Source organism: Streptococcus sp. 4886, from assembly GCF_013276485.1.
Classification (GTDB): domain Bacteria; phylum Bacillota; class Bacilli; order Lactobacillales; family Streptococcaceae; genus Streptococcus.
This window is the reverse complement of the sequence record NZ_VMLD01000007.1, coordinates 1-115,343: the sequence shown is the minus strand read 5'-3', so window position 1 is coordinate 115,343 and position 115,343 is coordinate 1. Positions and strand designations below refer to the sequence as shown.

General features: G+C 39.3%; 86 protein-coding genes and 1 riboswitch (1 of these 87 running past the window's edge). Of the genes, 77 read left to right on the top strand and 9 right to left on the bottom strand.

Translation table 11 applies throughout. The annotated features are described in order from the left end of the window. Positions 1 to 529: the start of an ATP-binding cassette domain-containing protein gene (locus tag HT679_RS03305; RefSeq protein ID WP_000958774.1), read on the bottom strand. Its footprint begins 1,094 nt before the window's first position; only the first 529 of its 1,623 coding nucleotides appear in the window; it begins with the start codon at positions 527 to 529; its stop codon lies beyond the left edge, outside the window. A gap of 221 nt (positions 530 to 750) precedes the next feature. Here HT679_RS03305 and trpS point away from each other — a divergent pair, with 221 nt between their 5' ends. Both trpS and guaB read left to right on the top strand, forming a co-directional pair. Then, positions 751 to 1,776, top strand: a complete 1,026-nt coding sequence (gene trpS, locus HT679_RS03300; protein WP_000165450.1) for a tryptophan--tRNA ligase — start codon at positions 751 to 753, stop codon at positions 1,774 to 1,776. Between the two features lie 151 nt (positions 1,777 to 1,927). Further along, entirely contained in the window at positions 1,928 to 3,406 is a 1,479-nt protein-coding gene (guaB, locus tag HT679_RS03295; RefSeq protein WP_000073402.1) for an IMP dehydrogenase, read from the top strand. Positions 3,407 to 3,455: 49 nt separating this feature from the next. Here guaB and recF read toward each other — a convergent pair whose 3' ends face one another. Next, positions 3,456 to 4,553 carry a DNA replication/repair protein RecF gene (gene recF / locus HT679_RS03290; RefSeq protein ID WP_173212964.1) on the bottom strand — a complete coding sequence of 366 codons (1,098 nt, stop codon included), beginning with the start codon at positions 4,551 to 4,553 and terminating at the stop codon, positions 3,456 to 3,458. A 2-nt stretch (positions 4,554 to 4,555) separates the two neighbouring features. Continuing rightward, entirely contained in the window at positions 4,556 to 4,924 is a 369-nt protein-coding gene (gene yaaA / locus HT679_RS03285; RefSeq protein WP_000455897.1) for a S4 domain-containing protein YaaA, read from the bottom strand. Positions 4,925 to 5,082: 158 nt separating this feature from the next. Between yaaA and HT679_RS03280 the strand changes: the two genes are divergently transcribed. From HT679_RS03280 to tsf, 12 genes are all read left to right on the top strand, one after another. Beyond that, the gene (locus tag HT679_RS03280) at positions 5,083 to 6,333 is read left to right on the top strand and encodes a pitrilysin family protein (protein WP_173212962.1); all 1,251 of its coding nucleotides are present in this window, start codon (positions 5,083 to 5,085) and stop codon (positions 6,331 to 6,333) included. Next, positions 6,330 to 7,613, top strand: a complete 1,284-nt coding sequence (locus HT679_RS03275) for a pitrilysin family protein (RefSeq protein WP_173212960.1) — start codon at positions 6,330 to 6,332, stop codon at positions 7,611 to 7,613. Before HT679_RS03280 ends, HT679_RS03275 begins: the two co-directional genes overlap by 4 nt. A gap of 41 nt (positions 7,614 to 7,654) precedes the next feature. Further along, entirely contained in the window at positions 7,655 to 8,497 is an 843-nt protein-coding gene (gene rodZ / locus HT679_RS03270) for a cytoskeleton protein RodZ (RefSeq protein WP_001227963.1), read from the top strand. 10 nt (positions 8,498 to 8,507) lie between these two features. After that, on the top strand, positions 8,508 to 9,053 hold the full coding sequence (gene pgsA / locus HT679_RS03265; protein ID WP_173212958.1) for a CDP-diacylglycerol--glycerol-3-phosphate 3-phosphatidyltransferase: 546 nt from the start codon (positions 8,508 to 8,510) through the stop codon (positions 9,051 to 9,053). Continuing rightward, positions 9,050 to 9,877 carry an energy-coupling factor ABC transporter ATP-binding protein gene (locus HT679_RS03260; RefSeq protein ID WP_173212956.1) on the top strand — a complete coding sequence of 276 codons (828 nt, stop codon included), beginning with the start codon at positions 9,050 to 9,052 and terminating at the stop codon, positions 9,875 to 9,877. Before pgsA ends, HT679_RS03260 begins: the two co-directional genes overlap by 4 nt. Beyond that, entirely contained in the window at positions 9,862 to 10,701 is an 840-nt protein-coding gene (locus HT679_RS03255; protein ID WP_173212954.1) for an energy-coupling factor transporter ATPase, read from the top strand. The genes HT679_RS03260 and HT679_RS03255 overlap by 16 nt, the downstream gene beginning before the upstream one ends. Further along, positions 10,694 to 11,488, top strand: a complete 795-nt coding sequence (locus HT679_RS03250) for an energy-coupling factor transporter transmembrane protein EcfT (RefSeq protein ID WP_023940631.1) — start codon at positions 10,694 to 10,696, stop codon at positions 11,486 to 11,488. The genes HT679_RS03255 and HT679_RS03250 overlap by 8 nt, the downstream gene beginning before the upstream one ends. 59 nt (positions 11,489 to 11,547) lie before the next feature. Continuing rightward, positions 11,548 to 12,366 (top strand): rod shape-determining protein MreC, encoded by an 819-nt coding sequence (gene mreC, locus HT679_RS03245; protein WP_173212952.1) that lies wholly within the window; start codon positions 11,548 to 11,550, stop codon positions 12,364 to 12,366. Further along, on the top strand, positions 12,366 to 12,860 hold the full coding sequence (gene mreD / locus HT679_RS03240) for a rod shape-determining protein MreD (protein ID WP_061654453.1): 495 nt from the start codon (positions 12,366 to 12,368) through the stop codon (positions 12,858 to 12,860). Before mreC ends, mreD begins: the two co-directional genes overlap by 1 nt. A gap of 93 nt (positions 12,861 to 12,953) precedes the next feature. Continuing rightward, entirely contained in the window at positions 12,954 to 14,132 is a 1,179-nt protein-coding gene (locus tag HT679_RS03235; RefSeq protein ID WP_173212950.1) for a CHAP domain-containing protein, read from the top strand. 224 nt (positions 14,133 to 14,356) lie between these two features. Next, positions 14,357 to 15,136 (top strand): 30S ribosomal protein S2, encoded by a 780-nt coding sequence (gene rpsB / locus HT679_RS03230; RefSeq protein ID WP_000268466.1) that lies wholly within the window; start codon positions 14,357 to 14,359, stop codon positions 15,134 to 15,136. A 79-nt stretch (positions 15,137 to 15,215) separates the two neighbouring features. Continuing rightward, positions 15,216 to 16,256, top strand: coding sequence for a translation elongation factor Ts (gene tsf / locus HT679_RS03225; protein WP_173212948.1), 1,041 nt, complete (start codon positions 15,216 to 15,218; stop codon positions 16,254 to 16,256). 121 nt (positions 16,257 to 16,377) lie between these two features. Here tsf and cysK read toward each other — a convergent pair whose 3' ends face one another. Then, entirely contained in the window at positions 16,378 to 17,304 is a 927-nt protein-coding gene (gene cysK, locus HT679_RS03220) for a cysteine synthase A (protein ID WP_173212946.1), read from the bottom strand. Positions 17,305 to 17,588: 284 nt separating this feature from the next. After that, the gene (locus HT679_RS03215; RefSeq protein ID WP_173212944.1) at positions 17,589 to 18,224 is read right to left on the bottom strand and encodes a YigZ family protein; all 636 of its coding nucleotides are present in this window, start codon (positions 18,222 to 18,224) and stop codon (positions 17,589 to 17,591) included. A gap of 56 nt (positions 18,225 to 18,280) precedes the next feature. Here HT679_RS03215 and HT679_RS03210 point away from each other — a divergent pair, with 56 nt between their 5' ends. The 28 genes from HT679_RS03210 to HT679_RS03075 all read left to right on the top strand — a co-directional run bounded on the left by HT679_RS03210 (position 18,281) and on the right by HT679_RS03075 (position 49,181). Then, complete coding sequence (locus HT679_RS03210) at positions 18,281 to 19,579, top strand: DEAD/DEAH box helicase (protein WP_173212942.1); 1,299 nt, start codon at positions 18,281 to 18,283, stop codon at positions 19,577 to 19,579. Beyond that, positions 19,576 to 20,238, top strand: coding sequence for a ComF family protein (locus HT679_RS03205; protein WP_173212940.1), 663 nt, complete (start codon positions 19,576 to 19,578; stop codon positions 20,236 to 20,238). Before HT679_RS03210 ends, HT679_RS03205 begins: the two co-directional genes overlap by 4 nt. Positions 20,239 to 20,317: 79 nt before the next feature. Then, complete coding sequence (gene raiA, locus HT679_RS03200; protein ID WP_050073478.1) at positions 20,318 to 20,866, top strand: ribosome-associated translation inhibitor RaiA; 549 nt, start codon at positions 20,318 to 20,320, stop codon at positions 20,864 to 20,866. Positions 20,867 to 21,389: 523 nt separating this feature from the next. Further along, positions 21,390 to 22,598: an acyl-CoA dehydrogenase family protein gene (locus HT679_RS03195; protein WP_173212937.1), complete on the top strand. Its 1,209-nt coding sequence runs from the start codon at positions 21,390 to 21,392 to the stop codon at positions 22,596 to 22,598. Positions 22,599 to 22,679: 81 nt separating this feature from the next. Then, the gene (locus HT679_RS03190) at positions 22,680 to 23,525 is read left to right on the top strand and encodes a 3-hydroxybutyryl-CoA dehydrogenase (RefSeq protein WP_050242833.1); all 846 of its coding nucleotides are present in this window, start codon (positions 22,680 to 22,682) and stop codon (positions 23,523 to 23,525) included. Between the two features lie 17 nt (positions 23,526 to 23,542). Next, positions 23,543 to 24,721 carry an acetyl-CoA C-acetyltransferase gene (locus HT679_RS03185; protein ID WP_173212935.1) on the top strand — a complete coding sequence of 393 codons (1,179 nt, stop codon included), beginning with the start codon at positions 23,543 to 23,545 and terminating at the stop codon, positions 24,719 to 24,721. A 605-nt stretch (positions 24,722 to 25,326) separates the two neighbouring features. After that, positions 25,327 to 26,106, top strand: a complete 780-nt coding sequence (locus tag HT679_RS03180; RefSeq protein ID WP_050242831.1) for an enoyl-CoA hydratase-related protein — start codon at positions 25,327 to 25,329, stop codon at positions 26,104 to 26,106. Positions 26,107 to 26,122: 16 nt separating this feature from the next. Further along, positions 26,123 to 26,845 carry a 3-oxoacid CoA-transferase subunit A gene (locus HT679_RS03175; RefSeq protein ID WP_050242830.1) on the top strand — a complete coding sequence of 241 codons (723 nt, stop codon included), beginning with the start codon at positions 26,123 to 26,125 and terminating at the stop codon, positions 26,843 to 26,845. A 1-nt stretch (position 26,846) separates the two neighbouring features. Next, entirely contained in the window at positions 26,847 to 27,500 is a 654-nt protein-coding gene (locus HT679_RS03170) for a 3-oxoacid CoA-transferase subunit B (RefSeq protein ID WP_050242829.1), read from the top strand. A gap of 297 nt (positions 27,501 to 27,797) precedes the next feature. Then, entirely contained in the window at positions 27,798 to 28,706 is a 909-nt protein-coding gene (locus tag HT679_RS03165) for a LysR substrate-binding domain-containing protein (RefSeq protein WP_173212933.1), read from the top strand. 15 nt (positions 28,707 to 28,721) lie between these two features. Further along, positions 28,722 to 29,834, top strand: coding sequence for an acyl-CoA dehydrogenase family protein (locus HT679_RS03160; RefSeq protein WP_173212931.1), 1,113 nt, complete (start codon positions 28,722 to 28,724; stop codon positions 29,832 to 29,834). Positions 29,835 to 29,837: 3 nt separating this feature from the next. Further along, positions 29,838 to 30,755, top strand: a complete 918-nt coding sequence (locus HT679_RS03155) for an MBL fold metallo-hydrolase (protein ID WP_050242826.1) — start codon at positions 29,838 to 29,840, stop codon at positions 30,753 to 30,755. A gap of 105 nt (positions 30,756 to 30,860) precedes the next feature. Beyond that, positions 30,861 to 31,799 carry a DUF561 domain-containing protein gene (locus HT679_RS03150; RefSeq protein WP_050242825.1) on the top strand — a complete coding sequence of 313 codons (939 nt, stop codon included), beginning with the start codon at positions 30,861 to 30,863 and terminating at the stop codon, positions 31,797 to 31,799. Between the two features lie 203 nt (positions 31,800 to 32,002). After that, positions 32,003 to 33,976: a DHH family phosphoesterase gene (locus HT679_RS03145; RefSeq protein ID WP_173212929.1), complete on the top strand. Its 1,974-nt coding sequence runs from the start codon at positions 32,003 to 32,005 to the stop codon at positions 33,974 to 33,976. Next, positions 33,973 to 34,425: a 50S ribosomal protein L9 gene (rplI, locus tag HT679_RS03140; protein WP_000864213.1), complete on the top strand. Its 453-nt coding sequence runs from the start codon at positions 33,973 to 33,975 to the stop codon at positions 34,423 to 34,425. The genes HT679_RS03145 and rplI overlap by 4 nt, the downstream gene beginning before the upstream one ends. 43 nt (positions 34,426 to 34,468) lie before the next feature. Next, the gene (gene dnaB / locus HT679_RS03135) at positions 34,469 to 35,821 is read left to right on the top strand and encodes a replicative DNA helicase (protein ID WP_112444677.1); all 1,353 of its coding nucleotides are present in this window, start codon (positions 34,469 to 34,471) and stop codon (positions 35,819 to 35,821) included. A 1-nt stretch (position 35,822) separates the two neighbouring features. Next, complete coding sequence (locus HT679_RS03130) at positions 35,823 to 36,089, top strand: Veg family protein (RefSeq protein ID WP_000128619.1); 267 nt, start codon at positions 35,823 to 35,825, stop codon at positions 36,087 to 36,089. Between the two features lie 193 nt (positions 36,090 to 36,282). Continuing rightward, positions 36,283 to 37,401 (top strand): choline binding-anchored murein hydrolase CbpD, encoded by a 1,119-nt coding sequence (gene cbpD / locus HT679_RS03125; protein WP_173212927.1) that lies wholly within the window; start codon positions 36,283 to 36,285, stop codon positions 37,399 to 37,401. A gap of 82 nt (positions 37,402 to 37,483) precedes the next feature. Further along, positions 37,484 to 37,586, top strand: a riboswitch (TPP riboswitch). A gap of 68 nt (positions 37,587 to 37,654) precedes the next feature. Next, positions 37,655 to 37,945 (top strand): thiamine-binding protein, encoded by a 291-nt coding sequence (locus tag HT679_RS03120; RefSeq protein WP_173212925.1) that lies wholly within the window; start codon positions 37,655 to 37,657, stop codon positions 37,943 to 37,945. Beyond that, the gene (locus tag HT679_RS03115; protein ID WP_162489320.1) at positions 37,908 to 38,666 is read left to right on the top strand and encodes an ABC transporter permease; all 759 of its coding nucleotides are present in this window, start codon (positions 37,908 to 37,910) and stop codon (positions 38,664 to 38,666) included. The genes HT679_RS03120 and HT679_RS03115 overlap by 38 nt, the downstream gene beginning before the upstream one ends. Positions 38,667 to 38,704: 38 nt before the next feature. Further along, positions 38,705 to 39,712 (top strand): ABC transporter substrate-binding protein, encoded by a 1,008-nt coding sequence (locus HT679_RS03110; protein ID WP_173212922.1) that lies wholly within the window; start codon positions 38,705 to 38,707, stop codon positions 39,710 to 39,712. After that, complete coding sequence (locus HT679_RS03105) at positions 39,712 to 40,440, top strand: ABC transporter ATP-binding protein (protein ID WP_173212920.1); 729 nt, start codon at positions 39,712 to 39,714, stop codon at positions 40,438 to 40,440. The genes HT679_RS03110 and HT679_RS03105 overlap by 1 nt, the downstream gene beginning before the upstream one ends. 118 nt (positions 40,441 to 40,558) lie before the next feature. Further along, entirely contained in the window at positions 40,559 to 41,017 is a 459-nt protein-coding gene (locus HT679_RS03100; protein WP_173212918.1) for a CtsR family transcriptional regulator, read from the top strand. Position 41,018: 1 nt separating this feature from the next. Further along, positions 41,019 to 43,451: an ATP-dependent Clp protease ATP-binding subunit gene (locus HT679_RS03095; protein ID WP_173212915.1), complete on the top strand. Its 2,433-nt coding sequence runs from the start codon at positions 41,019 to 41,021 to the stop codon at positions 43,449 to 43,451. A 529-nt stretch (positions 43,452 to 43,980) separates the two neighbouring features. Continuing rightward, complete coding sequence (rr06, locus tag HT679_RS03090; RefSeq protein WP_173212913.1) at positions 43,981 to 44,634, top strand: two-component system response regulator RR06; 654 nt, start codon at positions 43,981 to 43,983, stop codon at positions 44,632 to 44,634. After that, complete coding sequence (locus HT679_RS03085) at positions 44,631 to 45,974, top strand: HAMP domain-containing sensor histidine kinase (protein ID WP_173212911.1); 1,344 nt, start codon at positions 44,631 to 44,633, stop codon at positions 45,972 to 45,974. The genes rr06 and HT679_RS03085 overlap by 4 nt, the downstream gene beginning before the upstream one ends. Positions 45,975 to 46,141: 167 nt before the next feature. Beyond that, positions 46,142 to 46,669 carry an isoprenylcysteine carboxyl methyltransferase family protein gene (locus HT679_RS03080; RefSeq protein ID WP_173212909.1) on the top strand — a complete coding sequence of 176 codons (528 nt, stop codon included), beginning with the start codon at positions 46,142 to 46,144 and terminating at the stop codon, positions 46,667 to 46,669. 76 nt (positions 46,670 to 46,745) lie between these two features. Beyond that, complete coding sequence (locus HT679_RS03075; protein WP_173213002.1) at positions 46,746 to 49,181, top strand: RICH domain-containing protein; 2,436 nt, start codon at positions 46,746 to 46,748, stop codon at positions 49,179 to 49,181. A 76-nt stretch (positions 49,182 to 49,257) separates the two neighbouring features. Here HT679_RS03075 and dusB read toward each other — a convergent pair whose 3' ends face one another. Together dusB and hslO are read right to left on the bottom strand one after the other, a co-directional pair. Further along, positions 49,258 to 50,238, bottom strand: coding sequence for a tRNA dihydrouridine synthase DusB (gene dusB / locus HT679_RS03070; RefSeq protein ID WP_000183308.1), 981 nt, complete (start codon positions 50,236 to 50,238; stop codon positions 49,258 to 49,260). Further along, complete coding sequence (gene hslO / locus HT679_RS03065; protein ID WP_173212907.1) at positions 50,225 to 51,097, bottom strand: Hsp33 family molecular chaperone HslO; 873 nt, start codon at positions 51,095 to 51,097, stop codon at positions 50,225 to 50,227. The genes dusB and hslO overlap by 14 nt, the downstream gene beginning before the upstream one ends. Before the next feature lie 164 nt (positions 51,098 to 51,261). On the opposite strand from hslO, the gene HT679_RS03060 reads away from it, so the two are divergent. The 5 genes from HT679_RS03060 to HT679_RS03040 all read left to right on the top strand — a co-directional run bounded on the left by HT679_RS03060 (position 51,262) and on the right by HT679_RS03040 (position 57,394). Further along, positions 51,262 to 52,689 (top strand): helix-turn-helix domain-containing protein, encoded by a 1,428-nt coding sequence (locus HT679_RS03060; RefSeq protein ID WP_173212904.1) that lies wholly within the window; start codon positions 51,262 to 51,264, stop codon positions 52,687 to 52,689. A gap of 159 nt (positions 52,690 to 52,848) precedes the next feature. Beyond that, positions 52,849 to 54,357: a glycerol kinase GlpK gene (gene glpK / locus HT679_RS03055; RefSeq protein WP_049511829.1), complete on the top strand. Its 1,509-nt coding sequence runs from the start codon at positions 52,849 to 52,851 to the stop codon at positions 54,355 to 54,357. Positions 54,358 to 54,398: 41 nt separating this feature from the next. Continuing rightward, entirely contained in the window at positions 54,399 to 56,225 is a 1,827-nt protein-coding gene (gene glpO / locus HT679_RS03050) for a type 1 glycerol-3-phosphate oxidase (protein ID WP_173212902.1), read from the top strand. A 70-nt stretch (positions 56,226 to 56,295) separates the two neighbouring features. Further along, positions 56,296 to 57,000, top strand: coding sequence for an MIP/aquaporin family protein (locus tag HT679_RS03045; RefSeq protein WP_173212900.1), 705 nt, complete (start codon positions 56,296 to 56,298; stop codon positions 56,998 to 57,000). Positions 57,001 to 57,190: 190 nt separating this feature from the next. Continuing rightward, positions 57,191 to 57,394 (top strand): hypothetical protein, encoded by a 204-nt coding sequence (locus tag HT679_RS03040; RefSeq protein WP_001127305.1) that lies wholly within the window; start codon positions 57,191 to 57,193, stop codon positions 57,392 to 57,394. Between the two features lie 86 nt (positions 57,395 to 57,480). Here HT679_RS03040 and HT679_RS03035 read toward each other — a convergent pair whose 3' ends face one another. Beyond that, positions 57,481 to 58,089 (bottom strand): hypothetical protein, encoded by a 609-nt coding sequence (locus HT679_RS03035; RefSeq protein WP_173213000.1) that lies wholly within the window; start codon positions 58,087 to 58,089, stop codon positions 57,481 to 57,483. Positions 58,090 to 58,871: 782 nt separating this feature from the next. Between HT679_RS03035 and HT679_RS03030 the strand changes: the two genes are divergently transcribed. From HT679_RS03030 to HT679_RS02930, 21 genes are all read left to right on the top strand, one after another. Next, positions 58,872 to 59,735: an Rgg/GadR/MutR family transcriptional regulator gene (locus tag HT679_RS03030; RefSeq protein WP_173212898.1), complete on the top strand. Its 864-nt coding sequence runs from the start codon at positions 58,872 to 58,874 to the stop codon at positions 59,733 to 59,735. Positions 59,736 to 59,888: 153 nt separating this feature from the next. Further along, positions 59,889 to 61,193: a radical SAM protein gene (locus HT679_RS03025; protein ID WP_173212896.1), complete on the top strand. Its 1,305-nt coding sequence runs from the start codon at positions 59,889 to 59,891 to the stop codon at positions 61,191 to 61,193. A gap of 268 nt (positions 61,194 to 61,461) precedes the next feature. Continuing rightward, on the top strand, positions 61,462 to 63,039 hold the full coding sequence (locus HT679_RS03020) for an ABC transporter ATP-binding protein (protein ID WP_049511825.1): 1,578 nt from the start codon (positions 61,462 to 61,464) through the stop codon (positions 63,037 to 63,039). Positions 63,040 to 63,250: 211 nt separating this feature from the next. After that, positions 63,251 to 64,429, top strand: coding sequence for a ryptide export MFS transporter (locus HT679_RS03015; RefSeq protein ID WP_173212893.1), 1,179 nt, complete (start codon positions 63,251 to 63,253; stop codon positions 64,427 to 64,429). Between the two features lie 308 nt (positions 64,430 to 64,737). After that, positions 64,738 to 64,869 carry a teichoic acid D-Ala incorporation-associated protein DltX gene (locus HT679_RS03010; RefSeq protein WP_000813667.1) on the top strand — a complete coding sequence of 44 codons (132 nt, stop codon included), beginning with the start codon at positions 64,738 to 64,740 and terminating at the stop codon, positions 64,867 to 64,869. A gap of 20 nt (positions 64,870 to 64,889) precedes the next feature. Then, positions 64,890 to 66,440, top strand: a complete 1,551-nt coding sequence (gene dltA, locus HT679_RS03005) for a D-alanine--poly(phosphoribitol) ligase subunit DltA (RefSeq protein ID WP_173212891.1) — start codon at positions 64,890 to 64,892, stop codon at positions 66,438 to 66,440. Continuing rightward, on the top strand, positions 66,437 to 67,681 hold the full coding sequence (gene dltB, locus HT679_RS03000; protein ID WP_173212889.1) for a D-alanyl-lipoteichoic acid biosynthesis protein DltB: 1,245 nt from the start codon (positions 66,437 to 66,439) through the stop codon (positions 67,679 to 67,681). Before dltA ends, dltB begins: the two co-directional genes overlap by 4 nt. 13 nt (positions 67,682 to 67,694) lie before the next feature. Beyond that, the gene (gene dltC, locus HT679_RS02995) at positions 67,695 to 67,934 is read left to right on the top strand and encodes a D-alanine--poly(phosphoribitol) ligase subunit DltC (RefSeq protein ID WP_000351967.1); all 240 of its coding nucleotides are present in this window, start codon (positions 67,695 to 67,697) and stop codon (positions 67,932 to 67,934) included. Beyond that, a complete protein-coding gene (gene dltD / locus HT679_RS02990) occupies positions 67,927 to 69,195 on the top strand; it encodes a D-alanyl-lipoteichoic acid biosynthesis protein DltD (protein ID WP_173212887.1) in 1,269 nt (422 codons plus the stop codon). The genes dltC and dltD overlap by 8 nt, the downstream gene beginning before the upstream one ends. 151 nt (positions 69,196 to 69,346) lie before the next feature. Then, positions 69,347 to 69,787 carry a zinc-dependent transcriptional regulator AdcR gene (gene adcR, locus HT679_RS02985; protein WP_001249308.1) on the top strand — a complete coding sequence of 147 codons (441 nt, stop codon included), beginning with the start codon at positions 69,347 to 69,349 and terminating at the stop codon, positions 69,785 to 69,787. Further along, the gene (locus HT679_RS02980; RefSeq protein WP_153224127.1) at positions 69,787 to 70,491 is read left to right on the top strand and encodes a metal ABC transporter ATP-binding protein; all 705 of its coding nucleotides are present in this window, start codon (positions 69,787 to 69,789) and stop codon (positions 70,489 to 70,491) included. Before adcR ends, HT679_RS02980 begins: the two co-directional genes overlap by 1 nt. Beyond that, positions 70,484 to 71,290: a metal ABC transporter permease gene (locus HT679_RS02975; protein WP_061438592.1), complete on the top strand. Its 807-nt coding sequence runs from the start codon at positions 70,484 to 70,486 to the stop codon at positions 71,288 to 71,290. Before HT679_RS02980 ends, HT679_RS02975 begins: the two co-directional genes overlap by 8 nt. Before the next feature lie 9 nt (positions 71,291 to 71,299). Beyond that, positions 71,300 to 72,805: a zinc ABC transporter substrate-binding lipoprotein AdcA gene (gene adcA / locus HT679_RS02970; RefSeq protein ID WP_061438593.1), complete on the top strand. Its 1,506-nt coding sequence runs from the start codon at positions 71,300 to 71,302 to the stop codon at positions 72,803 to 72,805. A 1,561-nt stretch (positions 72,806 to 74,366) separates the two neighbouring features. Continuing rightward, positions 74,367 to 75,518, top strand: coding sequence for an iron-containing alcohol dehydrogenase (locus HT679_RS02965; protein WP_173212883.1), 1,152 nt, complete (start codon positions 74,367 to 74,369; stop codon positions 75,516 to 75,518). Positions 75,519 to 75,662: 144 nt separating this feature from the next. Continuing rightward, on the top strand, positions 75,663 to 76,547 hold the full coding sequence (locus HT679_RS02960) for an SPFH domain-containing protein (RefSeq protein ID WP_050252682.1): 885 nt from the start codon (positions 75,663 to 75,665) through the stop codon (positions 76,545 to 76,547). Between the two features lie 202 nt (positions 76,548 to 76,749). Next, complete coding sequence (locus HT679_RS02955) at positions 76,750 to 81,657, top strand: ZmpA/ZmpB/ZmpC family metallo-endopeptidase (protein WP_173212881.1); 4,908 nt, start codon at positions 76,750 to 76,752, stop codon at positions 81,655 to 81,657. Positions 81,658 to 81,882: 225 nt separating this feature from the next. Continuing rightward, positions 81,883 to 85,671 (top strand): sugar-binding domain-containing protein, encoded by a 3,789-nt coding sequence (locus tag HT679_RS02950; RefSeq protein WP_173212879.1) that lies wholly within the window; start codon positions 81,883 to 81,885, stop codon positions 85,669 to 85,671. 1 nt (position 85,672) lies between these two features. After that, positions 85,673 to 87,361: an alpha-L-fucosidase gene (locus HT679_RS02945; protein WP_173212877.1), complete on the top strand. Its 1,689-nt coding sequence runs from the start codon at positions 85,673 to 85,675 to the stop codon at positions 87,359 to 87,361. A gap of 100 nt (positions 87,362 to 87,461) precedes the next feature. Continuing rightward, positions 87,462 to 88,409 carry an Rpn family recombination-promoting nuclease/putative transposase gene (locus tag HT679_RS02940; RefSeq protein ID WP_173212875.1) on the top strand — a complete coding sequence of 316 codons (948 nt, stop codon included), beginning with the start codon at positions 87,462 to 87,464 and terminating at the stop codon, positions 88,407 to 88,409. A gap of 705 nt (positions 88,410 to 89,114) precedes the next feature. Beyond that, complete coding sequence (locus HT679_RS02935; RefSeq protein WP_345890089.1) at positions 89,115 to 91,136, top strand: YSIRK-type signal peptide-containing protein; 2,022 nt, start codon at positions 89,115 to 89,117, stop codon at positions 91,134 to 91,136. A 96-nt stretch (positions 91,137 to 91,232) separates the two neighbouring features. Continuing rightward, positions 91,233 to 100,388, top strand: a complete 9,156-nt coding sequence (locus HT679_RS02930; protein WP_173212872.1) for a DUF1542 domain-containing protein — start codon at positions 91,233 to 91,235, stop codon at positions 100,386 to 100,388. A 113-nt stretch (positions 100,389 to 100,501) separates the two neighbouring features. On the opposite strand, the gene HT679_RS02925 is transcribed toward HT679_RS02930, so the two are convergent. Then, a complete protein-coding gene (locus HT679_RS02925) occupies positions 100,502 to 102,598 on the bottom strand; it encodes a GH92 family glycosyl hydrolase (protein WP_173212870.1) in 2,097 nt (698 codons plus the stop codon). Positions 102,599 to 102,768: 170 nt separating this feature from the next. Here HT679_RS02925 and HT679_RS02920 point away from each other — a divergent pair, with 170 nt between their 5' ends. The 9 genes from HT679_RS02920 to HT679_RS02880 form a co-directional block, all read left to right on the top strand. After that, the gene (locus HT679_RS02920) at positions 102,769 to 104,049 is read left to right on the top strand and encodes a glycoside hydrolase family 125 protein (protein ID WP_168976902.1); all 1,281 of its coding nucleotides are present in this window, start codon (positions 102,769 to 102,771) and stop codon (positions 104,047 to 104,049) included. Positions 104,050 to 104,261: 212 nt separating this feature from the next. Beyond that, positions 104,262 to 106,907, top strand: coding sequence for an alpha-mannosidase (locus tag HT679_RS02915; protein WP_173212868.1), 2,646 nt, complete (start codon positions 104,262 to 104,264; stop codon positions 106,905 to 106,907). 83 nt (positions 106,908 to 106,990) lie between these two features. Beyond that, the gene (locus HT679_RS02910; protein WP_173212866.1) at positions 106,991 to 107,860 is read left to right on the top strand and encodes an ROK family protein; all 870 of its coding nucleotides are present in this window, start codon (positions 106,991 to 106,993) and stop codon (positions 107,858 to 107,860) included. Next, a complete protein-coding gene (locus HT679_RS02905) occupies positions 107,854 to 109,734 on the top strand; it encodes a beta-N-acetylhexosaminidase (RefSeq protein ID WP_173212864.1) in 1,881 nt (626 codons plus the stop codon). The genes HT679_RS02910 and HT679_RS02905 overlap by 7 nt, the downstream gene beginning before the upstream one ends. Positions 109,735 to 110,518: 784 nt before the next feature. Next, entirely contained in the window at positions 110,519 to 111,034 is a 516-nt protein-coding gene (locus HT679_RS02900) for a hypothetical protein (protein ID WP_173212863.1), read from the top strand. A gap of 341 nt (positions 111,035 to 111,375) precedes the next feature. Then, positions 111,376 to 111,963, top strand: a complete 588-nt coding sequence (locus HT679_RS02895; protein ID WP_164226693.1) for a hypothetical protein — start codon at positions 111,376 to 111,378, stop codon at positions 111,961 to 111,963. A gap of 14 nt (positions 111,964 to 111,977) precedes the next feature. Continuing rightward, entirely contained in the window at positions 111,978 to 112,322 is a 345-nt protein-coding gene (locus HT679_RS02890) for a hypothetical protein (protein WP_112444764.1), read from the top strand. Beyond that, positions 112,322 to 112,756, top strand: a complete 435-nt coding sequence (locus HT679_RS02885) for a protein-export chaperone SecB (RefSeq protein ID WP_173212862.1) — start codon at positions 112,322 to 112,324, stop codon at positions 112,754 to 112,756. The genes HT679_RS02890 and HT679_RS02885 overlap by 1 nt, the downstream gene beginning before the upstream one ends. Before the next feature lie 599 nt (positions 112,757 to 113,355). Then, positions 113,356 to 115,343: YSIRK-type signal peptide-containing protein (locus HT679_RS02880; RefSeq protein WP_173212861.1), on the top strand; the 1,988-nt coding region annotated here is incomplete at its 3' end.

Sequence of the window (115,343 nt, the reverse complement as noted above, 5' to 3'; positions counted from 1 at the left end):
GAACATCAGGTTTACCAAAAAGTGCTTTGGCAAGGAGAACCTTTACTTTCTCACCGTTGGCCAATTCGCTCATGTTTTGGTAGTGTAATTCTTCTGGAATGTTTAGGTTTTGAAGGAGTTGAGAGGCTTCGCTTTCTGCTTCCCAGCCTCCAAGCTCAGCAAACTCTCCTTCGAGTTCGGCAGCACGAACCCCGTCCTCGTCTGAGAAATCTTCCTTCATGTAGATAGCATCTTTCTCTTTCATGATGCTATAAAGTTTTTCATTTCCCATGATAACGACATCAATGGCACGTTCATCTTCATAGTCAAAGTGATTTTGACGGAGAACAGAGAGACGCTCATCTGGACCAAGAGAGATGTGACCAGTAGTAGGTTCGATATCTCCAGCTAAAATTTTTAAAAAGGTTGATTTTCCGGCACCATTAGCACCGATTAATCCATAAGTATTTCCTTCTGTAAATTTGATATTGACATCATCAAAAAGTTTGCGATCACTAAAACGTAGTGAAACATCAGATACTGTAAGCAATGTTTTTCTCCTATATGTGTAATATATTTTATGTGTAATATATTTATTCTACTAGAAAATACGGAAATATTCAAATTTTTATCTGTCAATTTTGTGTAAATTATATTTACATTATACTTTACACAAATCCGTGAATAGTAAGGTTGATTTATTTTGATAAATTGCGGTTATTTCATTAAAAAAATGCTATAATTGAAGGGACTATATCGAAGGAGAACAAAATGACTAAACCCATTATTTTAACAGGAGACCGTCCAACAGGAAAATTGCATATTGGACATTATGTTGGAAGTCTCAAAAATCGAGTATTATTACAGGAAGAGGATAAGTATGATATGTTTGTGTTCTTGGCTGACCAACAAGCCTTGACAGATCATGCCAAAGATCCTCAAACCATTGTAGAGTCTATCGGAAATGTGGCTTTGGATTACCTTGCAGTTGGATTGGATCCAAGTAAGTCAACTATTTTTATTCAAAGCCAGATTCCAGAGTTGGCTGAGTTGTCTATGTATTATATGAATCTGGTTTCATTAGCACGTCTGGAGCGTAATCCAACTGTCAAGACAGAAATTGCTCAGAAAGGATTTGGAGAAAGCATTCCGACAGGATTCTTGGTCTATCCAATAGCTCAAGCAGCTGACATCACAGCTTTCAAAGCTGATTATGTTCCTGTTGGGACAGATCAGAAGCCAATGATTGAGCAAACTCGTGAAATTGTTCGTTCTTTTAACAATGCATATAACTGTGATGTCTTGGTAGAACCGGAAGGTATTTATCCAGAAAATGAGAGAGCGGGTCGTTTACCTGGTTTAGATGGAAATGCTAAAATGTCTAAATCCCTTAATAATGGTATTTATTTAGCTGATGATGCGGATACTTTGCGTAAAAAAGTAATGAGTATGTATACAGATCCAGATCATATTCGAGTGGAAGATCCAGGTAAGATTGAGGGAAATATGGTTTTCCATTATCTAGATGTTTTTGGTCGCCCAGAAGATGCTCAAGAAATTGCTGACATGAAAGAACATTATCAACGAGGTGGTCTTGGTGATGTGAAGACCAAGCGTTATCTACTTGAAATACTAGAACGTGAACTGGGTCCTATTCGTGAGCGCCGTATCGAATTTGCTAAGGATATGGGAGAAGTTTATAATATGCTTCAAAAAGGTAGTGAAAGAGCGCGTGAAGTTGCGGGTCAAACCCTATCTGAGGTTAAAGGGGCAATGGGACTTCATTACTTTAACTAAGTTTATTTTATAAGAAACTATCATTTCTATCTCAAAGAAAAGATAGTTTTTTATTTACCCCTGTAACATTTGACAAATTTTTATAGAATGGTATGATAGATACAATATAAAAAGAGTCAAGCTCAAAAAGAAAGAAAAGAGGAAACTTCGAATGTCTAATTGGGACACTAAATTTTTGAAAAAAGGTTTTACCTTTGATGATGTATTGCTTATTCCAGCTGAAAGTCATGTGTTGCCTAACGATGCAGATTTAACAACTAAATTGGCAGATAATCTGACTTTAAATATCCCAATTATTACCGCTGCCATGGACACAGTTACAGAGAGTCAAATGGCCATTGCTATTGCTCGTGCAGGTGGTCTCGGAGTTATCCATAAAAACATGTCAATTGCTCAACAAGCAGACGAGGTTCGTAAGGTAAAACGTTCTGAAAATGGGGTTATTATTGATCCGTTCTTCTTGACGCCTGAACATACAATTGCTGAAGCAGATGAGCTTATGGGTCGTTACCGCATCAGTGGTGTTCCAGTTGTTGAAACACTTGAAAATCGTAAATTGGTTGGTATTTTGACAAACCGAGATCTTCGTTTTATTTCAGATTATAATCAACCAATTTCAAACCATATGACTAGTGAAAATCTTGTGACTGCTCCTGTGGGTACAGATCTTGCAATAGCTGAGAGCATTCTTCAAGAACACCGTATTGAAAAGCTTCCGTTGGTAGATGAAGAAGGTCGTCTTTCTGGTTTGATTACTATCAAAGATATTGAAAAGGTTATTGAGTTTCCAAATGCTGCTAAAGATGAGTTTGGTCGTCTACTAGTTGCAGGTGCAGTAGGTGTTACTTCAGATACCTTTGAACGTGCAGAGGCGCTTTTTGAGGCAGGGGCGGATGCGATTGTTATTGATACTGCACATGGTCATTCTGCAGGTGTCTTGCGTAAAATTGCTGAGATTCGTGCTCACTTCCCAGATCGTACTTTGATTGCTGGAAATATTGCAACTGCTGAAGGTGCACGTGCCCTTTATGAAGCAGGTGTAGATGTTGTCAAGGTTGGTATTGGACCAGGTTCTATCTGTACTACTCGAGTAATTGCTGGTGTTGGTGTTCCGCAAGTAACAGCTATCTACGATGCTGCAGCTGTTGCGCGTGAATATGGTAAGACTATCATTGCTGACGGTGGAATCAAGTATTCTGGAGATATTGTAAAAGCACTTGCGGCTGGTGGAAATGCTGTTATGCTTGGATCAATGTTTGCTGGAACAGACGAAGCACCAGGTGAAACTGAAATCTTCCAAGGACGTAAGTTCAAGACTTACCGTGGTATGGGATCAATTGCTGCTATGAAAAAAGGCTCAAGCGATCGTTACTTCCAAGGTTCTGTTAATGAAGCAAACAAACTTGTTCCAGAAGGAATTGAAGGTCGTGTTGCTTATAAAGGTGCGGCAGCTGATATTGTCTTCCAAATGATTGGCGGTATTCGCTCTGGTATGGGTTACTGTGGTGCAGCTAACCTTAAAGAACTACACGATAATGCTCAATTTATTGAAATGTCTGGTGCTGGTTTGAAAGAAAGCCACCCTCACGATGTACAAATTACTAATGAGGCGCCAAATTATTCTATGTAAAAGAAATGAAAAGAACTCCTGCAAAAACAGGAGTTCTTTTACAATGTTGTCAAGTTTTATTTACAATAACTTTACCATCTTGAATAGTGAAAATACTTAGATTTTCTGGTAGATTTTGAAGATGATCTAAGCTTGTTGTCGTGATAAAGGTTTGGATTGACTGAGAAATCGTTTCTAATAATTTTAGTTGTCTAGTGTTGTCAAGTTCGCTCATAACATCGTCAAGCAGTAATATTGGAGATTCTGTAGTGATGCTTTCCATTAATTCGATTTCTGCTAATTTTATCGAGAGGACGAGACTACGATGTTGACCTTGACTTCCAAAACTAGCATCCATCCCATTTATATAAAAAGAAATATCATCTCGATGAGGACCAACACCAGTATTTCTTTTAAATAAATCTCTAGATTTACTTTTTTCTAAAGCGATTTTGAAAGATTCAGATAAGTCTTCCTTGTCAGTTATCTTTACAGAAGATTGATAGGATATTGACAACTCTTCAATCTGATTAGAAAGTTCAAAATGTTTCTTATGGCCAAAATGTTCTAGTTTTTTTATGAAATCTAAGCGGTGATTCATCACACGACATCCATAATCAACTAGCTGATCATCCAACACTGAAAGGAAGGTTTCATCTATTGTTTGAGCTGATTTTAGATAAGTGTTTCTTTGTTTTAGGATGTGATTATAATTGGTTAAATCTGATAAATAGATTGGCTTAATTTGCCCAAGCTCCATATCAATAAATTTTCGTCGAACCGAAGGTGCTCCCTTAATTAGTTGTAAATCTTCAGGAGCAAATAAGACAACATTCATGTGTCCTACATAATCTGAAAGTCGTGCCTGTTTTAAGTGATTAACTTTTGTCACACGCCCTTTTTGTGTTAGTTCAATTTCGAGAGGAATAGATCCCGTTTTTTTCTGAACAAGACCTGAAAGATGAAGTTGTTCCTCATCAAAATGAATGAGATTTTTATCTGTTCGAGTTCGATGGCTACGTGTTAAGGCTAAAAAATAGATAGCCTCTAACATATTTGTTTTACCTTGTGCATTACGTCCTAAAAAGACATTTAATTTAGGATTAAAGTCTATTTTCGTCTCTTTGTAGTTACGAAAAGTTTTGAGAGATAGGTGTTGTAGCCACATGATTATCTACCAGGGAATCGCGGAGCTTGTTTGCTTTTGGGTGATGAAGTAGGTTTTGATTTATCTTTTTTTACTCCTTTATTCATCTCCTTAACAAGTTTAGCGATTCGTTCTTTTTCAACTTTATCAGCTTGATATTCATCTTGCTCCTCAGAAGTAGGTTGTGTCAACAAGATGTCAATATTCATGTCAGGGATGTCAACTTTATCACCAATACGAAGTTTTTTACCGCGACGACTCTCTAATTCCCCATTAAAGTAAACAGAATGTTCAGAGAGAAAGGATTTGATAGCTCCTCCGCTATGTGTAATTCCAAGTTCTTTGAGTAGTGCTTGGAGGGTAATAAATTCTTCAAATAATTTGTATTCCATAATTCACCTCAATCTTTGGTATTATACCATATTTTCCTAAAAATAGTGAGAGAAACAGGGAGAAATGTAAGCGATTTTTATTTCAAAACTGTTACAGAGAACAAGAAAATTTCAGGTTTTCGTGATATAATAGAAGTCTGTATATAAGGAGGTGAATCATGGAGTTAGTGTATGGAATTTCAACACATTTTATCCAATCAAAGAAATTTAAAACGAACAAAATTACCGTGCGTTTTACAGCTCCATTATCCCTCGATACGATTGCAGGTCGCATGTTGAGTGCGAGTATGCTAGAGACTGCTAATCTGATGTACCCTACTTCTCAAGCTTTGAGGAGACACTTGGCCAGTCTATACGGTACAGATATGTCAACCAATTGTTTCAGAAGAGGGCAAAGTCATATTGTAGAATTGACATTTACCTATGTTCGTGATGAGTTTTTAAGTAGGAAAAATGTGCTAACTTCTCAGGTTTTGGAACTTGTAAAAGAAACTCTTTTTTCACCCGTAGTAGTTGATAATGGGTTTGATCCAGCCTTATTTGAAATTGAGAAAAAACAATTGCTAGCAAGTTTAGCAGCAGATATGGATGATTCTTTTTATTTTTCACATAAAGAATTAGACAAATTATTTTTTCATGACGAACGTCTCCAATTGGAGTATAGTGATTTACGAAATCGTATTTTAGCTGAAACTCCACAAAGTTCTTATTCTTGTTTCCAAGAATTTTTGGCCAATGATCGAATAGATTTCTTTTTCCTAGGTGACTTTAATGAGGTTGAAATTCAAAATGTATTAGAATCATTTGGCTTTAAAGGTCGAGAAGTAGATGTGAAGATTCAATATTGCCAACCTTATTCCAATATCTTGCAAGAAGGCATGGTTAGGAAAAATGTGGGACAGTCTATTTTAGAGTTGGGATATCATTGCCCTTCTGAATATGGTGATGAGCAACATTTACCCATGATTGTAATGAATGGTTTACTTGGTGGATTTGCTCACTCTAAACTATTTACAAATGTCCGTGAAAATGCTGGATTGGCTTATACTATTTCAAGTCAGCTTGATTTATTTAGTGGATTTTTGAGGATGTATGCTGGTATCAATCGAGAAAATAGGAATCAGGCTCGAAAAATGATGAATAATCAATTACTTGATTTTAAAAAAGGTTATTTTACAGAGCTTGAGCTAGAGCAGACCAAGGAAATGATTCGTCGGTCTTTGTTGCTTTCTCAAGATAATCAAGGTTCATTGATTGAACGTGCTTATCAAAATGCCTTACTTGGAAAATCTTCAGCAGACTTTAAAGGTTGGATTGCAAAACTCGAGCAAGTTGACAAAGATGATATTTGTAGAGCAGCTAATAATGTGAAACTACAAGCGATTTACTTTATGGAAGGAATAGAATGACAAAGGTTGTTTTTGAAGAAAAATACTATCCAGCTGTAAAAGAAATGGTTTATCGAACTCGTTTGTCGAATGGATTGACAGTTGCTCTTTTGCCTAAAAAGGAATTTAAAGAGGTTTACGGGAGTGTAACTGTCCAGTTTGGTTCGGTAGATACGCTTGTCACAGAAGTTGACGGAGATGTAAAACAATATCCTGCGGGAATTGCTCATTTTCTTGAACATAAATTATTTGAAAGAGAAGATGCTAGCGATTTGATGTCTGCTTTTACGAGTCTAGGTGCAGATAGTAATGCCTTTACAAGCTTTACAAAAACAAACTATCTTTTTTCAGCAACGGATTATCTCTTAGAGAATTTAGACTTACTTGATGAATTGGTAACATCAGCACACTTTACTGAAGATTCCATTTTGAGAGAGCAGGATATTATCCAGCAAGAACGAGAAATGTATCAAGATGATCCAGATTCGTGTTTATTCTTTTCAACCTTAGCGAATTTATATCCTGGCACACCTTTAGCAACGGATATAGTTGGAAGTGAGGAGTCCATTTCCCAAATCCATCTAACGAATTTGCAAGAAAATTTTACAAAGTTTTACAAACCTGTAAACATGTCTCTGTTTTTAGTTGGCAATTTTGATGTGGATCAAGTACAGGACTATTTTGAAAGAAAAGAATTGAAAGATTTAGATGTTCAGGAAGTAGCAAGAGAAAAGTTGCTTTTACAAGATGTAAAACCAACAGATAGTATGAGAATGGAAGTATCTTCTCCCAAACTAGCGATTGGAGTTAGAGGTAAGCGAGAAGTTGCTGAGGCGGATTGCTATCGACATCATATTTTATTAAAATTATTGTTTGCAATGATGTTTGGTTGGACTTCGGATCGTTTTCAAAAATGTTATGAATCAGGTAAATTAGATGCTTCCCTATCTCTTGAAATTGAAGTAACAAGTCGCTTTCATTTTGTCATGTTGACAATGGATACGAAAGAGCCAGTTGCTTTGTCTCATCAATTCAGGAAGGCTATTCGTAATTTTACAAAGGATTTAGATATTACAGAGGAACATTTAGATATTATCAAAAGAGAGATGTTTGGCGAATTTTTCAGTAGCATGAACTCTCTTGAATTTATTGCAACGCAATATGATGCTTTTGAACATGGTGAGACAATTTTTGACTTACCAAAGATTTTACAGGAAATTACTTTAGAGGATGTCCTTGAAGCAGGACATCACTTAATAGATGAAGGGGATATAGTTGATTTTACAATATTCCCATCGTAGTAACCTATCATAATAGATACTAGAAAGAAGGGATGACAAGTATGAGGAAAAAAACAATTGGTGAGGTTTTACGATTAGCTAGAATCAATCAGGGATTGAGTTTAGATGAATTGCAGAAAAAGACAGAAATCCAGTTAGATATGTTGGAAGCAATGGAAGCAGACGATTTCGATCAACTTCCAAGTCCTTTTTACACGCGTTCTTTCTTGAGAAAATATGCATGGGCTGTTGAGTTAGATGACCAAATTGTCTTGGATGCTTATGATTCTGGGAGTATGATTACTTATGAGGAAGTAGATGTTGATGAAGACGAGTTGACAGGTCGTAGACGTTCAAGTAAGAAAAAGAAGAAAAAAACATCCTTTTTACCTTTATTTTATTTTATCCTTTTTGCCTTATCTATTTTAATTTTTGTGACCTATTATGTTTGGAACTATATTCAAACCCAACCAGAGGGGCCTTCTCTTTCTAATTACAGTGTGGTTCAATCAACAAGTTCGATAAGTTCAACTAGCTCTGTTCCCCACTCCTCAAGTAGTAGTTCATCTAGTAGTTCTTCTAGTATAGAATCAGCTATAAGTGTATCAGGTGAAGGAAATCATGTAGAAATCGCTTATAAGACAAGTAAGGAAACAGTTAAACTGCAATTGGCAGTTTCAGATGTTACAAGTTGGGTCAGCGTTTCAGAAAGCGAACTTGAGGGCGGTGTAACCTTATCACCGGATAATAAAAGTGCAGAAGCAACAGTTGCAACTAAAAGTCCTGTAACCATTACGTTAGGTGTTGTAAAAGGTGTTACTTTGACAGTAGATAATCAGACTGTTGATTTGTCGAAGTTAACAGCGCAGACTGGGCAAATCACTGTAACCTTTACTAAAAATTAAGGAAAAACGAATGAAAAAAGAACAAATTCCCAATCTCTTAACAATAGGTCGAATTCTCTTTATACCTATTTTTATCTTTATTTTAACAGTAGGAAATTCGATAGAGAGTCATATAGTGGCGGATATTATCTTTGCTATTGCCAGTATTACAGATTATTTAGACGGATATTTAGCTCGTAAATGGAATGTGGTCAGTAATTTCGGTAAATTTGCAGATCCTATGGCGGATAAACTACTAGTTATGTCGGCTTTTATTATGTTGATTGAGCTAGGTATGGCTCCGGCTTGGATTGTTGCAGTGATTATCTGTCGAGAGTTAGCTGTGACAGGTTTAAGGCTGTTACTGGTTGAAACTGGAGGAACAGTTTTAGCAGCAGCAATGCCTGGAAAAATTAAAACTTTTAGTCAGATGTTTGCGATTATTTTCTTGCTATTACATTGGACTTTGCTTGGTCAAGTTCTACTTTATGTAGCCTTATTTTTCACTATCTACTCTGGCTATGATTATTTTAAGGGTAGTGCCTATGTATTTAAAGGGACATTTGGTTCGAAATGAAATCAATAATTGATGTAAAAAATCTTTCTTTTCGTTATAAGGAAAATCAGGAATACTATGATGTGAAGGATATTACGTTTCACGTGAAACGTGGAGAATGGCTTTCGATTGTAGGACATAATGGTAGTGGTAAATCAACGACGGTTCGCTTAATTGATGGTTTACTGGAAGCAGAATCCGGAGAGATTGTAATTGATGGCAAACGGCTGACTGAGGAAAATGTTTGGAATATACGTCGTCAAATCGGTATGGTTTTTCAAAATCCAGATAATCAATTTGTTGGAGCGACTGTTGAAGATGATGTAGCCTTTGGTTTGGAAAATCAGGGACTTTCTCGTCAAGAAATGAAAAAGAGAGTGGAAGAAGCTCTGGATTTGGTTGGCATGTTGGACTTTAAAAAGAGAGAGCCAGCGCGTCTATCAGGTGGCCAAAAGCAACGTGTGGCCATTGCAGGTGTTGTAGCCCTAAGACCAGCTATTTTAATCTTAGATGAAGCAACAAGTATGTTGGATCCTGAGGGACGTAGAGAACTGATTGAGACAGTAAAAGGAATTCGGAAAGACTATGATATGACGGTCATTTCCATTACCCATGATTTGGAAGAAGTTGCCATGAGTGATCGTGTGTTGGTCATGAAAAAAGGGGAAATTGAATCAACCAGTAGCCCAAGAGAACTTTTCTCTCGAAATGATTTAGATCAAATTGGATTAGACAATCCTTTTGCTAATCAATTAAAATATTCTTTGAGCCAGAATGGCTATGATTTACCTGAAAATTATTTGACAGAAAGTGAGCTAGAGGATAAGCTATGGGAATTGCTCTAGAAAATGTGAGTTTTACATATCAAGAAGGTACTCCCTTAGCTTCAGCAGCTTTGTCGGATGTTTCTTTGACGATTGAAGATGGTTCTTATACAGCTTTAATTGGGCACACAGGTAGTGGCAAATCAACTATTTTACAACTCTTAAATGGTTTATTGGTGCCAAGTCAAGGGAGTGTGAGGGTTTTTGATACCTTAATCACCTCGACTTCTAAAAATAAAGATATTCGTCAAATTAGAAAACAGGTTGGCTTGGTATTTCAGTTTGCTGAAAATCAGATTTTTGAAGAAACGGTTTTGAAAGACGTTGCTTTTGGACCGCAAAATTTTGGAGTTTCTGAAGAAGATGCGGAGCAGATTGCGCGTGAGAAACTGGCTCTGGTTGGAATTGATGAATCACTTTTTGATCGTAGTCCGTTTGAGCTATCAGGTGGACAAATGAGACGTGTCGCCATTGCAGGCATACTTGCCATGGAACCAGCCATATTAGTCTTAGATGAGCCCACAGCAGGCCTAGATCCCCTGGGAAGAAAAGAGCTGATGAATTTGTTCAAAAAACTCCACCAGTCAGGGATGACCATTGTCTTGGTAACGCATTTGATGGATGATGTTGCTGAATATGCGAATCAAGTCTATGTAATGGAAAAGGGACGTTTAGTGAAGGGGGGAAAACCAAGTGATGTCTTTCAAGATGTTGTCTTTATGGAAGAAGTGCAGTTGGGAGTACCTAAAATTACGGCCTTTTGTAAACGATTGGCTGATAGAGGCGTGTCATTTAAACGATTACCGATTAAGATAGAGGAGTTCAAGGAGTCGCTAAATGGATAGTATGATTTTGGGACGTTATATCCCAGGGGATTCGATTGTTCACCGATTGGATCCACGTAGCAAATTGCTTGCTATGATGTTACTGATTTTAATCGTTTTCTGGGCTAATACTCCCTTGACGAATTTAATTCTTTTTATAGCGACAGGGATATTTATTGCCTTGTCAGGAGTATCTCTTTCATTTTTTATTCAGGGCTTGAAGTCTATGTTTTTCTTGATTGCCTTCACAACTATTTTTCAACTATTTTTCATTTCTAATGGGAATGTTTTATTTGAGTTTTCGTTTGTGAGAATCACGGATTATGCTTTGCAACAAGCTGGAATTATTTTTTGTCGCTTTGTATTGATTATTTTCTTTTCAACTTTGTTAACCTTAACGACCATGCCCTTAAGTTTGGCCTCAGCTGTCGAAGCTTTGTTAGCGCCTTTAAAGCGTGTGAAAGTTCCAGTTCATGAAATTGGATTGATGCTGTCCATGAGTCTACGTTTTGTCCCAACCTTGATGGATGATACGACGCGGATTATGAATGCACAGAAAGCGCGTGGAGTGGATTTTGGTGAAGGAAGCATTGTTCAAAAGGTGAAGGCTATGATTCCAATTTTGATTCCTCTTTTTGCAACAAGTTTAAAACGTGCAGATTCTTTAGCTATCGCTATGGAAGCGCGTGGTTATCAGGGTGGAAAAGGCAGAAGTCAATACCGACAATTGGAATGGACTCGAAAGGATACGCTGACTATTCTTGTTATTCTCGTACTTGGTTGTTGCTTATTTTTCTTAAAATCTTAGTAGCATTTAAAGAATTGATTAAAAGTTACTGTAACAGTTTTTGATATAAAGGTAGGGATATGAACCGTTTTAAAAAATCAAAATATGTCATTATTGTTTTTGTCACTGTTCTGCTTGTATCAGCTCTCTTGGCGACGACTTATTCAAGTACAATTGTGACAAAATTAGGAGATGGAATTTCATTGGTTGATAGGGTTGTACAAAAACCTTTTCGGTGGTTTGATTCTGTCAAATCAGATTTGGCTCATTTGACACGAACATATAATGAAAATGAAAGTTTGAAGAAACAGATTTACCAGTTAGAAGTCAAATCAAATGAGGCGGAAAGTTTAAAGACAGAAAATGAACAATTGCGCCAATTGCTTGATATGAGGTCTAAATTGCAAGCCACAAAGACTTTAGCAGCAGATGTTATTATGCGTTCTCCGGTATCTTGGAAGCAGGAGTTGACCTTAGATGCAGGTAGATCAAAAGGTGCTTCTGAGAACATGTTAGCTATTGCAAATGGTGGCTTGATTGGGAGTGTTTCAAAAGTGGAGGACAACTCTACTATGGTCAACCTTCTGACAAATACGGAAAATACTGATAAGATTTCTGTTAAAATTCAACACGGCACTACTACAATTTATGGAATTATTGTTGGCTACGACAAGGAAAATGAAGTTCTTAAAATTAGTCAATTAAATAGTAATAGCGATATTAGTACAGGCGATAAGGTGACAACGGGTGGATTAGGAAACTTTAACGTTACGGATATTCCTGTTGGTGAAGTGGTTGCCACAACGCATAGTACAGACTATTTGACACGAGAAGTAACTGTTAAATTGAGTGCAGATACTCATAATGTGGATGTGATAGAATTAGTGGGGAATTCATAATGAGACAGTTGAAGCGGGTTGGAGTGTTTTTATTGCTCCCTTTCTTTGTTCTAATTGACGCCCATATTAGCCAGCTTCTGGGCTCATTTTTCCCCCATGTACATTTAGCTAGTCATTTTCTGTTTCTATTTCTCTTGTTTGAGACGATAGAAGTATCAGAGTATCTCTACCTAGTCTATTGTTTTGTGATAGGCTTGGTTTACGATGTTTACTTTTTCCATCTAATAGGGATTGCAACTCTCTTATTTATCTTATTGGGAGCCTTTCTTCATAAATTGAATAGTGTTATTTTGTTGAATCGTTGGACACGAATGCTCTCTATGATTGTCCTGACCTTCCTGTTTGAAATGGGTAGTTATCTTTTGGCTTTTATGGTAGGGCTGACAGTGGATAACATGTCGATTTTTATAGTCTATAGCTTGGTACCGACGATGATTTTAAATTTTTTATGGATTACTGTTTTTCAATTTATTTTTGAAAAATATTATCTATAAGAACGACATATAAATGTAACAAAGGCGTAATATTTATTGGAGTTTTTTTTGGTATACTAGTATTGTCTTAAACAGAAGGAGTATTTATTAACCATGAAGAAAAAAATCTTAGCCTCGCTTTTATTAAGTACAGTAATGGTTTCCCAGGCAGCAGTATTGACGACTGCCCATGCAGAAACGACTGATGACAAAATTGCTGCTCAAGATAATAAAATTAGTAACTTAACAGCACAACAAGAAGAAGCACAAAAACAAGTTGATCAAATTCAGGAGCAAGTATCTGCTATTCAAGCAGAGCAATCTAACTTGCAATCTGAAAATGATAGATTACAAGCAGAATCTAAGAAACTCGAGGGTGAGATTACAGAACTTTCTAAAAACATTGTTTCTCGTAACCAATCTTTGGAAAAACAAGCTCGTAGTGCTCAAACAAATGGAGCCGCAACTAGCTACATCAATACAATCGTAAACTCAAAATCAATTACAGAAGCTATTTCACGTGTTGCTGCAATGAGTGAAATCGTATCTGCGAATAACAAAATGTTAGAACAACAAAAGGCAGATAAAAAAGCTATTTCTGAAAAACAAGTAGCAAACAATGAAGCAATCAATACTGTAATTGCTAATCAACAAAAATTGGCAGATGATGCTCAAGCATTGACTACTAAACAGGCAGAACTAAAAGCTGCTGAATTGAGTCTTGCTGCTGAGAAAGCGACAGCTGAAGGGGAAAAAGCAAGTCTATTGGAACAAAAAGCAGCAGCTGAGGCAGAGGCACGTGCAGCTGCGGCAGCAGAAGCAGCTTATAAAGAAAAACAAGCTAGCCAACAACAATCAGTACTTGCTTCAGGTAATACAAACCTAACAGCACAGGTACAAGCAGTATCTGAATCTGCAGTAGCACCTGTTCAGGCTAAAGTACGTCCAACATATAACACGGATGCCTCAACTTATCCAATTGGAGAATGTACCTGGGGAGTTAAAACATTAGCACCTTGGGCTGGAGACTATTGGGGTAATGGAGCACAGTGGGCCACAAGTGCAGCAGCAGCAGGTTTCCGTACAGGTTCAACCCCTCAAGTTGGAGCAATTGCATGTTGGAACGATGGTGGATATGGACACGTAGCGGTTGTTACAGCTGTTGAATCAACAACACGTATTCAAGTATCAGAATCAAACTATGCAGGTAATCGCACACTTGGAAACCACCGTGGATGGTTTAATCCAACAACGACTTCTGAAGGTTTTGTGACATATATTTATGCAGACTAATTACAGAGGGACTCGAATAGAGCCCTCTTTTTCAGTTTTTACCAGAGACAATAACTATTAAAAATTATATCAAAATAGCTTGAAAATATTGGAAAAGTATGGTAAAATGAAAATTGTCGTGTGAACGATAATACTCATTCTTGATGAATTGTGAAGCAGTTGCTCTTGGGTCGTTTTGCGAGTTGAAGTCAAGAAGAGGAAAAAAACAAAAAGGAGAAATACTCATGGCAGTAATTTCAATGAAACAACTTCTTGAGGCTGGTGTACACTTTGGTCACCAAACTCGTCGCTGGAACCCTAAGATGGCTAAATACATCTTTACAGAGCGTAACGGAATCCACGTTATCGACTTGCAACAAACTGTAAAATACGCTGACCAAGCATACGACTTCATGCGTGATGCGGCAGCTAACGATGCAGTTGTATTGTTCGTTGGTACTAAGAAACAAGCAGCTGATGCAGTTGCTGAAGAAGCAGTACGTTCAGGTCAATACTTCATCAACCACCGTTGGTTGGGTGGAACTCTTACAAACTGGGGAACAATCCAAAAACGTATCGCTCGTTTGAAAGAAATCAAACGTATGGAAGAAGATGGAACTTTCGAAGTTCTTCCTAAGAAAGAAGTTGCACTTCTTAACAAACAACGTGCACGTCTTGAAAAATTCTTGGGTGGTATCGAAGATATGCCTCGTATCCCAGATGTGATGTACGTAGTTGACCCACATAAAGAGCAAATCGCTGTTAAAGAAGCTAAAAAATTGGGAATCCCAGTTGTAGCGATGGTTGACACAAACACTGATCCAGATGATATCGATGTAATCATCCCAGCTAACGATGATGCTATCCGAGCTGTTAAATTGATCACAGCTAAATTGGCTGACGCTATCATCGAAGGACGTCAAGGTGAGGATGCAGTAGCAGTTGAAGCAGAATTTGCAGCTTCAGAAACTCAAGCAGATTCAATTGAAGAAATCGTTGAAGTTGTAGAAGGCGACAACGCTTAATTCATAATAAATAGTAATTACCTAGGAGGGCGGGGCTTAGCCCGGCTCTCCTATTTTTAAAAAATATAGGAGAATCAAAATGGCAGAAATTACAGCTAAACTTGTTAAAGAGTTGCGTGAAAAATCTGGTGCTGGTGTTATGGACGCTAAAAAAGCATTGGTTGAAGTGGAAGGCGATATCGAAAAAGCGATTGAATTGCTTCGCGAAAAAGGTATGGCAAAAGCAGCTAAGAAAGCTGACCGTGTTGCTGCAGAAGGTTTGACTGGTGTTTATGTTGACGGTAACATTGCAGCAGTTGTTGAAGTAAATGCTGAAACTGACTTCGTTGCGAAAAACGCTCAATTTGTTGAGTTGGTAAACGCAACAGCTAAAGTAATCGTTGAAGGAAAACCAGCTAATAACGAAGAAGCTCTTGCTTTGACAATGCCTTCAGGTGAAACTCTTGAAGCTGCATACGTATCTGCAACAGCGACTATCGGAGAAAAAATCTCATTCCGTCGCTTTGCTTTGATTGAAAAAACAGATGCACAACACTTCGGAGCCTACCAACACAACGGTGGACGTATCGGTGTTATCTCTGTAATCGAAGGTGGAGACGAAGCACTTGCTAAACAATTGTCAATGCACATCGCAGCGATGAAACCAACAGTTCTTTCTTACAAAGAATTAGATGAACAATTCGTTAAAGATGAGTTGGCACAATTGAACCACGTTATCAACCAAGATAACGAAAGCCGTGCAATGGTTAACAAACCAGCTCTTCCACACTTGAAATATGGATCAAAAGCACAATTGACTGATGATGTTATTGCTCAAGCTGAAGCTGACATCAAAGCTGAATTGGCTGCAGAAGGCAAACCAGAAAAAATCTGGGACAAAATCATCCCAGGTAAAATGGATCGCTTCATGCTTGACAATACTAAAGTTGACCAAGCTTACACACTTCTTGCACAAGTTTACATCATGGATGACAGCAAGACAGTTGAAGCATATCTTGAATCAGTTAACGCTTCAGTAGTTGAGTTCGCTCGCTTTGAAGTTGGTGAAGGTATTGAGAAAGCTGCAAACGACTTTGAAGCTGAAGTTGCAGCTACAATGGCAGCAGCCTTGAATAACTAATTATAGAAAGGAAGTAAATTTGCTTCCTTTTTTCTATGCAGTCGATCCTTATAGGGAGAACTTCCTATTTTCAAGGTAAAAATAAAAAGCCCTATAATAAGGGCCAATTGTATTTAGGAGACTAAACTTCAAATTCATAGAGTGCTGTAGAGAGATAACGTTCACCGTTATCTGGTGCTAGAGCAAGGACCTTTTTACCTGTACCTAATTTTTTGGCAACCTCGATGGCTCCGTAGATAGCTGCAGCTGAAGAAATCCCTACAAGGAAGCCTTCTTTTCCACCAATTTCATGTCCGAGTGCAAGAGCATCATCTGATGTTACACGAACAATACCATCATAGGCGTTTGTATCAAGTGTATCAGGAATAAATCCAGCTGAGATACCTTGAATTTTGTGAGGACCAGGTTTTTCACCAGATAGAATAGCAGATTCATCTGCTTCTACTGCAAAAACTTGAATACTTGAATTTGCTGATTTGAGTGCATGAGAAACACCAGAAATTGTTCCACCGGTACCCACTCCAGCAACAAAGGCATCTAGTCCATCTTTACCGAAAGCAGCTAGTATTTCAGCTCCTGTTGTTCTTTCGTGTACCTCTGGATTTGCTGGGTTGTCAAATTGAAGAGGAAGGAAACCATCACGTTCAGCAGCGATTTCTTGAGCTTTGGCAATAGCACCCTTCATTCCTTCGCTACCAGGCGTAAGGACGAGTTCAGCACCATAGGCTTGGATGATCTTACGTCGTTCTACACTCATAGTTTCAGGCATAACGATGACGACTTTATACCTTTTAGCAGCACCTACCCATGAAAGTCCAATACCAGTGTTTCCACTTGTTGCTTCAACAATAGTAGAACCAGGTTTTAGAATACCGTCTTGTTCAGCTTTTTCAATCATGCTAAGAGCAATACGGTCTTTTACAGAAGAACCAGGGTTAAATGCTTCAAGTTTTACATAGACATCTGCAGCACCTTCTGGCACAATGTTGTTGAGTTTAACAATCGGAGTTTGACCGATTAGTTCAGTAATGTTGTTATAAATAGACATATGAATACCTCTTTGTATAAGATATTTCTAGTATAACGCTAACTATACCATTTGTAAAATATAGAAATCCTATCGGAGCGATAGGATTTTTTTATATCATAGGTCTAAGCCATTAATTTTAAGAGATTGTGTTAGGCTAATTCTAGTAAATAGGTGTAAAGGAGAACGCTATCCATTTTCTTTTTGAATTGCTTCATTTTCTAGTATATTTTGGTACGCATCTTTTTATTTTGCTAATTAAAGTAGCGGTGGAAATATCAGTGAAACACTGTATTATCCATTGTTTACACTAAGTTTACAGGAACTTCAACTTCTCGTAAACCTTGATCAGTTAAAGTGACTTTTCCATAAAAAAACTCCACAAGTGCAGATTTAATAGTTTCTTTTTCTTCTTTATCAACATAAATCATCGTATCGACTTGATCTGTAAAGTTTGTATCCAGCTCCATGAGATTATGTTCTTTAAGAAAGTTACTGTACTCTTGGTACTGAGCATAAGACATTTGAATAGCAATGCCAGCCTGTTCTTTTATTTCAATGATACCAATTTCTTTGACAGCTAAGGCAACACTGCCGGCGTAAGCACGAATGAGTCCTCCAGCGCCTAGTTTAATGCCACCAAAGTAGCGTGTCACTACCACACAGACATTGGTGAGGTTGTGATTTTCTAGTACCCCTAGCATGGGAACGCCAGCAGTACCACTGGGCTCACCATCATCACTTGTACGTTTAATTTCACTACGTTCCCCAATAATAAAGGCCGAGCAGTTATGCGTCGCTTTGTAGTGTTCTTTTTTGATGGTGGTAATGAAGTCACGAGCCTCTTCTTCGCTATAAACACGCTTGCCATGACAGATAAAGCGGGATTTTTTGATTTCTTCTTGGACTTGTCCGTCCTCTTTAATTGTTCTAAATTCCATGATTTAATTGTACTAAAAAATCATCTAAAGCGCTAGGTTTTTACGAATAAAGAAGTATGAAAGTAAATCCAAATTATCTTGGTCGCTTGTTTACTGAGAATGAATTAACAGAAGAAGAACGTCAGTTGGCGGAGAAACTTCCAGCAATGAGAAAGGAGAAGGGGAAGCTTTTCTGTCAACGTTGTAATAGTACTATTCTAGAAGAATGGTATTTGCCCATCGGTGCTTACTATTGTCGGGAATGCTTGCTGATGAAGCGAGTCAGGAGTGATCAAGCTTTATACTATTTCCCACAGGAGGATTTTCCGAAGCAAGATGTTCTTAAATGGCGTGGTCAATTAACTCCCTTTCAAGAAAAAGTGTCAGAGGGATTGATTCAAGCAGTAGACAAGCAAGAGCCAACTTTAGTTCATGCGGTGACAGGGGCTGGAAAGACAGAAATGATTTATCAAGTAGTAGCTAAAGTGATCAATGCGGGTGGTGCAGTATGCTTGGCTAGTCCTCGCATAGATGTTTGTTTGGAGCTGTACAAGCGCCTGCAAGATGATTTTGCTTGCGATATATCTTTACTACACGGAGAATCAGAGCCGTATTTTCGAACACCACTAGTTGTTGCGACAACCCATCAGTTATTGAAATTTTATCAAGCTTTTGATTTGCTGATAGTGGATGAAGTAGATGCTTTTCCTTATGTTGATAATCCAACACTTTACCACGCTGTCAAGAATAGTGTAAAGGAGAATGGACTGAGAATCTTTTTAACAGCGACTTCGACCGATGAGTTAGATAGAAAGGTCCGTTTAGGAGAATTGAAACGATTGAGTTTGCCTAGACGATTTCATGGAAATCCGTTGATTATTCCTAAGCCAGTTTGGTTATCGGATTTTAATCGCTATTTGGATAAGAATCGTTTGTCACCAAAGTTAAAGTCTTATATTGAGAAGCAGAGAAAGACAGCTTATCCGTTGCTTATTTTTGCATCAGAAATTAAGAAAGGGGGGCAGCTAAAAGAAATCTTACAGGAGCAATTTCCAAATGAGAAAATTGGTTTTGTGTCTTCTGTCACAGAAGATCGATTAGAGCAGGTGCAAGCTTTTCGAGATGGAGAACTGACAATACTTATCAGTACGACAATCTTGGAGCGTGGAGTTACCTTCCCTTGTGTGGATGTTTTCGTAGTAGAGGCCAATCATCGTCTGTTTACCAAGTCTAGTTTGATTCAGATTGGTGGACGAGTTGGACGAAGCATGGATAGACCGACAGGAGATTTGCTTTTCTTCCATGATGGGTTAAATGATTCAATCAAGAAGGCGATTAAGGAAATTCAGATGATGAATAAGGAGGCTGGTCTATGAAGTGCTTGTTATGTGGGCAGACTATGAAGAGTGTTTTAACTTTTAGTAGTCTCTTACTTCTGAAGAATGATGCCTCCTGTCTTTGTTTAGATTGTGATTCTACTTTTGAAAGAATTGGGGAAGAGAACTGTCCAAACTGTATGAAAATAGGATTGTCAACAAAGTGTCAAGATTGTCAATTTTGGTGTAAAGAAGGAGTTGAGGTTAGTCATGGAGCGATTTTTACTTACAATCAAGCTATGAAGGATTTTTTCAGTCGGTATAAGTTTGACGGAGACTTCCTTTTAAGAAAAGTGTTCGCTTCATTTTTAAGTAAGGAGTTGAAAAAGTACAAAGAGTACCAATTTGTTGTAATTCCCCTAAGTCCTGATAGATATGCTAACAGAGGATTTAATCAGGTTGAGGGCTTGGTCAATGCAGCAGGATTTAAGTACCTGGATTTGTTAGAGAAAAGAGAAGAACGAGCCAGTTCTTCTAAAAGTCGCTCAGAGCGCTTGGCGACAGAACTTCCTTTCTTTATTAAAAGTGGAGTCCGCATTCCTAAGAAAATCCTACTTATAGATGATATTTATACTACAGGAACAACTATAAATCGTGTGAAGAAACTGCTGGAAGAAGCTGGTGCTGAGGATGTAAAAACATTTTCCCTTGTAAGATGAGGAAAAAATTTGCAAAAATAGAATGAAAGCGTTATAATAAAATCATAAAAACAAAAATGTTTAGAAAGAAGGTACTCATATGATTAAATATAGTATCCGTGGTGAAAACCTAGAAGTAACAGAAGCAATTCGTGATTATGTAGTTTCTAAACTCGAAAAGATCGAAAAGTACTTCCAGCCAGAACAAGAGTTGGATGCCCGAATTAACTTAAAAGTTTATCGTGAAAAAACAGCTAAAGTGGAAGTAACGATTCCGCTTGGATCTATTACTCTCCGCGCAGAAGATGTGTCTCAAGATATGTATGGTTCAATTGACCTTGTAACTGATAAAATTGAACGTCAGATTCGTAAAAACAAAACAAAAATCGAGCGTAAAAATAAAAATAAGGTAGCAACTAGTCAATTATTTACAGATGCTTTGGTGGAAGATTCAAATGTTGTCCAGTCTAAAGTTGTTCGTTCAAAACAAATTGATTTAAAACCAATGGATTTGGAAGAAGCTATTCTACAGATGGATTTGTTGGGACATGATTTCTTTATCTATGTGGATGTTGAAGATCAGACAACCAATGTGATTTATCGTCGTGAGGATGGCGAGATTGGCTTGTTAGAAGTTAAAGAATCTTAAGAAAAATGAAATATAAAAAGTGGTTTACTTTCGGGTAAATCACTTTTTATATTTCAAGGAAGAGGGAGTTTGTGTAGCTAATTGAAATTAGAGTTGAACGTCTTAGGTGCTAAAATATTGCTAGTAATTGGATTGAATTTCCTAGTCAATTTGTTTAGATTTTATTTCACTATATAAAGCGACTGTGTTTAGTTTAAGTATTTTTTATCTATTTTGTCTTTTGTAATACAAGTAGCTATGAGGAGTAATAGATATCTAAATAATTACTGAGACTTTAGAGGGTGTGTAGATTGTAGAATGGAAGTTTGGAAGAAAAAGTTATTGCTCATATAAGAGAGATGGCTTGTCTCTATGGATAAATTTTCAAAAAGTAAGTGGAAGAACTATCTATAAATTCAACTTATAGCTCTATTCATTTTTATTAAGTAGACAAAATACTGGTTGAAGCGATAGAATGGACTTGTCAACAAATAGCGAGCAATAAAATGTAAGCGTTCTTAAAATAAAAGAAGGAGTCATAACTATGGCAACAAAACAAGAAATTTTACGTGAACTATATCCTGAGGATCTCTTTCATTACGCTGATGGTTTAACATTAGGGGAAGCTGAAGTACTACAAGAAACTCGTCGTTTGATTGAAAAACATCTACGTCCAGTTATCAACGAATACTGGGAAAAACCTGATTTCCCATTTGAGGAATTTTACGCTGTCGCTAAGGGTGCTCAAATCATGAACAATCCAAAATTGTTTGAAGGGCGTGAAGGAAGTTATAAACCATCTGAATTGTATATTACCTTTTTATATCTAGAACTAGCTCGCTTCGATGCTTCAATCGCAACTTTCTACACAGTTCATGGGGGACTTTGCTATAACACTATTTTATTGGGTGGGGATGAAAGACAACAGAAAGAATTTCTTCCTAAGTTGGCTTCATTTGACTGGCAAGGATGTTTTGCCTTAACAGAACCGCTTTCTGGTTCTGATATCGCTGGTGGTCTATCAACAACTGCTGAGCGTGTTGGAGATAAGTGGATTTTGAACGGAGAAAAGCGTTGGGTTGGTGGTTCAGATACAGCAGATGTTGTTCCTGTATTTGCTCGTGATGTGGCAGACGGTAAGGTGAAATGTTTTATTGTCCGTAAAGGTGCCCCTGGCTACCATGCAGAGCCTATTCCACATAAGATTGCACTGCGTTGTATCCGCAATGGTCATATTACAATGAAGAATGTAGAAGTTCCAGACTCAGATCGTTTGGTTAACATCAATGGATTTGGAGATGTAGCACGTATTCTAACATTTACTCGTGCCGATGTAGCGCATATTGCTATGGGAGTAACATGTGGTTCATATGTGGCAGCTCTTAAATATGCAAAAGACCGTCAACAGTTTAAACGTCCGATTGCCAAATTCCAAATTGTTCAAGAAAAATTAGCTAGAATGCAAGCCAATGCTGTAGCAGCTCTTGCATATTCAACTCGTATTGCTGAAATGCAGGAAGAGAGTAATGAGTTGATGCTCAATTCTGCTCTAGCGAAAATGCATAACTCCTTAGTAATGCGTGAAACAGTAGCTCTTGCGCGTGAAACATGTGGTGGTAATGGTATTACTTTGGAAACAGATGTGGCACGATTCTTTGCAGATGCGGAATCAATCTATACTTATGAAGGTTCGCACGAAGTCAATGCTTTGATTGTAGGTCGTGAAATTACTGGATTGGGTGCATTTGTTTAATAGAACTAGGACGATTGAAGGGTTTGTTTTCAATCGTCCTTGCTTCATAACGTGATTTACTTAGAATAAAAAGGAGAAAAAATGATCTCAAATGTAATGATAATTGGCTCTGGTCAGATGGGAAGTGGTATTGCTCAAGTATTTGCTCAAGCTGGATTTACGGTTTATTTGAATGATATCAAAGAAGAATTTGTTCAACGAGGATTGAATAACATAACAAAACAGTTGGAACGTTCGGTTGAAAAAGGACGTCTATCTGCAGATGAGAAAGACAAAGTGGTTGCCAATTTAATTCCTTCTACTTCATACGAAGACGCGAAAAATGTACAATTGGTTATCGAGGCTGCGACTGAAAATCGTGATATTAAACTCAGTATATTTAAACAATTGGACGAAATCACAGATTCTAAAACAATTCTAGCATCAAATACTTCCTCTCTATCTATCACAGATATTGCAGCCGCAACTAAGAACCAAGAACGTGTGATTGGAATGCACTTTTTTAATCCTGCTCCAGTGATGAAATTAGTTGAAGTGATTAAAGCTTTGCAGACTTCGGATGAAGTAGTGGCAGAAATCCGTGAACTTACAAAGAAAATTGGAAAAACTCCTGTTGATGTTAAAGATTCTTATGGATTTGTAGTAAACCGTGTATTGATTCCTATGATCAATGAAGCTATTTATATCTTAGGAGAAGGAGTTGCTAGTGCTGAAGAAATAGATGAGGCAATGAAACTAGGTGCGAATCATCCTATTGGTCCCTTAGCTTTGGCCGATTTGATTGGATTGGATGTTTGCCTTGCAATTATGGGTGTTTTGAACCAAGGATTTGGTGATCAAAAATACCGTCCTGCTCCTCTTTTGAAGAAAATGGTAGAGGCTGGAAAATTGGGACGTAAGTCAAAAGAAGGGTTCTTTACTTACTAGAAAAAATGGAGGTAGTCATGAAAGATGTAGTTATTGTATCGGCGGTACGTACTCCTTTGGGTTCCTTTGGAGGAAGCTTGAAGAATATTTCAGCTGTCGAATTGGGCTCTTTGGTAATTAAGAGTGTTTTGGAAAAAGCGAATATTAAATCAGAGCAGGTAGATGAAGTGATCATGGGGAATGTCCTAGGCGCAGGTTTAGGTCAAAACGTGGCTCGCCAAATGAGTATTCATGCAGGACTCCCTGAATTTACACCAGCTTTTACTATCAATAAGGTTTGTGGTTCAGGTTTGAAGGCAGTACAATTGGCTGCTCAAGCTATTCAGTGTGGGGATGCTGATATTATCGTAGCTGGTGGGGCAGAAAATATGAGTCAAGCTCCATACGTATTGCCAAACTTCCGCTGGGGAGGACGTATGGGAGACTCTAACGTTGTTGATACCATGATTAAAGATGGGTTGTCTGATGCCTTCAACGAATATCATATGGGGATTACAGCTGAGAATGTGGCTGAAGAATATGGTATTAGCAGAGATGATCAAGATGCTCTTGCTTTAGAATCACAAAAAAGAGCAGTGGCAGCTATAGAATCTGGACGCTTTAAAGAAGAAATTGTTCCAGTGGTCATTCCGCAACGTAAAGGAGATCCGGTTGTCTTTGATACAGACGAATTTCCTAGAAAAGATGCCAGCTTGGAAAGCTTGTCTAAGTTACGTCCTGTTTTCAAAAAAGACGGTTCTGTTACGGCGGGGAATGCTTCTGGTATCAATGATGGAGCAGCAGCTGTCTTGGTCATGAGTGCTGACAAAGCTGAAGAATTAGGACTTCCAGTGATTGCTCGCATTCGTTCTTATGCAAGCGCAGGTTTAGATCCTAAGATTATGGGATGTGGACCGATTTATGCGACACGCAAGGCTCTTGAAAAAGGCAATTTGACAGTTGATGATCTTGACTTGATTGAGTCAAATGAAGCCTTTGCCGCCCAGGCTTGTGCGGTTGGTAAAACGCTTGGTTTCAATACAGATATTGTCAATGTTAACGGTGGTGCTATTGCTCTTGGTCATCCAATCGGGGCTTCAGGTTGTCGTATCCTAGTGACTCTTGTACATGAGATGATGAAGCGCGATGTCAAAACTGGATTAGCGACTCTATGTATTGGAGGCGGTATGGGCACAGCTCTTATCGTTGAACGCTAATGAACTATTTATGTCGTATGTCTTTCTTTTAATATACCATTATTAAATAGAGTTTTATTTGGAAACTGATAATTCTTATACCTTATCACGCATGCTCTTCATGATGCTGCGTGATAAGGTATTTTTGATAGTGTAAGTTAGTAGCAGTCATGGAACATAGATTAAATTAAGATCTAAGTCTGCTGGATAATAATTGTAGTAGAGCTGTTAGGAATAGGTGTTTAAGAAGTAGCTGCTACATTTGAAACAAGAATTTAATAATTTAATTTTTGAATTCAAATCAATTTATAATAGTTTAGAAATGATATTGCACTAGTCCAGATTCACTTCGCTATATATTTTCCTAGACTTAAGGTAGTTGATATTGTTGAAATGAACTATTTTTTAATGGTCATATATGTATTTATGTGATTGCTATCGTTCATTTGATGGGGATTATTTGAAGCAAAATCAAACTATAAGCTGTACTTATAGGATTATAAACTAAGATTAAGTAGACGGATTGATTTAAATGAGTTATCATAAAAATGTAAGCTCTTACATTTGGTATCGGTATTTGTTGACACTGTACTCTGTACTCAAAAAAATTAAGTAGGAGCAGAATAATGAGTAAAACAGTTTTATTAGAGCAGAAGAATGGGATTGGTTACCTTACAATAAATCGTCCAGCAGCTTTGAATGCTTTAAGTTCAGAAGTTTTGACTGACTTAAATCATGTTTTAGACGAAATTGAAGCAAGTGATGATATTCGTGTTGTGATTGTGACTGGACAAGGTGAAAAAGCATTTGTTGCAGGAGCGGATATCAAAGAGATGGATCAAATGTCTCCTATCCAAGCACATGATTATATGACCTATGCTAATGATACGTTTACCCGTCTATCTGAACTAACGCAACCAACTATTGCAGTTCTAAACGGTTATGCTTTAGGAGGTGGTTTGGAATTAGCCCTATCAACAGATATTCGTATTGGTTACGAAAAGACCACTGTAGGATTTCCAGAGGTAGGCCTAGGTATTATTCCAGGATTTGCTGGAACACAAAGAATGTCTCGCTTAATTGGTACCAGCAAGACAAAAGAACTAATTTTTACTGCTAGAATGGTTAAAGGTCAAGAAGCCTATGAATTAGGCATCTTGAATAAATTGGTGGCAGCTGAGGAATTGTTGACAGCAGCTGAGGAATTGGCAGTCTCTATTATGAAAAACGCTCCTTTGGCAGTTGAAAAAGCCAAGCATATTATTCAAGTTGGATCAGAACTCCCACTGAAAAATGCGATTCGATTAGAAACAGAAGCTGAAGCTCTCCTCTTCTCAACAGAAGATAAGGTAGAAGGAATGCGCGCTTTTGTTGAGAAACGCAAAGCTGAGTTTCAGCGTAAATAGAAAGAGGAGATAGAAGATGCAAGTTGTAACATTATCGGATGCAATTTCCTTGATTCACTCAGGAGATAAAGTAGGAATTTCAGGTTTTCTTGGAGTAGGGGAACCACTTGAATTAATTGAAGAATTGGTTTCTCAAAACCAGCAAGATTTGACATTGGTATCAGTCGTAACATCTCAACCTGGTAAGGAAGTCGGTGTGGGGCGTCTTTGTGAAAATCACCAAGTTAAAAAATACATTGCAGCTCACGTAGGAACGTCTGCAGCAGCTCAACACGAGTATTTCAGTGGAAATATGGAAGTTGAATTTACTCCAATGGGAACTGTTGTTGAACGATTACATGCAGCTGGAGCTGGTCTAGGAGCAGTATTGACACCAACAGGTGTAGGTACTATTTTGGAAAAAGATCAGGAGAAGGTTACTCGCAATGGAAAAGAATATTTAATTTATGATCCATTGAAGATTGATGTAGCTTTGATTAAGGCTACGAAGGCAGACAAGTATGGAAACTTATACTTGGACGGTACGACAAAAAATATTTCACTTCAGCTAGCTTTGGCAGCTAATACAGTCATTGTAGAAACTAATGAGTTGTTAGAAGTGGGAGAAATTGATCCTAATGATATTTACATCCCAGGTATCCTTGTCGATTATGTTGTTCAGGGATTGTCTCCAGAAGAGCATCATAAAATGATGGGTGATTTGTGGACAGAGACTAAGAAACTTGCGGGGGTAAACTAAAATGAAGGCAAAAGAAATTATTGCAAGACGTGTGGCGCTTGAGTTTAAAGATGGGGATGTTGTGAATCTGGGATTTGGTATTCCAAATGCATCTGCCGATTATATCCCTGAGGGAGTTAATGTCATTCTTCAAGCAGAAAACGGAGCTCTTCGTTTTGGGGAAACCCCTACCAAAGATGGATACAATGCAAACTTGGCAAATTCGGGAGGTGCCCCAATCACCTTGTTGCCAGGAGCCGCCTTGTTTGATTTGCAAACATCTTTTGCGATTATTCGTGGAGGTCATGTGGATGCTACAGTATTAGGTGCACTTGAAGTGAGCCAAGACGGTAGTATCGCAAACTGGATTATTCCAGGTAAGTTTGCCCCAGGTATGGGTGGTGCTATGGACTTACTTGTTGGAGCAAAACGTGTTATTGGTGCGATTCAACATACGACAGGGGATGGTCAATCAAAATTGTTGAAAGAGTGTACCCTTCCTTTGTCAGCTAAAGGAGTATTGGATTTGATTATTACTGATTTAGCTGTTTTTGGAATCCAAGATGGTAAATTCTTATTGAAGGAATTAGCTCCTGGTGTGACTTTAGAGGAAGTCCTTGAAAAGACAGACGGAGATGTTATTGTTTCAGATGATTTGAAAATCATGCCTATTTGATAATGAGCAATCGGTAGGAAGATATTTTTTTCATAGTGTGGTATGATATATATTGATAACTTTTGTAAGCGATTTATAAATGAGAGTGCAATAGTTATCTAACAGACTATACCTAATGAAAAGAGGTTGAAAGATTTCTAAATTATATGATTTGCTATAAGATTTAATTATTGGGTAGCTTGTATAAATAACGGAGATAGAACTGAGCTTGTGTTAGTTTAGAGTTTCCTGTTTGCGTATAAGTTTGGTGAAAAAGATAGTATCTATAGTAGCGAAGGAAAGAGAGGTGATTGGCCAGTGGATATTATTCAAATGAATTATTTTATCAATATTATAGAATGTGGATGTAATCTTTCCATTGCTGCGAAAAAAATCCACATCAGTCAGTCTGCCTTAAGTCAGTTTGTAACAAATTTTGAAGCGACTGAAGGGGTTCAGTTATTTCATAGAAAAAATGGGAGATTAGAAAGTCTCACTGGAGCTGGAAGAAAGATTTATCGGTTTGCTACTGAGATTGTGAATCGTCATGAAGAAATGCTTTCCATGATTCATAGTGAAGCGCAAAAACAAAAAGGGACAATAAACCTTGGAATTCCATCCTTGATTTTACGTGTGTATTTTGCTAGTTTGCTTCCACAATTTTTCAAAAATAACCCTCATATCCATATACAAGTGACAGAAGGAGGGGGAAAAGAAATTCGTCAAAAAATGACGGAAGGAGATTTGAGCCTAGCATTTTTGATTGAGCCTACTTTGTTGGATACAAAGAAGTTTGATCAGCATATTATCCAACTGGATGAGTATGTTGCTTATATGGATAAAAATCATCCACTTTCAGATAAAGGATTGCTGGAATGGTCAGATATATCTGACTATGAGATAGCAACCTTTAATAAGTCCTTTACTACTTATGATTTGGTTACTGAAAAATTCGCTTCACAGGGAATTTCTCCTAAATTTGCTTATCTTTCCTCTACATGGGACTTTTTGGTTGAGTCAACTTACCAAACGGACTTAATCGCGATTTTACCTAAACCGATTAGCCATCTAGTAGATAGTAGTCGCTTTAAAGCAGTGACTTTTAAAGATCCGATTCCATTTAATATTTGGTTTTGTAGACCATATAAACCTTCCTATAGTGAGGTTGAATCATATGTTTACGAAGAGCTATTGAGGGATTATTACCAACCTGTTGCTGATAATTAAATTGAGGTGAAGATGATGATTGATAATAATGCCTTGGAGCATGAACTGGATGCAGAGTTACGGAATTTACTTTTACCCTATTTGAGGAACAGGGAGGATGAAAATCAATTTCCGAGAGAGTTACTCTCTAAATTTATTGATAAATATAATATTTTTTCCTCTTGTGTAGATAGTCAGCTTGATGGGGCGACTGTACCTTTTCTAACTCTTATTCGTCTGATTGCAAAGTATTTTCCAGCATTTTCTACAATTTTATTGACTCAAGCTTACTATGGAATCTACCCTTTTATGCGCTTTGGAACCATAGACCAGCAGTCTCATTATCTTGAATCATTAGTAAAAGGTGAGAGATTAGTAGGCTTGGGATTCTCTGAAGGAAAATCCATGGAAAGTTTGTCAGTAATTGAAACTACTGCTGCGAAAACAGCTACTGGTTGGCGTTTATCAGGTGAAAAATCAATTGTGTCTAATTGTCGATTTGCTGATATTTTATTGATCCTTGCGAAGATAGAAGCAGATGGGGGAAAAGATTCTTTTGGTTTTTTCATAGTCGATACAAGAGATCCAGGTGTTGTTATTGGTGATGACATTAGCAAACCAGGTCTAAAGGGGTTACCCATCAGTTCTGTTGCCTTTGACAATGTGCTTCTGACGCAAGACAGATTATTGGGTTTGAGCTTATCAGGTGCTGAACAATTGAATGATATTCTTCAAAAATTACAGCTTGGTCTTAGTGCAGTCTCCCTCGGAGTTGCTGAAGGTGCATTTGAAAAAGGATTGTCTTTTGTGAAAGTTAAACGTGGGTTTGGCAAGCGTTTACTAGATGCAACTGTTTATCAGTATCAGTTTGCAGACTTGTATACAAAATTGTGTTCAGCAAAAGCGTATTTTAATTCGTATCAAGATAACATGAGAGATGCACTTTTGTTTGTATGTCAGATTAAACTTTATACAACAAAAGTTGCCTTGGAGATTTCTGAGGATATTATTCGGTTGATGAGCCCTCTGCATACTGTGGAAGATATTCCCATTGACCGGTATTTAAAAGATGCTAAAACGCTTGAAATGTATGGTAAATCAGGAGATTCGATTCGCAAGCGAATTGCCTGTCAGTGGCTAAAGGAGTAAAGAATGACAAATCTCACACTACAGGAATACCAGTTCCATGATATGAAGTTGACTTGGCTACGTGGTGCAGATAAATTAACTGATGCAGGAACACTTTTTGGCCCTGTTCCTAAAGTTGTATGGTCGCGCTATTATCCAACCAATGAGGATAATATGATGGCTGAGCTAACAGATCCAATTTTGATTCAATATAAGGAGAAAAATTACCTTATTGATACTAGTTTTGATACAGCTAAATTATCAGAAAAACAAAGACGAAATTTAGGTATTTTATCAGAGAGCAGGGTTGAGGAGAGTTTGGAACTCTTAGGATTGACTACTAGTCAGATTGATGTTGTTCTCATGACTCATATGCATCATGATCATTCAGGTGGTTTGACCTATAGGGATGTCTCTGGAGACTTGGTATCCAAGTATCCCAAAGCAAAAATCATTGTAAACGATGTCGAATGGTATGAAATGCGAAATCCTAATAATCGGACAAAAGGCACTTATCTTAGAGAAAACTGGGAACCAATTGAAAAGCAAGTAACAACTTTTTCAGAATACATTAATGTGATTCCAGAAATTCAAATGATTCGTACGAGTGGTCATAGTAATGGTCATAGTATTATTCTATTGAAACAAGGAAAGGATACGATGATTCATATGGGAGATTTGATGTTGACACATGTTCATCGGAATTCTCTGTGGGTTCCTGCAGTGGATGATTACCCTATGAAATCAATCTTGGCAAAAGAGAAGTGGCTCCGTCAAGCTTTTGAAAATGACTATAAATTTTTCTTTTATCATGATCAATTTTTAGCAGTCGCCCAGTTTGATAAAGAAGGTAAAGAATTTGTAGATTATGTGCCACGCTCTCGACCTCCAATAATTCCTTTTACAGATAGGCAAGATCGCAAACCAATTTTTTTAGGATAGTCGTATATAAGGAGACAAATGATTTCATTTTCTTGTTGACTTGGATCAGGTGGGATGACTACCCATACGCCAACAAGAAGCAACAGAAAATAAAGGAGTATTCACATGTCTATTACAAAACTTTTACAAATTAAATATCCAATTTTTCAAGGAGCTATGGCTCAAATTTCTCATTATCAATTAGCTGCAGCTGTATCAGAAGCTGGGGGATTGGGAATTATTGCCTCCGGTGGGATGACTGGAGAACAGTTACGTGAAGAAATTCGTGAGTTAAGAAAGTTGACAGATAAGCCTTTTGGTGTCAATATTATGTTGATGATGAAGAATATCAAAGATATTGTTACAGTTATTATCGAAGAAAAAGTACCTGTTGTTACAACTGGGGCGGGAACACCAAAACATGTCATGCCTTATTTGAAGGAAGCTGGAATTAAGGTTATTCCAGTTATTGCTAGTGTGAAACATGCTCAAAAAATGCAAGAACTCGGAGTTGATGCTGTTATTGCAGAAGGTTCAGAAGCAGGTGGTCACATCGGAGAAAGTAATACTATGGCTCTTATCCCGCAAATTGTAGATGCTGTTACGATTCCTGTTATCGCAGCAGGAGGAATTGCGGATGGTAGAGGGCTAGCTGCAGCCATTGCTTTAGGAGCAGCAGGTGTACAGATGGGAACTGTTTTTCTAGCTTCAGATGAGTGTCCGATTGCTACAGAGTACAAAGAAGCAGTTTTGGAGGCAAATGACACGGCAACTGCTGTTACTGGACGGATTGCTGGGGCACCAGTTCGTTGCATCCGAAATGCCATGACTGATCATTATATTGAATTAGAGCAAAAAGGAACTAACCGTGAGGAATTAGAGGAAATTACTATCGGATCTCTTTCTAAAGCGGTTTATGAAGGAGATACAGAAAATGGTTCAATGATGAGTGGTCAGATTGCGGGGTTAGTCAAAGAAATCAAACCTTGTAAGTTTATTATAGAGTCTATTGTAAGCCAAGCTCAAGAAAGATTGAAAGGTCTTCAGATAGAAGTTGGAGAATAGTCTCTTTTAGTTAAAGAAACTATCGTTAATGAAGAAAATAGAGGATGACTACTTCTTCCTCTATTTTTTATGTTCAAATCAAGAAGAAATAGAGACTGAATGTATAAACTCACAGCTAAACTGTTAATGCTAATAGCCATAAACTTCTTTAAAAGTCGCTTTTTGAGGGTTATTATGGTATAATGGGTGCCAAGAGGTTTGGAATGAAAAAATTTTATGTAAGTCCAATTTTTCCTATTCTAGTAGGATTGATTGCGTTTGGAGTCTTATCCACTTTCATTATTTTTGTTAATAATAATCTGTTGACGCTTTTAATTTTGTTTCTTTTTGTAGGAGGCTATGTTTTTTTATTTAAGAAACTGAGAGTGCATTATACAAGGAGTGATGTAGAACAGATACAGTATGTAAACCACCAAGCGGAAGAAAGTTTGACATCTCTATTGGAACAGATGCCTGTAGGTGTTATGAAATTGAATTTATCTTCTGGAGAGGTTGAGTGGTTTAATCCCTATGCTGAATTGATTTTGACCAAGGAAGATGGCGATTTTGATTTGGAAGCTGTTCAAACGATTATCAAGGCTTCAGTAGGAAATCCGTCTACTTATGCCAAGCTGGGTGAGAAGCGTTATGCTGTTCATATGGATGCTTCTTCCGGTGTTTTGTATTTTGTAGATGTATCCAGGGAGCAAGCCGTAACAGATGAATTGGTAACAAGTCGACCAGTGATTGGGATTGTCTCTGTGGATAATTATGATGATTTGGAGGATGCAACTTCTGAGTCAGATATTAGTCAAATCAATAGTTTTGTAGCTAATTTTATATCAGAGTTTTCAGAAAAATACATGATGTTTTCTCGTCGGGTAAGTATGGATCGATTTTATCTATTTACGGACTATACGGTGCTTGAGGGCTTGATGAATGATAAATTTTCTGTTATTGATGCTTTCAGAGAAGAGTCGAAACAGAGGCAGTTGCCCTTGACCTTAAGTATGGGATTTTCTTATGGCGATGGAAATCATGATGAAATAGGGAAAGTTGCTTTGCTTAACTTGAATTTGGCTGAAGTACGTGGTGGCGACCAGGTGGTTGTCAAGGAGAATGATGAAACGAAAAATCCAGTCTACTTTGGCGGTGGGTCGGCTGCGTCCATCAAGCGCACTCGTACCCGTACTCGATCAATGATGACAGCCATATCTGATAAGATTCGTAGTGTGGATCAAGTGTTTGTAGTTGGACATAGAAATTTAGATATGGATGCCTTGGGCTCTGCTGTAGGTATGCAGTTATTCGCCAGCAATGTGATTGAAAATAGCTATGCTCTTTATGATGAAGAACAAATGTCTCCAGATATTGAACGAGCTGTTTCATTCTTAGAAAAAGAAGGAGTTACGAAGTTGTTGTCTGTTAAGGATGCAATGGGGATGGTGACCAATCGTTCTTTGTTGATTCTTGTAGACCATTCAAAGACAGCCTTAACATTATCAAAAGAATTTTATGATTTGTTTACACAGACCATCGTTATTGACCACCACAGAAGGGATCAGGATTTTCCAGACAATGCAGTTATTACTTATATCGAAAGTGGTGCAAGCAGTGCCAGTGAGTTAGTAACAGAATTGATTCAGTTCCAGAATTCTAAGAAAAATCGTCTGAGTCGTATGCAGGCAAGTGTTTTAATGGCTGGTATGATGCTGGATACTAAAAATTTCACCTCACGAGTGACTAGTCGGACATTTGATGTTGCTAGCTATCTCAGAACGCGCGGAAGCGATAGTATTGCTATCCAAGAAATCGCTGCGACAGATTTTGAAGAATATCGTGAGGTCAATGAACTGATTTTACAGGGGCGTAAATTAGGTTCAGATGTATTGATAGCAGAGGCTACGGACTCGAAATGCTATGATACAGTTGTTATTAGTAAGGCAGCAGATGCCATGTTAGCTATGTCAGGTATTGAAGCGAGTTTTGTTCTTGCGAAGAATACACAAGGATTTATCTCTATCTCAGCTCGCAGTCGTAGTAAGCTGAATGTACAACGGATTATGGAAGAGCTGGGAGGTGGAGGCCACTTTAATTTGGCAGCAGCTCAAATTAAGGATTCAACCTTGTCAGAAGTAGGTGAAAAACTGACAGAGATTGTATTAAATGAAATAAAGGAAAAGGAGAAAGAAGAATGAAAGTAATCTTTTTAGCAGATGTCAAAGGAAAAGGTAAAAAAGGCGAAATTAAGGAAGTACCAACAGGGTATGCGCAAAACTTTCTTATCAAAAAGAATCTAGCCAAAGAAGCAACTGCTCAAGCTGTAGGTGAACTTCGTGGTAAACAAAAATCTGAAGAAAAAGCTCATGCTGAGATGATTGCAGAAGCAAAAGCAATTAAAGCCCAATTAGAAGCAGAGGAAACTATTGTAGAATTTGTTGAAAAAGTTGGTCCAGATGGTCGTACCTTTGGTTCGATTACCAATAAGAAAATTGCAGAAGAATTGCAAAAGCAATTTGGAATTAAGATTGATAAACGTCATATTCAAGTACAAGCTCCGATTCGAGCAGTTGGTTTGATTGATGTACCAGTGAAAATCTATCAAGATATTACAAGTGTAATCAATCTTCGTGTGAAAGAAGGATAAGTTTACACCTTCTTGACAAGATTGTAAAAGGAAGGGAAGTCTGATGGCAGAAGTAGAAGAGTTACGAGTACAACCTCAAGATATCTTAGCTGAACAATCCGTTTTAGGGGCTATCTTTATTGATGAGAGTAAGCTTGTTTTTGTACGAGAATATATTGAGTCTCGGGACTTTTTTAAGTATGCCCATCGTTTGATTTTCCAAGCTATGGTCGATTTATCCGATCGTGGCGATGCCATAGATGCAACAACGGTTCGTACTATTCTTGATAATCAAGGTGATTTACAGAATATTGGTGGCTTATCTTACTTGGTTGAGATTGTCAATTCTGTGCCAACTTCTGCTAATGCGGAGTATTATGCTAAAATCGTTGCAGAAAAAGCTATGTTACGGCGATTAATCTCCAAGTTGACAGAGTCTGTCAATCAAGCTTACGAGGCTTCGCAACCAGCTGATGAAATCATTGCTCAGGCAGAAAAAGGCCTGATTGATGTCAGCGAAAATGCTAATCGAAGTGGATTTAAGAACATTCGAGATGTGTTGAATATCAACTTTGGAAATCTGGAAGCTCGCTCGCAACAAACGACCGATATTACAGGTATTGCGACAGGCTATCGTGACTTGGATCATATGACGACTGGTCTGCATGAGGAGGAGTTGATTATCCTAGCAGCCCGTCCGGCGGTTGGTAAGACAGCCTTTGCCTTGAATATTGCTCAGAATATTGGGACTAAGTTGGACAAAACTGTTGCTATTTTTTCACTCGAAATGGGTGCGGAAAGTCTAGTGGATCGTATGTTGGCGGCAGAAGGTTTGGTAGAATCGCATTCTATCCGTACGGGTCAATTGACTGATGAGGAGTGGCAAAAATATACCATTGCTCAAGGGAATCTAGCTAATGCAAGTATCTATATCGATGATACGCCAGGAATTCGGATTACAGAGATTCGTTCTCGTTCTCGTAAATTGGCTCAAGAAACTGGAAATCTTGGTTTGATTTTGATAGACTATTTGCAGCTTATCACGGGAACTGGTCGAGAAAACCGCCAACAAGAAGTTTCAGAAATTTCACGTCAGTTGAAAATCCTAGCAAAAGAACTGAAGGTTCCAGTAATCGCTCTAAGTCAGCTTTCTCGTGGTGTAGAACAACGTCAGGATAAGAGACCGGTCTTGTCTGATATTCGTGAATCTGGGTCTATTGAGCAGGATGCTGATATCGTAGCCTTTCTCTATCGTGACGATTACTATGAGCGTGGTGGTGAAGAAGAGGACGGTATCCCAAATAATAAGGTGGAAGTTATTATCGAGAAAAACCGTAGTGGAGCTCGTGGAACAGTGGAATTGATTTTCCAAAAAGAATACAATAAATTTTCAAGTATCTCAAAAAGGGAGGCATAAAATGACAGATGCATTTACAGATGTAGCTAAGATGAAAAAAATCAAAGAGGAAATCAAGGCACATGAGGGTCATGTAATTGAAATGACTTTGGAAAATGGACGTAAGCGCCAAAAAAATAGATTGGGTAAGCTAATTGAAGTTTATCCATCCCTATTTATTGTGGAATTTGGGAACGTTGAAGGAGATAAACAAGCTAATGTTTATGTTGAATCCTTTACTTATTCAGATATTCTTACAGAAAAGAATTTGATTCATTATCTTGACTAAAGTGAGAAATTTTCTCACTTTTTCTTTTTTCTCCGAATAGTTTAAGTGAAGGCAATCTTCGATTTATACTCTTCGAAAATCAAATTCAAACCACGTCAGCTTCGCCTTGCCGTACTCAAGTACAGCCTGCGCCTAGCTTCCTAGTTTGCTCTTTGATTTTCATTGAGTACTATATTATTTTCAAGGAGGAAGAATGAAAATTTTACCGTTTATAGTAAGAGGGACAAGTTATTACTTGAAGATGTCAGTTAAAAAGCTTGTTCCTTTTTTAGTAGTAGGATTGATGTTAGCAGCGAGTGATAGTGTCTATGCCTATTCTGGAGGAAATGGATCGATTGCGCGAGGGGATGATTATCCTGTTTATTATAAAAATGGGAGCCAGGAGATTGATCAGTGGCGCATGTATTCTCGTCAGTGTACTTCTTTTGCAGCCTTTCGTTTGAGTAATGTCAATGGTTTTGAGATTCCAAGGGCTTATGGAAATGCGAATGAATGGGGGCATCGTGCTCGTCGTGAAGGCTATCGTGTAGATAATACACCGACGATTGGCTCCATTGCTTGGTCTACTGCAGGAACTTATGGGCATGTTGCCTGGGTGTCAAATGTAATGGGAGATCAGATTGAGATCGAGGAATATAACTATGGTTATACAGAAGCCTATAATAAACGAAGTATAAAAGCAAATACGATGACAGGATTTATTCATTTTAAAGATTTGGCTGGTGGTAGTGTGGGGAATAGTCAATCCTCAGTTTCAACAGGAGGAACACATTATTTTAAGACTAAGGCTGCTATCAAAAATCAGCCTCTAGCTAGCGCAACTGCAATTGATTACTATTATCCTGGGGAGAATGTTCATTATGATCAAATTCTCGAAAAAGATGGGTACAAGTGGTTGAGTTATACGGCTTATAACGGAAGTCGTCGTTATATCCAGCTAGAGGTAGTAACCTCTTCACAGAATTATCAGAATCAATCAGGAAATAGCTCTAACTATGGATCCAATAACAGTTCAACTGTCGGTTGGAAGAAAATAAATGGTAGTTGGTATCATTTCAAATCAAATGGTTCTAAATCAACGGGATGGCTGAAAGATGGTTCTAGCTGGTATTATTTGAAATCATCTGGTGAAATGCAGACAGGATGGTTAAATGAAAATGGTCTGTGGTACTATTTGGATAGTTCAGGGGCAATGAAAACGGGCTGGTACCAAGTATCTGGTAAGTGGTATTATTCTTACTCTTCAGGCGTCTTAGCTGTCAATACGACAGTGGATGGCTACAGAGTAAACAGTGATGGAGTACGAGTATAGAAAATTGGGGCAGGAAAAATTTCCTGCTCTTTTCTGTAAGCAGTTTCCTTGACTTTTTTTTTGTTTTGCGCTATCATATGTCCATATAATATATGGGAGTCTGTGTACAGTCTGAGAGGAAGTGTTAAACTTCGACCGCACCTGATCTGGGTAATGCCAGCGTAGGGAACGTTACTTAATCTATTCTGCACCTTTTCCATATATGGTAAAGGTTTTTCTTTTTGTCAAAGGAAAATGAGAAGAGGAGGTTCTTATGAAAGCAAGCATTGCCTTGCAAGTTTTACCCCTATCACAGGGGATTGATCGGATAGCTGTTATCGATCAGGTCATTGCTTATCTGCAAGCTCAAGAAGTGACTATGGTGGTGACACCATTTGAAACGGTCTTGGAAGGGGAGTTTGATGAGCTTATGCGCGTTCTCAAAGAAGCGCTGGAGGTGGCAGGGCAGGAGGCAGATAATGTCTTTGCCAATGTCAAAATAAATGTAGGAGAGATTTTAAGTATTGATGAGAAACTTGAAAAGTATACTGAGACGACACATTAGTCTGTTGGGCTTTCTGGGAGTCTTGTCAATCTGGCAGTTAGCAGGTTTTCTTAAACTTCTCCCCAAGTTTATCCTGCCGACACCTTTTGAAATTCTTCAGGCCTTTGTTCGTGACAGAGAATTTCTCTGGCACCATAGCTGGGCGACCTTGAGAGTGGCTTTACTAGGTCTAATTTTGGGAGTCTTGATTGCCTGTCTCATGGCTGTACTTATGGATAGTTTGACTTGGCTCAATGACCTGATTTACCCTATGATGGTGGTTGTTCAGACCATTCCGACCATTGCCATAGCTCCTATCCTGGTATTGTGGCTCGGTTATGGGATTTTGCCCAAGATTGTCTTGATTATCTTGACGACAACCTTCCCCATCATCGTCAGCATTTTGGACGGTTTTAGGCATTGTGACAAGGATATGCTGACCTTGTTTAGTCTGATGCGAGCCAAGCCTTGGCAAATCCTGTGGCATTTTAAAATTCCAGTCAGCCTGCCTTACTTTTATGCAGGTCTGAGGGTCAGTGTCTCCTACGCTTTTATCACAACAGTGGTATCTGAGTGGTTGGGAGGCTTTGAGGGACTAGGTGTCTACATGATTCAGTCCAAGAAACTGTTTCAGTATGATACCATGTTTGCTATTATTATTCTGGTATCGATTATCAGCCTTCTGGGTATGAAGTTGGTCGATATCAGCGAGAAATATGTTATTAAATGGAAACGTTCGTAGAATTAGAATGTTTCTGAAAAAGAAAAGAGGAAATCAAAATGAAGAAAACATGGAAAGTGTTTTTAACGCTTGTAACAGCTCTTGTAGCTGTTGTGCTTGTGGCCTGTGGTCAAGGAACTGCTTCTAAGGACAACAAAGAAGCAGAACTTAAGAAGGTTGACTTTATCCTAGACTGGACACCAAATACCAACCACACAGGACTTTATGTTGCCAAGGAAAAAGGTTATTTCAAAGAAGCTGGAGTGGATGTTGATTTGAAATTGCCACCAGAAGAAAGTTCTTCTGACTTGGTTATCAACGGAAAGGCACCATTTGCAGTGTATTTCCAAGACTACATGGCTAAAAAATTGGAAAAAGGGGCAGGAATTACTGCCGTTGCAGCTATTGTTGAACACAATACATCTGGAATTATCTCTCGTAAGTCTGACAATATCAATAGTCCTAAAGACTTGGTTGGGAAGAAATACGGAACTTGGAATGACCCAACTGAACTTGCTATGTTGAAAACATTGGTAGAGTCACAAGGTGGGGACTTTGATAAAGTCGAAAAAGTACCAAATAACGACTCAAACTCGATCACACCGATTGCCAATGGCGTCTTTGATGCTGCTTGGATCTACTATGGATGGGATGGAATTCTTGCCAAATCTCAAGGTGTAGATGCTAACTTTATGTACTTGAAAGACTACGTTAAAGAATTTGACTATTACTCACCAGTCATCATTGCTAACAACGACTACCTCAAAGATAACAAAGAAGAAGCACGTAAAGTCATCCAAGCTATCAAAAAAGGCTACCAATATGCCATGGAGCATCCAGAAGAAGCAGCTGACATCCTCATCAAAAATGCACCTGAACTCAAGGAAAAACGTGACTTTGTCATCGAATCTCAAAAATACTTGTCAAAAGAATACGCAAGCGACAAGGAAAAATGGGGACAATTTGATGCGGCTCGCTGGAATGCCTTCTACAAATGGGATAAAGAAAATGGTATCCTTAAAGAAGACTTGACAGACAAAGGCTTTACCAATGAATTTGTGAAATAATGACAGAAATTAGACTAGAATACGTCAGTTATGCCTATGGTCAGGAGAGGATTTTAGAGGACATCAATCTGAAAGTCACTTCAGGTGAAGTGGTTTCCATCCTAGGCCCAAGTGGTGTTGGAAAGACCACCCTCTTTAATCTAATCGCTGGGATTTTAGAAGTTCAGTCAGGGAGAATCGTTCTTGATGGTGAAGAAAATCCCAAGGGGCGCGTGAGTTATATGTTGCAAAAAGATCTTCTCTTGGAGCACAAGACGGTGCTTGGTAATATCATTCTGCCCCTCTTGATTCAAAAGGTGGATAAGGCGGAAGCTATTGCTCGCGCGGATGAAATTCTTGCGACCTTCCAGTTGACGGCTGTAAGAGATAAATACCCTCATGAACTCAGTGGTGGAATGCGCCAGCGTGTAGCCTTACTTCGTACCTATCTTTTCGGGCACAAGCTCTTTCTCTTAGATGAAGCCTTTAGCGCTTTGGATGAGATGACCAAGATGGAACTCCACGCTTGGTACCTTGAGATTCATAAGCAGTTACAATTGACGACCCTGATCATCACGCATAGTATCGAGGAGGCTCTCAGTCTCAGCGACCGCATCTATATCTTGAAAAATCGCCCTGGGCAGATTGTTTCAGAAATTAAACTAGATTGGTCTGAAGATGAGGACAAGGAAGTCCAAAAGATTGCCTACAAACGTCAAATCTTGGCAGAATTAGGCTTAGATAAGTAGAAAAATAGGGAGTTGGTGAAGATTATCCTTTACCAACGCCCTTTTTCTTTTAAAAATGAGAAAATTTCGGTATAATAGTCAAAGATAGTCAAGGTTTAAAGAGAGAGGTGGGTTTGTAATGAGATTTAAAAATACATCGGATCATATTGAGGCCTACATCAAGGCGATTTTAGATCAATCTGGTATTGTGGAGTTGCAACGGAGTCAGTTGGCAGATACCTTCCAGGTTGTTCCTAGTCAAATTAACTATGTGATCAAGACACGCTTTACGGAAAGTAGAGGCTACTTGGTTGAAAGTAAGCGTGGTGGCGGAGGCTATATTCGTATAGGACGGATTGAGTTTTCTAGTCATCATGAAATGCTCAGGGAGCTGCTTTACTCGATTGGTGAGCGAGTTAGTCAAGAAATTTATGAGGATATTCTCCAGCTTTTGGTTGAGCAGGAATTGATGAACAAGCAAGAGATGAATTTGCTGGTAGCAGTAGCTTTGGATCGCGTTCTAGGAGAAGAAGCTCCAGTCCTTCGTGCTAATATGCTACGACAGGTCATACAAGAGGTAGATAGAAAAGGGAAGTAAGATGAACTATTCAAAAGCATTGAATGAATGTATCGAAAGTGCCTACATGGTTGCTGGTCATTTTGGAGCTCGTTACCTAGAGTCTTGGCACTTGTTGATTGCCATGTCCAATCACAGTTATAGTGTGGCAGGGGCGACTTTAAATGATTATCCATATGAGATGGACCGTTTAGAAGAAGTCGCTTTGGAACTGACTGAAACGGACTATAGCCAGGATGAAACTTTTACGGAGTTGCCGTTCTCCCATCGTTTGCAGGTTCTTTTTGATGAAGCAGAGTATGTAGCGTCAGTGGTCCATGCTAAGGTGCTAGGGACGGAGCACGTCCTTTATGCGATTTTGCATGATGGAAATGCCTTGGCGACTCGTATCTTGGAGAGGGCTGGTTTTTCTTATGAAGACAAGAAAGATCAGGTCAAGATTGCTGCCCTACGTCGAAATCTAGAAGAACGTGCAGGTTGGACTCGTGAAGACCTCAAGGCTTTACGCCAACGCCATCGTACAGTAGCTGATAAGCAAAATTCTATGGCTAATATGATGGGCATGCCACAGACTCCGAGTGGTGGTCTCGAGGATTATACGCATGATTTGACAGAGCAAGCGCGTTCTGGCAAGTTAGAACCAGTCATCGGTCGAGACAAAGAAATATCCCGTATGATTCAAATCTTAAGCCGTAAGACTAAGAATAATCCTGTCTTGGTTGGGGATGCTGGTGTCGGGAAAACAGCTCTGGCGCTTGGTCTTGCCCAGCGTATTGCTAGTGGTGACGTGCCTGCGGAAATGGCTAAGATGCGCGTGTTAGAGCTTGATTTGATGAATGTCGTTGCAGGGACACGCTTCCGTGGTGACTTTGAAGAGCGCATGAACAATATCATCAAGGATATTGAAGAAGATGGCCAAGTCATCCTCTTTATCGATGAACTCCATACCATCATGGGTTCTGGTAGCGGAATTGATTCGACTTTGGACGCAGCCAATATCTTAAAGCCAGCCTTGGCTCGTGGAACTTTGAGAACGGTTGGTGCCACCACTCAGGAAGAGTACCAAAAACACATTGAAAAAGATGCGGCTCTTTCTCGTCGTTTCGCTAAAGTAACGATTGAAGAGCCAAGTGTTGCAGACAGCATGACCATTTTGCAAGGTTTGAAGGCGACTTATGAGAAACATCACCGTGTGCAAATCACAGATGAAGCGGTTGAAACAGCCGTCAAGATGGCTCATCGTTACTTGACTAGCCGTCACTTGCCAGACTCTGCTATCGATCTCTTGGATGAGGCAGCAGCAACAGTGCAAAATAAATCAAAGCATGTAAAAGCAGACGATTCTGACTTGAGTCCAGCTGACAAGGCCTTGATGGATGGCAAGTGGAAACAGGCAGCCCAGCTAATCGCAAAAGAAGAGGAAGTACCTGTCTATAAAGACTTGGTGACAGAGTCTGATATTTTGACCACCTTGAGTCGTTTATCAGGTATTCCAGTCCAAAAACTGACCCAAACGGACGCTAAAAAATACTTGAATCTGGAAGCTGAACTGCACAAACGTGTTATCGGTCAAGATCAAGCTGTTTCAAGCATTAGCCGTGCGATTCGCCGCAACCAGTCAGGGATTCGCAGTCACAAGCGTCCGATTGGTTCCTTTATGTTCCTAGGACCGACAGGTGTCGGTAAGACCGAATTGGCCAAGGCTCTGGCAGAAGTCCTCTTTGATGACGAATCAGCTCTTATCCGTTTTGATATGAGTGAGTATATGGAGAAATTCGCAGCCAGCCGTCTCAATGGCGCTCCTCCGGGCTATGTGGGCTACGAAGAAGGTGGAGAGTTGACCGAGAAGGTTCGCAACAAACCCTATTCCGTTCTCCTCTTTGACGAGGTAGAGAAGGCCCACCCAGATATCTTTAATGTTCTCTTGCAGGTTTTGGACGATGGTGTTTTGACCGATAGCAAGGGACGCAAGGTTGATTTTTCAAATACCATTATCATCATGACGTCAAATCTTGGTGCGACAGCCCTTCGTGATGACAAGACTGTCGGATTTGGGTCTAAGGATATTCGTTTTGATCAGGGAAATATGGAAAAACGCATGTTCGAAGAGCTGAAAAAGGCTTATAGACCTGAGTTTATCAACCGTATTGATGAAAAGGTGGTCTTCCATAGCCTGTCTAGCGAACATATGCAGGAAGTGGTGAAGATTATGGTCAAACCTTTAGTGGCAAGTTTGGCTGAAAAAGGCATTGACTTGAAATTACAAGCTTCCGCACTGAAATTGTTGGCCAATCAAGGATATGACCCAGAGATGGGAGCTCGTCCACTTCGCAGAACCCTACAAACAGAAGTGGAAGACAAGTTGGCAGAACTTCTTCTTAAGGGAGATTTGGTGGCAGGCAGCACACTTAAGATTGGTGTCAAAGCAGGCCAGTTAAAATTTGATATTGTATAAAAGAATAAAAGTATCAGCATCTGACCATAAGTCACAGTGGAGTGATACTCAATGAAAATCAAAGAGCAAACTAGGAAGCTAGCCGCAGGTTGCTCAAAACACTGTTTTGAGGTTGCAGATAGAGATGACGTGGTTTGAAGAGATTTTCGAAGAGTATGAAACTAAAACCTATAGCTTCTAAAGGATCCGTGGTTTTCACTATTCAACCCAAAATTCATATGTTTATTACCCTCCATCGCATTTGTCTTAGAGCGTGTGTAGTAGAAAAAGAGCAGTATTATCTGAAATTTTTATCTTTTCAAAAGAGACCTGTTTCTTTTTTGCCTATTAAATCCGTTCTAGCTGGTATTTGAAAAATCAAACTAAGCTGCAAGATGAATGATTTTCTTGTATTGACGTTGTTGTTGACAAAAAAAGTAGCGGATAAATGAAATCCATTCCATTATCATAGATGATAGGCTGGTAGGAAATTTTCAAATAGCATACAGGAAATAGATGTGTAGAGTTCTGGTAGTAGAAAGGGAGAGAGATGAACATTTTAGTTGTAGATGACGAGGAAATGATTAGAGAAGGAATTGCAGCATTTTTGACAGAAGAGGGTTATCATGTCATTATGGCTAAGGATGGACAAGAGGCCTTGGAAAAATTTCAAGATCTCCCTATCCATCTCATGGTACTGGATTTAATGATGCCTAGGAAGAGTGGTTTTGAAGTGTTAAAAGAAATCAATCAAGAGCACGATATTCCTGTCATCGTCTTGAGTGCTCTGGGAGATGAAACTACTCAGTCACAGGTATTTGATCTCTATGCTGATGATCATGTGACAAAGCCTTTTTCTTTGGTACTGCTTGCCAAGCGTATTAAAGCTCTTATCAGACGTTACTACGTCATAGAGGATCTTTGGCAATATCAGGATGCAACAGTGGATTTTACCTCTTACAAAGCACATTATAAAAATGAAGAAATTGATCTCAAGCCAAAGGAATTATTGGTACTAAAGTGTTTGATTCAGCATAAAAATCAAGTTTTAAGTAGAGAGCAGATATTGGAAGAAATTTCAAAAGATGTAGCTGATTTACCTTGTGATAGGGTCGTTGATGTCTATATTCGTACTCTTCGCAAAAAATTGGCTTTAGATTGCATTGTGACTGTGAAAAATGTTGGGTATAAGATTAGCTTATGATAAAAAATCCTAAATTATTAACCAAGTCTTTTTTAAGAAGTTTTGCAATTCTAGGTGGTGTTGGTCTAGTCATTCATATAGCTATTTATTTGACCTTTCCTTTTTATTATATTCAATTGGAGGGGGAAAAGTTTAATGAGAGTGCAAGAGTGTTTACGGAGTATTTAAAGACTAAGACAGCTGATGAAATTCCAAGCTTACTCCAGTCTTATTCAAAGTCCTTGACTATATCTGCTCACCTTAAAAGAGATATCTTGGATAAGCGGCTCCCTCTTGTGCATGACTTAGATATTAAAGATGGAGAGCTATCAAATTATATCGTGATGTTAGATATGCCTGTTAGTACAGCAGATGGTAAACAGGTAACGGTGCAGTTTGTGCAGGGAGTGGATATCTACAAAGAAGCAAAGAATATTTTGCTTTTGTATCTCCCCTATACATTTTTGGTTACAATTGCTTTTTCCTTTGTGTTTTCTTATTTTTATACGAAACGCTTGCTCAATCCTCTTTTTTACATTTCAGAAGTGACTAGTAAGATGCAAGATTTGGATGATAATATTCGTTTTGATGAAAGCAGAAAAGATGAAGTTGGTGAAGTTGGAAAACAGATTAATGGTGTGTATGAGCACTTGTTGAAGGTTATTCATGAGTTGGAAAATCGTAATGAGCAAATTGTAAAATTGCAAAATCAAAAGGTTTCCTTTGTCCGTGGAGCATCACATGAATTAAAGACACCTCTAGCTACTCTCAGGATTATCTTAGAAAATATGCAATACAATGTGGGGGATTATAAAGATCATCCTAAGTATCTTGAAAAGAGTATTGATAAAATCGATCAGATGAGTTTCTTGCTAGAGGAAGTGTTGGAATCTTCTAAATTTCAAGAATGGACAGAGTGCAGTGAGATTTTAATGGTAAATACCGTTTTGACAGATGTTTTGTCTCGATATCAGGAATTGGCATTTTCTAAAAATCTTGTGATTGATAATCAGTTGACTACTGATACAAAAGTAAGGATGAGCTTGAAGGCTTTGGATAAAGTCTTGACAAATCTTATCAGTAATGCTATCAAGTACTCAGATCAATCTGGCATTGTGACTATTTCTGAGCAAGATGGTTATCTTTCTATTAGGAATACATGTGCTCCGTTGAATCAGGAAGAGTTAGAACATTTATTTGATATTTTTTACCATTCACAAATTGTAACAGATAGAGAAACAGGATCAGGATTGGGTCTTTATATTGTTAAGAATATCTTAGAGAGTCATCGTATGTCCTATAGTTTCTTGCCTTATGAACAAGGGATGGAATTTAAAATCTGCTTGTTACCAGATAGTTAGCTTTAGTAAGACTCTTTTCTTACTTGAGGATAATTTAAGGAAGCATAGTTTGAATGGTAGTGATAGAGTAAATCAAAGAACGGAATCAGTTTTCGTTCTTTTTCTTTTTCAATTCATATTGGGTTAACATAGAGATGTTACAGTAGTGGTAAAGAAAGGGGATCGTGATGATAGCAATAATCATTATCTGTGTATTTTTAATTCGCTTGTTGTTCCTAAAGAAATCAATTGAAAATGAAAAACGGCTTCGTAGGGATGGTGGGCGAGAATTTGGCATTAAAAATACCAAACGTCTTACCTTGGTTCATATTGTTTTTTATCTGGCTTGTTTTATGGAAGCCCTAGTCTATCGACCGTCTTTCAATATGATGAGTATTGTGGGTTTGGTGCTCCTGATATTTTCTATGTTGATGTTGCTACTTGTTATTCATCTGCTTGGGGATATTTGGACAGTCAAGTTGATGTTAGCACCGAATCATAAGTTTGTGGATCATATCTTATTTAGGACAGTAAAACATCCCAATTACTTTTTAAATATCCTTCCTGAGTTGATTGGCTTGACCTTGCTGAGTCATGCCTATATGACTTTTGTTTTAGTTTTTCCAGTTTATGCAGTTATTTTGTATCGACGAATAGCTGAAGAGGAAAAGTTATTACATGAAGTTATAATCCCAAATGGAAGCATAAAGAGATAAATACAAGATTCAATTCATATACAGTTCATATTGAAATGATATAGTAGTGTTAAGAAAAATATTGGAGGAAATAATTATGTTTGCATCAAAAAGTGAAAGAAAAGTACGTTATTCAATTCGTAAATTTAGTATTGGAGTAGCTAGTGTAGTGGTTGCTAGTCTGTTCTTAGGAGGAGTAGTCCATGCAGAAGGGGTTGGAGGTGGAAATAACCCCATGGTTACATCTAGTGGGGAAGATAGGTTGAAGGAATACAAGCAACTTTTGTTAAAAGAGTTGGAAGAGACAGCTTTACCTGAAGATAAAAAAGCTGAGTATAGAAAGCGGATTGAACAGGAGATGGACTATTCAGTACTAGCTGAGATAGAGAATAACTTTCATCAAGAAAGTTTGGAAATACGTAATAAAGAACATGATGAAGTAGTTGAAAAAGCTAAAACTGAGTTTCCTAGGTATTTAGATCAGATTTTAACGGGACTTGAAAAATTGGTTGATGAAAAAGATTCTCAGTTTGAAAAGCTTATTCAAGAAGCTAAGGATATTGTAGAAGAATATAAACGAAGATTTGATAAAGGTATTGATAGCCAAGATATAAAAAGGTTAGAACAAGAGGGTAAAAATAAGATAGATAAGTTGGTAGAGGACTTTAAGAATAGTTTATCAAATCAACAAAGTGAACCATCAGGAAATTCTAATTCTTCTAATGGTAGAGGTGATACGACTAAGCCTGCGAATCAAGGATTAGATTCTGATTCACCTTCTGGAAAAGAACATAATAAACCAACTCCACCAAAAGTAGAAAATCAAGGAGGAAATATAGTTTCTACTGAAAAAACTACGGAGACAAATCTTAAAGAAGCTAAAGAAACTGCTAAAACAACTTTGGATAATTATAGAAAAAATCGTTTAACAAAATTAAATCCAGCTGCTTTTTGGTTTGGAGAACTTTTGTTGGCGTCTCAAAAGACTTTATCCGAATATAGTACGCAATTTGAGAGTGCTTCGAGTAAAGAAGAATTGAAAGCTCTGATAGAAAAATCTAAACAGGCAATTGATGAACTGATAGCTACTCATCAAAATAGAGAAATCAGCTTAGAGCGAAATAAGGCAAAGGAAGCGGTCACTAAACATCTAGCAAAATTATTGGATGACATCAAGAAAAATTTAGAAAAAGAGCAACATATCAATACTGTAGAGCTAATTAAAAATCTAAAAGATATTGAAAAAACGTATTTGCATAAATTAGATGAATCAACCCAAAAAGCCCAACTACAGAATCTGGTTACAGAAAGTCAATCAAAACTAGATGAAGCTTTGTCTAACTTTAAAAAGGGCTTATCTTCTTCGTCAAATTCAGGATCCTCCACTAAACCAGAAACTCCAGAAAAATCAGAGCAACCTACTCCAAGCAAACCTGCTGAAAAAGAGCAGAACCCATCAGGTTCAACCACAGGAAGTCACTCCGGTTCCGCTAGCTCTTCAGGAAGTTCTAGTGCTCCCACTAAACCAAAATCTCCAGAAAAACCAGAGCGACCTGCTCCAAGCAAACCTGCGGAAAAGGAGCAGAATCCATCAGGTTCAGCCACAGGAAGACAATCCGATTCCACTAGCTCTTCAGGAAGTTCTAGTGCTTCCACTAAACCAGAAACTCCAGAAAAATCAGAGCAACCTACTCCAAGCAAACCTGCTGAAAAAGAGCAGAACCCATCAGGTTCAACCACAGGAAGTCACTCCGGTTCCACTAGCTCTTCAGGAAGTTCTAGTGCTTCCACTAAACCAAAATCTCCAGAAAAACCAGGGGAACCTACTCCAAGTAAACCATCAGGAAACGAGACAAATTCTTCATCTCCTACCAGATCTAACAGTCTTTCTCCTACCCTCTCATCTCAACCGACATCTACTGTTCAAAAGGTATTTACAACTCAAAATGGAAATACCAAGATTACTGTTATGTTTGAAACTGCTACAGAAGCAGACTCTGTCAATCTTAAAGAGGTAACAACAAAAGAAATGATTGATAATGTTACCCGTCAAACAGGGCAAGGAACAGTGCGCATATTTGATATTTCCCTTTCAAAAGATGGAAAAGAAACCCATGTGAAGGGAGAGAGAGTAGTTCGTCTTGCAATTGGTAATATTGATTCTGAGATTCAAGTTTACCATGTGAAAGAAAATGGAGAGTTGGAGTTGCTCCCATCAACAGTTGAAAATGGGCAAGTCGTTTTCAAAACGAGTCATTTCAGCTTATTTGCGATTAAAACACTTCCTAAAAAACAAATGGCTACCGAGCCAGAGGCAAATAGGGAAGGAAAAACTCAATCTGATGATAAGGAAATGGTTCTTCTTGCTGATAAAGCAAATCAAATGAGTGAAAATCGTTCAAATTCAGATAAAAAAGATAAGCAAGCGCTCCCATCAACTGGAACAATGTCAACGTTGCTTATGGAATTCTTAGGTCTTATATCTCTAGTAGGTGTTTATCTATTAAAAGGAAAAAAGACGGAGAATGACTAATTTCATATAGATATTACTTGCCTATATAAATCAAAGAAAACCCGTAAACTTTAAGATAGTTACGGGTTTTGGTCTATTAAGCCTTATCCAATTGCAAGAGGGCTTCAATCTCTGCTAGGGTGCTAGCTTGTGAAATGGCTCCACGGAGTTTGGCAGCGCCAGATGTTCCACGGAGGTAGTGAGGAGCGAGTCCACGGAATTCACGAACTGCTACGTTTTCCCCCTTGAGGTTAATCAAGCGTTTCAAGTGCTCGTAGGCGATTTTCATCTTATCTTCAAAGGTCAAATCAGGGAGGATTTCTCCTGTTTCAAAGTAATGGTTGATTTGGTTAAAGAGGTAAGGATTTCCCATGGCAGCGCGGCCAATCATGACTGCATCAGCACCGACTTCTTCAATGCGTTGTTTGGCTTCTTGGACTGTACGGATGTCACCGTTGGCGATAAATGGAATCTTGGTCAGAGCTTGGGCAACCTTGTGAAGGGTCTCAAGGTCTGCGTGACCTGTATACATTTGTTCACGGGTACGACCATGCATGGCGAGGGCAGAAACACCTGCAGCTTCAGCAGCGAGGGCATTTTCTACTGCAAGAGATGGGTCAGCCCAGCCGGTACGCATTTTGACAGTAAGTGGAATATCAAGGACAGATTGGACCTTGTTGATAATAGAGTAGATCTTGTCTGGATCCTTGAGCCACATAGCGCCAGCTTCGTTCTTCACGATTTTGTTAACTGGGCAGCCCATGTTGATATCCACGATATCGGTTTTGGTGTTTTCTTGGATGAATTCTGCTGCGCGTGCTAGGCTGTCTTCATCACTACCAAAAAGTTGGATAGAAACAGGGTTTTCGCCTTCATCGATATGAAGCATGTGCAGGGTTTTTTCGTTGTTGTATTGGATTCCCTTATCAGAGACCATTTCCATGACAACGAGCCCAGCTCCCAGCTCTTTTGCGATAGTACGAAAGGCTGAGTTGGTCACGCCAGCCATAGGTGCTAAAACAGTACGATTGGGAATCTCAACATTGCCAATCATAAAAGGTGTATTAAGATTTGTCACGAATGAGTTCCTCCAGATCCTCTTCATCAAAGTTGTAAGTAGTTTGGCAGAATTGACAAGTGATTTCTGCCCCGTGGTCTTCCTCTTTCATTTCCTGTAAGTCTGAGCTTGGAAGGCTGGCAAGAGCGTTCATAAAGCGTTCATGGCTACAGTCGCATTGGAAACGAATTTCTTCTTCAGAAAGACGCTTGTAGGCTTCGTCACCGTAGATTGCCTTGAGGAGGGCTTCGATATGGTCTTCACTTTCCAGAAGCGTTGAGATAGCTGGCATTTCTTGGATGCGTTTTTCAAAGCGAGCAATCTCTTCTTCCTTGGCTCCTGGCAAGACTTGAACTAGGAAACCACCTGCAACCTTGACCTTGTCTTCCTCGTCCAAAAGGACATTGAGACCGACTGCAGAAGGGGTTTGTTGGCTTTCTGTTAGGTAGAAAGCAAGGTCTTCCCCAATCTCTCCAGAGATGAGTGGGGTCAAGGAAGTATAAGGATTTCCAATGCCGTAGTCTGTGATAACGAGAAATTGACCATTGCCAACAAAAGGTCCGACTAGGACTTCACCAGTTGCAGTCTTTTTGATGTCAACACCAGGATTTTGAACATAACCTTTGACATTCCCCTTGGTATCAGCGACCGTGATAATGGCTCCTAGAGAGCTAGATCCCAGCACCTTCACTGTTAGTTTGGTATTTCCTTTTTCATTGGCTGCGAGAATCTGGCTAGCGATAAGAGTTCGACCAAGCGCTACAGTTGAGCTGGCTTGGGTTTGATGTTTTTCTTGAGCAGTGCGGACGGTTTCGGTGCTGTCAAGGACAAAAGCACGAAAGGCTCCGCTTTCTGATATAGTTTTAATAATTTTATCCATAGCTACTATTTTAGCATAAAAATGCCCAAAGGGGGAGCCGTGTGTTTGCTGATTTTCAGGATAATGGACCAGAAAATCAGCAGGTAAATAAAAAGAGAAACAGATTATTTCAGCATTTGTAAGATTTATGCTATGCTTAAGGTAGAAAATGAAAGGGGTAACAAATGTATTTAGGAGATTTGATGGAGAAAGCCGAGTGTGGTCAATTTTCAATCCTTTCCTTTCTATTACAAGAGTCTCAGACGACTGTCAAGGCTGTAATGGAGGAAACAGGATTTTCAAAAGCAACCCTAACCAAATATGTCACCCTGCTCAATGACAAGGCTTTGGATAGTGGCTTAGAGCTGAACATCTCCTTAGAAGATGAAAATTTGCATCTGTCAATCGGTGCAGCTACCAAGGGGAGAGAGATTCGGAGCCTGTTTTTGGAGAATGCTGTTAAATACCAGATTGTGGTCTATCTTCTCTACCACCAACAGTTTTTAGCCCATCAGCTGGCTCAAGAATTGATGATTAGCGAGGCAACACTTGGTCGCCACTTAGCTGGTTTAAATCAGATTTTGTCAGAATTTGACTTATCCATCCAAAATGGCCGTTGGCGAGGTCCAGAGCATCAGATTCGTTACTTCTATTTCTGTCTTTTCCGCAAGGTCTGGTCCAGTCAGGAATGGGAAGGCCATATGCAGAAGCCAGAGAGAAAGCAGGAGATTGCTACACTAGAAGAAATCTGCGGTGCAAGTTTGTCTGCGGGGCAGAAATTGGACTTGGTTCTCTGGGCTCATATCAGTCAACAGCGTCTTCGGGTCAACGCCTGTCAGTTTCAAGTCATAGAAGAGAAAATGCGAGGGTATTTTGACAATATTTTCTACCTTCGTTTGCTGAGAAAGGCTCCGTCCTTTTTTGCTGGGCAACACATCCCTCTAGGAACTGAAGATGGTGAGATGATGATATTCTTCTCTTTCCTCCTATCTCATCGTATTCTTCCTCTTCATACTATGGAGTATATCCTTGGATTTGGAGGGCAGTTGGCAGATTTGCTGACGCAATTGATTCAAGAAATGAAGAAGGAGGAGCTGCTGGGGGATTACACAGAGGATCACGTTACCTATGAACTCAGTCAGCTTTGTGCTCAAGTCTATCTCTATAAGGGCTATATTTTACAGGACCGCTACAAGTACCAGTTGGAGAATCGTCATCCTTATTTGCTGATGGAACATGATTTTAAGGAAACGGCGGAGGAGATTTTTCATGCCTTGCCTGCCTTTCAGCAGGGGACGGATTTGGATAAGAAAATTCTCTGGGAATGGCTCCAGTTGATAGAATATATGGCTGAAAATGGTGGTCAGCATATGCGGATTGGTCTGGATTTGACATCTGGTTTTCTTGTCTTTTCAAGGATGGCAGCCATTTTGAAACGGTATTTGGAATACAATCGTTTTATTACCATTGAAGCCTATGACCGAACTCGGCATTATGATTTACTGGTTACCAATAACCCTATTCATAAGAAGGAACAGACACCAGTCTATTATTTAAAAAACGACTTGGATATGGAAGATTTGGCAGGGATTCGTCAGTTATTATTCACTTAAAAGGCTTGGTTGTTCCAGGTCTTTTTTGTGAAATTCACACAATCTCCTCACATTTTTTTAAAAATTAAAAAAAGTTGATGAACAAGAAAGCGCTTTATTTTGTATACTAGTTAGTGTAAAGAGGAAACATCCTCAAGATCTTTATCAGGAGGACAGCACATGTCACAAGAAAAATACATTATGGCCATTGACCAGGGAACTACAAGTTCTCGTGCCATCATTTTCAATAAAAAAGGAGAAAAAGTTAGCTCGAGTCAAAAAGAGTTTACCCAGATTTTCCCTCAAGCAGGTTGGGTTGAGCACAATGCCAATGAAATTTGGAACTCTGTTCAGTCAGTTATTGCGGGTGCTTTCATCGAAAGTGGTGTCAAGCCAAATCAAATCGAAGCAATCGGGATTACCAACCAGCGTGAAACAACGGTTGTCTGGGATAAGAAAACAGGGCTCCCTATTTACAATGCTATCGTTTGGCAATCACGTCAGACAGCACCTTTGGCTGAGCAACTAAAAAGTCAAGGTTATGTGGAAAAATTCCATGAAAAGACTGGTTTGATTATCGATGCTTACTTCTCTGCGACCAAGGTTCGTTGGATTTTGGACCATGTAGAGGGCGCTCAAGAGCGAGCAGAAAAAGGGGAATTGCTCTTTGGTACCATTGATACTTGGTTGGTTTGGAAATTGACTGATGGTGCGGCTCACGTGACTGACTACTCAAATGCAGCTCGTACCATGCTTTATAACATTAAAGAACTCAAATGGGATGATGAGATTTTGGAAATCCTCAACATTCCTAAGGCTATGCTTCCAGAAGTTCGTTCTAACTCTGAAATCTACGGTAAGACAGCCCCATTCCATTTCTACGGTGGAGAAGTGCCAATCTCAGGTATGGCTGGGGACCAACAAGCAGCCCTCTTTGGGCAGTTGGCCTTTGAACCTGGTATGGTTAAAAATACTTATGGAACAGGTTCTTTCATCATCATGAATACTGGTGAAGAAATGCAGTTATCTGAAAACAACCTCTTGACAACCATTGGTTACGGAATTAATGGCAAGGTTTACTATGCATTGGAAGGTTCTATCTTCATAGCAGGTAGTGCCATTCAGTGGCTTCGTGACGGTCTTCGCATGGTCGAAAATTCACCAGAATCTGAAAAATACGCTCGTGATTCTCACAATGATGATGAAGTTTATGTCGTTCCAGCCTTTACAGGTCTAGGCGCTCCATACTGGAACCAAAACGCTCGCGGTTCTGTCTTTGGATTGACTCGTGGAACAAGCAAAGAAGACTTTATCAAGGCAACTCTTCAATCAATTGCTTATCAAGTACGTGATATTATTGACACAATGCAGGTGGATGCGCAGACAGCTATTCAAGTATTGAAAGTGGATGGTGGAGCAGCTATGAACAACTTCCTCATGCAGTTCCAAGCTGATATTTTGGGAATTGACATCGCACGCGCTAAAAACTTGGAAACAACAGCTCTAGGGGCAGCCTTCCTAGCAGGTTTGTCAGTAGGTTACTGGAAGGACTTGGATGAGTTGAAACTCTTGAACGAGACAGGAGAACTCTTTGAACCATCCATGAACGAATCTCGCAAGGAACAACTCTACAAGGGCTGGAAGAAGGCTGTGAAAGCAACTCAAGTTTTTGCGGAAGTAGACGACTAATACTGGCAGAATAAAGCGATTTATTTAGAAAGTGTGTAAATATGGAATTTTCAAAGAAAACACGTGAATTATCAATTAAAAAAATGCAAGAACGTACCTTGGACCTCTTGATTATCGGTGGGGGAATTACAGGGGCTGGTGTAGCCTTGCAGGCAGCAGCTAGTGGTCTTGAGACTGGTTTGATTGAAATGCAGGACTTCGCAGAAGGGACATCTAGCCGTTCAACTAAATTGGTTCACGGAGGACTTCGTTACCTTAAGCAATTTGACGTAGAAGTGGTCTCAGATACAGTTTCTGAACGTGCAGTGGTTCAACAAATCGCACCACACATTCCAAAACCGGACCCAATGCTCTTGCCAGTTTACGATGAAGATGGAGCAACCTTTAGCCTCTTCCGTCTTAAAGTAGCCATGGACTTGTACGACCTTTTGGCAGGTGTCAACAATACACCAGCTGCCAACAAGGTTTTGAGCAAGGATCAAGTCTTGGAACGCCAGCCAAACTTGAAGAAAGAAGGTTTGGTAGGAGGTGGGGTTTACCTTGACTTCCGTAACAACGATGCGCGTCTCGTGATTGAAAACATCAAACGTGCCAACCAAGACGGTGCCCTCATTGCCAGCCACGTTAAGGCAGAAGGCTTCCTCTTTGATGAAAGTGGCAAGATTACAGGTGTTGTAGCTCGTGATCTCTTGACAGACCAAGTCTTTGAAATCAAGGCACGCCTTGTTATCAACACGACAGGTCCTTGGAGCGACAAGGTACGCAATTTATCTAATAAGGGAACACAATTCTCACAAATGCGTCCAACTAAGGGAGTTCACCTAGTAGTGGATTCAAGTAAGATTAAGGTTTCTCAGCCAGTTTACTTTGATACAGGTTTGGGTGACGGTCGTATGGTCTTTGTTCTCCCACGTGAAAACAAGACCTACTTCGGTACAACGGATACAGACTACACAGGTGATTTGGAACATCCAAAAGTGACTCAGGAAGATGTAGATTATCTACTTGGCATTGTCAACAACCGCTTCCCAGAAGCCAACATTACCATTGATGATATTGAAAGCAGTTGGGCAGGTCTTCGTCCATTGATCGCAGGCAATAGTGCTTCTGACTATAATGGAGGAAATAACGGAACCATCAGTGATGAAAGCTTTAACAACTTGATTGCGACTGTTGAATCTTATCTCTCTAAAGAAAAAACGCGTGAAGATGTTGAGTCTGCTGTTAGCAAGCTTGAAAGCAGTACCTCTGAGAAACATTTGGACCCATCTGCAGTTTCTCGTGGTTCGAGCTTGGACCGTGATGACAATGGCCTCTTGACTCTTGCTGGTGGTAAAATCACAGACTACCGTAAGATGGCTGAAGGAGCTATGGAGCGCGTGGTTGACATCCTCAAAGCAGAATTTGACCGTAGTTTTAAACTCATCAACTCTAAGACTTACCCTGTTTCAGGTGGAGAATTGAACCCAGCAAATGTAGACTCAGAAATCGAAGCCTTTGCGCAACTTGGAGTGTCACGTGGTTTGGATAGCAAGGAAGCTCATTACCTAGCAAATCTTTACGGTTCAAATGCACCGAAAGTCTTTGCTCTTGCTCACAGCTTGGAACAAGCGCCAGGACTCAGCTTGGCAGATACTTTGTCCCTTCACTATGCAATGCGCAACGAGTTGGCTCTTAGCCCAGTTGACTTCCTTCTTCGTCGTACCAACCATATGCTCTTTATGCGTGATAGTTTGGATAGCATCGTTGAGCCGGTTTTGGATGAAATGGGATGCTTCTATGACTGGTCAGAAGATGAAAAAGCCTCTTACCGTGCGGATGTCGAAGCAGCTCTTGCTAACAACGATTTAGCAGAATTAAAAAATTAAGAAAAAATAAAAGAGGTGGCGGGCAGGACTCCTAGTCTACCCTCTCCTCCTTTTTAATGGAGACAGAAAGATGATGAATGAATTATTTGGAGAATTTCTAGGGACTTTAATCCTGATTCTTCTAGGAAATGGTGTTGTTGCAGGTGTAGTTCTTCCAAAAACTAAGAGCAACAGCTCAGGTTGGATTGTGATTACCATGGGTTGGGGGATTGCAGTTGCGGTTGCAGTATTTGTATCTGGCAAGCTCAGTCCAGCTCATTTAAACCCAGCTGTGACTATTGGTGTAGCCTTAAAAGGTGGTCTGCCTTGGGCTTCCGTTTTCCCTTACATCCTAGCTCAGTTTGCAGGGGCTATGCTCGGTCAGATTTTGGTTTGGTTGCAATTCAAACCTCACTATGAGGCAGAAGAAAAAGCAGGAAATATTTTGGCTACTTTCAGCACAGGACCAGCTATCAAAGATACTGTATCAAACTTGATTAGTGAAATCCTTGGAACCTTTGTTTTGGTCTTGACAATCTTTGCTTTGGGTCTTTACGATTTTCAGGCAGGTATCGGAACCTTTGCGGTGGGGACTTTGATTGTCGGTATCGGTCTATCACTAGGTGGGACAACAGGTTATGCCTTAAACCCAGCTCGTGACCTTGGACCTCGTATCATGCACAGTATCCTTCCAATTTCAAACAAGGGAGACGGAGACTGGTCTTACGCTTGGATTCCTGTGGTGGGACCTGTTATCGGTGCAGCCTTGGCCGTTCTTGTATTCTCACTTTTCTAATTTGGAAAACAACTATGTTGATAGAGCTTGAGCAAGAGCCCAATTTCAGCAAAAAATGAAGTAAATCTTCTCACAATAAAACGCATCATATCAAGCACGAAAATTCCACGAGGTCAACTATAGTCAGAAAGCTGAACAACAAGCCAAAACGCCCAAAAAAGGCGGCAAAAAGCAAGCACCTGCAAGCAACGTGCCGAAATGGTCAAATCCTGATTATGTCAACGAATTAGACCCAAAAATCGTTGATATGCTAGTAGAATTTCACAAGTCACAAGGCACTTTGGAAACTCCCGAGGCGCAAGCAGAAATCGCTCAAAAACGTGAAGAAATCGAGCAAAGGAGAGCTGAGCTTGAGGATAAAAAACAAGAGCTTTTGAACCGCTTGAACAAATAGAGTTTCGCAAGTATTATGCTTACAAATTACTTGAGCAATTAACTAAAATACAAACCCTGCCTTTATATCTAGGCAGGGTTTATATTTTAGAAATTCACGTAGGTTGTTACGGTTTTTACATACCCAGTATAGTCTGAGTTTCTATAGTATTCAGTGATAAACTTCCATTTTCTTTGCGCAACATGGATATAAGTACTTGTTATGTAGTATGGATATGGGCTTTGTGAATCCAAGTAAGACTGATAAGCTTGTATACCAAAATATGCTCCACCAATTATGCCACCCCATGGGCCACCCACCATAGAACCTATAAGACCAAAGAACGCGGATATTCCAGAACCAATCATGAAGTTAGCGAATGTGTTGGCTAGTTTATTCCCATGTATTGTGTTGACGTAATTCCAAACATTAGGATCGTATGATCTAAAAGATATATTTAGGTCGATTTCATTCTTTTGATAAGCCATATAAAATGACCCATTGATATAGACACCATCAGCACGTTGTTCAATAGTGTCTACACTTCCATCTGGATTGACCACCTCAAGAACTTCATCACTTAAAATATTTACTTGCGTATCTCCGAACCGCACTGATGAGCCATTCTTAAACTGAGTCTCACCAGATACAACTTTAGAGTTTGCCGATAAGCTATCATCAGCAAAAACAACAAGCGATGGGGAAATGCTAGACATACAGAAAACAGACATAACTAGCAAACACATGCATTTAAACATCTTAGACATAACGGAAACTCCTTTGTATTTTTGATTTTTTTCAACTTTTATTATACAATAAAACCAAATAAAAAGAAAGCGGTAACAGTATGCTTAATGTGAAAATTTTTTATATATTTTTATTTTTGATCGTTGTCGAAACTACAGGCTTGTTGTTTTTGAAAAGAGGTCTCGAAATGGGCTATTTAGACACAGGAGCTATCATCCTTGCAGTTTTTTCATTTGCTTTCTACAACCTATGTTCATTCGGTTGGGTCTACTTTACAATAAAAAACAATAAAAAATAAATAGACGTATTTTCAAAAAAAATTACATATTTATATCAGTAAAACGACGATTTAAATCGTCGTTTTTTTGTATAACTCCCCCTGAAATTTATTTTAATTATGCAGATTTCACGTATTTTTGGTGCTGAGACAACGATTCTGAGAGCTTTTCAGACTTTTTTGCGACCTGTCTATCATTAGAAAAGCTTAGAGCGCCAAGGGATTTGAGCGTTTTTCTGATTTTTCAGACTTTTTCTCCAGTCTCTTTTTTCGATTGAAGATGTAAGTATTTTAGTAACTAATTTCTTAGTACTAGCCAACAACGATAATCATAATTCCTTCAAAAAGTAGGAAGAATAAAGACAATAGTTTTTGCTTTTTCATGTGAAATACCTCACTTTTATTTTCTTCTATTTTATGCTAAAATATTAAAAATCAAAAATTGTTCCCGTATATGCTTGTTGGAGAGATATTATGAAAAAATTTGGAGAAATTTTTAAAAAGTTTCGAGAATCTAGAGGGTTTCGCTTAAAAGATGTCGAAAAAGCTGGTATATCAACATCACAGCTCTCACGTTTTGAAAAGGGAGAGACTGATTTAACCATTTCAAAATTTATGGCTATTTTGGATGAAATTAACATGTCTATTGATGAATTTATGTATGCTGTTCATGATTTTCATCGTGATGAACTGAATGAACTCTTATCAAAGATTAGGCATTTTGTATCAAATCATGATGTTGATGGGTTGAAAAAACTACTTTATTCTCAGATGGAGTCAGATTCTAAACAAGAGAAATTTCATAAGCTTAACATTATTTTATTAAAAATTCGTTTACAAGATTTATCTGGAGAAGCTTATTATTCTGGTGATGATTTATCTTATCTAACTGACTATCTCTTTAGTGTTGAATATTGGGGATACTATGAATTATTGATTTTTTCAAATACGTTAGATGTCCTAAAACACGATGTCTTCATGGTTTTGGCTAGAGAGATGTCTAGACGTTCTGATTTTTATAAAGAAATTCCTAATAATAGACGATTGATTTCATCTATGCTATTAAACGGATATATCACATGTATTGAAAGAGGAAAATTTCTTGATGCTTTGTATTTTGAAAAGCAACTGAATCAATGCTTTTTCACCGAGATAGAAATTTATGAACGGTTGGTGTTTCAGTATGCACAACATCTGTATCGCTACAAAAAAGAGATGGATTGTAAAGCAATTATTGAAATGAGGAAGTGTATTGGAGCAATGAAATTAGCGGGAAGTAACCATTTGGCAAAGAATTATGAAGGACATTTAGAAAAAATTTTAGCAGATAAAGGGTAGTGTGCAGATATGGGAAAGGAAGTATCTCGAAATAATATTTTGATAGAATTGTCTTTAGAAATTTCAATTACGGTTGTTTTATCAGTTCATTGTATTTGAGCGATAGGATTTTTCGAAGTTGTCACCATAATTATGAATTTTGAGGTATTTAATATGCAAGTTCTATCTCCATATATTTTAAGAAAGAAAAGTGAAACAGGAGAATTATTTTTCAATAGTAAAAATAATCATTCTTTTTTCATTACAAATGATTTACAAGATGTTATGAAAAATGATTTAGAGATTAAGGAACAATATGAAAATTATTTGAATAAGTATAATTATTTTCAAGAAGAAAATGAATTCGAGAATACAATAGATTATGTTAAAAATAGTGAAACGGAGACGTTAGAATTTACAATTTTAACACATGGAGACTGTAATTTTAGATGTAAATATTGTTATGAAAAATTTGAAAATATAAAAATGAGTAAAGAAACAGAGATTGCGATAGTTGAATTTACAGAAAAACTATTATCTGAATCTATGTTTAAATCTTTACATGTATCATGGTTTGGAGGAGAGCCTTTATTAGGGCTAAAAACGATAAAGAATCTTTCAAAAAAATTTATTAGTATTTGCTCTCAAAATGGACTTGATTATTCTGCTAGTATAACAACTAATGGATATTTGCTTAATGAACGAATGATTCATCAGTTAATTCTAGACTATCGCGTTAATAATTTTCAGATAACAATTGATGGAGATGAGGAAAGTCATAATTTTCAAAGAGTGTTGCGTAATGGAAAGGGATCATATATCAAGATACTCGAGAATATCAAAGGTTTACAAAATTCAAATTTGAATTTTTATTGTAATTTAAGATTTAATATATCGAAAGAAAATTTTAATAATGTTAAGATTTTTTTAGATTCAGATGGGAAATATTTTAAGCATGATAAACGATTTAGATTTTATTTTTATAATGTAGGTAGTTGGGGTTGTGGGGAGCGTGCCCAAAATTATAAAGTGACATTACCTAATTCAGATGCTAGTTTTGAATTATCAAAGTTTGCCATAAAAAAAGGTTATAATGTTCCTGCTGCTAGAGGTATAATAACAAATTTGTTCAACTGTTATGCAAATAGAAAAAATCACTATACTATTAATGTAAAGGGTGTAATTCAAACTTGTACGGTTGCCTTGTATTCTAATTCTAATATATTTGGAAGTGTACATGCTAAGTTTAATAAGGAAAAGTTTGATAAATGGCACTTAAACATGGATTCAGATTGTAAGCAGTGTCCTATTGCTTTAATTTGTAAATCAGGATTTTGTCCGCCCAAACATAGAAGTAATAAGCAAAGAACATTATGCAATCAAATAAAAAAGAAAATTGATAAAAATCTAGAATTATTTATGTTAAATAAGGAATATTGTGATTATCTTGATGCAATAAGAGAGGGGGTGAAAAGATGATTGTAATTGAAAATAAGAGTACTACTCAACTTGATATACTTGTACTCCGTGATCATTATTGCGATGAAGATGGAAATGAGTTTTAGATTGATTTTTAAAATATAAATCGAAATTTAGTTAGTCTAGTTCAGGAGGTAATCACTCTTAATAAACAGCATCATATATAGGTTAATTAAATTATTGTATAGTCTCAGTTGGAGTTAATTTGTTTATAACTTTTAGACTGAGGCTTTTATATCTATTCGCTTTCTTTTAGATAGGCTTATTTATGAAATTTCTAAAATACATTAAAACTAATATTTTTATCTATTTTTTAATAGGAGTGCTTTTGAATAGTGGGATGGCTCTAATAAAGCCATTGTTATTGGATAAGCTATTGAATATTCGTGAAGAGCAACTTACAATTGGTACAATTTCATACTTTGTTTTATATGGCCTGTGTTTACACCTGTTTTTTTATAGCACGATGTTGCTAGCAAATTTTGTCAGTAATAATCTGCAGCGTCATCTACAAATTAGTTTAAAAGATCAGCTTATTAAGAAACTATTTTTGAAAGAAAATGTTGTAGATGATGAAAAAGTTTCAATTCTTACACAAGATATGGAACTGCTCTATAATCGCTTCTTTTTACCCTTGGATATGATAGTTGGAAGAGTTTTTATACTTTGTACAACGATTGTTTTTATTTTGGTGCAAAATTTTTGGCTTGGTCTTGTTTTTATAGTGTTCTCTTTTCTTCGACCATTACCTCAATGGGTAATGAATAATCGTTTAATGAAAAGTGGTGAAAATTTTTCGGAAATGCAAAAATCTTTTCATCTATCTGTAGGAGATTTTTTTAAGGGAGCAGATACGATATATTTTTATGGCGCTAGTAAAGAAAACTTTGCTAAGATGAGAAAAAACAACGAGTGTTACGAGAATGCTCGTTGGAAAAATGAATGGACTAGCAATGTCGTTTATTTTTTCAATGGTCCTTTAGAATTCCTTAGTCAGGTACTACCTCTTGCACTTGGTCTTTTATTACAAAAGAGTGGTATAGAGTTAACAACAGCTAGTTTGGTCTCTATGTATATAGCTACAATGAATCTTAGCGGACCTATTCAAAGAATTATGTATAGCATATCTGATATACAGCGATCGCAAACAGTGAAAGAAAAAATATTTTCATTATTGGAAGAATCTTGTTTAGAAATATCATATCCGACAGTCGAATCTTTAGTTGAGCTAGTTTTGGAGGGCGTTTCAAAACAGGTTGGAGAGCAAGTGCTCTTTTATGATTTGTCACTTAGATTAACCAAGCCAAGTAAAGTTTTAATAAAGGGAGCTAGTGGTACCGGAAAGTCAACTCTCCTACAATTGGTAGCAGGAAAGATAAGTCCGAATAGTGGTAGAATTATCGTACGTGATAAATCAGGCCGAGAATTTACTCATTATCAAGGGAATGTCGCTTATATCTCTCAGAATCCATTTTTCAGACATGGGACAATCCGAGAAAATTTAACATTAGGACAGGAGATTTCAGATAAAGAATTACTCTGTTGCCTAGAACAAGTTGGCTTAACGAATGAAATCACCAATATCTTGGATTATCAACTGATAAATAATGGAGAAAACATTTCAGGTGGACAACGTTTACGACTTGAATTAGTTCGCTGTCTGCTTCGACAAAAAGACATTGTGTTGGCGGATGAGGTTACATCATCCTTAGACAAGGACAATGCATATCAAGTGCGCCAGTTACTTTTGCAGTTGCCTATCATTTTGATTGAAGTTGCTCATCATATTGATTCAGAAACGGTTTATAATCAAGTAATTGATTTGGGAAAATATAGAATAAAATAAATAGACTTGTTCGGCATCTTGCTAGCTATAATATATATTCTATATTATGGATTGTTTTAGCTGATTTAAAGATATGAAAACTAAAAACGATGACTAAGTTGGAATGTTAAAAATTCAATTTCTGACCACCTAATCTTGTGTCAAATAGTTATCAAACAAAGTCTACTATACCATTTATCAGTTAAATATTTTTATGTTATAGGAGCGCTACATGTCTAATTCATTTGTCAAGTTGTTAGTCTCTCAATTGTTTGCAAATTTAGCAGATATTTTCTTGAGAGTAACAATCATTGCTAACATATACATTATTTCAAAATCAGTAATTGCCACATCACTAGTTCCCATTTTAATAGGGGTATCCTCTTTTGTTGCGAGTCTTTTAGTTCCTTTAGTTACTAAAAGGATAGCGCTAAATAGAGTTTTATCTTTATCCCAATTTGGAAAGACTATATTATTGGCGATACTGGTAGGAATGTTTACCGTAATGCAATCCGTAGCGCCTTTGGTAACCTATCTATTTGTTGTTGCAATTTCAATATTAGATGGTTTTGCAGCACCTGTTTCTTATGCTATTGTGCCGCGCTATGCGACCGATTTGGGTAAGGCTAATTCAGCCTTATCAATGAGTGGTGAAGCTGTTCAGTTAGTGGGTTGGGGATTAGGTGGACTCTTGTTTGCAACAATTGGTCTGTTACCTACCACGTTTATCATTTTAATCTTGTATATAATTTCTAGCTTTCTGATGTTATTTCTTCCTAACGCTGAAGTGGAGGTGTTAGAGTCAGAAACTAATCTTGAAATTTTGCTCAAAGGTTGGAAGTTAGTTGCTAGAGATTCTAGATTAAGACTTTTTGTATCAGCCAATTTATTGGAAATTTTTTCAAATACGATTTGGGTTTCTTCCATTATACTTGTTTTTGTAACTGAGTTATTAAATAAAACGGAAAGTTACTGGGGATATTCTAATACAGCATACTCTATTGGTATTATAATTAGTGGCTTAATTGCTTTTAGGCTATCTGAAAAGTTCCTTGCTGCTAAATGGGAAAGTATTCTTTTTCCTCTTGTAGCTATGGCAATAGTGACACTGACTATTCTATTTTTTTCAAATGCACAGATATTTTTAGTATTTTCAGCTTTAGTTGGTATGTTATCGCAGCTAAAAGAAGTTCCTGAAACTGTATTTCTTCAGGAAACAGTAGAGGAAAATAACTTGGTTAATGTCTATTCCGTTCTTGAAGTGATTTCGACATTAGCATTTTCAGTATTTGTTTTGCTAATGAGCTATATTACTGAGAGTTTTGGTATTAGCATCAGTTTTTGGCTATCAGCCATTTGTCTGATGATAGAAGCTATTTTAATTTATATCAGACGAGATTATTTTAAATGAGAGACGGGTTAAAAAGTCTTGAAAAATTAGAAAAGCGCATAGTATCAGGTGTCGAAAACTTGATATTGTGCGTTTTATTATGAGAAGATTTACTTCATTGTCTCCTGAAATGGAGTTTTGAAGCAGGATCACTCTATTTGAAATATACATAGAAAAACCGCATAATCCTTAAAATAAGCTGAAATCTATTGAAAACATATGGTAAACAATTGAAAAACTAGTCTATAAAGTGGTACAATAGTAGAAAAATACTATAGTAAGAGTCTATCTTATTTAGCAAAAATTACAGAAATGAATGGTTTTTCTTGATGAAACAGAGAAAAGAATTGTACCTTTTTCTTGGTCGGACAGCCTTGTATTTTCTTATCTTTCTAGGGCTGCTTTACTTCTTTAGCTATCTTGGTCAGGGTCAAGGAAGCTTTATCTATAATGAATTTTAACTTGAAGGAGAATTCCTATTGTGTCAAATAAACCAATAGTAGATATGATTGAAACCATTGAGCATTTTGCTCAGATACAGCCTAGCTATCCTGTTTACAATGTTTTGGGTCAGGAACACACTTATGGCGATTTAAAGGCTGATTCGGATAGTTTGGCTGCAGCCATTGACCAACTAGGATTGCCTGAGAAGTCTCCTGTGGTCGTTTTTGGTGGCCAAGAATATGAAATGTTGGCAACTTTTGTAGCCTTGACTAAGTCAGGACATGCCTACATTCCAATTGATAGTCATTCGGCCTTGGAGCGAGTTTCGGCTATTTTAGAAGTAGCGGAGCCAAGTTTGATTATTGCTATCTCAGACTTTTCATTGGAGCAGGTTTCTACACCGATGATGACTCTAGCTCAGGTTCAAGAAGCCTTTGCTCAAGGGTCTAGATATGAGATCACGCATCCAGTCAAGGGAGATGATAACTACTACATCATCTTTACTTCTGGTACAACTGGTAAGCCAAAGGGAGTGCAGATTTCACATGATAACCTCCTCAGCTTTACCAATTGGATGATTACGGACAAGGAATTTGCGACGCCAAGTCGTCCGCAAATGCTGGCTCAGCCACCTTATTCTTTTGACCTGTCTGTCATGTACTGGGCTCCGACCTTGGCATTAGGTGGTACGCTCTTCGCTCTTCCTTCAGCTATTACTCAGGACTTTAAGCAACTCTTTACGACCATCTTTTCATTGCCAATCGCTATCTGGACATCAACCCCTTCTTTTGCAGATATGGCCATGTTGTCTGAAGACTTTAATAGCGAAAAAATGCCTGACATCACGCATTTCTACTTTGATGGTGAAGAATTGACGGTCAAAACAGCTCAAAAACTACGTGAGCGTTTCCCCAATGCCCGTATTATCAATGCTTACGGCCCAACAGAAGCGACAGTGGCCCTGTCCGCAGTTGCCGTGACAGATGAGATGCTAGCGACTCTCAAACGCCTACCAATCGGTTATACCAAGGCTGATTCTCCAACCTTTATCATTGACGAGGACGGCAATAAATTGCCAAATGGCGAACAGGGAGAAATCATTGTTTCTGGACCAGCCGTTTCAAAAGGTTATATGAACAATCCTGAAAAAACAGCGGAAGCTTTCTTTGAGTTTGAAGGACTGCCAGCCTACCACACAGGCGATGTGGGAACCATGACAGATGAGGGCTTGCTTCTCTACGGCGGACGCATGGACTTCCAGATTAAGTTCAACGGTTACCGCATTGAGTTAGAAGATGTCTCGCAAAACCTCAACAAGTCTCGTTTTATCGAATCTGCTGTTGCTGTTCCACGTTATAACAAGGATCATAAGGTGCAAAATCTGTTGGCCTATGTCATCTTAAAAGATGGTGTGCGTGAGCAGTTTGAGCGAGATATTGATATTACCAAGGCTATCAAGGAAGATTTAACAGATATCATGATGTCCTACATGATGCCGTCTAAATTCCTTTATCGAGACAGTCTGCCACTGACTCCAAATGGAAAAATTGACATCAAAGGATTGATTAACGAGGTGAATGAGAGATGATGGAGTTCTTTCAACAGCTTCCTCATTTAGAGCCATATGGCAATCCTCAGTATTTTGTCTATGTGATTGCTGCAACCTTGCCCATCTTTATCGGCCTCTTTTTCAAGAAACGCTTTGCCTGGTATGAAGTGCTGGTTAGCCTCTTCTTTATTGTCACCATGTTGGTAGGTGGGAAGACCAATCAGTTGGTTGCCTTGGGTATTTACCTTTGCTGGGAAATATTGCTCGTACTCTTCTACAAGCACTATCGAAAAAGTAAGGATGGCAAGTGGGTCTTCTACCTAGTTAGCTTTCTATCCCTCCTTCCGATTATCTTTGTCAAGGTGCAGCCGGCTATCAATGGAACGCAGTCTTTGCTTGGGTTCTTGGGAATTTCTTACCTGACCTTTCGTTCGGTTGGAATTATCATCGAGCTGAGAGATGGAGTGATTAAGGATTTTACCTTCTGGGAATTCCTCCGCTTTCTTCTATTTATGCCGACTTTTTCAAGTGGCCCAATCGATCGCTTTAAGCGTTTTAATGAAAATTATCAGACCATTCCTGAGCGAGATGAGTTGATGGATATGCTGGATGAATCTGTTCGCTATATCATGTGGGGCTTTTTGTACAAGTTTATCTTAGCTCATGTTTTAGGAGAGACCTTGTTGCCTCCTTTGAAGAATTTAGCCTTGCAGTCAGGTGGTTTCTTTAATCTCTATGCCTTGGCAGTTATGTATACCTTTGGTCTGGAACTTTTCTTTGACTTTGCAGGTTATTCTATGTTTGCCTTAGCCATTTCAAATTTGATGGGAATTCGTAGCCCTATCAACTTTAACAAGCCCTTTTTATCAAGGGATTTAAAAGAGTTTTGGAATCGTTGGCACATGAGCCTCTCTTTCTGGTTCCGTGACTTTGTCTTTATGCGAATGGTGATGGTGTTGACCAGAAAGAAGATCTTTAAAAATCGTAATGTAACCTCAAGTGTGGCCTATATTGTAAATATGCTGATTATGGGATTTTGGCATGGTGTGACCTGGTACTATATCGCCTATGGACTCTTTCATGGGATTGGACTGGTTATCAATGACGCTTGGATTCGTAAGAAAAAAACGCTCAATAAGGAACGGAAAAAAGCAGGGAAAGCTGCTCTACCTGAGAATCGCTGGATTCAGTTGCTTGGCATGGTTGTCACCTTCCATGTCGTCATGCTGTCATTCTTAATCTTTTCTGGATTTTTGAATGATTTATGGTTTAAAAAATAAAAGGAAATAAAATATGGATATCAAATCAGAAGTTATCGAAATTATTGATGAGTTGTTTATGGAAGATGTTTCTGACATGATGGATGAAGATCTTTTTGATGCAGGTGTCTTGGATAGTATGGGAACGGTTGAGTTGATTGTGGAGATTGAAAACCGTTTTGACATTCGTGTCCCTGTGACAGAGTTTGGTCGCGACGACTGGAATACAGCTAATAAAATCATAGCTGGTATTGTGGAGCTACAAAATGCTTAAACGCTTATGGATGATCTTCGGACCGGTCTTGATAGCTGGTTTGTTGGTTTTTCTGCTCATTTTCTTTTATCCTACTGAGATGCATCATAATCTAGGAGCTGAAAAGCGTTCAGCGGTGGCTACTACTATCGATAGTTTTAAGGAGCGAAGTCAAAAAGTCAGAGCACTATCTGATCCAAATATGCGTTTTGTTCCCTTCTTTGGCTCTAGTGAATGGCTTCGTTTTGACGGTGCTCATCCTGCGGTATTAGCTGAGAAATACAATCGATCCTACCGTCCTTATCTTTTAGGACAGAGGGGAGCTGCATCGCTTAACCAGTATTTTGGAATGCAACAGATGTTGCCACAACTGGAGAATAAACAAGTTGTGTATGTTATCTCACCTCAGTGGTTCAGTAAAAACGGCTATGAGCCAGCAGCCTTCCAGCAGTATTTTAATGGAGACCAGTTGACCAGTTTTCTGGAACATCAATCTGGAGATCAGGCTAGTCAATATGCGGCGACTCGCTTACTACAGCAGTTCCCAAACGTAGCTATGAAGGATTTGGTTCAGAAGTTGGCAAGTAAAGAAGAATTGTCGACGGCAGACAATGAAATGATTGAATTATTGGCTCGGTTTAATGAACGCCAAGCTTCCTTTTTTGGTCAGTTTTCAGTTAGAGGCTATGTCAATTATGATAAGCATGTAGTTAAGTATTTAAAGACCTTGCCAGACCAGTTTTCTTATCAAGCCATAGAAGATATTGTTAAAGCAGATGCTGAAAAGAATACTTCCAATAATGATCTGGGAATGGAAAATTATTTCTATAATACGCAGATCAAGAAGGATTTGAAGAAATTAAAGGACTCTCAGAAAAGCTTTACCTATCTCAAGTCGCCAGAGTATAATGACTTGCAGTTGGTTTTAACCCAGTTTTCTAAATCTAAGGTAAACCCGATTTTTATCATTCCACCTGTTAATAAAAAATGGATGGACTACGCTGGTCTACGAGAGGATATGTACCAACAAACGGTGCAGAAGATTCGCTACCAGTTAGAGAGTCAAGGTTTTACCAATATAGCAGATTTTTCTAAGGATGGCGGGGAGCCTTTCTTTATGAAGGACACCATTCACCTTGGTTGGTTGGGCTGGTTGGCTTTTGACAAGGCAGTTGATCCTTTCCTATCCAATCCAACCCCAGCTCCGACTTACCATCTGAATGAGCGCTTTTTCAGCAAAGATTGGGCGACTTATGATGGAGATGTCAAAGAATTTCAATAGATCATAATATAGAAGAGTTCAAGAATGAAGCCTATTTTCACGTTTTTTCTTGACTCTTTTTTTGCTTGTGATATAATTAACTGGTAAATAAAATGTCAAAGAATAGTATTTTTCTCTTAAAAAGAGAAGTTCAAAAGGAAAGGAGTCAGATATGAGACAGCTAGCGAAGGATATTGATGCCTTTTTGAATGAGGTAATTTTGCAGGCGGAAAACCAACATGAAATCCTAATAGGTCATTGTACTAGCGAGGTAGCTCTGACCAATACCCAGGAGCATATTCTCATGCTTTTGTCAGAGGAATCTTTAACCAATTCAGAGTTGGCGCGTCGCCTCAATGTCAGTCAGGCAGCAGTTACCAAGGCCATTAAGTCTTTGGTCAAGGAAGGGATGTTGGAAACATCTAAAGATCCTAAGGATGCGCGTGTGATTTTTTATCAGTTGACTGATTTGGCTCGTCCAATCGCTGAGGAGCACCATCATCACCATGAGCATACACTTTTAACCTATGAACAAGTGGCGACTCAGTTTACTCCAAATGAACAAAAAGTGATCCAGCGGTTTTTGACTGCTTTAGTAGGAGAAATCAAATAATGAGATATATTACGGTAGAGGATTTATCCTTCTATTATGATAAGGAGCCAGTTCTTGAACATATCAATTATAGTGTTGATAGTGGGGAATTTGTTACCTTGACAGGGGAGAATGGGGCAGCTAAGACGACACTGATTAAGGCCAGTCTTGGAATTCTCCAACCACGCATTGGTAAGGTAACCATTTCAAAGACAAATACGCAGGGTAAGAAATTGAGAATAGCCTACCTTCCTCAACAGATTGCCAGTTTTAATGCAGGTTTTCCAAGTACGGTTTATGAATTTGTCAAGTCGGGCCGCTATCCGCGAAAGGGTTGGTTTCGTCGTTTGAATGCTCATGATGAGGAGCATATCAAGGCTAGTTTGGACTCAGTTGGCATGTGGGAACATCGAGACAAACGCTTGGGGTCTCTATCTGGAGGACAAAAGCAGCGAGCAGTGATTGCGCGTATGTTTGCTTCGGATCCAGATATGTTTATCCTAGATGAGCCGACAACGGGGATGGATGCAGGAAGTAAAAATGAATTTTACGAACTCATGCACCACAGCGCCCATCATCATGGCAAGGCTGTTTTGATGATTACCCATGACCCTGAAGAAGTTAAGGATTATGCGGATCGCAATATTCATCTAGTCCGTAACCAAGACTCGCCATGGCGTTGTTTCAACGTTCATGAAAATGACCAGGAGGTGGGCCATGCTTAGTTTGTTATCTTATGACTTTATGCAACGTGCCTTTCTGGCCGTTATTGCCATGAGTCTTTTCTCGCCGGTATTGGGGACCTTCCTTATCTTGCGCCGTCAGAGTTTGATGAGTGATACCCTCAGCCACGTCTCTCTTTCAGGTGTAGCCTTTGGTCTGGTACTAGGGATTTCTCCAACTATTTCTACTATTGCCATTGTCTTGATTGCGGCGATCTTTCTGGAGTATCTCCGTACGGTTTACAAGAGCTTTATGGAAATCGGGACGGCTATCCTCATGTCAACAGGTCTGGCTGTTTCTCTGATTGTCATGAGCAAGGGTAAAAGCTCGAGTTCTATGAGTTTGGACCAGTACCTTTTTGGTTCAATCGTGACTATCAGTGAGGAGCAGGTGCTTTCCCTCTTTGTCATTGCGGCGGTTGTTTTGATTTTGACCTTCCTCTTCCTTCGTCCAATGTATATCCTGACCTTTGATGAGGATACGGCCTTTGTGGATGGCTTGCCAGTTCGTACCATGTCCATTCTTTTTAACATGGTGACGGGGGTGGCCATTGCCCTTATGATTCCTGCAGCAGGAGCTCTTCTGGTATCGACCATTATGGTCTTGCCAGCTAGTATTGCCCTGCGTCTGGGGAAAAACTTTAAATCGGTTATGTTGCTTGCCAGTGCTATTGGCTTTTTGGGAATGGTAGCAGGACTTTACATTTCCTACTATGCAGAAACACCTGCAAGTGCAAGTATTACTATTATTTTTGTAACTGTTTTCTTGCTAATTAGTTTAGTAAGACGTTTTATCAAATAGGAGACTAAGATGAAAAAAATTAGCTTATTGTTCGCCAGTCTATGTGCCTTGTTTTTAGTGGCTTGTTCCAATCAAAAACAGGCAGATGGCAAACTCAATATCGTGACAACCTTTTACCCTGTCTATGAATTTACCAAGCAAGTCGCAGGAGATACTGCTAATGTAGAACTCCTCATCGGTGCTGGTACAGAACCTCATGAATACGAACCGTCTGCCAAGGCAGTTGCCAAAATCCAAGACGCAGACACCTTCGTTTATGAAAATGAAAACATGGAAACTTGGGTTCCTAAATTGCTAGATACCTTGGATAAGAAAAAGGTCAAAACCATCAAGGCGACAGGCGATATGTTGCTTTTGCCAGGTGGTGAGGAAGAAGAGGGAGACCATGACCATGGAGAAGAAGGCCATCACCATGAGTTTGACCCCCATGTTTGGTTATCACCAGTTCGTGCCATTAAACTTGTAGAGCACATCCGTGATAGCTTGTCAGCAGATTATCCTGATAAAAAAGAAACCTTTGAAAAGAACGCGGCTGCCTATATCGAAAAATTACAAGCCTTGGATAAGGCTTACGCAGAAGGCTTGTCTCAAGCTAAACAAAAGAGCTTTGTGACTCAGCACGCAGCCTTTAACTATCTTGCTTTGGACTATGGACTCAAACAAGTCGCAATCTCAGGCCTCTCTCCAGATGCAGAACCATCAGCTGCTCGTCTGGCAGAATTGACAGAGTACGTCAAGAAAAATAAAATCGCCTATATCTACTTTGAAGAGAATGCTTCACAAGCCCTTGCTAACACACTTTCAAAAGAGGCAGGTGTCAAAACAGATGTCCTCAATCCTTTAGAAAGTCTGACAGAAGAGGATACCAAGGCGGGAGAAAATTACATCTCTATCATGGAGAAAAACCTCAAAGCTTTGAAACAAACAACAGACCAAGAAGGTCCAGCTATCGAACCTGAAAAGGCAGAGGATACCAAGACAGTTCAAAACGGTTACTTTGAGGATGCAGACGTCAAAGACCGCACCTTGAGTGACTATGCAGGTAACTGGCAATCAGTTTATCCTTTCCTTGAAGATGGAACTTTTGACCAAGTCTTTGACTACAAGGCTAAGTTGACTGGTAAGATGACCCAGGCTGAGTACAAGACTTACTATACCAAAGGCTATCAGACAGATGTCACTAAGATTAACATTACTGATAATACTATGGAATTTGTTCAAGGTGGACAAAGTAAGAAATATACTTACAAGTATGTCGGTAAAAAAATCTTGACTTACAAGAAAGGCAATCGTGGCGTGCGCTTCCTTTTTGAAGCGACAGATGCGGATGCTGGACAATTCAAATATGTTCAGTTTAGTGACCACAATATTGCCCCAGTTAAGGCAGAACATTTCCATATCTTCTTTGGAGGCACAAGCCAAGAAGCTCTATTTGAAGAAATGGACAACTGGCCAACCTATTACCCAGATAATCTATCTGGACAAGAAATCGCCCAAGAAATGTTGGCGCATTGATGAGAAACCGACTAGTTCATAGGAGCTAGTCGGTTTTTTGATACTAGATGGCTAATTTTATTATAGACCTTTCCAGAACTTTAAAAAATAAATAAAACTCTTGAAATATCTGGATCTGTATGTTAGAATAATTTTATCGGATAAGGTTCATTAGAATACTACCCCCTAACTACTGCCATAGTTAAGGGGTGTTTTGGTATATTCTACAGGAATAGAAAAAGACCCTCTAAACTTTGTAGAGAGCCTTAAAAAATCAAAATAAAAAGATAACCCCAGGCACATAGGAATGCTCAACCTTTCAGTCTACCCCATTCTGGGACCCAGCGTTTATCCTTCACAAGTTATCTTATTGAGTCCATTATATCACACTTATGGAAAATGTAAGAAATTTGTATAGTATTTTTAAATGAATTGATGAAAAATCAAATACCTTTCAGAACTAAGGAATTTTAAATAATAAATAAAACTCTTGAAATATCTGGACCTGTATGTTAGAATAAAATCGATAGGCAAGGTTCATTAGAACACCAAATCCCTTAACTATTGCAGTAGTTAAGGGATTTTTTGACGTATCTTAGCGATTTAACGGGTGTTTACAGGCTAGTCATTCGGTCTACTTCTTACCATCTAGCCATTTGCAGACGAAATACAAGATAATTCCTGCTATGACGTCCGCTACAATAGTAAGAACGAGCTCTGGGGCAAGGTTCATTAGTTTCACCTCCTCTCACGAACCGTAAGGAACGTAATCGGTAACCGATGACAAAAATAGTATATCACATTAAATTTATATCATCAACATTGCTTAATGCTTGAAATATTAGGACTTATATGCTAGAATATAGTTAATTGATAAGGTTCATTAGAACACCAAAGCCCCTAACTACTGCCATAGTTAAGGGCTTTTTTGACGTATCTTAGCGATTTAACGGGTGTTGATAGGCTAGTCACTCGGTCTACTACTTACTATCTAGCCATCTGCAGACGAAATACAAGATAATTCCAGCTATAACATCCGCTATAATAGTAAGAGCGAGCTCTATGATAAGGCTCATTAGTTTCACCTCCTCTCACGAACCCATAGGAACGTAATCGGTAACCGATGACAAAAATATTATACCACACTACATTCAGATCATCAACATTGCTTAATGCTTGAACTATTGGAGTGCGGTTCACTGTAATGATGTTTTTTGTTACTCTCTTAAAGGATTACCCATTACTTGTTTCGTTTCTTTGTCCACGGCTTTAAAAGCTCATATAGTACGTTGATAAGCAACGAAGCTAGAAATACTGTAAGTAAAGTTTCTGGCATATGTAACACTTCCTTTATTAAATTGAGGGGCGAAGACAGAGGGTTTTCGCAAGCCCTCGTATATTATAATTTCAAAATCTGTTCTACTTGTTTTGTTTGCTGATGGAAAAGGATCTCATAAATAATAGTCAAAATCCACTCCTTTTAAAAAGATTTGTTAAATAATTCACAAATAATTGAAAACGAATACAAAAAGTAATATAATGATGTTAAATAGATAGCGCGAAGGCGCAGGAGGAAAATTATATGGCTACATTTTATGTTCCGGCAGTCAACCTTATTGGTAAAGGTGTTGTAAATGAAGTGGGTCCTTATATCAAGGAACTTGGCTATAAAAAGGCACTTTTGGTGACAGATAAGTTCATCGAAGGAAGTGACATTTTACCTAAGGTTTTAAAACCACTGGATACAGAAGGAATCGAATATGTCATCTTTAGCGATGTGGAGCCAAACCCTACTTGTAAGAATGTCACAGATGGGGTAGCTGCTTTGGAAGAACATGGATGTGATTTTATCATCAGTCTTGGTGGGGGGTCTCCACAGGATGCAGCTAGTTGTATCTCTATCATGGCTACAAATGGTGGAAAACCACAGGATTATGAAGGGCTTCATAAGTCTGCTAAAAAAGGCCTTCCTGTTGTAGCTATCAATACTACTGCAGGTACATCAGCAGAAATTACCATTAACTATGTGATTACCGATGAAGAACGCAAGGTTAAGATGGTAATGGTTGACAAGAATAGCCTTGCTCTTATCTCTATCAATGACCCTGAATTGATGATTTCAAAACCTCAAGCTTTGACTGCAGCGACAGGTATGGATGCTCTGACCCACGCAGTTGAAGCTTTGGTAACACCTGGTGCTTATGATGTGACCAAGAAACTGTCTATTGGTGCTATTGAACTTATCAAGGAATACCTTCCTCGCGCTGTAGCAAATGGACACGATATTGAAGCGCGTGAAGGTATGGTCAATGCCATCTTCCTTGGTGGTATGAGTTTTAACAATGCAGGTCTGGGGTATGTTCACTCAATGGCTCACCAACTCGGCGCAGTATATAACTTGCCTCATGGCGTGTGCTGTGCCATGCTACTACCAGTTATAGAACGTGAAAATGCTAAACGTGTACCAGAAGCTTTTCGCAATGTTGCTAAAGCCTTGGGCCTTCATGTAGAAGGTAAATCAGATCAAGAATGTGCCGATTATGCAATTGCTGAGATTGAGAAGCTTTCTGAGACAGTAGGTATTCCTAAGAAATTGACTGAACTTGGTATTGAAGAAAAAGATTTCGACTTTGAATACCTTTCTAAGAACGCCTTGATTGATGCCTGCGCACCAGGAAATCCATTTATGCCAACCTTAGAAGAAACGATTGCTTTTTATAAAGAGTTGTTTTAGCAAGAGATTTGACGACAATGTGACAATTCACCTCTAATTATTGACATTTCAGGAAAAATCGCAGTAAAAACGGTACAGCCTTCTTTAAATGTGCTATAATACTAGAAAAATACTTGTGGAGGTTCCATCATGGCAATATTTTTCATGATTTTTCTGATTGTTTGTGTGCTCCTATTGGTGATAGTCACACTGAGTACGGTTTATGTGGTTCGTCAGCAGTCGGTGGCGATTATTGAACGCTTTGGGAAATACCAAAAGGTTGCCAATAGCGGTATTCACATTCGCTTGCCTTTTGGGATTGACTCGATTGCAGCACGCATTCAGTTGCGCTTGTTGCAAAGCGATATTGTGGTTGAGACTAAGACCAAGGACAATGTGTTCGTTATGATGAATGTGGCGACTCAGTACCGTGTCAATGAGCAGAGCGTGACAGATGCCTACTATAAACTCATGCGTCCAGAATCTCAGATTAAATCTTATATCGAAGACGCCCTTCGCTCTTCTGTTCCAAAATTAACCTTGGATGAATTGTTTGAGAAAAAAGATGAGATTGCCCTTGAAGTTCAACACCAAGTAGCAGAAGAAATGACCACTTACGGCTATATTATTGTGAAAACCTTGATTACCAAGGTCGAACCTGATGCAGAAGTTAAGCAATCCATGAATGAAATCAATGCGGCGCAACGCAAGCGGGTCGCAGCACAAGAATTGGCGGAAGCAGACAAGATTAAAATCGTCACTGCAGCTGAAGCCGAAGCAGAAAAGGATCGCCTTCATGGTGTGGGAATTGCCCAACAACGTAAGGCGATTGTGGATGGATTGGCAGAGTCTATCACAGAACTCAAGGAAGCCAATGTTGGTATGACAGAAGAACAAATCATGTCAATCCTCTTGACCAACCAGTATTTGGATACCTTGAACACCTTTGCTGCAAAAGGAAATCAAACCATCTTTTTACCAAATACTCCAAATGGTGTAGATGATATCCGTACACAAATCTTGTCAGCCCTCCGTGCTGAGAAGAAATAATAGACTAAAGAGCTTGGCAACAGGTTCTTTTTGTATTGCATTTGTTAAGAAAAGCAAAGAACATTGATATACATTTAACTAAAAATTATTGTATATTGTTGCCCTTAACTTGGAATGATAAGGGAATAACTAGAAAGATTTGTGAATACAGACTATTTCTGATATACTAAATATACAGTAATAATGAATGATGGGAGATGGGATGAAAGAATTTCAATTTGAGAGAAAGCAGCGTTTTTCTTTGAGGAAATATGCAATAGGAGCTTGTTCAGTCTTGCTAGGAACGAGTTTATTTTTTGCTGGTATGGGGGCTCAACCCGTACAGGCTGCAGAAACGAGTTCAGCACTAATTTCAAGTCATTATTTGGATGAGCAGGATTTATCTGAAAAGCTGAAATCTGAGTTGCAATGGTTTGAAGAAAATAAAATTGAGGTAAAAGAGGGAAAAGAATACTACTTTATCTATCGAAAATTGGCTACAAGATTACCAGAAACAGGTCTATTTTCTAATGATGGGATGTTTATCATGGGAGCAGGATTATTATTGCTTTCCTTCACTTTAATCAGGAGAAAAAAGGGAGCGTCTTACTTCCTTGTGAGCGTCTTTGCTGTTGGTGGTTGGGGAGCATCCATCTCTGCTTTAGAAAATCTGGTAGAATTGCAACCAGTCCTTGTTAAGAGAGTAGAAGGTCAGTTTCTACCAAGCCCTGAAAGAGTCCAAGGATATGAATTTACGGGATATTATTTGGTAAGAGATAGTGGTAACAAGGAACTTTCTGTTGATAAGGTAGAGTTGCCAGCATTATCTCAAAAGGAGGAAAGTGCAGAACCTCAATCTAAGAAGATTGTACCACAGACTGCATCGCATTTTAGCTCGACTGAAGACCTTGTGCAATCTCCTCAACCATCCTACGCAGTTGAGAAAATTGTTGAAGTTCCTGTAAGCAAACAAGCTCCTGATGAAATTGTGCCCATAGGGACTAAGGAAGAAGTTGCAGGAAATCCCCAAGTAGAACAACCGAAAGCAGAAGATAATAGTGATTATAAAACAAGTCCTGAGGAAGGTGTGTTAAATGCCACAGTAGAGAAACCAGAATTGCTAGTCACTACAGAGGAGGTTGCTTTCCAAACGATAGAACAAGAAGATGCAACCTTAGCTAAAGGGCAAACTAAAGTTGTTCAAGAAGGTGTTGTTGGTGAACGCACCATCTATACGGAAGTCACTATCGTTAATGGGGAAAAATCTAGCAAAGTTATAGAAAATATAATCACAAAAGAACCGGTGAACAAGGTGATTGCAGTTGGGACTAAGGAAGAAGTTGAACCCAAATCTGAGGAAAGTAGACCAGTTCAACCTGAAAAAACTCCAATAGTAGAGAATGAAACAGAGAAAAAACCAGCTGATGGAATAGGACAACCAAGACCAGGAGCAGAAGAAACGCCGGGTACAGAAGCAACACCAGGAGAGAAACAAACACCTGACAAACCTGAAGCCGAGCCGAAACAACCAGATCCAGCAAGCTCAGCCGTGGAATCAGGGGGTGAGGAAAATCAAACTCATGCCCCACAAGGTACTGAGTCTAAGCAACCATCTAAAGAAACTGCTGAGACCAAAGATTCTGAACCAGCAAGCCCAGCCGTGGAATCAGGAGGCGAAGAAGATCAATCTCCTGCGGAACAAAAGGGTGAGGAGAACCAGCTGGAGAATCCAGTTGAGGGGGTAAAAGATGTTGGTGAGTCTGCCCCACAAGAAACCCAAAAACAAGCAGAACAAACACCTCCATCTCCAGAGGTCAAGCCAAGTCAAGGAAACGAACCAGAATCAGCTGTTCAGCCTGAACCCTTAGCTCCCCAAGAGCAACCAACTGTCCCAAGTTCAGTAACGAAAGAAAAAGTACTGGACTATAAAACAACATATAAAGCTTCACCAGCTTTAAATTACAAAGAGCAACAAGTAGAAGTAGCAGGCGAAAACGGTAAGGAAGTGACAACTACTTCTTACAGTTTTGATGAAAGTACTGGGAAAATAGTAGAAAACACTTCAACAAAAATAGAAAAACATCCAGTAGATAGAGTTGTTAAGGTTGGAAATGTAGAAGAAACAAGATCAACAACCAAAAGACGTGAACAGTTTATCGCGGATGAGTCACTTGATAAAGGGGTTAAAGTAGTTAGAGAACAAGGTCAAGATGAAGAAACAACGACTATAAGTGTTTATAAAGTAAATTCGACGACAGGAGAATTAACTGATCCAGAAGTTTCAACAAAAGTAGCCAAAGCAATGCAAGCGAAAATAACGGCAGTAGGAACAAAACCAACAGTTCAATCACAAGAAATTCCTTTTAAGACAATTTATAAAGCATCGTCAGATTTAAGTTACAATGTGCAACAAGTAGAAACACCAGGTGAAAAAGGGCGTACAGTATCAACTACAAAATACACAGTAAATCAAGAAACAGGAGCTATCTCAGAAGAAACTACAACTGAAAATATTCCAGCTAAAGGCAAAGTAGTAAAAGTTGGAAATGTGGAAAAGATCGTGTCACCTATTGATATTACTGAGGAAAGAAAAGATGATCCTGAACTTCCGAAAGGAAAAGAAGAGGTTCAAAGTGAAGGCGAGCAAGGGGAAACAACCGTCACTAAAACTTATGAAGTTAATCCGGAGACAGGAGAATTAACAAATCCAACTGAGAAAACTGAAGTAACTAAAGCTATGCGCCAAAAAGTAATCTTGGTTGGTACTAAAGAAGACAAACCACATCTATTTCCAGAAAATAGCGAGTTAGAAAATGCAGTGGATGTGATGGAAGCTAGTAGAGAAATGAAGTCTGTAGACTTCTTAACAGATGAAAACTTTAAAGCGCAACTAACTCCGCCTGCTTTAGAAATAGAGCGTGATTTTTATAAAAAACGCAGTGAGTTGAAAAAAACTAATCCGGCGATAACTGATGAAGAAGTAAAAGAAATTCTACGAAAAGAATATCTTGAAAAATTATCGATTAAAGAAACACTCGATGCGACTAAAACCGATTTAGAAGCTAGTTTGAAAAAAGTTGCGGCGCATACCTTGAGTATTTTAGGTGACAATCAACAAAATAGAGAAAAAGTAAAAGGTGATATTGAAGCTAATAAAGAGAAAATATTACTAGGGTTATCCTATATCAATCGTTTTTATAATATTGATTTTGGAGATACCAATATCCGTGATATTCTAGCTTATAATCCAAGCTCATTTGGTAAGAAAGAGGTTACTGCTTTAGATTGGTTAACACACCTTGGGTCTATGAGTTATGATGAATTAAGATTAACCAATAGTCCAAAAACATTTGAGAAATACTTCGGAAAAATCACAGATAAACCAACGCTATTAGATTTCCTAGATTACAATAGAACTACATTCACTAATATGGATGGCGATACGTGGTTGAAGAAAGCGACTAAAGCTATCGTAGTTGAAAAAGCTTCGAAAGAAAAACCTGATGAAAAAGTAGACTTATATACAAAATTAACTACCCCTCCTGAGAAATATGGAGCTGAAAATCGTCAAATAGAAAGTAGAAGACAACAAAATGTAGCTACATTATTAGGGTTGGTAAATATCAAAGAGCCAAGCGTGTATGCTATAACTAACATAGCGACGGTAACCTACGGAAACATCGGAACGTATATGGATACTTCTTTAGAGAAAACCAATAAAGCTAAGTATACCGAAGAGCTTAATAAGGTTAAAGAATTGATAGAATTAACTGCGACAAGACAGGCTGATTATATCGATACTCTATATCGAATTACAAAAGAAGAAAATCGTCCGAAACTGATTACAAATAGAGTGATTGTCGATACGATGAAAAAATATACGACGAATACGTCTGCTGGAATAGCGACAACATGGTCTAAAGAATCAGGATCAACAGCGGATAAAGGGGTTAAAGACTTTATGACACCTCTAGGATTGTATTCACCATCGCAAAATGTAGGTGCAGAAGCCAATGGAGTGGGTGTCCGTTACTTTATAGATAGAGTTCTTGATGATAGAGGTTCAGCGACTTACTCTCACGAAATGACGCATTTATTAGACAGAACAGTACTGTTTAATAATCATGGTCGTCGAGATGGTACAGCGGCAGAGTTTTATGCCCGAGGAATCTTCGAGAACTCTTATACACCAGAGACAGATACATATTTCAACTTAAACTTTGTTTATGATGAAACTAATAAAAATGGTTTCTACAACAAAACACCAGATAGATTCAAAACAGCTGCAGATTTGAAATCTTATATGCATGGAAGTTTTGATGTGTTATATAGTTTAGATTATTTAGAGGCAGAAGCAACAAAGCAACTTTCAGCAGAAGACAAGACGAAATACTTCAAGAAAATAACTCCGATAAATTCAACTGGGACTAGAACACCCGTAACATATACAAACCAAGCGGTTAAAGCTACGCATAACAGTGAAAAAATCTCAGAAATTACACTAGATGAAGCGAGAGATCTATCGGATATCAATAGTCTGATTGACAATAATATTTTAGTTAATCGTTATATCATAAATGGATTTTATGCAACAGGTGATGTAAAAGCTAATGGGTATTATTTAGTGGATATGTTTGATACCATTTATGGTGTTAGTCAAAATGACTCTGGTATGAGTGGGGATATCACCTTTAGAAAACAAGCTTTTGAACTTATGGGAGCTTTGGGCTATTATGAAGGATTTGTTCCTTATGTGTCAAATCAATACAAAAACCAAGCTGAAGAAGAAGGCAAACCGCTATCTGATAAATATATTTTCGATAACATTTTAGGAAAATCTTACGCAGCTTTCAAAAAAGAGCAAATAACTGAGCGTGTTGAGAAATTAGGTAAGTTAAAACCAATTACTATAAATTACAACGGAAAAGAAGAAGTGATTGATAGTAAAGAAAAATTACAAGAGCTTATGAATAAAGCTGTTTTAGCTGAACTAGCCCAGATAAAAGCAGGAAACACAACGGCTAAAAAGTTTAAATTTATCGAAACACCCGTTCAAAAACTGAAAAAAGCGATTTATAAAGCTTATCTCAAAGATTCAGATGACTTTAGACAATCGATTTACAATAGTTAAGACAAAAGGGACATCTCTCTGGAATGAACATTCAGAGAGGTGTTTTTTTGCGCTCTTGTAAGGTTTGACTTTATTAGTTTGCTTGAATATGGAGTGATTTTCAGACTTTTCCACAAATTATAGAATCTTTTCTGAGTATTTAGGGAGTGATAGAGGAAGTCTTGAAAGCGCTTTTGTTTTGTGCTATAGTCAAGTAAATCGAGTCGTTTAAAGAGGAATGCTTGTATGAGAAGAGAAGAAGTTTTACGAAATCACTGGTTTTTTAGCCAAGAGGTGGGGAAAGAAGAAGCCTTGGCACCGGATTTTCAGAGGGAAAATTGGCAGACCATTCAAGTGCCACATGACTGGAGTATTTACAATGATTTTGACCAGTATTCGCCAGCGCAAAATGAGGGTGGTCAGTTAAACGGGGGTCAGGCTTGGTACCGGACGCAGTTTTACTTGGAAGAAGATGCCAGTCTTGTATCGGTGCGTTTGTTGTTTGACGGGGTTTACATGAATGCCCAAGTCTATATTAACGGGCAAGTGCTGGGCTATTATCCCAATGGCTATACACCCTTTTCTTATGATATCACCTCTTATCTAAGAAACGATGGGACAGCCAACCAGCTTGCGGTTTTTGTGGAAAATAAGCAACCTAGCAGTCGTTGGTATTCGGGCAGTGGTGTTTACCGAGAAGTAAAATTATTGATTAGAGATTTGGTGCATCTGGATTTATATGGGATTAAGATAGAAAGTCCCAAGCTCAAGGAGCAAAGAGATGGATGGGTGGAAACTCAGCTTGAAAGTAAAGTTTCAAATGATGGGCCTCAGTCTGTGTCGGTATATTTAGAACAGAGTATCTGGTATGATGGACAACAGCTGTCAGACTGGCAGGCGACAGACTCTCTAGTGATTGAGTCTGGGGACAAATATTCTTTCCAACAAGCCATATCAATTTTCCAACCTTTGCTTTGGGATATTGACCATCCTCATCTCTATCAGTTGAAGACTCGCCTTTATAAAAATGGCATTTTGGTTGATGAAGAAGAGGAGACCTTTGGTTACCGCTATATGGATTGGCAAGCGAATAAGGGATTCTTTCTAAATGGTCGCTGGTTGAAGATTCATGGGGTTTGTCTGCACCATGACTACGGAGCGCTGGGAGCTGTGGAAAACAGGTCAGCTGCCGAGAGACGCTTGCGCCAGATGAAGGAAATGGGCGTCAATGCTATTCGAATCACACATAATCCAGCCAGTAGCATTTTGCTGGATGTGGCTGCCAGAATGGGCTTACTCATCCAAGAAGAAGCCTTTGATACCTGGTATGGAGGCAAGAAAGAATATGACTATGGTCGCTTTTTTGAGAAAGAAGCGACTCATCCAGAAGCGAAGGCAGGCGATTTCTGGTCAGATTACGATTTGCGCACCATGATTGAGCGTGGCAAGAACAATCCAGCGATTTTTATGTGGTCCTTAGGAAATGAAGTTAGTGAAGCAAATGGAGATGCTTATTCATTGAAGACGATCAAACGCTTGCTAGAAAGGGTCAAGGAAGTGGATGATAGCCGTTTTGTGACCATGGGAATGGATCAATTCCGCTTTGGCGATGGTTCTGGAGGTCATGAAAAGATAGCCAATTTGCTGGATGTGGTGGGCTTAAATTACTCGGAAGATAATATTGACGTGATTCGTAAAAGACATCCCAAGTGGCGACTTTACGGGTCTGAAACTTCATCAGCTACAAGGACGCGTGACAGCTATTTTCGCCCAGCTAAGGAATGGGTTGGGGATAATCGTCGCGTGCGGAATTTTGAACAGTCGGACTATGGCAATGATCGAGTTCCTTGGGGGAAGACAGCGACGGCTTCTTGGATAGCAGATAGAAATCGGCTAGACTATGCGGGTCAGTTTATCTGGACAGGAGTGGACTATATCGGTGAGCCGACTCCTTGGCACAATCAAAATGACACGCCTGTAAAGAGTTCCTATTTTGGGCTTGTGGACACAGCAGGGATTCCTAAAAATGATTATTATCTCTATCAAAGTCAGTGGGTGGACGTAAATCAGCATCCCATGGTTCATATCCTGCCCCACTGGAATTGGGAAATTCACAAGAGTTATCAACAAGTTGTGGATAAGTATGGGGATATCCCTGTTCGAGTGTATTCAAATGCTGGTTCAGTAGAGCTATTTCTCAATGGAAAATCTCAAGGCAGGAAAACCTTTCAGGAAAAATGGACTTCAGACGGTAGAACATACCAAGAGGGACAAGGTTCTGATCAACTCTATCTTGAATGGCCTTTGGCTTATCAACCGGGAGAATTGCGTGCTGTGGCCTATGACTGTCAAGGTCAGCTTGTGGCAGAAGATAGGGTGGTGACTACAGGTAAGCCAGCAAAAATCGGGTTACATGCCGAGAAAACACAACTGGAGCCAGATGGGCAAGATCTCCTCTATCTTTATTTTGATGTATTGGACCAAGCTGGAAATTGGGTGCCGACTGCTTCCAATCAGCTTCATTTTGAAATTGAAGGTCCTGCTCGCATTGTGGGTGTGGATAATGGCAGGCAGGCCAGTCGTGAACGTTATCAGGCTCAGAAAAATGGTCGTTTTAAGCGGAAAGCCTTTCATGGCAGAGGTGTCCTCTTAGTTCAGAGCTTGGAACAGGTAGGCCAAGTGAGAGTAAAAGCCAGTGCTAGAGGGTTAGAGCCAGCAAGTTTTGATCTCTTAGTGGGGGAGGCTTTTGATTGTCAGCCAGTGAAAAATCAGAGCTTATTTGAGATTCGAGTGGACAAGCAGGCAGGATTGCAAGAAGGGGATTCCCTAGCCATTGGACTTTATCCACAAACTGTGGATAACCCTGTGAACAAGGTGGGGAATAGTGAAGTGATTTGGGAGACGAGTGGTAGTGCCCACGCTATTATCAAGCAGGGAGTGCTTCATTGCTTGTCTGCAGGAGACTTGGCTATTCGCGCCTTTTATCAAGGGAAAACCTATCAAACTCATTTGCAGGTTGCAGAAAATACCTCACTAGAGCAGGCAGTTTCTGTGCGACCACTTCGCTTGTATACAGATAAGGGGACTTATCCACAGCTACCATCTTCAGTCTTGGTAGACTATGAGTCAGGCGGTGCAAAACGAGTCAAGGTTGTTTGGGAGGAGATTCCTGAAGAAGATTTGGCAAGATTTCATGAGTTTACGGTATCTGGCCAGCTGGAAGGGCTGGATTTAAAGGCTTCTGCTCAGGTTTGTGTCCAAGGGATTTGCGCTATTGAGCCTGAAAGGGTTTGGACACTTATCAAGGAAGCTCCACACTTACCAGATCGAGTTAAGCTAGTCTTATCAGATGGCAGACGAGATACGGCCAAGGTGACTTGGGATGAACTCGATCCTCAAGTCTATGCTCAGGTAGGAAAATGTATGCTCACAGGGCAGGTAGCGGGCTGTGAGTTGCCAGCAACAGTCACCATTCATGTGACAGGTGCCAGTGTAGATGGGGAAGTTATTTCCAATCAGTGGACAGGGTCTAACCTGCCTCTGGTCTTTGCTTCTCACTCAGAGCCGAATCACCCAGCCTCTTACCTCAATGACAAGGTCATTGCTCGGAAGAAATCGACAGCCAATACTTGGATTGCCAAGTCAGAGCAAGCTAGCGTGGGCATTCTTTTTGGAGATGCAGGGATTTTAAAACCGCGATTTGTGGATAATGTGACCTTGTATTATGTTGAGAATCAAGAATACGTGGCGATGGAGCCTACTTTTATTGATTATTATGTAGGGAATGAGCCTGCCCTGCCTCGGACCCCCAACCATTTGGATAAGGATTCTCTGCTCAAACAAGAGGAGAATTGGCACCCTGTATCAGCTATCCGAAAAGTTTCAAGCGACAAGGCTGAAGGGCTTCGTTTTGAATTTGACAAGGTGGAATCCTATGCCCTTCGTCTTCGATTTGAAGGCTTGACCAGTCCCCTAGCGTTAACAGAATTGCAAGTACATGCCAAAAAAGTAAAGAAAAATGTAGATAGGAAGTAATATGGTAAGAGAAATAAAACCGCATGGCCCCTTGCCTAGTCAGGCCCAGCTAGCTTATTTAGAGGATGAACTAGCAGCCTTTATCCATTTTGGACCCAATACCTTTTATGACCAGGAATGGGGGACAGGTCAGGAGAATCCTGAACGCTTTAACCCGACAAGGTTAGATGCGCGTGAGTGGGTTCGTGTGCTCAAGGAAATGGGCTTTAAAAAGTTGATTTTGGTGGTCAAGCACCACGACGGCTTTGTCCTCTATCCGACAGCTCACACAGATTATTCGGTCAAGGCCAGTCCTTGGAGGAATGGAGAGGGGGACTTGCTCCTTGAAGTATCCCAAGCTGCCACAGAGTTTGATATGGATATGGGGGTCTACCTATCACCCTGGGATGCCCATAGTCCCCTCTATCATGTGGACCGAGAAGCGGACTATAATGCCTATTATCTGGCACAGCTGAAGGAGATTTTATCAAATCCTGTCTATGGAAATGGAGGGAAATTTGCTGAGGTCTGGATGGATGGTGCCAGAGGAGAGGGCGCTCAAAAGGTCAATTATGAATTTGAAAAATGGTTTGAAACCATTCGTGAACTGCAGGGAGATTGCTTAATTTTTTCAACAGAAGGCACTAGTATCCGCTGGATTGGCAATGAACGAGGGTATGCAGGTGATCCACTGTGGCAAAAGGTGAATCCTGACAAACTAGGAACAGAAGCAGAGCTGGATTATCTTCAGCATGGAGATTCTTCAGGCACTATTTTTTCAATCGGTGAGGCAGATGTTTCCATCCGGCCGGGTTGGTTTTACCATGAAGAGCAGGATCCTAAGTCACTTGAGGAGTTGATCGAAATCTACTTTCACTCGGTGGGTCGGGGAACTCCACTCTTGCTTAATATTCCGCCGAATCAAGCTGGGCTATTTGATGCAAAGGATATTGAACGCCTCTATGAATTTGCGGCCTATCGCAATGAGCTCTATAAAGAAGATTTGGCTCTGGGAGCTGAGGTATCTGGTCCTGCTCTTTCCGCAGACTTTGCTTGTCGCCATTTGACAGACGGCCTTGAAACTAGCTCTTGGGCAAGCGCTGCAGACTTGCCCATCCAGCTAGAACTAGACTTAGGGGCGCCTAAAACTTTCGATGTGCTTGAGTTAAGAGAAGATTTGAAGCTGGGGCAACGAATCGCTGCTTTTCATGTGCAAGTAGAGGTGGATGGTGTCTGGCAAGAATTTGGCATGGGCTTTACCGTTGGTCATAAGCGTCTCTTGCGAGGTCCGCTAGTAGAGGCACAGAAGGTGCGCGTGATAATTACCGAGGCACAATCTATGCCTGTATTGACCAAGATTTCCCTCTATAAAACTCCTAGCTTATCACAAAAAGAAGTTGTTCAGGGACTAGCATTTGTAGAAAAAAGTCTAGCTGTAGCAAAGGGAGAGACTCTTCATTTTAGGGTTGAACGTAGCGAAAGTGACACTCCTTTGGAGGCTAAGATTTCGATTCAACCGGGGACAGGTGTCCATGGTGTCGCCTATCAGGATGAGATTCAAGTCCTTCAATTCCAAGCAGGGGAAAGCAAAAAAGACTTGAGCATACCAACCCTGTATTTTGCTGCTGATAAGACTTTAGATTTTTATCTAAATCTGACTGTTGATGGACAACTGATGGATCAAGCTCATATTTTAGTTGAAACGAGATAAAATATCTTTATAATTCATTTCTTTTCCGAATAAATAGATAGTAGCAGTAAATCTAGCAAACCTAGATTTAAAACTGTGGTATAATAAAAGGAGGAAAAGGATGATTCTAAGACATCCGGGCATTAGCCCAACCAACGACTTGGTTGCTAAGAAGATTTTTAGTAACCCAGAAATCACTTGTCAATTTATTCGCGATATGCTGGATTTACCAGCAAAAAATGTGACCATTTTGGAGGGAAGTAATATTCATGTCTTGCCTTCCCTACCTTACTCAGCTCAGGATTTTTACACTAGTATAGATGTCTTGGCGGAGTTGGATAATGGAACGCAAGTAATTATTGAAATACAAGTACATCATCAGAATTTTTTCATTAATCGTTTATGGGCTTACCTGTGCAGTCAGGTCAATCAAAACCTTGAAAAAATTCGCCAACGCGAAGGTGATACTCACCAGAGCTATAAACACATCGCACCAGTATACGCTATCGCAATCGTGGACAGCAATTACTTTTCAGATGACTTAGCTTTTCATAGCTTTAGTATGCGAGAGGATACGACAGGTGAGGTCTTAACTATCACAAATAACGGACAGGAAAACCATCTAGTCAAGATGGCATTCTTGGAATTAAAAAAATACAGAGAAACCAGCAAAGATGAGGTTCGCAAGCCCTGGTTGGAGTTTTTCGGGAATAAACCCTTTACTCAGGAACCCGAGCGAGCCATCAGCCAGGCAGACCAACTGCTGGACTACAAGAGCTGGTCCGAGGAGGACAGAAAAATGTTTAGTCAACTACGTATGCGAGAAGAACAAGCTTTACTAGCGCATGACTATGCCTTGGAAACAGCTAGGGCGGAAGGTATTGAACTGGGGTTGGAACGTGGTCTTGAACGTGGTCGAGCAGAAGGTATTGAACAAGGTTTAGAGCGCGGGAAAGTTGAGGGAAGTTTGTCCATGCTACTAAATTTAGTCCGTCAAGGTCTTCTGACTTCTGAGGTAGCCAGTCAGCAATTGGGGATAACCGTCGCTGAGTTTGAGGCATTGCTGTAAATAGGAACAGATGACATGTTGCCAAAATGAGGTAGCATGTTTTATTTTAGCTTTAGTTGTTAGTTGCAACAGGCAGACCAGCCAGAGAATGCTAACACTTTTAGGTCGTAATTAGGATGTGGAAGTCAGTCATATTTCTACGGTGAGGCGACTCTGGCGTATTTTGCCTTTGAATTTTAAGAGAATAGTGCATATGAGAGATAGGGTCTGGTTCTGTTGGGCTCTGCTAGAAAGCTATTAGAGAATCTGGGCATTTAACTGATAGGTTCTCTTTTTTGGAAGAAAAAAAGCTAAAAACCTAAAAATTTTTGTATATTTATTTTACGAATGTTTTGTTTAAAAATAGTAGAATAGTTCCTTTTAGGTATCAAAGTTATCTGCTTTTCAAAATAAAAAGATTTTATCCAAATTCATTTCCGAATTTCAGGTTTTAACACAATATAATAACATGCAGAAAACCAAAATATTTTCCTGATTTTAAAGTTAAAAAATTCATAATTTTGGTTATAAAAACGAACAAATTGTGAAAATTGTCTGAAAATGTTTTTTTTTTTTAGTAAATTTGATGAGCATTTAGTTTGCATATATATCACTTATCATGTACAATGAAGAAGTAAAGTATCATATGCAAAACCTCGTCCATGGCGAGGAATCTTTGCATGTAGATATGGAGATAAAAAAATATTTTTAAGGAGAACACAATAAGTGGAGAAGAAATCGCCTATGAGTCGTGTTGAACGCTTGCACCGTGAAAAGGTCACACGTTACTCAATCCGTAAATATAGTTTTGGAGCAGCCAGCGTAGCAGTTGCTGCCCTGTTCATGTTCTTGGGAAATGGAGCTGTATCAGCTAATGAGCTAAGTAAACAAGATACACCAGATGTAGAAGCTCTAGCGCCAGCCCTTGATGCCCCATCAACTCCAGCAGAAAGCGTTCCAGCAGCACAACCAGTTGTAGAAGAACCAACAAAACCAGCTGCAGCAGAAGTAACAACTCCAGCTTTGGACAAAAAGCAACTTGAAAACTACATTTCAGAAGTTAAATCAAAACTTTCTGCAGGTAAGTATGCTAATAAAACAGAGGAGAGCCTTGCTCTTTTGAATGGTGAATTGGCTTCTGCTGAGTCTACACTCGCTTCTGCAACTAGTCAAGATGAATTGACAAAGGCTTATCAGAAACTAGTGACGTTTGTTAGTTCAGGGTTAAAAAACAAAGCAAAAGATTCAAAAGACGCTCCGAAAGTAGACACTACTAACGGACAACCAACTGTAGGTAAAAAAGCCGAAAACACTGAGAAAAAATCAGAATCTAACGCAATCGAAAACACAGGTTCAAACGACCCACGTAATGAGAAAGAGATTAGTAAAGATAATCCGTTTAGAACAGAAGCGACTGATACGGAAGGTCCAGTGGCAGAAATACCATATTCCGAGGGTAGGAATGTATATGTATATGGTGGAGAATCAGAAGGGTTTGATATAAAAATCAAAGATAATTCTGGAGTTGTTGCAAATGCCACTATTGTACGAGGAGGTAATCAGCCATTTACTGCTGTTTCAGGTGAAACAGATATACTTGACGTGGAATTTGGTTATAAAGCAAATGTCTTTTCAACAGAAACTCCAGCGAGTGAGTCTAATCCAGCTGTTATTCATTATACAGGTCTTCCTGGTGGTACATTAAATCAAAAACAATTAGAAGATGCTAGAACTACAGGATTAAATCTAGGTTGGCGTTATGTTAAGGCGACAGATAAAGCAGGGAATGGTTTAAGAGCGATAGATGAAAGAGATGACAAACCAGGCGCTCTTTATGTTGTCGTTAAACCTCAAACATATAAATACAACATCCAACAACCAGAAAACAATGCGAATAAAATTGCTGTTTCAGATATTAACAACTTAACGGAAACTGATATTCAGAAAATTAAAGACCAAATCAAAATTGGATATTCTAAAACAAGCCAAGATGCTAGATTTGAATCTAAAAAAGGTCAAGATTTAGATAATCAAGCTTCTGTAGTGAAAAGTATTGACGTAAATGGACAAACTATCACTGTAACCTATAACGATGATTCAACAGACACAGCTTCAATTTCTGATGTGGCACGTACCAATAACGCACCAACAGTCGAAATTCCATTCTCTGATGCTGCAACAAAGCAGGTTTATGTTTATGGAGGAGAAGAAAATTCATTTGATATTAAATTCAAAGATGACTCAGGTAAGATCAAGAGTGCTGCAGTAGTTCAAGGCGGGAATAATGCATTTAATAAAGTAGAAGGTGAAGAAAATAAAGTAGATGTTGAGTGGGGATACACTGCGAACTTTATTGATGCTGAAACAACAGCAACAGAAGATTCACCGGCAATTATTAGTTATTCAGGAATGCCTGGAGGTAAGCTAACAAATAAACAATTAGAAACAGCCAGAACTAAAGGTTTAGTGTTAGGTAAGCGATATGCAACAGCGGCTGACTTAGATAATGCAATAATTAAAAATACTGCTCGAGGTAATTCGTTCCAAACAGACCCAGGAGCATTTGAAGTTGTATTGAAACCACAAACTCAAAAGTATGACATTCAAACACCAGCAGAAGCTGATAAAGTAGCAGTGGATGACGCGTCAGATGTGAGTGAAGCAGAATTTAATAAAATCAAAGATAAGATTAAGATTGAATACTCTAAAAATAACATCGATGCTCGTCTGGCTGATAAAAAAGGTTAAGCTGTAGAAAATCAAGCAGACCGTATTGCAAGCATTAAAAAAGTTGATAACAATGTAGTTGTAACCTATAAAGATGGTTCAACAGACACTAGACCATTGACTGATTTTGCACGTACGAACAATGCTCCAGAAGTAACAATCCCTTATTCTGTAGACGGTAAAAAAGATATCTATATTTATGCTAATGAAGATATCGATATCGACATTAAATATACAGATGATTTAGGTAAGATTAAATCTGCAACAGTTAACAGAGGTGGAAATCAACCTTTAAGTCCTACTGCAGCTAATCCAAATGTTTTGGATAACGAATATGATATGACTTTAACGCCAATTACTGCAGAAACAGAAGCAACAGCTGAAAATCCTGCAATTGTGAAAATTGGTGGTAAAGTAACTAAAGATACAGCGGGACTTGATAAGAATAAATTCCCTAAAGGGGATAATGATGAATATCGTCTAGTAACTCGTTATGCAACTGCGATAGATACAGATGGTAAAGAAATCCATAATGTTGCTAAAGGTTCTTCATATGCAACTGACCCAGGTTCATTCAGCATCGTATTAAAATCTCAAACAAAGAAATATGACATTAGAGAATTAGCTGATGCTGATAAGACAGTAGTAACAGATATCACTAATATTCCAAAGGCTGAATTAGATAAGATTAAGGAAAACATTCCTTTAGAATACTCTAAGAAAAATGAAGATAAGAACTTAGAAGCTAAAAAAGGAACAGCAGTAGAAAAAGCTGATGCTGCAAAAGTAGTGGATACTGTTGTTCAAAAAGGAGAAAACTTAGAAGTAACTTATAAAGATGGTTCTAAAGACACCATTCCTGTCGATAAAGTTGTGAAATTAGATAAACAACCAGCAATCGAGGAAGTAACTAACCAAGCAGATGCGAAAATTGCAACTATTAAAGGTAATGATAACTTATCAAAAGCTGAGCAAGATAAAGCTATTGCTGATGTAGAAAAAGATAAAGCAGCAGCATTAGAAAAAATCGCTGATGCTACAAATGCAACAGATGTAACTGCAGGTAAAGATGAAGGTACTGGTGCTGTAGCGAAAGTAAATCCAATCGGTAAAGAAAAAGCTAAAGAAGAAATCGCTAAGACTTTGGAAGCTAAGAAGGAGGCTATTGAGAACAATGATAGCTTAACACAAGCCGAGAAGGAAAAAGCTAAAAAAGATGCTGAAGACAAGGCAGCAGTAGCCCTTGCTGAAATCGAAAAACAACCAGCAACAGCAGAAACAGCAGCTGCGGCAATAGCAGCTCAAACTACTGTAAATGAAAAACAAGCTGAAGGAACCAAAGAAGTTGCTAAAATCAACCCAATCGGTAAACAAGCAGCATTAGACAAAATCGATGAAGCATTAAAAGCTAAAGAAGCAGAAATGGATGCCCGCACTGACCTAACAGAGGAAGAAAAGGCAGAAGCAAAGGCAGAAGCTAAAAAATTTGCTGATGCTAAGAAAGCTGAAATTAAGGCGAAAAATGATAATGCAGAAACGCCTGAAGCAGCTGAACAAGAGCAAGGCGAAATCAATACAGCTGGCGACACTGGAAAAACACAGGTAGAGGGTGTTACCAAACCTGCGGCTAAAAAACCAGAAGCTAAAACAGCGGTAGAAACTACAGCCGCTGCTAAAAAGCAAGAGATTGAGCAAGATGGAGCATTGTCACCAGAAGCTAAGAAGAAACTTCAAGATGAGGTAGATGCTGTTAAGAAAGCTTCGGAAGAGGCAATCGATGGTGCTAAGAAAAATGCCGATGTTGATAAAGCTAAGAAATCAGCAGAAGCAGCGATTAAAGCCATCAACTCTGCTCGTTTACCAGCGAACAAGGTAATTGCTAAAAATCCAACAGCTTTAGACGATAAAGAACAAGCAGAACTTAAAAAAGCGATTGAAGCGGTAAACCCTCCAGGAACAAAAGTAGTAGTAAGTCCTGATGGAAGTGCCTTAGTAACCTTACCAGGAAAAACAGTAGCCGAACCATTAAAACAAGAAGATTTAACAAAAGATGTAAATGCTTTAGATACTGCAGGTGGTGGTAACAACATCAACCGTCCAACGGATAAAGTGATTGTTGAAAATCCTGAAAGTTTGACAGATGCAGATAAAGAAAACATCAAAAAAGCTGTTCGTGAAGTAAACCCTAATGCTGTTGTGACAATTGATGATAACGGAACAGTAACTGTTTCAACACCAGAAGGAAATACAGCAGGATTCCCAGCATCAGAATTAGTACGTACATTAGCTGATGCAGCAAATCCTGATTCAGGTAATGCAGGAGTTCGTAAGCCAGCAGATAAGTTGGTTGGAGATGCAACAAATGCAGATCTTCAAGCAAAAGCAACTGAAAAACTGAAAAAATTGAATGGTGAAGATGCTAAGGTTAAATATGACGATGAAGGAAATGCAACAGTAGTTCTTAAAGACGGAACAATTGCGACAATTCCAGCAGGTGACTTATTCAAGACAGAAGAAGATGCTAAGAAAGCAAACGGTGGCGATGACATCAATAAACCGAATGCTCAAACAGTTGTAGAAGATATTGCAGCATTACAAGGTGAAGCAAATAAAGAAAAACTTGATAAAGTAAAAGCTGAAATTAAAGCAAAAGTTGAAGCTGTAAATCCAGGTGCAGTTGTAGTAGTTGACGACCAAGGAAACGCAGTTGTAACAACACCAGAAGGTAAAACAGCAGTTATTGACGCAGATGATTTAATTAAAAAACCTAATGAAACATCAACTGCCAAAGCTGGTAACAACATCAACAACCCAGCTGACAGAGTACGTGTTGATAACAGTAAGCAATTAACAGACCCTGAACTTGCTAGAATTAAAGCAGCAGTTGAAGCAGTGAACCCAGATGCTACAGTAGTAGTCGATGACCAAGGAAATGCGACTGTAACAACTAAAGATGGTAAAACTGCAACAATTCCAGTGGCAGATTTAGTCAAATCAGATGCGGATAAAGAGAATGTTAACGGTGGAAACCAAGTAAACACTCCAGCTGATAGAGTAGTGGTGGACAGTACAGATGCACCATTACCACAAGAAGTTACAGACGCTATTAAAGCTAAAATTCAAGCAGTAAATCCAGATGCAACAGTTGTTGTAGATGAAAAAGGAAATGCAACAGTAACAACGAAAGACGGAGCTGTGGCAACAATCCCAGCGAGCGATTTAGTAAAAGCTAAAGCTGACTTAGCTGACCCAGCGAAACAAGATGCTGTCAACAAACCAGCAGACAAAGTAGTAGTGGATCCAGCTTTAGTAGATGATCCAAATGCAGATTTAAGTGCCGCTAAAGATGCTATTAAAGCAGCTGTAGAAGCAGTAAATCCAGATTCTACTGTAGTAGTTGATGACAAAGGAAACGCAACAGTAACAACACCAGAAGGTAAAACTGTAGTGATTCCAAAAGCTGACTTAGTGAAGAAAGAAGCTGACAAAGAAACTGCTAAAGCAGGAAATAACATCAACAAACCAGTAGACAAAGTAGTTGCTGCTAAAGATGCCTTAACTCCTGAAAATATCGCAGCAATCAAGGCTAAAGTTCAAGCAGTAAACCCAGATGCAACAGTAGTAGTTGATGCAAAAGGAAATGCAACAGTAGTTACACCAGACGGTCAAACAGCAACAATTCCAGTAACTGACTTAGTGAAATCTCCAGAAGAAGCTAAAGATGAAAAAGCAGGAAACAACGTCAACAAACCAGCAGATAAAGTAGCAGCAACAAAAGCTGATTTAGCTGATGATGCGAAGAAAGCAGACGTTAAAGCTAAAATCAAAGCGGCTGTAAAAGCAGTGAACCCAGAAGGTTCAAAAGTATTCGTAGACGACCAAGGAAATGTGACTGTAACAACTCCAGATGGTAAAACAGCGACAATCCCTGTTGAAGATCTTATCAAAGATACAACTCAACCAAATGCAGGAAACAAAGTAAACACTCCAGCAACGAAAGTGGTTGTAACAGATCCTGCTAATATCAAGGCTGATGAAGATAAGATCAAAGCAGAAATTCTTAAAGTTAACCCAGGTGCAACAGTAGCATTCGATACAGAAGGGAACGCAACAGTAACAACGAAAGATGGAGCTGTAGCAACAATTCCAGCAGCTGATTTAGCAAAAGATGCAGCTGACTTAAGGAACCCAGACAAACAAGATGAAGTTAAGAAACCAGCAGACAAAACACTTGTTAAGAAAGCAGGTAAATTAACTCCAGCAGAAAAAGAAGCTATTAAGAAAGAAATCGCTAAGGTAAATAGAGATCCGAAGACAACTATCGTAGTTGATGACGAAGGAAATGCAACAGTAACAACTCCAGAAGGAAAAACTGTAGTAATCGCCAAAGAAGACTTAGTGAAATCTCCACAAGAAGTTGATGGTGCAAAAGCAGGAAACAACATCAACAAGCCAGCGGATAAAGTAGCGGCAGCGGTGGCAGATTTAGTTGGACCGAATAAAGATGAAGTTAAAGCTAAAATCCAAAAAGCGGTTGAAGCAGTAAACCCAGGTGCGACTGTCTTTGTTGATGACCAAGGAAACGCAACAGTAACGACTCCAGAAGGAAATACAGCAACGATTTCTGTAGATGATTTATTGAAAGATCCGACGGCTAAAGAGTCTGCAAAAGCAGGAAACGAAGTAAATACTCCAGCAGAAAGAACAGTAGTAGCAAATCCAGCTGAATTAACTGATGCTGAAAAAGCTAAGATTACTGCAGCGATTCAAGAGGTAAACCCTGAAGGAACTAAAGTTGTATTTGACGAAGCAGGAAACGCAACAGTAACAGTACCAAATGAAGACGGTACTACATCGTCTACAGCGACAATTCCTGTAAGTGCCTTAGTGAAATCAAATGCTGAAAAAGATCTATTGGATCCAGCTAAACAAAACCCAGTTAAGAAACCTATCGATCAAACAGTAGTTGCTAATAAAGATGCATTAACTGATGAAGACCGTAAAGCTATTAAAGCTAAAGTTGCAGAAGTTAACCCAGATGCAACAGTATTCGTGGATGAAAAAGGAAATGCGACAGTAACAACTAAAGATGGTAAGACAGCTGTAATCGCAGCGGATGATTTAGTGAAAACTGATGATGAAGTATTAAGCGATCCAAAAGCAGGTAATGTAATCAACAAACCAGCAGACGGAGTGTTCGTTAAAGATGGACAAATCACGGATGATGTTAAAGCCAAAATTGCTGCTAAGGTTCAACGAGTAAATCCAGGTTCAACAGTATTCGTAGATGAAAATGGAAATGCGACAGTAACAACACCAGAAGGTAAAACTGCAACAATTCCAGTGAAAGATTTAACGAAGACTGATGCTGATAAAGCTAAAGTGAATGCAGGAAATAAAATCAATTCACCAGCAGACAGAGTGCTAGTGAAAGACAGAGATAATTTAACAGCGGAAGATATTCAAGAAATTGAGAAAAACATCTTAGAAGTTAACCCAGGAGCAACAGTAGTATTTGACGCAAAAGGAAATGCGACTGTTAAGAATGCAAATGGAGACATCGCAACAATCCCTGTAGAAGCCTTAGCGAAACCAAAAGCAGATCTATTAAAACCTGAGAAACAAGATTTAATTAAGAAACCTGTTGACAAAGTGTTAGTAACAGATCCAGCTAACTTGGATAAAGAAGCTATTAAGAAAGCTGTTGAGGAAGTGAACCCAGGTTCAACGGTGGTTGTTGATGACAATGGAAATGCAACGATAACTACAGAAGATGGTAGAAGCTTTGTAATTCCAGCAAAAGATTTAGTGAAAACAGCAGAAGAAGCTAAAAATGCAAAAGCTGGAAACAACATTAACAAACCAGCGGATAAAGTAGTAGTAGCAGATCCAACTAAACCATTATCTCAAGAAGAGAAAAAAGCGATTGAAGCTAAGATTAAAGAAGTTAATCCAGATGCAAAAGCGATCTTCGTAGATGATAAAGGAAATGCAACGGTAACTATAGAAGATAAAGATGGTAATACGGAAACAGCAACAATTCCAGCGGCAGATTTAGTAACAAGTCAAGAAGAAGCTAAACAACCAAATGCAGGAAACAAAGTTAACACACCAGCTGACAAAGTAGTTGTAAGCGATCCAGATCATTTATCAAACGAAGATAAAGCTAAGATTACAGAAGCAATCAAAGCAGTAAATCCAGAAGCTAAGGTGGCATTTGACGATAAAGGAAATGCAACGGTAACAACTAAAGATGGAGAAGTTGCAACAATTCCAGCGGATGATTTAGTGAAAACTCCAGAAGAAGCAGCGAAACCAAATGCAGGAAACAATGTCAATACACCAGCAGATAAGACTGTAGTAGCAGATCCAAACTCATTAACTGATGATGAGAAGAAAGCAATTGCGGCTAAAGTAGCAGCAGTTAACCCTGGTGCAACTGTAGCAGTAGACGACAAAGGAAACGCAACAGTAACAGTGAATGGTAAGACAGCGGTCATTCCAGCGGCGGCATTAACTAAGACAGCAGATTCAGCTAAAGAACCAAATGCAGGAAACGATGTAGTTAAACCAGCTGACAAGACAGTTGTAGAAAATCCAGAATCATTAACAAAAGATGAGCAAGATGCAATCGCAGCTAAAGTTGCAGAAGTGAATCCAGAAGCTAAAACTGTAGTTGTTGATGACCAAGGAAATGCAACTGTAACAACTAAAGATGGTAAGACAGTGGTTATCCCAGCGAAAGATTTAGTGAAAACAGCAGAAGAAGCAGCTAAGCCAAATGCAGGAAACGATGTAAACACACCAGCAGATAAGACAGTCTTGGATCCAAATGACTTAGAAGCATCTAAGAAAGCAATCGAAGACAAAGTTAAAGCTGTAAATCCAGGAGCAACTGTAGTTGTAGATGACCAAGGCAACGCAACAGTAACAACTAAAGATGGTAAAGTAGCAGTAATTCCAGCGAAAGATTTAACTAAGACAGCAGATTCAGCTAAAGAGCCAAACGCAGGAAACGACGTAGTTAAACCAGCCGATAAGACTGTAGTAGCAAATCCAGAATCGTTAACAAAAGACGAAAAAGATGCAATTGTTGCTAAAGTTAAAGCAGTAAATCCAGATGCGACTGTAGTAGTAGACGACCAAGGAAATGCAACAGTTACACCTAAAGATGGAAAACCAGTTGTAATCCCAGCATCAGACTTAACTAAATCAGCAGCAGACGCAGCTAAACCAAACGCAGGAAACGACGTAGTTAAACCAGCAGATAAAACTGTAGTAGCAAATCCGAATGCTCTAACTCCAAAAGAGAAAGAAGCAATTGCAGCTAAAGTAGCAGCAGTCAACCCAGGTGCTGAAGTTGTAGTGGACGACCAAGGCAACGCAACAGTAACAGTAAATGGTAAGACAGCGGTCATTCCAGCGGCAGACTTAACGAAGAATGCAGATGCGGAAAAAGCACCAAAAGCAGGAAATGACATTGTTAAACCAGCCTCTAAGACAAAAGTTGCAAATCCAGACTCATTAACAAAAGATGAGAAAGATGCAATTGCAGCTAAAGTAGCAGCCGTCAATCCAGGTTCAACTGTAGTCGTAGACGACCAAGGAAACGCAACAGTAACTCTTCCAAACGGAAATACAGCAGTTATCCCAGCATCAGATTTAACAAAATCTGAAAAAGATGTGAACGATGGAAAAGCTAAAGACAATGCAGTTACACCAGCCTCTAAGACAAAAGTCGCAAATCCAAATGCCTTAACTGAAGCTGAGAAGAAAGCAATCGCAGACAAAGTTAAAGCAGCAAATCCAGGCGCAACTGTAGTCGTAGACGACCAAGGAAATGCAACTGTAGTGAAAGATGGTAATGTTTCAGTTATCCCATCAACAGACTTAGTTAAAGTTGAAGATGATGCTACGAAACCAAATGGTGGTAACGATGCGAACACACCAGCAGCTAAGACTGTAGTAGCAGATTCAGAGAAACTTAAAGATGCTGAAAAAGAAGCTGTTAAGAAAGCTGTAGAAGCAGTCAACCCAGGTTCAACTGTAGTAGTAGACGATAAAGGAAACGCAACAGTAACCAAAGGTGATGGCACAGTTCTTAACATTCCAGCTTCAGACTTAGTCATCCCAGCAGAAAAATTAGCTGACGAAGCTAAGAACGCTAAAGTGAAAACACCAGCTATCCGTACATTAGTTGGAAATAAAGAAAACTTAACAAAAGACGAAAAAGACGCTGTTAAGAAAGCAATTGAAGCAGTTAACCCAGGATCAACTGTAGTCGTAGACGACCAAGGAAACGCAACAGTAACAATGCCAGACGGTTCTACAGCAACAATTTCTAAAGAACAACTAGTGAAGAATGCAGAAGAAGCGAAAGCTAAAAACGGTGGTAATAATCTTGATTTCGACTTGAGTAAAGTAACGGTAGCAAACCTTGCTAATATTACTCCTAAAGAAAAAGAGAAATTCCAATTCATGGTTTTAGATCTTATTAACTCTAAAGATGAATTTGATCTTGATGCCTTCCTTAAAACTACAGATGCACAAGGAAACACAGTTTATACTTCACAAGATTCTAACGTAACAATTACAATCGATAAAGATGGTAATATGAAAGTTATTAAAAATGGTAAGACTGATTTAGTGGTTAACATTGACGAAGAAGGAAATGTAACGATTGTAACCAAAGAAGGTAAAGTATTAGCTATTTCAAGAGATGACGCATTCAAACAACGTCCATATGTACCATCAAATGGTGGAGGCAATAACAGTGGTAACGGTAACGGAACTTCTGGTAATAACGGAGCTACTAACACTGACGCAAAAGTGGATAAAGCTAAGTTAGAAGGTGCTATCCATCAATTAGATGAATTGTTCATCCAAGAATCAGCTAAGCTTGATGCAGAAACTGCAAAAGAAGCGACTGACTTATTGGCAGACGCTAAGAAAGTATTTGCAGATCCGAAAGCAAACCAAGATGAAGTGGATGCAATGGTTAAACGTATTGAAGACTTCATGGCGAAAGTTGCTCCAGCAACTGATCATGCAACTCCAGCTAAGGACCAAGCTGCTCAAACATCAGCTCCAGCTACTACTCAAGCAGCAGCTAATGCTAGCCAAGAAGCAGCAACAAACACGCGTAAAGCAGCTAAAGAATTGCCAAATACAGGTACAGCAGATTCTACTGTAGCTATGGTAGCAGCAGCCGCAAGTGCATTACTTGGTCTTGGTCTTGCAGGCCGTCGTCGTAAAGAAGACGAAGAAGCTTAATTGGTAGATTGTTTGATAAACATCAAATAATAAATCCGATTTTCAAAGCTTAAATAAGTACCTCTCATAAGAAAATCTCCTAGCAGGAAAGTCTGCTAGGAGATTTTTGTATTTCAGGAAGTGGACGGATGACTTGGCAACCAGCTGAGGGTGAAGGTCAGTTGCTCAGCTTTCAAGAGGTCTCGGTGTTGAATGCTAGATACGGGCACCTTATCCAGTCGGCACTCTTTGACAAAGTTAAAATGGCTGTGGTTTTGCTCAGTATGAATATCTAGCCATTTATTTTCTTTAGCTAGGTAGATACGGAGGTGGTCAAAGAGAGGAATTCCGAGGTCATAGCTTGGTTTGCCTGGACAGGTCGGATAAAATCCGAGGGCCGACCAGATGTACCAGGCCGAGAGACTACCATTGTCTTCATCGCCAGGATAGGCTTGCCAGCTTGGGTGAAAAGCTTTCTGACGGAGCGTCTTGATAAGAAGGGCAGTGTAGTCAGGGTAGTTGCTGTAACGGAAGAGATAAGGAATGTGGAAGCTCGGCTGGTTGGAAATGGCGAGTTGCCCAAAAGGAGCAGTAGCCATCTCGCTCATTTCGTGAATCTCGTAACCATAGCCTATTGTCTCAAAGAGGGGAGCCTCCTGACAGGTTTTCAAAAGATAGTTGCTGAAGGCTTCTTTTCCACCCATAAGTTGGCTTAAGTCTGGGATGTCGTGGAGAACGCCTAAAGTTGCTTGGATGGCTGAACATTCGGCATAATCACGTCCCCAACTATAAGGAGAGAAGTCAGGACGGAAGTTGCCTCGATTGTCTCGCGCTCGCATGTAACCTGTCTCAGCATCAAATAGATGGCGGTAATTTTGTGATGCGGCCTTGTAGGTTTCAGCGATTTCTATTTTCCCTAGTTTTTCAGCACAGCTAGCGATACAAAAGTCACTATAGGCATAGTCTAGGGTGTGGCTGACGCTTTCGTGGTGGTCGGTAGAGAGGTAGCCTAGTTCTTGGTATTGGGCTAGTCCGTGACGACCATTGATGCTGAGAGGGTCGGACTTGCTGGCTGTTTCAAGCATGGCTTGGAGGAGTTCTTCTTCTAGGTCGGGGACCATGTCCTTGCAGGCGCTATCTGCGATAATGCCGTCTAAAAGTGTACCTGGCATCATACCCCGTTCATCTGGAGCTAGCCATTTTGGAAGGAAACCAGTATCGCGGTAGCTATTGAGAAATCCTTCTAAAAAGAGACGATAATACTCTGGTATGATAAGGGCAAAGAGGGGGAAGGTGGTGCGGAAGGTATCCCAGAAACCATTGTTGCTAAAGAGGACACCAGGCTTGACAGTTCCAGTAGCCAGATCCATATGGATGGCTTGCCCTGATTCATCAACCTCATAAAAAGTCTGAGGAAAGAGGAAGAGTCTGTAGAGACAGTGGTCAAAGAAGGTTCGGTCAGTCTCTCCTGTCTCTATAACGTCAAAACGATGGAGGAGATTTTTCCAATCCGCTTGGGCATTTGTTTTACAGTTATCAAAATCTTCTTGAGGTAGATTAAGCAGAGCCTGAGAGTGAGAGATGAAAGAAGTCGCTAGCTGAATTTCAGCATGACTATCTGCCAGGTCAATTCGCCAGTCACCACCTTCTTGACTGATAGCAAGGATATCCGTATTCATTTGCAGGGCAGTGAATAGTTTTAGCGGATTTTTGTTAGTCTCAGTTTTTCCTTCTTGTCTCAAGGTCAGAGTTCGCTTATCTACCTGCTCCACTGTCAGTTCATCTGCTGCGTGAAGATAGAGGGAGAGGGCTTTGCCTTGCTTTTGCTTCAAACGAATAGAAGCGCCGTAGCAAGTCGGTGTGAGCTGGGTTTCAATCTGATAGCGCAGGGAGAAAATCTTCAGATAATGGGGTTGGAAAGAGGCCTTATCCATATCGTAGGAAGACTGACGATGGAAGAGGCTGTCTCCACCCAGTTGGCCTGTGACAGGTGTCAGAAGGAGCCAAGAGTAGTCTCCAATCCAAGGACTAGGCTGGTGGGTTAGTCGAATCCCCTGAAAGATAGGCAGATGCGGATCGAAAAACCAAGAGCCCTCCTGGTCACTGGTCTGGGGCACAAAGTAATTCATCCCAAAAGGCACGCCTGTGTATGGCAGGGTATTTCCCCGAGAAAAGGCATGCTTGCTGGCAGTTCCAAAGCGGGTATCGATGCTTTCAAGTAATGGTTTCATAGTCTTTCCTTTAGATGTTTTTCTACATTATATCAGAAAAAGAGGGCCTTTAGATATGGGGTTCAAAAGAAAGCAATTTTGTAGAAAAATGACTATCATTTGTGTATGTATTTTCTGTCTCAAAAGCTATATACTGAAAATGAAACTTGTTTGAAAGAGGATACTGCACGATGATTTATTCAAAAGAAATTGTTAGAGAATGGCTAGATGAAGTGGCAGAGCGGGCTAAGGACCATCCAGAATGGGTGGATGTTTTCGAGCGTTGCTACACCGACACCTTGGACAATACGGTCGAGATTTTAGAAGACGGTTCAACCTTTGTCTTGACTGGGGATATTCCTGCTATGTGGCTTCGAGATTCGACAGCTCAACTCAGACCCTACCTGCATGTGGCTAAAAGAGATCCCCTCCTGCGTCAGACCATTGCAGGTTTGGTCAAACGTCAGATGACCCTGATTCTCAAGGATCCTTATGCCAACTCTTTTAACATTGAGGAAAACTGGAAGGGGCACCACGAGACTGATCACACAGACCTTAATGGCTGGATTTGGGAACGCAAGTATGAGGTGGACTCACTTTGCTATCCTTTGCAGTTGGCTTATCTTCTCTGGAAAGAGACTGGCGAGACTAGCCAGTTTGATGAGACTTTTGTCGCAGCGACTAAGGAAATTCTTCATCTGTGGACGGTAGAACAAGATCATAAGAACTCTCCTTATCGTTTTGTCCGAGATACGGACCGCAAGGAAGATACCTTGGTAAATGATGGCTTTGGCCCTGATTTTGCAGTGACAGGTATGACTTGGTCAGCCTTTCGTCCGAGTGATGATTGCTGTCAGTATAGTTACTTGATTCCGTCAAATATGTTTGCCGTAGTAGTCTTGGGTTATGTGCAAGAAATCTTCGCAGCATTAGACCTAGCTGATAGCTCGAGCATTATCACAGATGCTAAACGTCTTCAGGCTGAAATCCAAGAAGGAATTGAAAACTACGCCTACACAAGCAACAGCAAGGGCGAAAAGATTTATGCCTTTGAAGTGGATGGTCTAGGAAATGCCAGCATCATGGATGATCCAAACGTACCAAGTTTGTTGGCTGCACCTTATCTGGGCTACTGCGATATTGACGACGAAGTCTATCAAGCAACTCGTCGTACCATTCTGAGCCCTGAAAATCCATATTTCTACCAAGGAGAATACGCTAGCGGTCTCGGAAGTTCTCATACCTTCTATCGCTATATCTGGCCCATCGCCCTTTCTATCCAAGGCTTGACAACAAGAGATAAGGCAGAGAAGAAAATCTTGCTGGATCAGCTGGTTGCTTGCGATGGTGGTACAGGTGTCATGCACGAAAGCTTCCACGTAGATGACCCAACGCTCTACTCTCGTGAATGGTTCTCTTGGGCCAACATGATGTTCTGTGAGTTGGTCTTGGATTACTTGGATATTCGCTAGGGAACATGCTTTATATTCTTCGAAAATCTCTTCAAACTACGTCAGCTTTATCTGCAACCTCAAAGCTGTGCTTTGAGCAGCCTATGGCTAGCTTCCTAGTTTGCACTTTGATTTTCATTGAGTATTAGTGCAACCGATTCTTGTCAGAATCACAAATTTACATCCAAAAACGTTAACAATAAAAATTTAAATTTAGAATGAGGTTTTACTTCATGGAAAATGTTGTCGTACATATTATCTCACATAGTCACTGGGATCGTGAGTGGTACTTGCCTTTTGAAAGCCACCGTATGCAGTTGGTGGAATTGTTTGACAATCTCTTTGATCTCTTTGAAAATGACCCTGAGTTCAAGAGTTTCCATTTAGATGGACAAACTATTGTCCTTGATGACTACTTGGAGATTCGTCCTGAAAATCGCGACAAAGTCCAACGGTACATTGACAAAGGAAAATTGAAAATTGGTCCTTTTTACATCTTGCAAGATGACTACTTGATTTCAAGTGAAGCCAATGTCCGTAATACATTGATTGGTCAAGCAGAATGTGCAAAATGGGGCAAATCAACCCAGATTGGTTACTTCCCAGATACCTTTGGAAATATGGGGCAAGCACCTCAAATCCTTCAAAAATCAGGGATTCACGTAGCAGCCTTTGGGCGTGGTGTGAAGCCGATTGGATTTGACAACCAAGTCCTCGAAGATGAGCAGTTTACTTCCCAGTTTTCAGAAATGTACTGGCAGGGTGCGGACGGAAGTCGTGTCCTCGGTATCCTCTTTGCCAACTGGTACAGTAACGGGAATGAAATCCCAGTTGATAAAGATGAGGCCTTGACCTTCTGGGAACAAAAATTGTCAGATGTGCGTGCCTACGCTTCGACCAACCAGTGGTTGATGATGAACGGATGTGACCACCAGCCTGTCCAGAAAAATCTGAGTGAAGCCATTCGTGTGGCAAATGAACTCTTCCCAGATGTAACCTTTGTTCATAGTTCTTTTGATGAATATGTCCAAGCCGTGGAAAGTGCCCTACCAGAGCAATTATCAACGGTTATAGGTGAGTTGACCAGTCAGGAAACAGACGGCTGGTACACACTTGCCAACACTTCTTCATCTCGTATTTATCTCAAACAAGCCTTCCAAGAAAATAGCAACCTTCTAGAGCAAGTTGTAGAACCCTTGACTATTATCACTGGGGGTCATAACCATAAGGACCAGTTGACCTATGCTTGGAAAACTCTTTTGCAGAATGCGCCACATGATAGTATCTGTGGCTGTAGCGTGGATGAAGTTCACCGAGAGATGGAAACTCGTTTTGCCAAGGTCAACCAAGTCGGAACCTTTGTTAAGAGCAATCTTCTTAACGAATGGAAGGGTAAAATCGCTACAGCTAAGGCTCAAAGTGATTATCTCTTTACGGTTATTAACACAGGCTTGCATGATAAGGTTGATACTGTCAGCACAGTGATTGATGTTGCGGTTTGTGATTTCAAGGAATTGCACCCAACAGAAGGCTACAAGAAGATGGCTGCTCTTACCTTGCCAAGTTACCGTGTGGAGGACTTGGATGGTCGTCCTGTAGAGGCTAAAATCGAAGACCTCGGGGCTAATTTTGAGTACGATTTACCAAAAGATAAGTTCCGCCAAGCTCGTATTGCTCGACAAGTGCGCGTGACCATTCCAGTTCACCTAGCGCCACTTTCTTGGACAACCTTCCAATTGCTGGAAGGAGAGCAAGAACACCGTGAAGGCATTTACCAAAACGGAGTGATTGATACGCCATTCGTAACGGTGAGTGTAGATGACACTATCACAGTTTATGACAAGACAACTCACGAAGCCTATGAAGACTTTATCCGCTTTGAAGACCGTGGTGACATCGGAAATGAGTATATCTATTTCCAACCAATAGGAACAGAGCCAATCTATGCAGAGCTTAAGGGCTACGAGGTCTTGGAAAACACAGCTCGCTACGCTAAGATTTTGCTCAAACATGAATTGACCGTGCCTGTCAGTGCCGATGAAAAGCTAGAAGAAGAGCAAAAAGGCATTATTGAATTTATGAAGCGTGAGGCTGGACGATCAGAAGAATTGACAAGCATTTCTCTTGAAACTGAGATGACTGTCTTCGTTGACAATCCACAAATCCGTTGCAAGACTCGCTTTACTAACACTGCCAAAGACCACCGTATCCGTCTTTTGGTTAAGACTCACAACACGCGTCCAAGCAATGATTCTGAAAGCATCTATGAGGTGGTGACACGACCAAACAAACCAGCTGCTTCATGGGAAAATCCTGAAAATCCTCAACACCAACAAGCCTTTGTTAGTTTGTATGACGATGAAAAAGGTGTGACTGTATCCAACAAGGGATTGAATGAATACGAAATCCTTGGAGACGACACCATTGCAGTGACTATTTTGCGTGCCTCAGGTGAGCTAGGTGACTGGGGTTACTTCCCAACACCAGAAGCACAATGCTTGCGGGAGTTTGAAGTCGAGTTTGCGCTTGAATGCCACCAAGCCCAAGAACGCTTTTCAGCCTATCGTCGTGCCAAATCCTTGCAGACACCGTTTACCAGCCTTCAGCTTGCTAAACAAGAAGGAAGCGTGGCTGCGACTGGTAGTCTCTTGAGCCATTCTGTTCTCAGCATACCGCAAATCTGTCCAACAGCCTTTAAGGTAGCTGAAAATGAAGAAGGCTATGTCCTTCGCTACTACAATATGTGTAGTGAAAATGTGCATGTACCGGAAAGTCAACATCTCTTCCTTGACCTGCTTGAACGACCATATCCAGTTCATTCAGGACTATTGGCTCCACAAGAAATTCGTACAGAATTGATTAAAAAAGAAGAAATCTAATTTCAAAAAGTAAACATAAAAAGAAAGGAGGGGCGAAAAGGTAAGAACTAACTGCTGATTTGCCCCTTTTTATGGTAAAAACAATGACCATTGCAACGATTGATATCGGAGGGACTGGGATTAAGTTTGCCAGTCTGACTCCTGATGGGAAAATATTGGATAAGACAAGCATTCCAACGCCTGAAAGTTTGGAGGATTTACTAGCTTGGCTAGACCAGCGCTTGTCAGAACAGGATTATAGCGGGATTGCTATGAGCGTTCCAGGTGCGGTCAATCAAGAGACAGGTGTGATTGATGGCTTCAGTGCGGTGCCCTACATCCATGGCTTTTCTTGGTATGAGGCGCTTAGCTCTTATCAGATTCCTGTCCATCTGGAAAATGATGCCAACTGCGTTGGACTCAGTGAATTATTAGCTCATCCAGAACTTGAAAATGCAGCCTGTGTCGTGATTGGGACAGGGATTGGTGGAGCCATGATTATCAATGGCAGACTGCACCGAGGTCGCCACGGTCTGGGTGGAGAATTTGGCTACATGACAACCCTTGCCCCTGCTGAAAAACTCAATAACTGGTCGCAACTAGCATCAACTGGAAATATGGTGCGATACGTGATTGAAAAGTCTGGTCAGACTGACTGGGACGGTCGCAAGATTTACCAAGAAGCTAAAGAAGGTAATACTCTTTGTCAAGAAGCTATTGAGTGCATGAACCGTAATCTGGCGCAAGGCTTGCTCAATATCCAGTATCTGATTGATCCAGATGTCATCAGTCTGGGAGGCTCTATCAGTCAAAATCCAGATTTTATCCAAGGTGTCAAGGAAGCTGTTGAAGACTTTGTCGATACCTACGAAGAATACACGGTCGCACCCGTTATCCAAGCCTGCACCTATCATGCAGATGCTAATCTCTACGGTGCCTTTGTCAACTGGTTACAGGAGGAAAACCAATGGTAAGATTTACAGGATTTAGTCCCAAACAAGCGCAAGCTATTGAAGTATTAAAAAATCACATTTCTCTGCCAGATGTTGAGGTGTCAGTCACTCAGTCTGATCAAGCCTCTATCTCTATCAAGGGTGAGGGTGGCCACTATCAATTGACCTACCGCAAACCTCACCAACTTTATCGTGCCTTGTCCTTGTTGGCAACGGCTCTAGTAGAAGCTGATAAAGTGGAGATTGAAGAACAGGCGGCTTATGAAGATCTAGCCTACATGGCTGACTGTTCGCGAAATGCGGTGCTGAATGTGGCTTCTGCCAAGCAGATGATTGAGGTCTTGGCTCTCATGGGCTACTCAACCTTTGAGCTTTACATGGAAGACACCTACCAGATTGAAGGGCAGCCTTACTTTGGCTATTTCCGTGGAGCCTACTCAGCTGAGGAGTTGCAGGAAATCGAAGCCTATGCCCAGCAGTTTGACATGACCTTTGTGCCCTGCATCCAGACCTTGGCCCACTTGTCAGCCTTCGTCAAATGGGGTGTCAAAGAAGTGCAGGAACTCCGTGATGTAGAGGACATTCTCCTCATTGGCGAAGAAAAGGTTTATGACCTGATTGATGGCATGTTTGCCACCCTGTCTAAGCTACAAACACGCAAGGTCAATATCGGGATGGACGAAGCCCACTTGGTTGGCTTGGGACGTTACTTGATATTGAACGGTGTTGTGGATCGTAGTCTCCTAATGTGTCAACACTTGGAGCGCGTGCTGGATATTGCTGACAAATATGGTTTCCACTGCCAGATGTGGAGCGATATGTTCTTCAAACTCATGTCAGCGGATGGCCAGTACGACCGTGATGTGGAAATTCCAGAAGAAACTCGTGTCTACCTAGACCGTCTCAAAGACCGTGTGACATTGGTTTACTGGGACTATTATCAGGATAGCGAGGAAAAATACAATCGCAACTTCCGCAATCATCATAAGATTAGTCATGACCTTGCCTTTGCAGGTGGTGCTTGGAAGTGGATTGGTTTCACACCCAACAACCATTTCAGCCGTCTAGTAGCTATTGAGGCTAATAAAGCCTGCCGTGCCAATGAGATAAAAGAAGTCATTGTAACGGGTTGGGGGGACAATGGTGGGGAAACTGCCCAATTCTCTGTCCTACCAAGTTTGCAAATCTGGGCAGAACTCAGCTATCGCAATGACCTAGACCGTTTGTCTGCTCATTTCCAGACCAATACAGGTTTATCAGTTGAGGATTTCATGCAGATTGACCTAGCCAACCTCTTGCCAGATCTACCAGGCAATCTCAGTGGGATCAATCCTAACCGCTATGTCTTTTATCAGGATGTTCTCTGTCCGATCCTTGACCGACACATGAAACCTGAACAGGACAAACCGCACTTCGCTCAGGCTGCTGAGACCCTTGCTAACATTAAAGAAAAAGCTGGTGCTTACTCTTACCTCTTTGAAACTCAGGCTCAGTTGAATGCCATTTTAAGTAGCAAAGTGGATGTGGGACGACGCATTCGTCAGGCTTACCAAGCGGATGATAAAGAAAGTCTGCAAGAAATCGCAAGACAAGAATTACCAGAACTCAGAAGCCAAATTGAAGACTTCCATGCCCTCTTTAGCCACCAATGGCTTAAAGAAAACAAGGTCTTTGGTTTGGATACAGTTGACATCCGTATGGGCGGACTCTTGCAACGCATTAAGCGAGCAGAAAGCCGTATCGAGGTTTATCTGGCTGGTCAGCTTGACCGCATCGATGAGTTAGAAGTGGAAATTCTGCCATTTAACGACTTCTACGCAGACAAGGGCTTCGCAGCCACAACAGCCAACCAGTGGCATACCATTGCGACAGCTTCAACCATTTATACAACTTAAAAACAAGAACACCTTGCCTGGCGCAGGGTGTTTCGCGTGAAACAGAAGAATTATCTAGTTTCAAATGCCACAGTTAGACAAACTTATGATAAAATAGCAGAAAGGGAATGTTTCCTAAGAGCAATTCTATCGATTAGCAATTGGAGGTATTGTGGTACACTTAAAATTAGTAAAACAAGTGTTTTTTTGTGATGGTTTCAGATAAGCGAGTTTTTTAATACTCAATGAAAATCAAAGAGCAAACTAGGAAGCTAGCTGTAGGTTGCTCAAAACACTGTTTTGAGGTTTCAGATGGAAGCTGAGGAGGTTTGAAGAGATTTTCGAAGAGTATAAATTTGTTGAGCGTGTAGCTAATACGTATCAAGTCTGGTAGATTGAGAAAACTTGACAAAAAATTAGATAGTGCTAGAATAACATTAACGAAAGACATTTGAGGGCAGAAAGGTTCCTGTCACACCTTGCAAAAGGGTATCTGAGATGCTGGGTACACCGCCCAGCCAAAGGGTCCGTTATTTCAAAGGAGGGGCTTAAATGCTCCTTTTTTATTTAAAAATTTCAAAATAGATTACACTCACCGCAGGCTTAGGCTTGCGTTTTTTTGTTTGACAAAATTAAAAAAATGTGTAAGAATAAGGAGAATTGAAAACAGGAAAACTCACCTCCTTTCGATTCGTCTAGCCTTTTCGTGAGGCAATGAGGGGGCGGAGAGACGCGCTCGTCAACAGAAGTATCTCATTGGAAATGTTGCTCACTTTTTAGTGAGCTTTTTATCTAGGGAATAGAAATGAAAAGCAAAAAATTAAAATTAGGTCAAATTGATTTAAAAATGTGCAAGGATTACGACCTTATTCAAGCGATGGACTATGACTTTAAGACGAAGGAAGTAATGAATAAAGGAAGGGGATTTGCGGTAACTGTTGTCAAAATACAGGGGCTAACTTTCTTGATTCCATTTAGAAGTTACATTCCTAAAAAGTATCAATTGAAGTATAAGCTTAGAAATTCAGCAAAAGAAGGATCTGTTGAAGGATTAGATATTGGTAAAACATTGATTTTAGAAGATAAAAGTTATTTACTAAATACCACTTTTCGCCTTCGGAAAGTCGAAGATTATTATAAAGTAATGGATAATGATAAAGCTATAATCAATAAGTTAGTGAAAGCTATTATAGACTATAACCGTGCTTTAGAAATGAACGATAGAAACAAACTTGAAGATCCTAAACGCTTTAAATTCTCAACATTTCAGAATTATTCGACTAGATTAAGAGTCATAACAGAAAAAGACTATTTAGAATAGATAATGTTTCCGCAGGCTTAGGCTTGTGTTTTTTTATAGTAGATTGAAATAAGATTTGAACAAATTGATTAGGAAAGTCAAATTAATTTCTAGCAATGTTTTAGTAGTCGAAGTGTACTGTTCTAGTTCCAATTCACTCTATTCTTCAAAAAAGCCCGATTTTATGGGGTTTTAATTCTGATAAAATCCGATAATTTCGGCATGATAAGGTGAGGTAGTTATTGTCTTAATGCTCAGTTACGTTCTGGAAATCGCTAGAATTTTTTCAAAAAAGCCCGTAATAGTTGAATTATCTAAGCTTTAACAGTATAATTAAGCTAGTAGCTTCATCAGGAGGTTCTATGCTACAATATAGTGGGTGGCACGGCACCACCAATAAAAGGAAAGAAAAGATTCTATCTGCTGGGTTTTCTTATGAGAAATATAAACCTGGTATTCATAAACAGAGACATCCGAACGATTTGGGTAATGGTATTTACTTTTTTCTACCTTTTAACAAAGATACTGGTAAAACGATTGCTTCTGCTTATGTCGCAAAGTATAAGTCATTTGAACTAAGCAAACCTGGGGTTAGGCCTGAGTTAATTCATGCTGAAATCACCCTAAAATCTATAGATAAGATTTTTATTTTAGATAACCCAAAAAACCAAAGGTTATTAGAGGAATATCGGCAAGCGGCATCTATTCAAATTGAACGTGAGATTGCAGGTATTTCAGGTAGCGGAGCCAAAAATAGAGCTACTCTTCTTAACCAAAATCAAGGATTAATTATTGAACTGTTGCTTGATTTAGCGTCTCAGCATGGGAAGAATTATGAAGCAGTGCAGTCCAAAACATATACTGCTATTCCATCTTTACCAGTAATTGACGGAAAGAATGGAGAGGAAATTTGTATCCGTGATTTAAATTGTATTACAAACATTTTATAAATAAGGAGGCTTTTATGAGTTTATTGTCAAACTTTTTAGGAACTGAAGAATTTTCTTTGATGGATTCTCCAATGTTCCAAGAATTAGTTGAAAATATTAAGGCCAACAAAATTTATTCAGTAAACAATGAATTTGATTATGATTTGAATATATCAGGAAGTCTTAAAAAATATAAAGATGAAATCCATTTTACTTCTCAATTAAATAATCAAAAAGAGTTTTATGATTTGAATTCTGTAACTAAAGTAAATGCAATGCCTGAATATAATATAAAGAACAAGAAGTCATGTTTTTCATATTTACCAATAGATTCTGAAAACTTAATTACAACAAAAGAAAATAGTGAGGTGGCAGCTTAATGTCCTCTTTACAATTTAAAGATTATTTTTTAAATGAAGTATCATATCGAAGAAATTCTAGTTTTGACCAAACAAATAGTACTATTAATTTACATCCTGAATTGTCTGCACAGATTTTAATAAGAAAATCAGAAAACCTTGCTTATGTTAACTTGATAACAAAGCAAGGAAATATAGATTCAGATGATTCTGCTTTTGAGCTTATTGTAGATATTGTTGGAGAATTTTCATTTATATATGACGATACAGAATTTGATATTGATTTTGAAACTTTTCTTAAAGAGAATGGCTTAGCAATTCTTTGGTCCTATATTCGGCCTATCGTATCTGATATGATTACTCGGGGTAATGAGTTCCCCAACTTCATATTGCCTGTCGTTAACATTAAAAAAATGCTTGAAGACAAAGATTCTATCAAGTTAACATACGAATAAAAACAGTGTATGTATTTTTCAAAGCTCCAATGAAATGCTTTCACATTTAAAAGGTATTCGGAGAACTATAAATCAAAATTGTGATAAAAATAAATAGGATCAAAGAGTTTTGTATGATAGTAGTTTCAATTTAAACTCTACCTTCTTCGAGACTCAGCTATCAATGAAAATCACCAGAAGGGCAGTATTTTAAGGCTCTTCTGGTGGTTTTTGAATTGTTTGGTTAGTGTGAGATATGAATAATTTGGGGTTTAATATTCTTCGAAAATCTCTTCAAACCACGTCAGCTTCCATCTGCAACCTCAAAACAGTGTTTTGAGTAACCTGCGGCTAGCTTCTTAGTTTGCTCTTTGATTTTCATTGAGTATAAAAACAAGAACACCTTGCCTGGCGCAGGGTGTTTCGCGTGAAACAGAAGAATTGGATAAGATGCATCATATCAAGCTGAGTTCATAATGTTTGATTTATAAAATAAAAAAGAGTATAATGAGTTAAGCCAGTCTAAAATTTACATAAAAATTTTAGGGGGGGGGGGCTTTTTATTTGCCCTCCTTAATATATATCAACAGATAATTATCGCAAAAGGAGTAAGATTATATATGTTTTATAAAGGTAGCGAAGATAGAGAAAAACGCTTGCGGTTTTCGATTCGTAAGGTTAGTTTTGGAGCTGCTAGTGTTGCAGTAGCAGCCTTGTTCATGTTTCCAGGAAATGGGACAGTGTCTGCTACAGAGCAAGGTGTAACCCCAACTAATGAGGGAAGACAAGACTCACCACTGAAAGACCCAGATGTCCAGAATGGAACCTACGGGGCGACTCCAGTAGTCAGTCAGTTGGATGGAAATTCTGGTGGCAGTGAGACTACTGCTCCGAAAGATCAAGAAGAAACAACTACTCCAACATCTACTGATGCAAGCGCATCATCAGTCGAATCACCTACTGTTTCAAAAGAGAAAGAAGAAACATCTACTACTGCCACTCCAGCGCCAGTAGCATCATCGACTGCTTCAGCAACAGAAGGAAAGTCAGCAGAGAAAAATACTGAGGTGCCATCTACAGAAGCAAATAGCGTAGAAAACAAAGACCAAACAAGAGCAACAGTTGAAGAGGAATCTACTAGACCAGTAGAAACAACCAAGCCCGCGGCAACAACAGAAAGCAAGAAATCAAAATCACGTAAAAAACGTGATATAAGTGCCACTCCAGATGCAGATGCTGCAAAGGATGATCCATCGGCACACCAGACTTACACAGCACCAAGCGCTGATGCGAGTGTAGAGGAGTTGGTTAAAGCTTTAAAGAATTTACCAGATAAAATAGAAAATAATGAAAAAATTCAAAATATGAACGAAGTTGGTGCTTCTACAGGCATTGCTGTCGGAGAGGTGAGGGAAATCCATGATTTTGCTGGATGGACAGCGGTTGATGCTAACGGTGAAGCAGGCAAGTTTGCGATTGCTAGAAAAACGGATGAGGGTGTTTTTCCAATAGAGACGATAAATGTCCTTGGAAGTAATGTTGTATGGACAATTGAACAATCTTTTGATAGAACTAATGACTATATGTTGTTTTTATCAAAAGTTAGAACAAAAGCAAATAGTGATGAAGAGTCGGTTGATAATACACCCTATAAACCAAGTGGAGAAGGAGGTCCTAGGGGGAGTAAAGTAGCCAAAGGTACTAAAGGATTTAGAGGGATAGAGAAAGTTTTTAAAGCCTATTCTTCTAAGGACGGATCGAAAGTACAAGTAGCTTTTAAAACTGGATATACCGGAGATATTGATGGCACTAAGGCACGGTATAAGGTTGAAGTTTTCACTGATGAGGACGGCTTTAAAACTCCTATTTATTCAACTAGCTTTTCACCTCAAACTCCTGCCAAAGATTCAGATAAAACTGTTATTGCAGCTAACGATGGAACGACAAAGAATAGGACAATTAACATTGGAACTGGTACTAAGAAAGATGCTGAAACAATCCTATCTAAAGCAGGAAATAGACCTAATGGAACCGGTGGAAGTTTTACAAGTAGAGAGATTGATTTACCTACAGGTGTAACATCTTATAAGGTGAGAATTAGTTCTGAAAATGACTTGGAATTGGGAATGAGTTATCAATCTAGGTTTTTACAGTACGCTTTACCAGTTACGGGACTAAACTTTAATATTACTCAAGATACTAAACAAATAGCGAAGTCATTATTGCAACAGGCTTATGATAGACTGTTGGATCAACAAAATAGCGATGAGAATAGGAAAACACCAGAAACTATTCGAAGTTATCAAGAAAAATTAGACAAAATAAAAGGGTTGTTGGATTCGGGAGATTTAAAAAGCAGAGCAGATTATCTTGCAGCTTTAGAGGGTGCTATTGAGACAAGAGATGACTTGAAAACTCAAGCACCAAGTGCACCAGTTCCAGCAGTAGTAGATACAGCCGACCATGTAGGTGTTGAGATTCCAGCACCAGAACATGCGGATAAGGTTGTTGTGACCTTCGATAAAGCAGATGGCACAGGCAAGGATACAGTTGTTATTACTAAGAATCCAGCGGACAACCAATGGAGTGCGGATAAGGCAGTTGCTGG

What these genes read in the sequence shown, in the direction of transcription:
- trpS (WP_000165450.1), top strand. Translation starts at nt 751, where the DNA reads ATGACTAAACCCATTATTTTAACAGGAGACCGTCCAACAGGAAAATTG.
- guaB (WP_000073402.1), top strand. Translation starts at nt 1,928, where the DNA reads ATGTCTAATTGGGACACTAAATTTTTGAAAAAAGGTTTTACCTTTGAT.
- recF (WP_173212964.1), bottom strand. Translation starts at nt 4,553, where the DNA reads ATGTGGCTACAACACCTATCTCTCAAAACTTTTCGTAACTACAAAGAG.
- yaaA (WP_000455897.1), bottom strand. Translation starts at nt 4,924, where the DNA reads ATGGAATACAAATTATTTGAAGAATTTATTACCCTCCAAGCACTACTC.
- HT679_RS03280 (WP_173212962.1), top strand. Translation starts at nt 5,083, where the DNA reads ATGGAGTTAGTGTATGGAATTTCAACACATTTTATCCAATCAAAGAAA.
- HT679_RS03275 (WP_173212960.1), top strand. Translation starts at nt 6,330, where the DNA reads ATGACAAAGGTTGTTTTTGAAGAAAAATACTATCCAGCTGTAAAAGAA.
- rodZ (WP_001227963.1), top strand. Translation starts at nt 7,655, where the DNA reads ATGAGGAAAAAAACAATTGGTGAGGTTTTACGATTAGCTAGAATCAAT.
- pgsA (WP_173212958.1), top strand. Translation starts at nt 8,508, where the DNA reads ATGAAAAAAGAACAAATTCCCAATCTCTTAACAATAGGTCGAATTCTC.
- HT679_RS03260 (WP_173212956.1), top strand. Translation starts at nt 9,050, where the DNA reads ATGAAATCAATAATTGATGTAAAAAATCTTTCTTTTCGTTATAAGGAA.
- HT679_RS03255 (WP_173212954.1), top strand. Translation starts at nt 9,862, where the DNA reads ATGGGAATTGCTCTAGAAAATGTGAGTTTTACATATCAAGAAGGTACT.
- HT679_RS03250 (WP_023940631.1), top strand. Translation starts at nt 10,694, where the DNA reads ATGGATAGTATGATTTTGGGACGTTATATCCCAGGGGATTCGATTGTT.
- mreC (WP_173212952.1), top strand. Translation starts at nt 11,548, where the DNA reads ATGAACCGTTTTAAAAAATCAAAATATGTCATTATTGTTTTTGTCACT.
- mreD (WP_061654453.1), top strand. Translation starts at nt 12,366, where the DNA reads ATGAGACAGTTGAAGCGGGTTGGAGTGTTTTTATTGCTCCCTTTCTTT.
- HT679_RS03235 (WP_173212950.1), top strand. Translation starts at nt 12,954, where the DNA reads ATGAAGAAAAAAATCTTAGCCTCGCTTTTATTAAGTACAGTAATGGTT.
- rpsB (WP_000268466.1), top strand. Translation starts at nt 14,357, where the DNA reads ATGGCAGTAATTTCAATGAAACAACTTCTTGAGGCTGGTGTACACTTT.
- tsf (WP_173212948.1), top strand. Translation starts at nt 15,216, where the DNA reads ATGGCAGAAATTACAGCTAAACTTGTTAAAGAGTTGCGTGAAAAATCT.
- cysK (WP_173212946.1), bottom strand. Translation starts at nt 17,304, where the DNA reads ATGTCTATTTATAACAACATTACTGAACTAATCGGTCAAACTCCGATT.
- HT679_RS03215 (WP_173212944.1), bottom strand. Translation starts at nt 18,224, where the DNA reads ATGGAATTTAGAACAATTAAAGAGGACGGACAAGTCCAAGAAGAAATC.
- HT679_RS03210 (WP_173212942.1), top strand. Translation starts at nt 18,281, where the DNA reads ATGAAAGTAAATCCAAATTATCTTGGTCGCTTGTTTACTGAGAATGAA.
- HT679_RS03205 (WP_173212940.1), top strand. Translation starts at nt 19,576, where the DNA reads ATGAAGTGCTTGTTATGTGGGCAGACTATGAAGAGTGTTTTAACTTTT.
- raiA (WP_050073478.1), top strand. Translation starts at nt 20,318, where the DNA reads ATGATTAAATATAGTATCCGTGGTGAAAACCTAGAAGTAACAGAAGCA.
- HT679_RS03195 (WP_173212937.1), top strand. Translation starts at nt 21,390, where the DNA reads ATGGCAACAAAACAAGAAATTTTACGTGAACTATATCCTGAGGATCTC.
- HT679_RS03190 (WP_050242833.1), top strand. Translation starts at nt 22,680, where the DNA reads ATGATCTCAAATGTAATGATAATTGGCTCTGGTCAGATGGGAAGTGGT.
- HT679_RS03185 (WP_173212935.1), top strand. Translation starts at nt 23,543, where the DNA reads ATGAAAGATGTAGTTATTGTATCGGCGGTACGTACTCCTTTGGGTTCC.
- HT679_RS03180 (WP_050242831.1), top strand. Translation starts at nt 25,327, where the DNA reads ATGAGTAAAACAGTTTTATTAGAGCAGAAGAATGGGATTGGTTACCTT.
- HT679_RS03175 (WP_050242830.1), top strand. Translation starts at nt 26,123, where the DNA reads ATGCAAGTTGTAACATTATCGGATGCAATTTCCTTGATTCACTCAGGA.
- HT679_RS03170 (WP_050242829.1), top strand. Translation starts at nt 26,847, where the DNA reads ATGAAGGCAAAAGAAATTATTGCAAGACGTGTGGCGCTTGAGTTTAAA.
- HT679_RS03160 (WP_173212931.1), top strand. Translation starts at nt 28,722, where the DNA reads ATGATTGATAATAATGCCTTGGAGCATGAACTGGATGCAGAGTTACGG.
- HT679_RS03155 (WP_050242826.1), top strand. Translation starts at nt 29,838, where the DNA reads ATGACAAATCTCACACTACAGGAATACCAGTTCCATGATATGAAGTTG.
- HT679_RS03150 (WP_050242825.1), top strand. Translation starts at nt 30,861, where the DNA reads ATGTCTATTACAAAACTTTTACAAATTAAATATCCAATTTTTCAAGGA.
- HT679_RS03145 (WP_173212929.1), top strand. Translation starts at nt 32,003, where the DNA reads ATGAAAAAATTTTATGTAAGTCCAATTTTTCCTATTCTAGTAGGATTG.
- rplI (WP_000864213.1), top strand. Translation starts at nt 33,973, where the DNA reads ATGAAAGTAATCTTTTTAGCAGATGTCAAAGGAAAAGGTAAAAAAGGC.
- dnaB (WP_112444677.1), top strand. Translation starts at nt 34,469, where the DNA reads ATGGCAGAAGTAGAAGAGTTACGAGTACAACCTCAAGATATCTTAGCT.
- HT679_RS03130 (WP_000128619.1), top strand. Translation starts at nt 35,823, where the DNA reads ATGACAGATGCATTTACAGATGTAGCTAAGATGAAAAAAATCAAAGAG.
- cbpD (WP_173212927.1), top strand. Translation starts at nt 36,283, where the DNA reads ATGAAAATTTTACCGTTTATAGTAAGAGGGACAAGTTATTACTTGAAG.
- HT679_RS03120 (WP_173212925.1), top strand. Translation starts at nt 37,655, where the DNA reads ATGAAAGCAAGCATTGCCTTGCAAGTTTTACCCCTATCACAGGGGATT.
- HT679_RS03115 (WP_162489320.1), top strand. Translation starts at nt 37,908, where the DNA reads ATGAGAAACTTGAAAAGTATACTGAGACGACACATTAGTCTGTTGGGC.
- HT679_RS03110 (WP_173212922.1), top strand. Translation starts at nt 38,705, where the DNA reads ATGAAGAAAACATGGAAAGTGTTTTTAACGCTTGTAACAGCTCTTGTA.
- HT679_RS03105 (WP_173212920.1), top strand. Translation starts at nt 39,712, where the DNA reads ATGACAGAAATTAGACTAGAATACGTCAGTTATGCCTATGGTCAGGAG.
- HT679_RS03100 (WP_173212918.1), top strand. Translation starts at nt 40,559, where the DNA reads ATGAGATTTAAAAATACATCGGATCATATTGAGGCCTACATCAAGGCG.
- HT679_RS03095 (WP_173212915.1), top strand. Translation starts at nt 41,019, where the DNA reads ATGAACTATTCAAAAGCATTGAATGAATGTATCGAAAGTGCCTACATG.
- rr06 (WP_173212913.1), top strand. Translation starts at nt 43,981, where the DNA reads ATGAACATTTTAGTTGTAGATGACGAGGAAATGATTAGAGAAGGAATT.
- HT679_RS03085 (WP_173212911.1), top strand. Translation starts at nt 44,631, where the DNA reads ATGATAAAAAATCCTAAATTATTAACCAAGTCTTTTTTAAGAAGTTTT.
- HT679_RS03080 (WP_173212909.1), top strand. Translation starts at nt 46,142, where the DNA reads ATGATAGCAATAATCATTATCTGTGTATTTTTAATTCGCTTGTTGTTC.
- HT679_RS03075 (WP_173213002.1), top strand. Translation starts at nt 46,746, where the DNA reads ATGTTTGCATCAAAAAGTGAAAGAAAAGTACGTTATTCAATTCGTAAA.
- hslO (WP_173212907.1), bottom strand. Translation starts at nt 51,097, where the DNA reads ATGGATAAAATTATTAAAACTATATCAGAAAGCGGAGCCTTTCGTGCT.
- HT679_RS03060 (WP_173212904.1), top strand. Translation starts at nt 51,262, where the DNA reads ATGTATTTAGGAGATTTGATGGAGAAAGCCGAGTGTGGTCAATTTTCA.
- glpK (WP_049511829.1), top strand. Translation starts at nt 52,849, where the DNA reads ATGTCACAAGAAAAATACATTATGGCCATTGACCAGGGAACTACAAGT.
- glpO (WP_173212902.1), top strand. Translation starts at nt 54,399, where the DNA reads ATGGAATTTTCAAAGAAAACACGTGAATTATCAATTAAAAAAATGCAA.
- HT679_RS03045 (WP_173212900.1), top strand. Translation starts at nt 56,296, where the DNA reads ATGATGAATGAATTATTTGGAGAATTTCTAGGGACTTTAATCCTGATT.
- HT679_RS03035 (WP_173213000.1), bottom strand. Translation starts at nt 58,089, where the DNA reads ATGTCTAGCATTTCCCCATCGCTTGTTGTTTTTGCTGATGATAGCTTA.
- HT679_RS03030 (WP_173212898.1), top strand. Translation starts at nt 58,872, where the DNA reads ATGAAAAAATTTGGAGAAATTTTTAAAAAGTTTCGAGAATCTAGAGGG.
- HT679_RS03025 (WP_173212896.1), top strand. Translation starts at nt 59,889, where the DNA reads ATGCAAGTTCTATCTCCATATATTTTAAGAAAGAAAAGTGAAACAGGA.
- HT679_RS03020 (WP_049511825.1), top strand. Translation starts at nt 61,462, where the DNA reads ATGAAATTTCTAAAATACATTAAAACTAATATTTTTATCTATTTTTTA.
- HT679_RS03015 (WP_173212893.1), top strand. Translation starts at nt 63,251, where the DNA reads ATGTCTAATTCATTTGTCAAGTTGTTAGTCTCTCAATTGTTTGCAAAT.
- HT679_RS03010 (WP_000813667.1), top strand. Translation starts at nt 64,738, where the DNA reads ATGAAACAGAGAAAAGAATTGTACCTTTTTCTTGGTCGGACAGCCTTG.
- dltB (WP_173212889.1), top strand. Translation starts at nt 66,437, where the DNA reads ATGATGGAGTTCTTTCAACAGCTTCCTCATTTAGAGCCATATGGCAAT.
- dltC (WP_000351967.1), top strand. Translation starts at nt 67,695, where the DNA reads ATGGATATCAAATCAGAAGTTATCGAAATTATTGATGAGTTGTTTATG.
- dltD (WP_173212887.1), top strand. Translation starts at nt 67,927, where the DNA reads ATGCTTAAACGCTTATGGATGATCTTCGGACCGGTCTTGATAGCTGGT.
- adcR (WP_001249308.1), top strand. Translation starts at nt 69,347, where the DNA reads ATGAGACAGCTAGCGAAGGATATTGATGCCTTTTTGAATGAGGTAATT.
- HT679_RS02980 (WP_153224127.1), top strand. Translation starts at nt 69,787, where the DNA reads ATGAGATATATTACGGTAGAGGATTTATCCTTCTATTATGATAAGGAG.
- HT679_RS02975 (WP_061438592.1), top strand. Translation starts at nt 70,484, where the DNA reads ATGCTTAGTTTGTTATCTTATGACTTTATGCAACGTGCCTTTCTGGCC.
- adcA (WP_061438593.1), top strand. Translation starts at nt 71,300, where the DNA reads ATGAAAAAAATTAGCTTATTGTTCGCCAGTCTATGTGCCTTGTTTTTA.
- HT679_RS02965 (WP_173212883.1), top strand. Translation starts at nt 74,367, where the DNA reads ATGGCTACATTTTATGTTCCGGCAGTCAACCTTATTGGTAAAGGTGTT.
- HT679_RS02960 (WP_050252682.1), top strand. Translation starts at nt 75,663, where the DNA reads ATGATTTTTCTGATTGTTTGTGTGCTCCTATTGGTGATAGTCACACTG.
- HT679_RS02955 (WP_173212881.1), top strand. Translation starts at nt 76,750, where the DNA reads ATGAAAGAATTTCAATTTGAGAGAAAGCAGCGTTTTTCTTTGAGGAAA.
- HT679_RS02950 (WP_173212879.1), top strand. Translation starts at nt 81,883, where the DNA reads ATGAGAAGAGAAGAAGTTTTACGAAATCACTGGTTTTTTAGCCAAGAG.
- HT679_RS02945 (WP_173212877.1), top strand. Translation starts at nt 85,673, where the DNA reads ATGGTAAGAGAAATAAAACCGCATGGCCCCTTGCCTAGTCAGGCCCAG.
- HT679_RS02940 (WP_173212875.1), top strand. Translation starts at nt 87,462, where the DNA reads ATGATTCTAAGACATCCGGGCATTAGCCCAACCAACGACTTGGTTGCT.
- HT679_RS02925 (WP_173212870.1), bottom strand. Translation starts at nt 102,598, where the DNA reads ATGAAACCATTACTTGAAAGCATCGATACCCGCTTTGGAACTGCCAGC.
- HT679_RS02920 (WP_168976902.1), top strand. Translation starts at nt 102,769, where the DNA reads ATGATTTATTCAAAAGAAATTGTTAGAGAATGGCTAGATGAAGTGGCA.
- HT679_RS02915 (WP_173212868.1), top strand. Translation starts at nt 104,262, where the DNA reads ATGGAAAATGTTGTCGTACATATTATCTCACATAGTCACTGGGATCGT.
- HT679_RS02910 (WP_173212866.1), top strand. Translation starts at nt 106,991, where the DNA reads ATGACCATTGCAACGATTGATATCGGAGGGACTGGGATTAAGTTTGCC.
- HT679_RS02905 (WP_173212864.1), top strand. Translation starts at nt 107,854, where the DNA reads ATGGTAAGATTTACAGGATTTAGTCCCAAACAAGCGCAAGCTATTGAA.
- HT679_RS02900 (WP_173212863.1), top strand. Translation starts at nt 110,519, where the DNA reads ATGAAAAGCAAAAAATTAAAATTAGGTCAAATTGATTTAAAAATGTGC.
- HT679_RS02895 (WP_164226693.1), top strand. Translation starts at nt 111,376, where the DNA reads ATGCTACAATATAGTGGGTGGCACGGCACCACCAATAAAAGGAAAGAA.
- HT679_RS02890 (WP_112444764.1), top strand. Translation starts at nt 111,978, where the DNA reads ATGAGTTTATTGTCAAACTTTTTAGGAACTGAAGAATTTTCTTTGATG.
- HT679_RS02885 (WP_173212862.1), top strand. Translation starts at nt 112,322, where the DNA reads ATGTCCTCTTTACAATTTAAAGATTATTTTTTAAATGAAGTATCATAT.